Source organism: Bacillus sp. M6-12, from assembly GCF_002860285.1.
In the GTDB taxonomy this organism is placed as follows: Bacteria; Bacillota; Bacilli; order Bacillales; family DSM-1321; genus Peribacillus.
Window position 1 is genome coordinate 57,672 of the sequence record NZ_PGVF01000011.1, and the last position, 115,343, is coordinate 173,014.

The 115,343-nt window shown below is 41.5% G+C and carries 106 protein-coding genes and 1 riboswitch (2 of these 107 cut by a window edge); of the genes, 73 read left to right on the forward strand and 33 right to left on the reverse strand.

Annotated features, from left to right (window positions below):
* Window positions 1–896 carry the beginning of a DNA ligase D gene (locus tag CVD28_RS13620; protein WP_101592917.1) on the reverse strand. The gene continues 949 nt to the left of window position 1, outside the view, so 896 of the gene's 1,845 nt are visible here — the first part of the coding sequence; the start codon lies at window positions 894–896; its stop codon lies beyond the left edge, outside the window.
* A gap of 178 nt (window positions 897–1,074) precedes the next feature.
* On the opposite strand from CVD28_RS13620, the gene ku reads away from it, so the two are divergent.
* A complete protein-coding gene (gene ku, locus CVD28_RS13625; RefSeq protein ID WP_101592918.1) occupies window positions 1,075–1,926 on the forward strand; it encodes a non-homologous end joining protein Ku in 852 nt (283 codons plus the stop codon).
* A 122-nt stretch (window positions 1,927–2,048) separates the two neighbouring features.
* Window positions 2,049–2,744 (forward strand): phosphatase PAP2 family protein, encoded by a 696-nt coding sequence (locus tag CVD28_RS13630; protein WP_101592919.1) that lies wholly within the window; start codon window positions 2,049–2,051, stop codon window positions 2,742–2,744.
* Window positions 2,745–2,945: 201 nt separating this feature from the next.
* Here CVD28_RS13630 and mscL read toward each other — a convergent pair whose 3' ends face one another.
* The gene (mscL, locus tag CVD28_RS13635) at window positions 2,946–3,398 is read right to left on the reverse strand and encodes a large conductance mechanosensitive channel protein MscL (protein WP_101592920.1); all 453 of its coding nucleotides are present in this window, start codon (window positions 3,396–3,398) and stop codon (window positions 2,946–2,948) included.
* A gap of 485 nt (window positions 3,399–3,883) precedes the next feature.
* Between mscL and CVD28_RS13640 the strand changes: the two genes are divergently transcribed.
* From CVD28_RS13640 to CVD28_RS13760, 26 genes are all read left to right on the forward strand, one after another.
* Window positions 3,884–4,150 carry a phage holin gene (locus tag CVD28_RS13640; protein ID WP_101592921.1) on the forward strand — a complete coding sequence of 89 codons (267 nt, stop codon included), beginning with the start codon at window positions 3,884–3,886 and terminating at the stop codon, window positions 4,148–4,150.
* Between the two features lie 225 nt (window positions 4,151–4,375).
* Window positions 4,376–4,867: a DinB family protein gene (locus tag CVD28_RS13645; RefSeq protein ID WP_101592922.1), complete on the forward strand. Its 492-nt coding sequence runs from the start codon at window positions 4,376–4,378 to the stop codon at window positions 4,865–4,867.
* A 172-nt stretch (window positions 4,868–5,039) separates the two neighbouring features.
* Window positions 5,040–5,117 (forward strand): putative holin-like toxin, encoded by a 78-nt coding sequence (locus tag CVD28_RS29295; RefSeq protein WP_374702534.1) that lies wholly within the window; start codon window positions 5,040–5,042, stop codon window positions 5,115–5,117.
* A 179-nt stretch (window positions 5,118–5,296) separates the two neighbouring features.
* Window positions 5,297–5,953 carry an MOSC domain-containing protein gene (locus tag CVD28_RS13650; RefSeq protein WP_101592923.1) on the forward strand — a complete coding sequence of 219 codons (657 nt, stop codon included), beginning with the start codon at window positions 5,297–5,299 and terminating at the stop codon, window positions 5,951–5,953.
* 224 nt (window positions 5,954–6,177) lie between these two features.
* A riboswitch (SAM riboswitch) is annotated at window positions 6,178–6,276 on the forward strand.
* Window positions 6,277–6,896: 620 nt separating this feature from the next.
* Window positions 6,897–8,744, forward strand: coding sequence for a bifunctional homocysteine S-methyltransferase/methylenetetrahydrofolate reductase (locus CVD28_RS13655; protein ID WP_257985866.1), 1,848 nt, complete (start codon window positions 6,897–6,899; stop codon window positions 8,742–8,744).
* Entirely contained in the window at window positions 8,737–12,231 is a 3,495-nt protein-coding gene (gene metH / locus CVD28_RS13660; protein WP_101592925.1) for a methionine synthase, read from the forward strand. The genes CVD28_RS13655 and metH overlap by 8 nt, the downstream gene beginning before the upstream one ends.
* A 279-nt stretch (window positions 12,232–12,510) precedes the next feature.
* The gene (locus tag CVD28_RS13665) at window positions 12,511–12,705 is read left to right on the forward strand and encodes a hypothetical protein (protein WP_101592926.1); all 195 of its coding nucleotides are present in this window, start codon (window positions 12,511–12,513) and stop codon (window positions 12,703–12,705) included.
* A 215-nt stretch (window positions 12,706–12,920) separates the two neighbouring features.
* Entirely contained in the window at window positions 12,921–13,535 is a 615-nt protein-coding gene (cdaS, locus tag CVD28_RS13670) for a sporulation-specific diadenylate cyclase CdaS (RefSeq protein WP_101592927.1), read from the forward strand.
* A 200-nt stretch (window positions 13,536–13,735) separates the two neighbouring features.
* Complete coding sequence (gene mnmH / locus CVD28_RS13675; protein WP_101592928.1) at window positions 13,736–14,830, forward strand: tRNA 2-selenouridine(34) synthase MnmH; 1,095 nt, start codon at window positions 13,736–13,738, stop codon at window positions 14,828–14,830.
* A 201-nt stretch (window positions 14,831–15,031) separates the two neighbouring features.
* Window positions 15,032–15,799, forward strand: coding sequence for a dioxygenase family protein (locus tag CVD28_RS13680; RefSeq protein WP_101592929.1), 768 nt, complete (start codon window positions 15,032–15,034; stop codon window positions 15,797–15,799).
* 300 nt (window positions 15,800–16,099) lie between these two features.
* The gene (gene sucA, locus CVD28_RS13685; RefSeq protein WP_101592930.1) at window positions 16,100–18,958 is read left to right on the forward strand and encodes a 2-oxoglutarate dehydrogenase E1 component; all 2,859 of its coding nucleotides are present in this window, start codon (window positions 16,100–16,102) and stop codon (window positions 18,956–18,958) included.
* A gap of 1 nt (window position 18,959) precedes the next feature.
* Window positions 18,960–20,219, forward strand: coding sequence for a 2-oxoglutarate dehydrogenase complex dihydrolipoyllysine-residue succinyltransferase (gene odhB, locus CVD28_RS13690; protein WP_101592931.1), 1,260 nt, complete (start codon window positions 18,960–18,962; stop codon window positions 20,217–20,219).
* Window positions 20,220–20,591: 372 nt separating this feature from the next.
* Window positions 20,592–21,344 carry a DeoR/GlpR family DNA-binding transcription regulator gene (locus tag CVD28_RS13695; protein ID WP_101592932.1) on the forward strand — a complete coding sequence of 251 codons (753 nt, stop codon included), beginning with the start codon at window positions 20,592–20,594 and terminating at the stop codon, window positions 21,342–21,344.
* The gene (pfkB, locus tag CVD28_RS13700; RefSeq protein ID WP_101592933.1) at window positions 21,341–22,252 is read left to right on the forward strand and encodes a 1-phosphofructokinase; all 912 of its coding nucleotides are present in this window, start codon (window positions 21,341–21,343) and stop codon (window positions 22,250–22,252) included. The genes CVD28_RS13695 and pfkB overlap by 4 nt, the downstream gene beginning before the upstream one ends.
* Before the next feature lie 13 nt (window positions 22,253–22,265).
* Entirely contained in the window at window positions 22,266–24,155 is a 1,890-nt protein-coding gene (locus CVD28_RS13705) for a PTS fructose transporter subunit IIABC (RefSeq protein WP_101592934.1), read from the forward strand.
* Window positions 24,156–24,487: 332 nt separating this feature from the next.
* A complete protein-coding gene (locus tag CVD28_RS13710) occupies window positions 24,488–26,200 on the forward strand; it encodes a tetratricopeptide repeat-containing diguanylate cyclase (protein WP_101592935.1) in 1,713 nt (570 codons plus the stop codon).
* A 157-nt stretch (window positions 26,201–26,357) separates the two neighbouring features.
* Window positions 26,358–27,272 (forward strand): HD domain-containing phosphohydrolase, encoded by a 915-nt coding sequence (locus CVD28_RS13715; protein ID WP_257985867.1) that lies wholly within the window; start codon window positions 26,358–26,360, stop codon window positions 27,270–27,272.
* A complete protein-coding gene (locus tag CVD28_RS13720) occupies window positions 27,269–27,589 on the forward strand; it encodes an 8-amino-7-oxononanoate synthase (RefSeq protein WP_101592936.1) in 321 nt (106 codons plus the stop codon). Before CVD28_RS13715 ends, CVD28_RS13720 begins: the two co-directional genes overlap by 4 nt.
* A 278-nt stretch (window positions 27,590–27,867) precedes the next feature.
* On the forward strand, window positions 27,868–28,800 hold the full coding sequence (locus CVD28_RS13725) for an AAA family ATPase (protein ID WP_101592937.1): 933 nt from the start codon (window positions 27,868–27,870) through the stop codon (window positions 28,798–28,800).
* Window positions 28,797–29,960, forward strand: a complete 1,164-nt coding sequence (locus tag CVD28_RS13730) for a DUF58 domain-containing protein (protein WP_101592938.1) — start codon at window positions 28,797–28,799, stop codon at window positions 29,958–29,960. The genes CVD28_RS13725 and CVD28_RS13730 overlap by 4 nt, the downstream gene beginning before the upstream one ends.
* A complete protein-coding gene (locus CVD28_RS13735; RefSeq protein WP_101592939.1) occupies window positions 29,941–31,074 on the forward strand; it encodes a hypothetical protein in 1,134 nt (377 codons plus the stop codon). Before CVD28_RS13730 ends, CVD28_RS13735 begins: the two co-directional genes overlap by 20 nt.
* A gap of 175 nt (window positions 31,075–31,249) precedes the next feature.
* On the forward strand, window positions 31,250–31,651 hold the full coding sequence (locus tag CVD28_RS13740) for a secondary thiamine-phosphate synthase enzyme YjbQ (RefSeq protein ID WP_101592940.1): 402 nt from the start codon (window positions 31,250–31,252) through the stop codon (window positions 31,649–31,651).
* Between the two features lie 262 nt (window positions 31,652–31,913).
* The gene (locus CVD28_RS13745; RefSeq protein WP_101592941.1) at window positions 31,914–32,363 is read left to right on the forward strand and encodes a C40 family peptidase; all 450 of its coding nucleotides are present in this window, start codon (window positions 31,914–31,916) and stop codon (window positions 32,361–32,363) included.
* A gap of 338 nt (window positions 32,364–32,701) precedes the next feature.
* Window positions 32,702–34,063 (forward strand): MATE family efflux transporter, encoded by a 1,362-nt coding sequence (locus CVD28_RS13750; RefSeq protein WP_101592942.1) that lies wholly within the window; start codon window positions 32,702–32,704, stop codon window positions 34,061–34,063.
* A 51-nt stretch (window positions 34,064–34,114) separates the two neighbouring features.
* Entirely contained in the window at window positions 34,115–34,807 is a 693-nt protein-coding gene (locus CVD28_RS13755; RefSeq protein ID WP_101592943.1) for a peptidase E, read from the forward strand.
* Window positions 34,808–34,956: 149 nt separating this feature from the next.
* Window positions 34,957–35,271, forward strand: a complete 315-nt coding sequence (locus CVD28_RS13760) for a hypothetical protein (RefSeq protein WP_142384778.1) — start codon at window positions 34,957–34,959, stop codon at window positions 35,269–35,271.
* A gap of 549 nt (window positions 35,272–35,820) precedes the next feature.
* Here CVD28_RS13760 and CVD28_RS28820 read toward each other — a convergent pair.
* Both CVD28_RS28820 and CVD28_RS13765 read right to left on the reverse strand, forming a co-directional pair.
* Window positions 35,821–35,952, reverse strand: a complete 132-nt coding sequence (locus CVD28_RS28820; protein WP_257985868.1) for a hypothetical protein — start codon at window positions 35,950–35,952, stop codon at window positions 35,821–35,823.
* 156 nt (window positions 35,953–36,108) lie between these two features.
* Complete coding sequence (locus CVD28_RS13765) at window positions 36,109–36,978, reverse strand: hypothetical protein (RefSeq protein WP_101592945.1); 870 nt, start codon at window positions 36,976–36,978, stop codon at window positions 36,109–36,111.
* A gap of 164 nt (window positions 36,979–37,142) precedes the next feature.
* On the opposite strand from CVD28_RS13765, the gene CVD28_RS13770 reads away from it, so the two are divergent.
* From CVD28_RS13770 to CVD28_RS13805, 9 genes are all read left to right on the forward strand, one after another.
* A complete protein-coding gene (locus tag CVD28_RS13770; protein WP_257985869.1) occupies window positions 37,143–38,015 on the forward strand; it encodes a VanW family protein in 873 nt (290 codons plus the stop codon).
* A gap of 181 nt (window positions 38,016–38,196) precedes the next feature.
* Window positions 38,197–39,741, forward strand: coding sequence for a spore germination protein (locus tag CVD28_RS13775; RefSeq protein WP_101592947.1), 1,545 nt, complete (start codon window positions 38,197–38,199; stop codon window positions 39,739–39,741).
* Between the two features lie 2 nt (window positions 39,742–39,743).
* Window positions 39,744–40,856, forward strand: coding sequence for a GerAB/ArcD/ProY family transporter (locus tag CVD28_RS13780; protein ID WP_101592948.1), 1,113 nt, complete (start codon window positions 39,744–39,746; stop codon window positions 40,854–40,856).
* Complete coding sequence (locus CVD28_RS13785) at window positions 40,834–42,090, forward strand: Ger(x)C family spore germination protein (protein ID WP_101592949.1); 1,257 nt, start codon at window positions 40,834–40,836, stop codon at window positions 42,088–42,090. The genes CVD28_RS13780 and CVD28_RS13785 overlap by 23 nt, the downstream gene beginning before the upstream one ends.
* Before the next feature lie 2 nt (window positions 42,091–42,092).
* A complete protein-coding gene (locus CVD28_RS28120) occupies window positions 42,093–42,257 on the forward strand; it encodes a hypothetical protein (protein WP_180954163.1) in 165 nt (54 codons plus the stop codon).
* Window positions 42,258–42,387: 130 nt separating this feature from the next.
* Window positions 42,388–43,614, forward strand: a complete 1,227-nt coding sequence (locus tag CVD28_RS13790) for an MDR family MFS transporter (protein WP_101592950.1) — start codon at window positions 42,388–42,390, stop codon at window positions 43,612–43,614.
* A 502-nt stretch (window positions 43,615–44,116) separates the two neighbouring features.
* Window positions 44,117–44,644 carry a cell wall hydrolase gene (locus CVD28_RS13795; RefSeq protein WP_101592951.1) on the forward strand — a complete coding sequence of 176 codons (528 nt, stop codon included), beginning with the start codon at window positions 44,117–44,119 and terminating at the stop codon, window positions 44,642–44,644.
* A 115-nt stretch (window positions 44,645–44,759) separates the two neighbouring features.
* Window positions 44,760–45,410, forward strand: a complete 651-nt coding sequence (gene trhA / locus CVD28_RS13800) for a PAQR family membrane homeostasis protein TrhA (protein ID WP_101592952.1) — start codon at window positions 44,760–44,762, stop codon at window positions 45,408–45,410.
* Window positions 45,411–45,999: 589 nt separating this feature from the next.
* The gene (locus CVD28_RS13805) at window positions 46,000–46,476 is read left to right on the forward strand and encodes a YusW family protein (protein ID WP_101592953.1); all 477 of its coding nucleotides are present in this window, start codon (window positions 46,000–46,002) and stop codon (window positions 46,474–46,476) included.
* 69 nt (window positions 46,477–46,545) lie between these two features.
* Here the strand turns inward: CVD28_RS13805 and CVD28_RS13810 are convergent, their stop codons facing one another.
* Entirely contained in the window at window positions 46,546–47,703 is a 1,158-nt protein-coding gene (locus CVD28_RS13810; RefSeq protein ID WP_374702531.1) for an MFS transporter, read from the reverse strand.
* Window positions 47,704–47,904: 201 nt separating this feature from the next.
* Between CVD28_RS13810 and glsA the strand changes: the two genes are divergently transcribed.
* The 3 genes from glsA (at window position 47,905) to CVD28_RS13825 (ending at window position 51,587) form a co-directional block, all read left to right on the forward strand.
* Entirely contained in the window at window positions 47,905–48,834 is a 930-nt protein-coding gene (gene glsA, locus CVD28_RS13815) for a glutaminase A (RefSeq protein ID WP_101592955.1), read from the forward strand.
* 386 nt (window positions 48,835–49,220) lie between these two features.
* Window positions 49,221–50,165 (forward strand): DMT family transporter, encoded by a 945-nt coding sequence (locus tag CVD28_RS13820; RefSeq protein ID WP_374702532.1) that lies wholly within the window; start codon window positions 49,221–49,223, stop codon window positions 50,163–50,165.
* Window positions 50,166–50,375: 210 nt separating this feature from the next.
* Window positions 50,376–51,587 carry an MFS transporter gene (locus CVD28_RS13825; RefSeq protein ID WP_101592956.1) on the forward strand — a complete coding sequence of 404 codons (1,212 nt, stop codon included), beginning with the start codon at window positions 50,376–50,378 and terminating at the stop codon, window positions 51,585–51,587.
* Between the two features lie 79 nt (window positions 51,588–51,666).
* On the opposite strand, the gene CVD28_RS13830 is transcribed toward CVD28_RS13825, so the two are convergent.
* The 3 genes from CVD28_RS13830 to CVD28_RS13840 form a co-directional block, all read right to left on the reverse strand.
* Window positions 51,667–51,927: a hypothetical protein gene (locus CVD28_RS13830; protein ID WP_101592957.1), complete on the reverse strand. Its 261-nt coding sequence runs from the start codon at window positions 51,925–51,927 to the stop codon at window positions 51,667–51,669.
* Window positions 51,928–52,065: 138 nt separating this feature from the next.
* On the reverse strand, window positions 52,066–53,160 hold the full coding sequence (locus CVD28_RS13835) for an AI-2E family transporter (protein WP_101592958.1): 1,095 nt from the start codon (window positions 53,158–53,160) through the stop codon (window positions 52,066–52,068).
* 168 nt (window positions 53,161–53,328) lie between these two features.
* Entirely contained in the window at window positions 53,329–54,948 is a 1,620-nt protein-coding gene (locus tag CVD28_RS13840; protein ID WP_101592959.1) for an ABC-F family ATP-binding cassette domain-containing protein, read from the reverse strand.
* 364 nt (window positions 54,949–55,312) lie between these two features.
* On the opposite strand from CVD28_RS13840, the gene CVD28_RS13845 reads away from it, so the two are divergent.
* The 3 genes from CVD28_RS13845 (at window position 55,313) to CVD28_RS13855 (ending at window position 58,672) form a co-directional block, all read left to right on the forward strand.
* Window positions 55,313–55,813, forward strand: coding sequence for a hypothetical protein (locus CVD28_RS13845; protein ID WP_101592960.1), 501 nt, complete (start codon window positions 55,313–55,315; stop codon window positions 55,811–55,813).
* Window positions 55,814–56,058: 245 nt separating this feature from the next.
* Window positions 56,059–58,323: an RNA polymerase recycling motor HelD gene (gene helD / locus CVD28_RS13850; RefSeq protein WP_101592961.1), complete on the forward strand. Its 2,265-nt coding sequence runs from the start codon at window positions 56,059–56,061 to the stop codon at window positions 58,321–58,323.
* A gap of 157 nt (window positions 58,324–58,480) precedes the next feature.
* The gene (locus CVD28_RS13855; RefSeq protein WP_101592962.1) at window positions 58,481–58,672 is read left to right on the forward strand and encodes a hypothetical protein; all 192 of its coding nucleotides are present in this window, start codon (window positions 58,481–58,483) and stop codon (window positions 58,670–58,672) included.
* A 118-nt stretch (window positions 58,673–58,790) separates the two neighbouring features.
* Here the strand turns inward: CVD28_RS13855 and CVD28_RS13860 are convergent, their stop codons facing one another.
* The gene (locus CVD28_RS13860; RefSeq protein ID WP_101592963.1) at window positions 58,791–59,972 is read right to left on the reverse strand and encodes an LL-diaminopimelate aminotransferase; all 1,182 of its coding nucleotides are present in this window, start codon (window positions 59,970–59,972) and stop codon (window positions 58,791–58,793) included.
* Window positions 59,973–60,646: 674 nt separating this feature from the next.
* Between CVD28_RS13860 and CVD28_RS13865 the strand changes: the two genes are divergently transcribed.
* The 4 genes from CVD28_RS13865 to CVD28_RS28125 all read left to right on the forward strand — a co-directional run bounded on the left by CVD28_RS13865 (window position 60,647) and on the right by CVD28_RS28125 (window position 63,888).
* Window positions 60,647–62,569: an endonuclease MutS2 gene (locus CVD28_RS13865; RefSeq protein WP_101592964.1), complete on the forward strand. Its 1,923-nt coding sequence runs from the start codon at window positions 60,647–60,649 to the stop codon at window positions 62,567–62,569.
* A gap of 31 nt (window positions 62,570–62,600) precedes the next feature.
* Window positions 62,601–63,023 (forward strand): hypothetical protein, encoded by a 423-nt coding sequence (locus tag CVD28_RS13870; RefSeq protein WP_101592965.1) that lies wholly within the window; start codon window positions 62,601–62,603, stop codon window positions 63,021–63,023.
* 85 nt (window positions 63,024–63,108) lie between these two features.
* The gene (locus CVD28_RS13875; RefSeq protein WP_101592966.1) at window positions 63,109–63,402 is read left to right on the forward strand and encodes a DUF5658 family protein; all 294 of its coding nucleotides are present in this window, start codon (window positions 63,109–63,111) and stop codon (window positions 63,400–63,402) included.
* 336 nt (window positions 63,403–63,738) lie between these two features.
* The gene (locus CVD28_RS28125) at window positions 63,739–63,888 is read left to right on the forward strand and encodes a hypothetical protein (protein WP_180954164.1); all 150 of its coding nucleotides are present in this window, start codon (window positions 63,739–63,741) and stop codon (window positions 63,886–63,888) included.
* Window positions 63,889–64,049: 161 nt separating this feature from the next.
* On the opposite strand, the gene CVD28_RS13880 is transcribed toward CVD28_RS28125, so the two are convergent.
* Window positions 64,050–65,219: an alanyl-tRNA editing protein gene (locus CVD28_RS13880; protein ID WP_101592967.1), complete on the reverse strand. Its 1,170-nt coding sequence runs from the start codon at window positions 65,217–65,219 to the stop codon at window positions 64,050–64,052.
* A 200-nt stretch (window positions 65,220–65,419) separates the two neighbouring features.
* Between CVD28_RS13880 and CVD28_RS13885 the strand changes: the two genes are divergently transcribed.
* Window positions 65,420–66,292, forward strand: coding sequence for a CvfB family protein (locus tag CVD28_RS13885; protein WP_101592968.1), 873 nt, complete (start codon window positions 65,420–65,422; stop codon window positions 66,290–66,292).
* A gap of 62 nt (window positions 66,293–66,354) precedes the next feature.
* Here CVD28_RS13885 and cotJC read toward each other — a convergent pair whose 3' ends face one another.
* The 3 genes from cotJC to CVD28_RS13900 are packed head-to-tail and all read right to left on the reverse strand — an operon-like array spanning window position 66,355 to window position 67,444.
* Window positions 66,355–66,924: a spore coat protein CotJC gene (gene cotJC / locus CVD28_RS13890; RefSeq protein WP_101592969.1), complete on the reverse strand. Its 570-nt coding sequence runs from the start codon at window positions 66,922–66,924 to the stop codon at window positions 66,355–66,357.
* A gap of 12 nt (window positions 66,925–66,936) precedes the next feature.
* Window positions 66,937–67,206 carry a spore coat protein CotJB gene (locus CVD28_RS13895; RefSeq protein WP_101592970.1) on the reverse strand — a complete coding sequence of 90 codons (270 nt, stop codon included), beginning with the start codon at window positions 67,204–67,206 and terminating at the stop codon, window positions 66,937–66,939.
* A 1-nt stretch (window position 67,207) separates the two neighbouring features.
* The gene (locus tag CVD28_RS13900) at window positions 67,208–67,444 is read right to left on the reverse strand and encodes a spore coat associated protein CotJA (RefSeq protein ID WP_101592971.1); all 237 of its coding nucleotides are present in this window, start codon (window positions 67,442–67,444) and stop codon (window positions 67,208–67,210) included.
* Between the two features lie 326 nt (window positions 67,445–67,770).
* Here CVD28_RS13900 and CVD28_RS13905 point away from each other — a divergent pair, with 326 nt between their 5' ends.
* On the forward strand, window positions 67,771–68,667 hold the full coding sequence (locus CVD28_RS13905; protein ID WP_101592972.1) for a 3D domain-containing protein: 897 nt from the start codon (window positions 67,771–67,773) through the stop codon (window positions 68,665–68,667).
* A gap of 326 nt (window positions 68,668–68,993) precedes the next feature.
* Here CVD28_RS13905 and CVD28_RS13915 read toward each other — a convergent pair whose 3' ends face one another.
* Both CVD28_RS13915 and CVD28_RS13920 read right to left on the reverse strand, forming a co-directional pair.
* On the reverse strand, window positions 68,994–71,153 hold the full coding sequence (locus CVD28_RS13915; RefSeq protein WP_101592974.1) for an MMPL family transporter: 2,160 nt from the start codon (window positions 71,151–71,153) through the stop codon (window positions 68,994–68,996).
* A gap of 85 nt (window positions 71,154–71,238) precedes the next feature.
* Window positions 71,239–72,114, reverse strand: coding sequence for a TetR/AcrR family transcriptional regulator (locus CVD28_RS13920; protein WP_101592975.1), 876 nt, complete (start codon window positions 72,112–72,114; stop codon window positions 71,239–71,241).
* Between the two features lie 183 nt (window positions 72,115–72,297).
* On the opposite strand from CVD28_RS13920, the gene CVD28_RS13925 reads away from it, so the two are divergent.
* From CVD28_RS13925 to CVD28_RS13950, 5 genes are all read left to right on the forward strand, one after another.
* Window positions 72,298–73,821: a DHA2 family efflux MFS transporter permease subunit gene (locus CVD28_RS13925; protein WP_101592976.1), complete on the forward strand. Its 1,524-nt coding sequence runs from the start codon at window positions 72,298–72,300 to the stop codon at window positions 73,819–73,821.
* Window positions 73,822–74,231: 410 nt separating this feature from the next.
* Complete coding sequence (cobA, locus tag CVD28_RS13930; protein ID WP_180954165.1) at window positions 74,232–75,695, forward strand: uroporphyrinogen-III C-methyltransferase; 1,464 nt, start codon at window positions 74,232–74,234, stop codon at window positions 75,693–75,695.
* Between the two features lie 31 nt (window positions 75,696–75,726).
* Window positions 75,727–76,365 carry a precorrin-2 dehydrogenase/sirohydrochlorin ferrochelatase family protein gene (locus tag CVD28_RS13935; protein WP_101592978.1) on the forward strand — a complete coding sequence of 213 codons (639 nt, stop codon included), beginning with the start codon at window positions 75,727–75,729 and terminating at the stop codon, window positions 76,363–76,365.
* A gap of 736 nt (window positions 76,366–77,101) precedes the next feature.
* A complete protein-coding gene (gene recQ / locus CVD28_RS13945; protein ID WP_101592980.1) occupies window positions 77,102–79,222 on the forward strand; it encodes a DNA helicase RecQ in 2,121 nt (706 codons plus the stop codon).
* Window positions 79,223–79,307: 85 nt separating this feature from the next.
* Entirely contained in the window at window positions 79,308–79,544 is a 237-nt protein-coding gene (locus tag CVD28_RS13950; RefSeq protein ID WP_257985875.1) for a cold-shock protein, read from the forward strand.
* A gap of 68 nt (window positions 79,545–79,612) precedes the next feature.
* Here the strand turns inward: CVD28_RS13950 and CVD28_RS28130 are convergent, their stop codons facing one another.
* From CVD28_RS28130 to sigX, 4 genes are read right to left on the reverse strand one after another with little or no spacing between them, the layout of a single operon-like run.
* Entirely contained in the window at window positions 79,613–79,765 is a 153-nt protein-coding gene (locus tag CVD28_RS28130) for a hypothetical protein (protein WP_180954166.1), read from the reverse strand.
* The gene (locus CVD28_RS13955) at window positions 79,743–80,078 is read right to left on the reverse strand and encodes a hypothetical protein (protein ID WP_101592982.1); all 336 of its coding nucleotides are present in this window, start codon (window positions 80,076–80,078) and stop codon (window positions 79,743–79,745) included. Before CVD28_RS13955 ends, CVD28_RS28130 begins: the two co-directional genes overlap by 23 nt.
* 40 nt (window positions 80,079–80,118) lie before the next feature.
* Window positions 80,119–81,252: a GerMN domain-containing protein gene (locus CVD28_RS13960; RefSeq protein ID WP_101592983.1), complete on the reverse strand. Its 1,134-nt coding sequence runs from the start codon at window positions 81,250–81,252 to the stop codon at window positions 80,119–80,121.
* A complete protein-coding gene (gene sigX / locus CVD28_RS13965; protein ID WP_101592984.1) occupies window positions 81,227–81,778 on the reverse strand; it encodes an RNA polymerase sigma factor SigX in 552 nt (183 codons plus the stop codon). Before sigX ends, CVD28_RS13960 begins: the two co-directional genes overlap by 26 nt.
* Before the next feature lie 946 nt (window positions 81,779–82,724).
* Between sigX and CVD28_RS13970 the strand changes: the two genes are divergently transcribed.
* From CVD28_RS13970 to CVD28_RS14010, 9 genes are all read left to right on the forward strand, one after another.
* Window positions 82,725–82,925: a cold-shock protein gene (locus CVD28_RS13970; RefSeq protein WP_101592985.1), complete on the forward strand. Its 201-nt coding sequence runs from the start codon at window positions 82,725–82,727 to the stop codon at window positions 82,923–82,925.
* Window positions 82,926–83,173: 248 nt separating this feature from the next.
* Window positions 83,174–85,453, forward strand: coding sequence for an ATP-dependent DNA helicase (locus CVD28_RS13975; RefSeq protein ID WP_257985871.1), 2,280 nt, complete (start codon window positions 83,174–83,176; stop codon window positions 85,451–85,453).
* A 102-nt stretch (window positions 85,454–85,555) separates the two neighbouring features.
* Window positions 85,556–87,697 (forward strand): PAS domain S-box protein, encoded by a 2,142-nt coding sequence (locus CVD28_RS13980; protein WP_101592987.1) that lies wholly within the window; start codon window positions 85,556–85,558, stop codon window positions 87,695–87,697.
* 246 nt (window positions 87,698–87,943) lie between these two features.
* A complete protein-coding gene (locus CVD28_RS13985; protein ID WP_257985872.1) occupies window positions 87,944–89,134 on the forward strand; it encodes an MFS transporter in 1,191 nt (396 codons plus the stop codon).
* A 21-nt stretch (window positions 89,135–89,155) separates the two neighbouring features.
* Window positions 89,156–89,341 (forward strand): hypothetical protein, encoded by a 186-nt coding sequence (locus CVD28_RS13990; RefSeq protein ID WP_180954167.1) that lies wholly within the window; start codon window positions 89,156–89,158, stop codon window positions 89,339–89,341.
* 315 nt (window positions 89,342–89,656) lie between these two features.
* Window positions 89,657–90,457: an SGNH/GDSL hydrolase family protein gene (locus CVD28_RS13995; RefSeq protein WP_101592990.1), complete on the forward strand. Its 801-nt coding sequence runs from the start codon at window positions 89,657–89,659 to the stop codon at window positions 90,455–90,457.
* Complete coding sequence (locus CVD28_RS14000; RefSeq protein ID WP_374702535.1) at window positions 90,454–91,368, forward strand: ABC transporter ATP-binding protein; 915 nt, start codon at window positions 90,454–90,456, stop codon at window positions 91,366–91,368. The genes CVD28_RS13995 and CVD28_RS14000 overlap by 4 nt, the downstream gene beginning before the upstream one ends.
* On the forward strand, window positions 91,361–92,341 hold the full coding sequence (locus CVD28_RS14005; RefSeq protein ID WP_101592992.1) for an ABC transporter permease: 981 nt from the start codon (window positions 91,361–91,363) through the stop codon (window positions 92,339–92,341). Before CVD28_RS14000 ends, CVD28_RS14005 begins: the two co-directional genes overlap by 8 nt.
* A gap of 431 nt (window positions 92,342–92,772) precedes the next feature.
* Window positions 92,773–93,627, forward strand: a complete 855-nt coding sequence (locus tag CVD28_RS14010) for an MBL fold metallo-hydrolase (protein ID WP_101592993.1) — start codon at window positions 92,773–92,775, stop codon at window positions 93,625–93,627.
* A 126-nt stretch (window positions 93,628–93,753) separates the two neighbouring features.
* Here CVD28_RS14010 and CVD28_RS14015 read toward each other — a convergent pair whose 3' ends face one another.
* Window positions 93,754–94,110, reverse strand: a complete 357-nt coding sequence (locus CVD28_RS14015; RefSeq protein WP_101592994.1) for a YckD family protein — start codon at window positions 94,108–94,110, stop codon at window positions 93,754–93,756.
* Between the two features lie 139 nt (window positions 94,111–94,249).
* Here CVD28_RS14015 and CVD28_RS27545 point away from each other — a divergent pair, with 139 nt between their 5' ends.
* Entirely contained in the window at window positions 94,250–94,396 is a 147-nt protein-coding gene (locus CVD28_RS27545) for a lmo0937 family membrane protein (RefSeq protein WP_142384780.1), read from the forward strand.
* Window positions 94,397–94,510: 114 nt separating this feature from the next.
* On the forward strand, window positions 94,511–95,281 hold the full coding sequence (locus CVD28_RS14020; RefSeq protein WP_308315087.1) for a TraR/DksA C4-type zinc finger protein: 771 nt from the start codon (window positions 94,511–94,513) through the stop codon (window positions 95,279–95,281).
* 318 nt (window positions 95,282–95,599) lie between these two features.
* Here CVD28_RS14020 and CVD28_RS14025 read toward each other — a convergent pair whose 3' ends face one another.
* The 5 genes from CVD28_RS14025 to CVD28_RS14045 all read right to left on the reverse strand — a co-directional run bounded on the left by CVD28_RS14025 (window position 95,600) and on the right by CVD28_RS14045 (window position 99,609).
* Entirely contained in the window at window positions 95,600–96,865 is a 1,266-nt protein-coding gene (locus CVD28_RS14025; protein ID WP_101592995.1) for an erythromycin esterase family protein, read from the reverse strand.
* A 25-nt stretch (window positions 96,866–96,890) separates the two neighbouring features.
* The gene (locus CVD28_RS14030; protein WP_101592996.1) at window positions 96,891–97,271 is read right to left on the reverse strand and encodes a hypothetical protein; all 381 of its coding nucleotides are present in this window, start codon (window positions 97,269–97,271) and stop codon (window positions 96,891–96,893) included.
* Window positions 97,268–97,537: a DUF1292 domain-containing protein gene (locus CVD28_RS14035; RefSeq protein ID WP_101592997.1), complete on the reverse strand. Its 270-nt coding sequence runs from the start codon at window positions 97,535–97,537 to the stop codon at window positions 97,268–97,270. Before CVD28_RS14035 ends, CVD28_RS14030 begins: the two co-directional genes overlap by 4 nt.
* A 151-nt stretch (window positions 97,538–97,688) precedes the next feature.
* Entirely contained in the window at window positions 97,689–98,612 is a 924-nt protein-coding gene (locus tag CVD28_RS14040) for an NAD(P)/FAD-dependent oxidoreductase (protein WP_101592998.1), read from the reverse strand.
* Window positions 98,613–98,865: 253 nt separating this feature from the next.
* A complete protein-coding gene (locus tag CVD28_RS14045) occupies window positions 98,866–99,609 on the reverse strand; it encodes a YqjF family protein (protein ID WP_101592999.1) in 744 nt (247 codons plus the stop codon).
* A 126-nt stretch (window positions 99,610–99,735) separates the two neighbouring features.
* Between CVD28_RS14045 and CVD28_RS14050 the strand changes: the two genes are divergently transcribed.
* A complete protein-coding gene (locus tag CVD28_RS14050) occupies window positions 99,736–101,910 on the forward strand; it encodes a beta-propeller domain-containing protein (RefSeq protein WP_101593000.1) in 2,175 nt (724 codons plus the stop codon).
* A 67-nt stretch (window positions 101,911–101,977) separates the two neighbouring features.
* On the opposite strand, the gene CVD28_RS14055 is transcribed toward CVD28_RS14050, so the two are convergent.
* The gene (locus tag CVD28_RS14055; RefSeq protein ID WP_257985874.1) at window positions 101,978–103,714 is read right to left on the reverse strand and encodes an AAA family ATPase; all 1,737 of its coding nucleotides are present in this window, start codon (window positions 103,712–103,714) and stop codon (window positions 101,978–101,980) included.
* Window positions 103,715–103,918: 204 nt separating this feature from the next.
* On the opposite strand from CVD28_RS14055, the gene CVD28_RS14060 reads away from it, so the two are divergent.
* Both CVD28_RS14060 and CVD28_RS14065 read left to right on the forward strand, forming a co-directional pair.
* Window positions 103,919–104,161, forward strand: a complete 243-nt coding sequence (locus CVD28_RS14060; protein ID WP_101593001.1) for a hypothetical protein — start codon at window positions 103,919–103,921, stop codon at window positions 104,159–104,161.
* A 153-nt stretch (window positions 104,162–104,314) separates the two neighbouring features.
* On the forward strand, window positions 104,315–105,058 hold the full coding sequence (locus tag CVD28_RS14065; RefSeq protein ID WP_101593002.1) for a hypothetical protein: 744 nt from the start codon (window positions 104,315–104,317) through the stop codon (window positions 105,056–105,058).
* A 418-nt stretch (window positions 105,059–105,476) separates the two neighbouring features.
* Here CVD28_RS14065 and CVD28_RS14070 read toward each other — a convergent pair whose 3' ends face one another.
* The 3 genes from CVD28_RS14070 to CVD28_RS14080 form a co-directional block, all read right to left on the reverse strand.
* Window positions 105,477–105,731, reverse strand: coding sequence for a sigma-G-dependent sporulation-specific acid-soluble spore protein CsgA (locus CVD28_RS14070; protein WP_101593003.1), 255 nt, complete (start codon window positions 105,729–105,731; stop codon window positions 105,477–105,479).
* A gap of 47 nt (window positions 105,732–105,778) precedes the next feature.
* Window positions 105,779–105,910, reverse strand: coding sequence for a YuzL family protein (locus CVD28_RS14075; RefSeq protein WP_101593004.1), 132 nt, complete (start codon window positions 105,908–105,910; stop codon window positions 105,779–105,781).
* A gap of 93 nt (window positions 105,911–106,003) precedes the next feature.
* On the reverse strand, window positions 106,004–106,453 hold the full coding sequence (locus tag CVD28_RS14080) for an SACOL1771 family peroxiredoxin (protein ID WP_101593005.1): 450 nt from the start codon (window positions 106,451–106,453) through the stop codon (window positions 106,004–106,006).
* 316 nt (window positions 106,454–106,769) lie between these two features.
* Here CVD28_RS14080 and CVD28_RS14085 point away from each other — a divergent pair, with 316 nt between their 5' ends.
* Entirely contained in the window at window positions 106,770–108,734 is a 1,965-nt protein-coding gene (locus tag CVD28_RS14085) for an LTA synthase family protein (protein WP_101593006.1), read from the forward strand.
* 224 nt (window positions 108,735–108,958) lie between these two features.
* Here CVD28_RS14085 and CVD28_RS14090 read toward each other — a convergent pair whose 3' ends face one another.
* Complete coding sequence (locus CVD28_RS14090) at window positions 108,959–109,912, reverse strand: DMT family transporter (RefSeq protein WP_101593007.1); 954 nt, start codon at window positions 109,910–109,912, stop codon at window positions 108,959–108,961.
* Window positions 109,913–110,100: 188 nt separating this feature from the next.
* Here CVD28_RS14090 and CVD28_RS14095 point away from each other — a divergent pair, with 188 nt between their 5' ends.
* Window positions 110,101–110,853: a (S)-benzoin forming benzil reductase gene (locus CVD28_RS14095; protein ID WP_101593008.1), complete on the forward strand. Its 753-nt coding sequence runs from the start codon at window positions 110,101–110,103 to the stop codon at window positions 110,851–110,853.
* Window positions 110,854–110,944: 91 nt separating this feature from the next.
* Window positions 110,945–112,210, forward strand: coding sequence for a LysM peptidoglycan-binding domain-containing protein (locus CVD28_RS14100; RefSeq protein WP_101593009.1), 1,266 nt, complete (start codon window positions 110,945–110,947; stop codon window positions 112,208–112,210).
* 120 nt (window positions 112,211–112,330) lie between these two features.
* On the opposite strand, the gene CVD28_RS14105 is transcribed toward CVD28_RS14100, so the two are convergent.
* The 3 genes from CVD28_RS14105 to CVD28_RS14115 all read right to left on the reverse strand — a co-directional run bounded on the left by CVD28_RS14105 (window position 112,331) and on the right by CVD28_RS14115 (window position 114,319).
* A complete protein-coding gene (locus CVD28_RS14105) occupies window positions 112,331–112,519 on the reverse strand; it encodes a hypothetical protein (RefSeq protein WP_101593010.1) in 189 nt (62 codons plus the stop codon).
* 135 nt (window positions 112,520–112,654) lie between these two features.
* A complete protein-coding gene (locus tag CVD28_RS14110; RefSeq protein ID WP_101593011.1) occupies window positions 112,655–113,605 on the reverse strand; it encodes a sensor histidine kinase in 951 nt (316 codons plus the stop codon).
* Window positions 113,606–113,617: 12 nt separating this feature from the next.
* Window positions 113,618–114,319, reverse strand: a complete 702-nt coding sequence (locus CVD28_RS14115) for a LytR/AlgR family response regulator transcription factor (RefSeq protein WP_180954169.1) — start codon at window positions 114,317–114,319, stop codon at window positions 113,618–113,620.
* Between the two features lie 178 nt (window positions 114,320–114,497).
* Here CVD28_RS14115 and CVD28_RS14120 point away from each other — a divergent pair, with 178 nt between their 5' ends.
* Window positions 114,498–115,241, forward strand: a complete 744-nt coding sequence (locus CVD28_RS14120; RefSeq protein WP_101593012.1) for an ABC transporter ATP-binding protein — start codon at window positions 114,498–114,500, stop codon at window positions 115,239–115,241.
* On the forward strand, window positions 115,238–115,343 hold the start of the coding sequence (locus CVD28_RS14125; protein WP_101593013.1) for an ABC transporter permease. The gene runs 1,061 nt beyond the window's last position; 106 of the gene's 1,167 nt are visible here — the first part of the coding sequence; it begins with the start codon at window positions 115,238–115,240; the stop codon falls past the right edge of the window. Before CVD28_RS14120 ends, CVD28_RS14125 begins: the two co-directional genes overlap by 4 nt.

Below are 115,343 nucleotides of genomic sequence, written 5' to 3' on the forward strand. Positions count from 1 at the left end.
TCCTTGAACTGCGGTTCGCGCAGCTCTTGCCCGTCATAAACATGCAAGAAATTTACCGCAAGACAAATTGAAGGGTGGATATAATGGTACATGCTATCCTCGCTATATGAATTTTCTCGCACAACCCCGGCAAGCGTGCTTCGTTCATGTGGCGGAATCCCATTCTTTACCTGGCCAATTTCAATGATTTCGCCGTCTTTAAACACTCCCAGGGAAAAATAGCCGTTTTCTTTATGCATCGCAGTAATAAAACAGGCAGCCATTTTCCAGTTCTTCACTTTTAACCAGGAGGCCGTCCTTTTTCCTTCCTCCCAAGTGCCATTGTCTTGCTTGGCAACGATTCCTTCCCCGTCATACAAAATAATCTGCTCCATCAAAGCAGAAAAATCCTTTGTGGCTGGGACGAGCTGAATGAGGTCATCACAAAGCGGATCTGGAAAAGCTGCCCAGTCTGTTTCCTGGAAGAAATTTGTGAGCAACTTTTTTCGTTCTGTATATGTTGAAGCTGTTACAGGCTTTCCCTTAATTTCAAGCAAATCAAAAGCAATCAGCCTGCAGGGGGACAGTAACATGGCTTCGTCAATCTTGTGTTTTGCCCGAAGCCGGCCTCTCCACTGGATTTCAGAAAAATCCGAGCTGAAGGGACTGGAAAGCCAGACCAGCTCGCAATCCAGTTGAAAAGGCACTAAATCAGCAAGCATTTCTGCGTTTTCTTTTATAAAAAATGAGATTTCCGGAAATATATCAACCAGCTGTTTTCCGTTTCTGCTGATTAAGGTCACATCCATGTCTTGGCCAACGGTCAGGATGGCCCTGAAACCGTCGTATTTCACCTCATAAGTCCATTGCGCCCCCATTGGAGGAACAGAAGAAGGTGTTGGAAGCATTGGTTTCATTACAAATCCCACTTTCCTATGCTGCAGTTTTAATAACACATTCCTAAAACCAGACTGATTATTCATTCTCGATAATAGTCTGGACAAAATCGGCTAAATGTTGCGTTTATTCCCAAAAGTTTTCTGGAGTGTAATCGTCCAGCTTAGCCAAACTAATGAAAAAAAGTAGGTGAAGGGTTTGCACACTATTTGGAAGGGAAGCATATCGTTCGGGCTGGTTAATATTCCGATCAAGCTTCACGCCGCAACCGAAAATAAAGATATATCACTGCGTACCTTGCATAAAGAATGCCACTCTCCGATTAAGTACGAAAAGGTTTGTCCTATCTGCGATAAACCTGTTGGAAAGGAAGATATTGTCCGGGCTTTTGAGTATACAAAAGGCAAATTTGTCGTTCTAGAGGATGAAGATTTAGAAATGCTCAAACAAGAGAATGAGACTAGAGCAGTAGAAATCATTGATTTTGTGAAAATAGACCAAATAGATCCGATTTATTTTGACCGCAGTTATTACATGTCACCAAATGACGGCGGTTCAAAAGCCTATTCCCTGCTAAGGAAAGCTTTGGAGGATTCAGGAAAAGTAGGGCTTGCAAAAATCGTAATCCGGGCTAAAGAGCAAATGGCTGTTGTCCGTGTTTATAACAATACACTTCTGATGGAAACAATTCATTACCCTGATGAAGTTCGATCAGCCGTTGATGTACCGAACATCCCATCTGCCGATCAGGTTACAGATAAAGAAATTTCTACAGCGATTATGCTGATTGATCAGCTAACAACTGATTTTGATCCGGAAAAGTACAATGATGACTATCGTACTGCTCTTCTTGAACTGATTGAAGCTAAGAAAAATGGTGTTGCAGCGGTTACACCGAAGGAAAGAGAACCTGCCGTTTCAAAAGTTACAGATCTTATGGCAGCTCTTCAGGCTTCTATTGATAAGACAAAGCCGGCGACAGCAACAGCGAAAAAGCCAGCAGCTAAGAAAAGAACTACGCGCAAAAAGGTAGTCGGGAAAGAAGCTTAAACTGGACTGGAATTTTCTTCCTATTTCAGCTCATGCTCACAGTGAAAAACTTAGACTGTTTAGCAGCCGGAAGCATGAGGTATATAACAAACAAAACAGCCCAGCACAGATGGTGATTTGTAATGCATTTTTATCAATCTAAAACGAAGAAACAAATAATATATTCTATTGCCATCCTGATACTGTTCCTTACTTATGTAGTAACATTTATGGAATTGGCTGAGGAAATTCAAAAGGCAGAATTAATTAAGTTCGATAAAAATATTATTGGATATATTCAAGGCTTTATATCAGAGCAGCTGACGGTTTATATGCTGGCCATTACCTATTTAGGATCTTATGACTGGATTTTGATTGCTGTTGTACTTTCATCCATATTGTTGCTGGCCAATAAGCGTGTCAATTTAGCAGTTTATCTTGCCATGAGTTCCGGCCTGGGGGCCATATTCAATAAGATGCTAAAAAAAATCTTTCAAAGAGAGCGTCCTGATATTTTTCCCGTCATACGGGAACACGGCTTTAGTTTTCCCAGCGGCCATTCTATGGGGGCAATGGTTCTGTATGGAACTTTGGCAATTATTATCATAAAGATTGTAAACAAAAAGAGCTATAAGGCAGCTGCCGGATTTATTGCCATGCTTCTGATTCTGCTGATTGGAGTGAGCCGGGTCTACCTCGGAGTCCATTATCCCAGTGATGTAGTCGCCGGGTTTGCTGCGGGTGCTGCATGGCTCACACTCTGCAGACTTGCTTTGCTGGTGTATGAATATCAGAGACAAAAGCGGCTTACTCTTAAAGCGGAAAGAATCAGGACTTGATTGTAAGATATAAAAAAATGCGGCCGGCCCAAACATATGAGCCGGCCGCATTTACCAGTTTTTCAGGGACTTAATTTTGTTTTCACTGAAGTAAGTCGCCTTTTCACGGAGATAAATTTTTTTCGCGGAATTAATTCACATTTTCACCAAATTATCTTTCTTCACAGAAGAAAAGTTTTTCAATAGAACCACTTAAAGCACCTAAACCGATTCTCCGGTTGGTTCAGCAAGATAGCTGGTGCAGGATGGACATCTTTTCGCCTCAAGGTGGATATCTGAAAAGCATTCCGGACAGGTTTTCTTCACGGGAGATTTTGGTTTCTCCTTTTTATGGATCCGGTTAACTTGTTTCACAATGATGAAAATAGCAAACGAAATGATTAAGAAATTGATTATGTTATTTAAGAATAATCCGTAATTTAAAGTGGCTGCGCCTGCTGCTTTGGCATCCGCAAGTGAAGAAAATTTCTCCCCTGAAAGGCTGATGAATAAATCGCTGAAATCCACCTTTCCGATAATCAGTCCAATTGGGGGCATTAATATATCATCGACAAGCGAGGAGACTATTTTACTAAAGGCAGCGCCCACGATAACCCCGACCGCGAGATCAATTACGTTCCCACGCATAATGAATTTTTTGAATTCCCCAAACACAATTATCACTTCCTGACACTTAAAGTTATACCTTCCTTTGTAATCGAAATTTCATTTAAAGTAAAGCAGCATGCCACTGTAAACTGCTGACACCGGATTTTTTGTGCAAAAAAAATCGCCCTATTATGAGCGAAAGAAGAGGAAACACTAAAGTGATCAATCAATATATAGGCGAACTCGTGGGTGTTACGACTATATATTGTGCATACATTCTACCATTCCAATTGTGAACATGCAATCATTTAACAGTTTTTTTCTGAAAAGTCTGTATTTTAAGCCTTCTTAATTAAAAAGGCAATCGCCTTTTTTTTACTCATAGTGACCTTTATATGAACGAAAAATATGTTACTAACTATACTGTATTAGGACAAAACCACCCGCACGCAAAACAAAAATGCGAATGGGGGTTCAAGTCTGTTCACATCAGCAGATTAAGGCGGGATGCTGCTTATACTATCCCCGCCGCAACAATAGGAGGTATTAAGATGATCAACTGGGGAGTACGCTTTAAAAACCGTTTATGGGTGACTGGATTCTTTGCACAGCTTTTTATTCTTGCTGAAGTCCTTTTGGTTGGAGCAAATGCGATTGGCCTTACAGACTTTCAATTGACAGAAGAAATAAAAGGATGGGTACTGGCAGTCGTGAACGCAGTGTTCGGTGTCATGGCCACTATAACTGCTGTACAGGATCCGACCACACAAGGATTCTCTGACAGTAAGCAAGCACAGTCATATAAAGAACCGAAATAATAATGAAGGGACCATTTCAAAAGTCGTGAAGACAATTTGAATGGTCCCTTTTGCTAAAAAGCAGCTTTTTATTGCCTCCTATATAGATTAAATCTCTACACTAACCTTTTTAATAGAATATGTGATATGTCTCATATAGTTAAAAGTGGTTAATGGAGTCCCGTTTTACCTTGCGACCGAATACCAAATTAAGGTAAAATAGGGAGGGGTTAGGAGGATAAAAGTATGAAGAATGAAGTAACCTGGATAGAGAAATATGAACAGTTCAATGTTTTCGTTATCAGCCTTAAAGATATCCCAGCCGATTTGTGGCTTTGTCCCATTAAAGAAGGCAAGTGGTCGATTGGCGAAATCGTAAGCCATTTTTATTATTGGGAAAAATTCATTTTGGAAGAGAGGCTTCAAAAGTTTCTCAGCGGGGAGAAGGATTTTGTTAAGCCGGATGTGGAACTGATGAACCAAGCCGCTTCCGAGTTTGCAAAATCAGGAGCGAGCAGGGAAACAATCATTAATTTGTTTACAGAAAGCCGTTCGCAAATTGCTGCCTTATTAACAAGCCTGCCTGCTGAAGTGCTAGATTGTGAGATAAGCTTTGGGAGCAATCCTATTACAATCAGAAAATACATAATAGGGTTTGAAGAGCATGACCAGCACCATAAACGTCAAATAGAAGAATTTTTACAAGAAAAAGCAAGCGGACCGAAGCAGCTGCCATAATGCTGTCTCACATAAAGCTATTTTTTATGAACCAAATTTAGGGAAAAAGTCACTTTTTCGCAACATAAGGAACACTTGTTCGTTTTTGTGGGCGGATATGATATAATAGAATTGCAGAAGATTATCCCCAAGGGCGGTCGGCTACCCCGGAGAGGGGGTGATGCCTATGACAATGTTTGAAGCATTAATGGCTATGTTTTCCTTCGCGACGCTAATGATAGCCGTTTTATCCTTTCAAAACAAAAAATAGACCTCCCTTGACTGTAAATTGAGGGAGAGGTCTATTCGCCGACAATAGGCCGGTCCCCTGAGGGAACGTCTATCTGCAGGCCGTAAATGCTGCAACATTTACGGCCTTTTTATTAAGCTCCATTTATACTAAAGAATACCATAAGTTTATTAATATGTCACGGAGAGCGGGGGAAGAGTATGGGAAAAATAGTTTCACTGCATGTTGGAAAGCCAAGACAGGAACATTATGAAACAGCAACGATTGAGACGGCATTCAAAAGACCGGCAGTTGCTGAGGCGTTTCTTACGATAAACGGTTTCAATGGGGACGAAGTAGCCAACAAAGTACATCATGGGGGACCGGACCGGGCGATTTGTTTTTATCCAATCGAGCATTACGGCTTTTGGGAAGCAAAATGGGGGAAGCAACTGCCACTTCCGGCTTTCGGTGAAAATGTTTTAGCAGAAGGAATGAAGGAAGAGGAGGTCTTTGTTGGGGACGTTTACCGGATAGGCGACGCAATCGTTGAGATCACCCAGGGCCGCGTGCCGTGTGCAAAGATATCTCATAACAACGGAGTACCAGAGTTTTTGGATTCTGTGCTAAAAACAGGTCTTACAGGGTACTTTGGGCGGGTGCTTGCTGAAGGAACCATAAAGTCCGGGCAAACCATTCATTTGATGGATAGGAAGCAGAATAAAGTTAGCATCCTTTATGCGAACGAAATCTTGCTGCAAGGCCGGGATGGGCTTGCCGGTATTGATAAGCTTCTCGAAATGGAATATTTGGCTGCAGTGTGGCGCAAGAATCTTGAAAAGAAACGGAAAAAGCTTGTATCAATAACTGAAGCATAAGGAAAAAGCCTATTAGGCCCTGCTTAATGGGTTTATTGGTTCTGTTTTTTTACAAATAGCGTTACAAACATGTCTGCATCGACAGAATTCTGCGAAAACCGCTTCTGAAGCTCCTTTTCTCTTGCAAGTTTTTTTCCTATTTTCTAAAAAAGTATTGAATTCTAAGCAAGGTTCATGTAAATTTAATGTAATCTTTTTTTGAATTTACGGAAAATTAAATAAAAATCTTATCGAGAGAGGTGGAGGGACTGGCCCTTTGAAGCCTCAGCAACCGGCGTAAGCCAAGGTGCTAATTCCAGCAAGCATTGCTTGATAGATGAGGGTATACATAACGAAGGCCTTCATCTATATGAAGGCCTTTTTTATGGCTATGTTAAGGGTTCATTGTTGATATTGGCACTATGTTGATTTCTGGCTGCAGCGCCCAGCCACGACGCACAGGAGGTGCTAGTGCCGCCGTTTCCACAGGACAAGGAATGCTTCGGCATCGATACATCGCACGAAACAAAGCTCAGCTTTGTGAGGACGTGGCGACTTTAGCCGTTCTTCCTCTGACCAGGGCGCTCTCGCTTTTCTTTTTTGGAGCGGAAGGCGAGAGACTCCTCGGAAATGCTCCCATTTCCCTCGTGCGGAGTTTTTTCAAGTAGCCAATTCAATGTCCTGCGGGAGATGCGGACCAAGGGAGACCCAGCAGCCGGTATGCCGAGGAGGCTTTTGAACCGCCACTAGAGCGGAAATCAACATGCAAGTGTACAGAGCTTTAAGCATAGAAAGTATATTTTAAAAAAAGTACAGATGTCTGGCTGCAGCGTCGACGCACAGGATAAAGAACGCTTCGGCATCGATACATCTCGCGAAACAAAGCCTCAGCTTTGTAAGGATGTGCTGGTGTCGACGTTCGTTGTGCCAGGGCGCTTGTACTTTTCATAGAGGAGGACTAAAAGTGGATTTTAGACATGAATTGCAAAAAAGAATATTGATAGGTGAAGGAGCTATGGGTACACTCCTTTATATAAATGGAATTGATCAATGCTATGAAGAACTGAATATTCTTGAACCAGAACGGATTGAAAACATTCACGCCACCTATGTAGAGGCAGGGGCAGATATTTTACAATCAAATACATATGGAGCTAACTATATCAAGCTAAAAAGATATGGGCTTGAGGACCAGGTTAGCAAGATTAACCGAAAAGGAATCGAGATCGCCAGAAAGGCGGCAGGAAAGGATGCATTTGTATTCGGGACGATTGGAGCATCTAGAAGTTTCCGTAAATCGGACCTGAATCTTGAAGAGATAAAAAGAAGTTTTCGGGAACAGCTGTATAGTTTGTTAATGGCCCAGCCTGACGGAATCATTCTGGAAACATATTATGACCTCGAAGAAATCGAAACCGTGCTGGAAATAGCCAGGAATGAGACGCAGCTTCCGATCATTGCTAATGTATCATTGCATGAAATCGGCTATTTGCAAAATGGTGTCCATTTAAGCGAAGCACTCGGACGGCTGGAAGCAATTGGTGCTGATGTGGTTGGAGTGAACTGCCGGCTTGGCCCGTACCATATGATCCGCGCGCTTGAGGAGGTTCCGCTGCCGGCTCAAGCACACCTCGCTGTCTATCCGAATGCAAGCTTGCCGGACTTTGAGGATGGGCGGCTGGTTTATGCCGCTGTGCCGGAATACTTTGAAACCAGCGCCCTTGAATTAAGGAAGCAGGGCGCGCGGGTCATCGGCGGCTGCTGTGGTACAACACCAATGCATATTGAAGCAATTAAAAGGGCAATCGGATCACTAAAACCGGTTATGGAAAAAACGGTCAAACGAAGAAAAATTGAAATCAACGATACTGGGAGAAAAGATACCACGGTTGCTATAGCCGAAAAAGCGAAGCGCGAAAGAACGATTTTAATAGAATTGGATCCGCCAAAGAAGCTGGGAATTGAAGATTTTATGGCAGGTGTCGATGCCCTCTATGAGGCTGGTGCGGATTCAATTACGCTGGCAGATAATTCACTTGCAACTCCGAGAATCAGCAATGGCGCTCTCGGGATGCTGATCAAAAATAATACTGGCCACAATCCGCTAATACATCTAACTTGCCGTGACCGGAATCTGATCGGACTGCAGTCACATTTAATGGGACTCGATACGGTAGGTTTAAATGAAATTCTCGTTGTTACCGGTGATCCTTCAAAAATCGGGGATTTCCCTGGAGCTACTTCCGTATATGATTTGTCTTCCTTTGATTTAATTTCACTAATAAAGCAGTTTAATGACGGCCTATCATATTCCGGACAGCCTTTAGGCCAGAAGACGAATTTTAGAATTGCCGCCGCTTTTAACCCAAATGTCCGCTATCTCGCCAAAGCGGTTGAACGGATGGAAAAAAAGATTAAATGCGGTGCGCAGTCATTCCTTACTCAGCCGATCTATTCAGAGAGCCAAATTGAAGAAGTCTATCAGGCTACAAGACATTTAGAAACCCCAATATTCCTTGGGATCATGCCGCTTACAAGCAGCAGAAACGCGGAATATCTGCATAACGAAGTACCAGGTATAAAGCTGTCGGATCCAGTCAGAAAAGCTATGGCTGCAGCTGCTAATGATCCAGTCAAAGCACGGGCAGAAGGCATGGCAATCGCGAAAAGCCTGGCGGAAGCAGCCGCTGACCGGTTTAACGGTCTGTATTTCATTACCCCATTCTTGAGGTACGATATGACCGCCGAACTGACAAAGCATATTCGTACAATTGACAGTAAACGATTAGTAGAGGTGGCAGCATATGAGTAATGTAGCAGTGGAAGTTCAAATAAACAATACAGCCAAAGATCAATTACGTAATAATTCACTAGAGAGTCAGCTTGGTAAAAAAATATTGCTTCTTGATGGAGCGATGGGAACGATGATTCAGCAGGCTAACCTGACTGCGGCTGATTTTGGCGGCGAGGAATACGAGGGCTGCAATGAATACCTGTCCTTGACCAAACCAGAAACGATAATAAACATTCATGAGGCTTATCTGGAAGCAGGAGCAGATATCATCGAAACCAATACGTTCGGAGCTGCTGCTATCGTCCTCGATGAATACAGACTTGGTTCGCTTGCATATGAAATAAACCTGACATCGGCACAGCTTGCAAAAAAGGCAGCAGAAAAATACTCGACCCCTGAGTGGCCGAGATATGTGGCCGGAGCAATGGGCCCTACAACAAAGACCCTTACGGTAACCGGGGGAACCACATTTGATAAACTGGCTGAAGATTACGCAGAGCAGGCTAGAGGACTGATCAATGGAGGGGCCGACCTGCTGTTAGTGGAGACATGCCAGGATACACTTAACGTAAAAGCAGCTTTCACAGGCATTCAAAGAGCTTTTGAAGCAACGGGCGTTGTGCTTCCAATCATGATTTCCGGAACGATCGAACCAATGGGCACGACACTTGCCGGCCAATCTATTGAAGCTTTCTACCTTTCCTGCGAGCATATGAAGCCGATCGCAGTCGGCCTAAATTGTGCCACCGGACCGGAATTTATGACCGATCATCTTCGGAGCCTTTCAGAAATAGCAGGAAGCGCAATAAGCTGCTACCCAAATGCAGGTTTGCCTGATGAAGAAGGGCATTATCATGAATCTCCTGTTTCTTTAGCGGGAAAGATTAAGCAATTTGCCGAAAAAGGATGGGTCAACATTGTCGGCGGGTGCTGCGGCACTACGCCGGATCACATCCGTGAGCTGAAAAAAGAGCTGGAAGGGGTCTCTCCAAGAAGCCTGCCTGAAGCTTCTCATCCCCATGCTGTCTCAGGAATTGAACCGCTGATTTATGATGATAGCATGAGACCGCTATTTGTAGGGGAGCGGACAAATGTAATCGGTTCTAAAAAATTCAAGGAACTGATCCGGGAAAAAAAGTATGAACAAGCAGCCGAAATTGCCAGGGCCCAAGTGAAGAAGGGAGCACATGTCATTGATATTTGCCTGGCCGACCCAGATGGAGATGAGCTGGGAGATATGGGCATATTCGTCCAGGAGGCAGTAAAAAAAGTAAAAGTGCCTCTGGTCATTGACTCCACTGATGAAGCAGTAATTGAAGCAGCCCTGAAGAACTCCCAGGGTAAAGCGATCATCAATTCAATCAATCTTGAAGATGGGGAAGAACGTTTTGAAGCTGTTACCCCGCTGCTTCACCGCTATGGCGGGGCGCTGGTAGTCGGAACTATCGATGAACAGGGAATGGCCGTGACTGCTGAAAGAAAGCTTGAAGTGGCTGAAAGATCATATGAGCTGCTTGTTAATAAATATGGCGTAAATCCTAAAGACATCATCTTTGACCCGCTAGTTTTCCCAGTCGGAACAGGTGATGAACAATACATAGGAGCAGCTGAAGAAACGGTCAAAGGAATCAGGCTTATAAAGGAAGCACTGCCTGAAACATTGGCAATACTTGGTGTCAGCAATGTCTCATTCGGCCTCCCGCCAAGGGGCAGGGAAATACTGAATGCCGTTTTTCTATACCATTGCACAAAGGCCGGACTGGACTATGCAATCGTCAATACAGAAAAGCTGGAGCGTTTTGCGTTAATTCCAGAGAATGAAATCAGGCTTGCCGAGAATTTGCTTTTTAAAACCTCACAGGAAACATTACAGGTATTTACCGAATATTATCGGGACAAAAAGCCAGTAAAGAAAGCCGAAGGAAAAAAACTGCCGCTTGATGAAAGGCTGGGTCAATACATTATCGAAGGCACAAAAGAGGGATTGACCGAAGACCTTGAAGAATCGCTGCAAAAAGGCAACAAGCCTCTCGATATCATCAACGGGCCTTTAATGGCGGGAATGGCTGAGGTCGGCAGGCTGTTCAACGATAACCAGCTTATCGTAGCTGAGGTGCTTCAAAGCGCGGAAGCCATGAAGGCCGCCGTTTCTTACTTGGAACCTCGAATGGAAAAGGGCGAAGCAGGCTCTAAAAAAGGGAAAATTCTGCTTGCAACGGTCAAAGGAGATGTGCATGACATCGGTAAAAATCTTGTTGATATCATCCTTTCCAACAACGGTTTTGATGTAGTAGATCTAGGGATCAAAGTGGCGCCAAACCAAATCATTGAAGCGGTCCGTACGCACAACCCAACGGCTATCGGCTTATCTGGCTTGCTTGTCAAATCAGCTCAGCAAATGGTAACGACAGCCCAGGATTTAAAACAGGCCAATATTGATCTGCCAATCCTCGTAGGGGGAGCTGCATTGTCAAGAAAGTTTACAGACTTCAAAATTGCCCCAGAATATGGGGGTTCTGTTTTATATGCAAAGGATGCTATGGATGGGCTCAATGTCACAAATATCCTTCATGATGAGGAAAAACGTGATATCCATCTGCAAGAGCTCGAAGAACGGAGAAAAACTCGAAGTGCACAAATTGCCACCCTCGAATTGCCGAAAAAAGTGGCTGTCGCAACAAAGAGTGCTGTCATTCCTCAAGCTGTCGTTCCTGTACCGGCAGATATAAAGCGGCATGTTCTTAAAAATTACCCGCTAAGCGTTGTTGAACCATATATCAACAAACAAATGCTGATCGGCCATCATCTTGGGCTTAAAGGCAAGTTTGAAGAGCTGTTGAAAAATGGGGATGAAAAAGCCGAAGCTCTTAATCATTTGACGAACGAACTGATAGCTTTTCTGCACAAGGATGAAGAACACTCAATTGGGGGAGTATATCAATTTTTCCCTGCTCAGAGTGATGGAAACAAGGTTAATATTTATAACCCTGAAAATACGGCAGAAATTTTGGAAACCTTTGATTTCCCTCGTCAGGATAATGAACCGCATCTTTGTCTGGCCGATTATGTAAAATCAATAGATTCAGGTATAATGGACTATGTAGGCCTGTTTGTTGTCACAGCTGGAAAAGGCATCCGCAAGCACTCCGAGCGTTTTAAAAACGAAGGTGACTTCCTGAAAAGCCATGCCATCCAGGCTCTTGCCCTTGAAACTGCAGAGGGGTTCGCTGAACGGATGCACCATCTCATGAGGGATGCATGGGGCATCTCTGATCCAATTGATATGACAATGAAGGAAAGATTCTCAGCGAAATATACTGGACAGCGATATTCATTTGGATACCCGGCCTGTCCGGAGCTGGAAGACCAGGCGAAAATCTTCAGGCTTCTGTATCCGGAAGAACTGGGAATCAGGTTAACAGAAGGCTATATGATGGAACCTGAAGCTTCTGTATCAGCCATCGTCTTTTCCCATCCTGAGGCAAGGTATTTTAATGTGCTGTAAATAAGTGTGAAAAATTACCAGATGACTTAAAATACAAAACATGCAGGATTATTAGGAAAATCAATATGACAATAAAGCTTGGCATTTCCTTCGAGCGGACCAAGGGAGTCCCGCAAGCGGTAACGAGGGCTCCCTAAACGCCGATATAGCGGAAATTAGCAGGCAAGTTTAACAGAGCAATAAATTAAATAAAAGAAACTTATAAATTCATTTAGCTTTGGAAACTTAAAATCAATGAATATTGATTCATCAATTAACAACCACTATGAGGGGTGTTTCATGAAGTTTGCGATTGCTTTAGTAGTAATTATAATGTTAGTAGCAGTTGTATTAACACTGTCAGTAGCTGGGAAAAGCGACAGTGATTATAGAAACTCTACAAAAAAGAATATCAAGAACTTATCTATTATTTATGCTGTAGTTATTATCCTCTCTTTATTTGCCGTTGGTGTATATTTTAAGTCGTTTTATTAGATTAATGTTCTTTAAAAATATGCTGGACTGCTATTAATAGTTGTTTAAAAAAGTTTAACACCTAATTGGTAAAACCAATTAATAACAGTAAAGCCAGGTTGTTCTTTCTAAATCTAGTCTATAAAAGACCGGTGTACCGATTAAAATCGCGAGTTAAGGTGTAATCTAATCTTAAGGATTAAAAACCGGCAGAACTAGAGTAAGGGTGAAAATACATGCATATTAATCATAATCATGAACTGCAGGCTGTATTCAAGGAAGAAGTTACACCGCTGCTTGAAGGGATCACGAAGATGTCTATGGGCTTGTCAGAACACTTGCAGACGGATGACTGCTGCATGCTTACGGAATTTGAGAAACTGTCACAGTCCATTTCAACTGCTCAGAGCTTGGCCTCTTCATTTTATTTAAAGTCATACCTATCCCCCTATACTAAGAAGGGAAGCAGCATTGCTGGCGCCGCTGGAGTTCTGGCGGGCAAGCGCCAAGGCGGACTCATCGTTATTGAAAGAGAAGAATCTCTGGACCCTTTTCTGCAGAATGGAGTTCCTGTAGCCGCAGAAACGACACAGCCTTTGCTGGAAACTATCTTTTTCCCTGGTAGCCCCCTGCATGACGGAGCTGTTGTAATTCGTGGTGAAATAATCGTTTCGGCAGCCAATATTCTTCCGTTATCCAAACAAGTTTCGGCGGGCAGAAAGATTGGGACCCGCCATAGAGCAGCGATGGGAATTACGGAACTTACAGATGCGGTAGCGATTGTAGTTTCTGAGGAAACTGGAAGGGTTTCCTTCGCTTCCCGCGGCGCACTTCATGCAATTACCATGTAGCTGTTTTTTAGAACAAAATACTAAATTGAAAAATGGCTGATTATCCTCTCTGTGATGCTTCGGAGAGGTTTTTTTATGTTGTTATTCAAGGCTAACGGTTTAAAAATGATATAGGCTGGCGGAAGCTTAGTCGATATGGGTTTGTCAAGCGCGGTTTCTGGTTTATAATAGAGAGTGATATAAGGAAAGGGGCAATGGCTATGAAAGAGTGGACAATAGAAGAGCTTTTGCAGCACCCAGACGCTATTGCTATAGACGTTCGTTCACCGATTGAATATGAGGAAGGATCCATACCGGATTCAATTAATATACCTTTGTTTACAAATGAGGAAAGACAGGAAATTGGGACGATCTATAAAGTGGAAGGCTCAGAAGCGGCCAAATGGAGGGCAATGGAAACAGTAGCGCCCAAGCTTCCGCAGCTGCTTGGAGAAATAAGGGGTCTGATTGACACTGGGAAAAAACCGGTAGTGTATTGCTGGCGCGGCGGTATGAGAAGTAAATCTGTCGCAAGCTTTGCCGTATTTTCGGGACTGAACATTGCCAGGATTACCGGAGGGTACCGCGCCTACCGGAAGTATATCCTGGAAACGATGGAGGATATGCTGCCTTCTCGCACCGTTGTGCTTCATGGGATGACCGGTTCAGGGAAAACCCTTATTTTAAAGAGGCTGAGTGAAAAAGGGTATCCGGTTCTCGATCTTGAAGCAATCGCGAATCACCGCGGTTCAGTATTCGGTTCTTTTGGCCTTGGGAAGCCACATAATCAGAAAATATTTGATTCCCTTTTGTATAAAGAACTGCGGAACCTGAAGGACGCTCCTTATTTTATCATGGAAGCTGAAAGCAAGCGTATCGGGCACGCGATCCAGCCGGACTTTATGCTGGAGGCCAGGGAAAACGCTCTGCATATACATGTGGAAGCTTCGCTCGAAAAAAGGGTGGAACGGACATACACCGAATATGTTGAACAGTATCAGAATGAGCAATGGTTCAGGGATAAAGTGGATTTGGCGCTGCAAAATATCTCGAAACGAATTAATAATAAAGAAATTATTCAGGATATAACAAATGCAGCCGAAATTGGGGATTATCAAAAGCTGATTGAACTTTTATATGTATATTATTATGACACCCGGTACAGTCATAAGGAGCAAGAATTTGCTGACAGACTAACCGTTGTAAACGCCAATTCCATTGAAGCAGCTGTAGAACAAATAGAAGGGATTTTACAAAACTCCGGCTACAGCTTGCCAGCACATATTTTGGAAAAAAACAGACAAGCAGCGAAGTAAGTAACGGGAATATGCTGAAGAATAATCAAGGATATTTTATAAATACACTAGCCCTGTTTCTTAACAGGGTTTTTCCATTTTGGCAACTAACAAACCATTTTTTGGGATTTTATTCAGCAACTATGTTTATCTAAATGCCTTATGAGGAAAAGGAAAAGTGGATTCATTTTGCACGCTAGAAAGGACCCGGTGAGTTTTTTTATGATGCCTTCTTTGTTTTTAGCGCACGGAGCTCCATCGCTTGTTATCGAAAATAATAGTTATACCCAATTTTTAAAAAGTCTGGCCGAAAGAATGGATACGCCAAAAGCGATTGTCATTTTTTCCTCCCACTGGGAAAGCTCTACCCAGTCGGTTTCGGCTGTCCAAAATCACAGTACAATACATGACTTCGCCGGTTTTCCGGATCCCTTATATGAAATTACATATCCGGCAAAAGGGGATTTAGATATTTCCGACCATCTGCTTACCCTGTTTGCAAAAGCAGGATATTTGGCAGACCTAAAAGATGACAGAAGCCTGGATCACGGGGCATGGGTACCTTTATCCATCATGTACCCGGATGCCAGCATTCCTGTTGTTGCCCTTTCCATAAACCCCGCTCTTCCCAATCAGGCACAATATAAGCTTGGCAAAGCTGTAAAATCCCTTAAAAGGCAAAATGTGCTTATCATTGGCAGCGGAGGGATCGTCCATAATCCTGAACAATTTATTGTAGATATGGAGGTTGCTGAAGGCTGGGCAGTGACATTTGAACATTGGGTTGAGGAAAAGCTCCTGAATCGGGATATGGAAAGCTTATTTAACTATGATAAAATTGCCCCGTTCGCCAGTCTGGCTGTGCCTACAAAAGAACATTTTGCACCGCTACTGATTGCTATGGGTGCAGGAAATCATAAACGGAAGCCCGAATTGCTTCACCGCAGTTTTCAGTTTGGAAATTTAAGCTTGTCAGCATGGAAATTTTAAAATGGCCTTTGGGCCAATTGAAAAGCAGGAGGGGATGCAGGGGAAAATATTTACAAAAACCCTTATACCGTGAATGAACGTTAAAGGATTATTTCTAAAGCAAAAAAAGTCAGGTCCCCGCTTCAGGATTCTACTGTAAATACGTTAGAAACCTTTGAATATTTAGCTAGAATCATGTAATATAATTTCTGGAAGCGTTTTATACTTAATAATTAAGAATTTTCGCTTTAAATCACTATTTTTATATAATTTGTAAATTACTAGCAGAAACTAATTTAAGAAAAGTTGGGGGTTTGTGAAATGACCAACAAAGTTGATGGTCCTTGGAAAAGCTTTGCAGGGCCAAACCTTGGCTATGTTATGGAGCAATACGATTTGTTTCTCCAGGATCCTGCGGCAGTTGAACAGGAGCTTGCAGCCTTGTTTGAGGCATGGGGTGCACCTGTATTAGATGGGAATCGAACAGAAGCGGGAGGTAGTTCTGCTCCAGAAGCAATCTCTGTTCCTCAGTCAGAAAGGCTGCCTGATATTCAGAAAATCATGTCTGCTTCCAAATTAGCTGACCACATACGTACCTATGGGCACCACGCAGCGGATATTTATCCGCTCACGAAAGGGAAAATCGATACTCAGCTATTGGAGTTATCCAATTATGACTTAACTGAGTCGGATTTAAAAAGCATTCCGGCTGGATTTCTTATGGAAAATCCTCCATCTGACGTAAAGGATGCATTGGAAGCTGTAACATATCTGAAAAGCCGTTATACCAGTTCAATTGCCTTTGAATTTCAGCATGTCAACGATCTGAATGAGAAAAAATGGCTGAAGGACGCGGTGGAATCGGGGAAAATCTTCCCTAAGCTTACAAAGGAAAACAAAACCATGCTCCTAAAGCGTTTAAATGAAGTGGAGGGCTTTGAAAAATTCCTGCACCGTACCTACGTCGGGCAGAAACGTTTTTCCATTGAAGGACTGGATACACTCGTTCCGCTCCTGGATGGCATTATTTCTGAATCTGTTCAAAACGGAACAACCAATGTAAATATTGCAATGGCTCATCGCGGCAGGTTAAATGTCTTGGCTCATGTACTTGGTAAGCCATACGAAATCATTTTTTCTGAATTCCAGCACTCACCGAATAAGGATCTTGTCCCTTCTGAAGGATCCATTGGCATCAATTACGGCTGGACTGGTGATGTAAAGTACCACCTCGGACTTGATAAACAAATCACACGGGAAAATACAAAAAAGGCCAGGCTGACGCTTGCCAATAATCCGAGCCACCTCGAATTTGTTGGAGCAATTGTCGAAGGATACACAAGAGCAGCACAGGAGGACCGGAAGGAAGCCGGTTTCCCAGCTCAGGATATATCCCGGTCACTGGCCATTCTGATTCATGGGGATGCAGCGTTCCCGGGTGAGGGAATTGTTGCTGAGACGTTGAACCTAAGCAGGCTGAAGGGTTATCAAACAGGCGGAGCCATTCATATTATTGCAAATAATATGATTGGTTTTACAACGGAGAGCGAAGATTCCAGATCTACCAAATACGCGAGTGACCTGGCGAAAGGTTTTGAAATCCCAATTGTCCACGTCAATGCGGATGACCCTGAGAGCTGCATGGCAGCGGTACAGCTTGCTTATCAATACCGCGCTGCTTTTAAAAAGGATTTCCTTATTGACTTAATCGGGTACCGCCGTTTCGGACACAATGAAATGGATGAACCGTTAGTGACTAATCCGAAAATGTACGAGCTTGTGCATAAGCACCCGACAACGAAGGAAATATACGCCCAGCGCCTTCTGCAGGCAGGGGTGCTGACAAATGGGGAAGTTTCCGCTATTGCAGCCCAGGTAGAGGAAAAGCTTTCTCAGGCTTACAATAAAGTTTCCGGCAATAAACCGAAGGAAGCAAGTGAAATGAATCCTCCGGAGACTGTTGAACATGGGATTCCAAAGCTGGAAACCTCTGTTGCCGCCGAAGAACTTAAGGAAATTAATGATAATCTGGTAAAGTGGCCTGAGGGCTTCCAGATTAATAAAAAACTTGGCAAAATTCTTTCCCGCCGGCTTGACGCATTTAATGGGGATGGCAAGATTGACTGGGCCCAGGCTGAGACACTGGCATTTGCGACGATCCTTAAAGATGGTACACCAATCCGTTTAACCGGCCAGGACTCGGAGCGCGGTACCTTCGCCCAGCGACATTTGATGCTGCATGACAGTTCTACAGGGATGAAATATTCTCCGCTGCATCAGCTTGATGGTGCTTCAGCATCGTTCGCATTGCACAATAGCCCGCTTTCAGAAGCTTCCGTGCTGGCATTCGAATATGGATATAATGTTTTCTCCCCGGAAACGCTCGTTCTCTGGGAAGCACAATATGGCGATTTTGCTAACACGGCACAGGTTATATTTGACCAATTCATTGCTGCGGGCCGTGCGAAATGGGGGCAGAAATCAGGTCTTGTTATGCTTCTGCCGCATGGCTACGAAGGCCAGGGGCCGGAGCATTCAAGCGGACGTCTTGAGCGTTACTTGTCGCTTGCTGCAGAAAATAACTGGACAGTGGCAAACCTGAGCACCGCAGCCCAATACTTTCATATTTTACGAAGACAGGCAAAGGTTCTTGAGATGGAAGAAGTCAGGCCGCTTGTCATCATGACACCAAAAAGTCTGCTTAGAAACCCGCTGACTTCATCGAATCCCGATGAGTTGAGCGAGGGAGAATTTAAACCATTTATCGAACAGCCTGGACTTGGAGCTAATCCTGAAAAAGTAGAGCGGATTGTTTTTTGTACAGGAAAAATTGCTGTCGATTTAAGTGCTCAGGTAACAGGGCGTGAAGATTTGGATTGGCTGCACATCATCCGGATTGAAGAAATCTATCCTTTCCCATTCCAGGAAATACAGGAACTGCTTAAGAAGTTTACGAATTTGCAGGAAATTTTCTGGGTACAGGAAGAACCAAAAAACATGGGTGCATGGACATTTGTTGAACCAAGGCTGATTACCGCCTCCAGTGACAGAGTTCCAGTCATATATATTGGAAGAAAACGGAGATCAAGCCCGGCTGAAGGTGATCCAAACGCCCATAAATTGAAACAGCAACAAATCATAACAAAAGCAATAACTCGTAATCAAGAGGGGGAAATGTAAGATGGCAGAAGTAAAGGTACCCGAGCTAGCTGAATCCATATCTGAAGGAACGGTGGCCCAATGGCTGAAAAAACCGGGCGACATGGTTGAAAAGGGAGACTATATCGTTGAACTGGAAACAGATAAAGTTAACGTGGAAATCATCTCAGATTACGCGGGCCAGCTGAAGGAATTGCTTGCAGAAGAAGGAGATACTGTACAGGTTGGCCAGGCAATTGCCATTGTTGGTGAAGCCAGCGGCCAAACTCCGCAAGCTCAGCAGTCCCAAACAGAAGCACCAGCTCAGCCTGAAACAGCTGCCCCTGCTGCCCCGGTACAAGAGCAAGCTCCTCAGGATGAAAAACCTGTAAACAGCCAGCGACCAATCGCATCACCGGCAGCAAGAAAACTTGCCCGTGAAAAAGGGATTGACTTAAGCGCAGTTTCTGTTGCCGACCCTCTTGGAAGAGTAAGAGTGCAGGATGTAGAAGCTGCTGGCAATGCTCCTGTTCAGCAAGGTACACCAGCCTCTAAGCCTGCACCAGCTGCAGCACCGGCACCAGCGGCTGTCACTTCTGATGAACGTATTGAAGTAATCAAAATGTCCCGCCGCCGCCAGACAATTGCAAAACGCCTGGTGGAAGTACAGCAAACAGCTGCCATGCTTACCACATTCAATGAGGTAGACATGACTGCTATTATGGAGCTGCGTAACCGCCGCAAAGATGCTTTCTTTAAACAGCATGGAGTTAAGCTTGGATTCATGTCATTTTTCACCAAAGCAGTAATTGGGGCCCTGAAAAAATATCCTTTACTGAATGCTGAAATCCAGGGAACAAACATCCTGAAAAAGAATTTCTATGACATTGGAGTAGCCGTTTCCACTGAAGAAGGCCTGGTTGTTCCGGTTGTAAGAGAAGCTGACAGAAAGGGATTTGCTGATATCGAACGATCCATCGGCGAGCTTGCTGTCAAAGCAAGAAACAATAAACTTGCACTTTCAGACCTGCAGGGAGGCACATTTACAATCACAAACGGCGGAACATTCGGTTCATTATTATCAACGCCGATTTTAAATGCACCTCAGGTTGGAATTCTCGGAATGCACAAAATCCAAACCCGCCCAGTAGCTATTGATGCGGAGCGTATGGAAAACAGGCCGATGATGTACCTGGCACTGTCCTATGACCATCGAATCGTGGATGGAAAGGAAGCGGTAGGCTTCCTGGTAACTGTAAAAGAATTGCTTGAAGATCCGGAACAGCTTTTACTGGAAGGATAACGATAAAGAAACAAAAGTACCGTCTCTATTTAGAGACGGTATTTTTGCATTTTTATGGACATTTGGCTGCTGAGATAGTTTCCTAACTTAGGAGCTGCTTAGGGTGACTGTCTCCATTTAAGCCCACATAACAAATATATCCCTGCCTAACCTCTATTGTTCAGACTTACATCATATTCCCTTTATTTAGATAAAGGTGGAAGAAATCAAGCGGCCGTTAATTATCGTAGATGCAACAGTGGATGTTTGTGAACGTTTTTTTAATTTTATTGAAGGATATTGAGTGTTTTTGGTTGATAATGATTGATTAATGAAAGGGCTTACGTTATGATACAGTCATAGAAAGTTTTCAAACGTTAAGAGGTGAAAGTTTTGTTAACCGAAGAAAGGCATTTCCTTATACTTTCCCTATTAAAGGAAAAACAGACAGTTAAGCTCCAGGAACTTGTAGAGCATCTTCAGGCTTCTGAATCTACAGTTCGACGTGATTTAATTCAATTGGAGGAACAAAATCAGCTTAAACGTGTACATGGGGGAGCTGCGCTTCTTCAGAGAAAAGGCTTTGAGCCCACCGTCATTGAAAAAATTGCGAGACAGCCAGCGGAAAAACAGAAAATTGGGAAAGCAGCTGCGTCCTTTATCGAAGATGGTGACTGCATTTACCTGGATGCCGGAACGACGACAAGCTGCATGATTCCGCATCTGGAGGGCAAAAGAATTACTGTCATTACCAATGGCTTGATGCATATTGCTCCATTAATGACAGCTGGAATAAAAACAATCATTGTGGGCGGACAGCTGAAAGAATCGACTAATGCAATTGTGGGAAGCATGGCGGTCCGCTTTTTGAGCCAATATAGATTCGATAAATGTTTTTTGGGAATGAACGGAATTCACCCGGAAATTGGATTTACAACGCCAGATCCGGAGGAGGCTGTAATGAAGAGCATAGCGCTGTCCCTTTCCAACGAGTGTTTTGTACTGGCGGACAGCTCCAAGCTTCAGGAGGTTACTTTTTCAAAAGTGGCAGAGGTCTCATCGGCAGTTATTATAACGGATGAGAACAATGATTCATCTCTTGAACCTTATATAAATCTAGCTAAAGTAAAGGTTGTGACTGCATGATTTACACAGTAACACTGAATCCTTCAATCGATTATATAGTGGAAGTTGATGATTTTCAGATAAATGGCTTGAACCGCATGAGAAGGGATGCAAAGTTCCCGGGCGGTAAGGGCATTAATGTCGCAAGAGTTTTGAATCGGATTGGTTCACCTGTAAAGGCGCTTGGCTTCATCGGCGGCTTTACCGGAAAATTCATTTCCGATTTTCTGAGTGACGAAAAAGTAGGAATGGATTTTGTTCAGATAACGGGTGATACAAGGATCAATATAAAATTGAAAACCGGTCAGGAAACGGAAATCAATGGGCTGGGACCTGAGATTGAAAAAAGTGATTACGAATCACTGCTGAAGAAGCTGGACAGCCTGCAGCAGGGTGATCTGCTTGTCCTGTCGGGAAGCGTTCCGCCCAGCCTTCCCGGGAATTTCTATCAATCAATGACAGAAAAGTTTGCATCCAAAGGGGTAAAGGTAGTAGTTGATACGAGCGGAAATGACCTCAATGACGTAATTGGGCACAGTCCTTTTCTGATCAAACCTAACCATCATGAGCTTGGGGAGCTTTTTTCAGCAGAAATTAATAATGCCAAAGATGCAGTATATTACGGCCGGCAGCTGGTTGGAAAAGGGGCGCAGCATGTTATCGTTTCGATGGCAGGAGCAGGAGCAGTCCTCTGTACGGCAGAAGAATGCTATTTATCAAATGTCCCTGAAGGAAAGGTAGTAAACTCCGTAGGGGCAGGTGATTCAATGGTAGCCGGATTTGTCGGTATGTATATGCAAACCGGCGATCTTCTGGAAGCATTTAAATACGGTGTTGCCTCTGGCAGTGCTACTGCTTTTTCAGCGGATCTTTGCCAAAAAGAAGACATCGAAACTTTATTGCCGCAGATAAAAATTCAGAGAATGTAAGGAGGATTTTTCAATGAGGATAACAGAATTATTAAAGCATGATACAGTTATTCTGGATCTCAAATCCACTGTTAAAAATGAAGTAATTGACGAATTAGTAAATAAATTAGATAAGTCTGGAAGGCTTAATGACCGTGAAGGTTACAAAAAAGCGATCCTAGCCCGTGAAGAACAAAGCACGACTGGTATCGGTGAGGGAATTGCGATTCCGCATGCCAAAACTTCTGCGGTTAAAACTCCGGCCATTGCTTTTGGGCGATCTGTTGCAGGTGTGGACTACGAATCGCTTGATGGCCAGCCGGCGCAATTAGTATTTATGATCGCTGCCAGCGAAGGCGCAAATAACGCCCATCTTGAAACACTTTCAAGATTGTCATCATTATTGATGGATGGCGGTTTCCGTGAAAAGCTACTAATGGCTGAGACAATTGAAGAAGTAATCCTTGCAATTGATGCGAAAGAATCTGAACTGGCGTCGGAAGCAGAAGCAGAAGCAGCGCCACAAACGGAAGAGAGCACTGACCCTTCTGCCGGTAAAGTTCTGGCGGTAACGGCATGCCCTACAGGAATCGCCCATACATATATGGCTGCTGATGCCCTTAAGGCGAAAGCGAAGGAAATGGGTGTAGACATCAAGGTAGAAACAAACGGTTCCACAGGTGTAAAGAACGCCTTGACAAGCCGGGAAATTGAGGAAGCAGAAGCTATTATTGTTGCTGCTGATAAACAGGTGGAAATGGACCGGTTTAATGGAAAGCACGTTATCATAGTTCCGGTTGCCCAGGGAATTCGAAAGCCGCAGGAATTGATAGAGCGGGCGCTTAAGAAGGATGCACCTGTATTCAGGGGCGGCGGAGGCGGAAAATCAGATGGCGAAACCTCCGGAAAAGGGACCGGTTTCTATAAGCACTTAATGAGCGGTGTAAGCAATATGCTTCCATTCGTAGTCGGCGGCGGTATTTTAATCGCACTTTCCTTCTTCTTTGGGATTCAGGCATCAGATCCAAATCACGAAACATACAATCCGATTGCGAAAGCTCTTATGGACATTGGCGGCGGCAATGGAGCGTTCTTCTTCCTTGTCCCGATTCTTGCCGGCTTTATTGCAAGCAGCATTGCCGACAGACCGGGATTTGCACCGGGTATGGTCGGCGGATTACTGGCTGCGCAGGCCGGTGCCGGCTTCCTAGGCGGATTGATCGCTGGTTTCCTAGCAGGTTATATCGTTTTAGGATTGAAAAAAGTATTTGACGCACTACCGCAAGCTCTCGAAGGCATAAAGCCTGTATTACTTTACCCGGTATTCGGAATTTTGATCACTGGACTGCTTATGATGTTTGTCATCAACGAACCAGTTACAGCCATTAACGCTGGACTTACAAATTGGCTTCAAGGATTGAGCGGCGCCAATGCTATATTGCTCGGTATAATTCTTGGCGGAATGATGGCCGTTGATATGGGCGGCCCGATCAACAAAGCTGCCTTCACATTCGGTATCGCAGCAATCGAAGCGCAAAACTTTGGTGTCCATGCTGCAGTTATGGCTGGCGGAATGGTTCCGCCGCTTGGAATTGCTTTGGCTACAACATTCTTTAAAAACAAATTCACTGAACCTGAGCGCAAATCAGGCTTCACGAACTACTTTATGGGAGCGTCCTTTATTACAGAAGGGGCCATTCCATTCGCAGCTGCAGACCCGCTTCGCGTAATAGTCAGCAGTGTAATCGGTGCGGCTACTGCCGGTGCGCTGGCAATGGCGTTCAATGTAACACTTCCGGCACCCCACGGCGGAATTTTCGTTATCCCGCTTGTTAACCACCCGCTTCTTTATATTTCAGCGATCCTGATTGGATCAGCGGTTACTGCGGTGATGCTCGGATTTTGGAAAAAGAATAAAGCATAAATGTGAAAAACGGCGTCCGGTTTAAGGACGCCGTTTTGTACTGAGGCTTCATTTTGCTAACCATACTAAATATGCGGAAGCATACGCGATTTATAAACCGGCACTCCCCTATATGTGCCGTTTTTATTTGATTATTGCCATTTCAGCAATTTGCATGTGTAAAAACAATATAAAAGGGATATTTTTTACAAAAAAGCAGGATAAAAGAATCGTTTTACAGTTGTTGTCCTTTGTTATAATTTAAATTATTGTAAAAGTTTTCTAGAATAGTGCTTCGTTTTGATGGGTGGATTAGACTTAGAAACGAACCGTTTCACATAGGGGGAACAAACTTGTTATCTGCTTACAAACAAATGTGCCATATATGTCAGGAGGAAAGTGTATGGACTTCTGAGCAGAATGGCAGAAGTACTTGTCTGAATTGCTTAAACAGACTTGTCGATTTTTCAGGCGAAAATTCAGAGGAGCAGAAGACGGGCATTGATATAGCAAAGTCCTTAGCAGCAATTCTTGATATACTAGAGGTTATGCCATTCAGGGACATGAGCTCTGCAGTAGTACCGGCAAAGCATACACTTAGCATCGCAAAGAGGCTGGGAGCGGAAGCCCTGGAAATGAGATCCCTGCTTGTTCATGCAGATATAATCACCCGCCAGGGAAGTGTTGCCGAGGGTGGCAGGATCTTTCATGAAGTAAATGCTTGGGGAATCGAGGAAATGAATACGGTTGTCATTGCCCGCAGTCATCGATTGCTGTCTAGCTTCTTTAGCAGGATGGGTGACAATACCAGCGCTTTCGAACATGCTGTACGGGCAGTGGAAAACACTTTTGACAATGCGCTTCCGCATATCCGTGCTGACCACTTGTTAATACTCGCTCTTACATTGGGGGATAACGGAGCATATGATGAGGCGGATCGAAGGTTTGGAGAGGTGCTGGACATTGCTGCTGAAACAAATGATGTCCAGCTTGCTATAATTTCGATAAATAATATGGCGTTTACTGCATATCAGCTTGGCGATGCTGCATCGTCTCAAGAGCTGGTAACCCGTCTTAGGTCGATAGCCGAGGAGCATTCTGTTCCGCTCGACGCAATTACTTTGGATACAATTGCCCGTATTGAGATACTTCTTGGCAGACCGGTTGACTCAGAAAAGACACTTGAACCAGTCTTGAAAGACATCTCAAAAAGGATGCTGAACGAGCTAACCGCTCTTCCGGAATGTTTGCTTACAGCCGCAGTAGCGCAGCGGATGCAGGGAGCATTGAAGCGTGCACAGGCTTCACTTGATAAAGCAAAGCATCTTGCCAACGAACTTGGACTTGCCCCGCTGCGGGTTAAAGTGAGGCTGGAGCAAGCAGAGCTCTTTGCCGCAGCAGGAAGTTATCGGGAGGCATATGAAGAGCACCGGGGATTCCATGCAGATGAAGAAACCCTCCGTAAGTATGAGCGTGAATCTCGTGCCCGTATATTAAAGTTAGTGTTTGAGGCTGAAGAAGCACGGCGTGACAGTGAGCATTACAGGGAAATGGCACTGCGGGATCCGCTTACCAACTTACATAACCGGCGTTACATTGATAGTCATATTGAACAACTAATTGCGGATGCTGCTGCCAGAAGTGAACCATTGACAGTAGCCATGCTAGATTTGGATAACTTTAAGCAAATCAACGACACCCTCTCTCATGATGTCGGAGATGCAGTTCTCGTTCATTTTGCAAGAATCCTAACGGTGACAACTCTTGAGACTGCAATGGTTGCGAGAATTGGCGGTGAAGAATTTCTTGTAATTCTTCCTCGAGTGGATGAGCAGGAGGGACTCCGTTGTGCTGAGGAGCTGCGCCGTGCAGTGCGTTCAGCTGACTGGAGTCCCATCACCGGTGATCTCCCAGTAACTGTGAGCATTGGAGTTTGTACGGCATATGGAAATCAGGCGTGCAGAAGTTCCTTGCTTTCGGAGGCAGACCGAAATTTATATATTGCAAAGCGGTCAGGACGCGACAGGGTTTATTCAGCTGCAATGAGTCCAAAACTGATTAATTAAAAGCTATAAATAGGTTAAATAGATTCTGTTATTCACAGATATTAACAAAATTCAGTGCCTTTCGTACTACTTAATTAGTAGAGATCTTTTGGTATAATAGGTAAACAATGTTAAAAAGTTATCATTTTAATATATGAAGTTGGGAGATGGTTAAAGAGTGGACAAAATAAATGAAAGAAATTTCATTGAAACCGTCCACATGAAAGGTTTACAGATCTCTCTTATCGCATCTGGTGATGGAACTGAAATAATCTATCATAAATTGGATCCCGATACGAGATGGGTATTATATCCAACCGAAGGCTGGAAAGCGCTGGAATATGTCTATGTACTTTCCGGACAGCTTAGATATCCAACATCAGAGGGTTTTAAAACTCTTAAAACCGGAGACTCCTTTCATGAAAGTCCTGTTTCTGAACATTATCTTTTCCAGGCAACGGAAACAACAGAATTTCTATATGTGACCTCGCAGCCGGTATTCCATCACTATAGCAAAGCGACAAAAGAGTTAATGGAGCTGGCAGTATCAATTGAAGAAAAAGATGGCTATACTGTGGATCACTGCGGCAGAATTAACAAAATTTCTATGATAATCGGGGAAGAGCTGGGATTCGATTCTAAACAGTTATTAAGGCTTAACATGGCTTCCTTTTTACATGATATAGGCAAGGTAAAAATACCTTTATCAATCCTGCAAAAACCAGGAAAGCTTACAGCTGAAGAATGGAATATTATGAAGAAACATACGACTTATGGAAAAGAAATGCTTGAACAAACCGGAAACCCTGTTTTAATAGAATCCGGTCATATTGTTGAACAACATCACGAAAGATATGATGGTAAAGGATACCCGAAAGGGCTCAAGGGAAAAGAAATTTCGATTGAAGCCTCCATTATTTCGATTGTTGATTCTTTTGATGCTATTACAACAGATAGAGTTTATCAAAAAGGAAGATCAGTGGAAGAGGGATTTCAAGAGATACTTCATTGTCGGGGTACAATGTATAACCCGGACATTGTAGATATATTTTTAAAAAATAAAGAAAGAATCATTAAGGGGGAAAAAGAATGAAAAAGCTAGGTCTATTCACAATGATGTTGGTACTTGCTGCCCTATTTACAGTCAAACCTGCGGAAGCAGCGTATTTAAAGGAGCACGACAAATATGTCGAGGTAACTGCCAAAGAAGCTAGAAAGATCGCTGACTTGATGGGATTAAAGGATGTTCCGCTTGGGGAAGAAACTGCAAAATTATCTTTTGAATTACAAGAGAAAATCATAGCTGAAATCGAAAAGATTTCAGGAAAAGAAATTGACCACTACTATATCTGGTTAACGATTAATGGAGAGCCGGTACTTGGTATCGACCCCCCAATGGCTACATTCTAAATGCAAAGAAGGAAAATAGCCCTTAGTCAAATTTTGACCAGGGGCTATTTTTTTTTATAGCATCGTTAGAACAGCCTATCAATATGCTTTTTAGCTCCTGAAATCATATTCATAGAAGACAATCGCCTTAATGGTCCATCTTCTCATTTCTGGCATCCTTTTTTATGTTTAAATATTTTTATATTTTATTCTTATTATATAAAATTTCACGCAGGCTAGATACGGTGGAAATTATGGTATTATTAGGAAGATAAATATTTTAACAAGCAGGTGCCTCAATGAATCAATTAAAAATGTTAGCAGACAATATTCAAAAAGTGTTTGTGGGTAAAAATGAAGTGACTGAACTGATTATCTTATCGCTAATCAGCAATGGACATGTCCTGCTCGAGGATGTTCCCGGTACGGGGAAGACTGTTCTGGCGAAAACACTTGCGAAAAGCGTAGATGGCAAATTTTCCAGAATCCAGTTTACACCGGATGTCCTGCCGGGGGATGTGACTGGAATTGAATATTTTAATCCTAAAACAAGCGAATTTGAAGTAAGAGTAGGGCCGATTAAAGCAAACATCCTTCTTGCTGATGAAATTAACCGTGCCATGCCTCGTACCCAGTCAAGCTTGCTTGAAGCAATGGCGGAAGGGCAGGTTACTATCGACAGGCATACGGAAATTCTGCCGCAGCCGTTTCTTGTCATCGCCACCCAAAACCCGTTTGAATCCCAGGGTACATTCCCGCTGCCGGATGCCCAGCTTGACCGCTTTTTCATGTGCCTTTCTCTTGGATATCCTTCTATTGAACAGGAAAAGGAATTGATTCGACGGTTCAGGAATGAGGAGCCTCTCGCTGAGTTGTCTTCCTGTATAACTGGTGCTGAATTGCTGGAGGTCCAGGCAGCAGCAAAAAGAATAGAGATATCTGAGCCGATAGAGGATTATATACTTGGACTGGTTTCTGCTACAAGGAATCATCCATTATGCCAGACAGGATTAAGTCCTAGGGCATCGCTTGCCTTAGTGCGGGGTGCCCAGGCAAAAGCACTTTTTGAAAACCGAAGCTATTGCCTTCCAGAAGATGTCCAGTTCGTGTTTCCGCACATTGCTGCACACCGGATAACTTTGAGCATGGAGGGCTCACTTACTTCCGGCAGCAGAGAAGTCCTGGTCGAAATTCTCAGCTCGGTTGATGTTCCAGTGGAGATTGCAAGATGAACCGGGGGATTTTCGTATATCAGGCACTATTTTTTCAGCCCTATATTATTATCACAACGGTTCCTTTATTCTTTTTGACGGTATGGCTTTTTCCACACCGCTATGTTCTGTTTCTGTTTTGGGCCTATTATATTTTTGCATTGCTAGTCACCCTGTTTATAAAAAACATATCTTCAAAGCTGCATATCCTGCATGAAAAGAAGATGCTCCGGCTCTTTCCGGGGAATTCTGCGACCATCACCATCGGGCTGCAAAATGCATCCAGGTTTCCGGTTCCTTCAGGGAAGCTAACCATAAAGCTAGACCCATCTCTTAACGAAATGAATGAAAAAAAATTAACCGATTTACGGGGAACAGCTAAGCAATTTCAATTTATGCTGCCAGCAAAAAAAAATGTGTATTTCCAGCTCAAGATAATTCCGCAGCAAAGAGGGATTTATTTTCTGGAAGAATCTGAACTAATCATCACTGATTGGCTTGGGACGGCGACCATTCACTTTCCTCCGCTTGACCGGCTTGATACTAAGATTTTGGTATATCCATTGCCTAAGCCGCTCCCTGAAATGAAAGCGCTTGAAAAAATTCTGCCTGGGAGAAATGGGGCAAGCTTTTCTTACTTTAAGGATGAGTCGGTAATAGTTGGTGTAAAGCCATATGAAGGGGAAGGATTTAGGCAAATTCATTGGAAAGCCACTGCAAAATCCCAGTCACTTGCTGCAAAAAAATACGAGCCCGTTGTCCAACGGGGAATCACTATTTGCCTTGTTCTTTCTTCCCCAGCTGCTTACGCTTACCATGATAAAATGGAAGATATGATCTCTTATGCAGCTTTTCTATGCCAGCTTGCAGCCAGCAAAAAAATACCCTTTGAGCTGTTTGTGAATTTATACCAGCAGTCCGTTCCTATTGGGCTAAACATGGATGAAGGGATGAAACATCTCGGAGTTTGTTTGACAACCCTAGCCCAGATCAAGACGGAAGCTGTTCTGGTCAATGAACAATCGTTTGCCAAGTATGTAAACACCCAAAGCAGTTCTTCTGCCTTGACGATATTCATCAGCGGAACTGGCAAAAGAGAAAGCAGAATTAAGAATACCGTATATGTAGATGAAAATGGCAGACTGTCGGGAGGCGATTGCATTGCTGCCGCAGCTCTATAACATTATCGTTTACCTGTTCATCTTTCTGCTGACCGACCAGCAGGAAAAATACATCCCATTTTTGCTGTTCTTTACCGGCAGCTATCTTATAATCAGCTTACTTAAAGTTAAAGGAAAGCTGAAGCATTCGTTTTCCAGGCCGATTTTTGCAGTCTGCCAGGCCGCTGCGGGCATTTTTTTCCTTCCTTTCGGCCTTGTTCAAGCAGTTATCCTGACGGGCTGTTTCTATTTACTGTTTTTAGAAAAGGTCTTTACCCATAAACAAATTGCGCTGTTTTCCTGTGCAGCCTTAATTGCTTCCACCTTCTTAAATATGAGTTTTCCTGATATGGCAGAAATAATTGTTTTCCTGATCATACTTGCAATATTTGTATTTCTGGAAAGTGTTTCGGCTAAATTTGCAATACAGAAGATTGGGTTCCTTGCACTCACTTGTCTGCTTGCTGTAATGGCAACCTTTGCTGCCCCGTATCTAGTGAAATTTATACAGCACGCTATCGGTTTCGTTTTAGCTGTACTCGGGTGGATTATTGGCCCAATAATGGAATTTATGCTAACTATTTTCACGAAAAGAACAAGTTCCCAAGGTGGGGAATTAATAAATAAGCATATTGAAAATCAATTTGAAGATATTCAATTTAGTGAGGGCAACGGCAGCTTTTATTATTTTGCAGCCATTGCAATATCAGTCTTGCTTGTGTATATAGTCCGCAAATTTAGAGTCAAACGCAGAGAGCAAAACCTTGACGGTATTGCAGCTCCACTGCCTGCTGGGGTATTTATTTCGCATAGTTTTCAGGAGCATAAAAGGAATTTGCTATCTCCAAAAGATCCAATCCGGAAAATAGTCTTCAAAACAGAGAAAAAACTAAATTCTGCAAATGCCAGATTAAAAGGAGAACCTTTTTCCGACTGGGTGGATCGTCTGTCAGCAGCGGCCGATAGTCAAACAGCAGATTTGTTAAAAAGTATGTATCATGAAGTGCGGTATAGTAAAAATGAAAAGAGCAAGGAAGAAATTGCGCTTTTTCAACGGGAAATGGCCACACTGGTTAACAAGGTAAAACAAAAATCAAGCGAAATGAAGCGAAACAATGCAGACAGAATGGATTAGAGTGGCTATAACCTGAAAGATTGCGGGCGGGCAGCATATTGACAACACTGATGCGGTCCGGTTTAAACAATCTATCAGCCTGCAGCCAAACCAAAACCCAAAGTTTGATTTTAAAGATCCAGTTTAGGGTATAAGGATGCAATAGCAATTAATCAAAAAGGCAGGTTATATCTCTATGATTAAAAAATGCAGGGTATCCAGCTCAAAAAGAGATGAAATGATTGAAATTACGAATGAGGTTTCAGAATTTGTCAGGGTGGCAGGATTCAGTGAAGCTGCCGTTATCGTCTATTGCCCTCACACAACAGCGGGAATCACGATTAACGAAAACGCCGACCCGGACGTGAAGAGTGACATGATTCGCAGGTTCGATGAAATGTATCCCTGGAGCATAACGCAGGATAAGCATGAAGAAGGCAACTCAGCAGCCCACATGAAAGCAAGCGCAATGGGTGCCTCTCAGCAGATGATTGTCCAAAACGGCAGGCTGTTGCTTGGAAGATGGCAAGGGATCTACTTCTGTGAATTTGATGGGCCGAGGGAACGGGAGTTTTATATAAAAATAGTTGAAGGGTAATTGGGAGCTCCTGCGGCTGGCTCTATTTTTGATAATGTTAGACAAAAATGATTAAATCATAGCCAGTATCAGTAGGGCCTTTGAAAAATTACTATATCAAGGAAGAGCATCTTTTACGGTGCTCTTTTTCTTTTGTAGGTATTGTAGAATTCTGGCGTTTTTAGTTTAATTTTGTAATATAAATGTAATGCCCCTGTGATGCCAATGTTATCAATTATTAGTTAATATAGGTTTAGATAAAAACAACTGGGGGAAAACAACAATGTTAAAGAAAATAATCGCAGCTCTATCTGTCGCATCTATTTTAGCCACTGTTGCACCAACCATGAGCGAGGCTGCTGCTTCGCCTCAAACTAAGGCAATTGCAGCCGCAAAGACTCAAATGGGAGTTCCTTATAAATGGGGCGGCATGTCTAGAAAAGGTTATGACTGCTCAGGTTTAATTAAATATTCTTATGCAAAGGCAGGAAAGACTCTTCCTCGCACAACTGTTGAAATGTATAAAAAAGGGTCAAGAGTTTCATCCATTAAATCATTAAAACCAGGCGACTTAATGTTCTTTGCTCCAAATAAAGCCTCGAGAGTGACACATGCTTCTATTTATATTGGAAGCGGAAAGATGATACATTCTTCTTCTTCTAAAGGAGTATCAATTGCAAGTACAAGCAACACATATTGGAAACCTAAATTCGTTGGCGCGAAGCGCTTATAATAAGGGAGAGAGCCATTGGCTCTCTCTTTTTTGCTGTGACTTCGATGATAGTTAATTCTGAAAAAAATTGTATTTAAGCAGAGCCATTTAATCCCCGAGATTGCTTCGGTAACTATTAACTTGAATAAAACAGGCAGGCTAGGCAAGCAATTAAGCTTTTTTAGCCTGCTGTTTTTTTAAAATGAGTTGTTAAATAGATTTTGTTATATATAAATCTCAATTAAAATATAGAGAACACCTTAAAATAGAAAAGAATGGAAGATTTTCAGGGCGCTTTTATTAAAAATGGAATATAATAAACTTTACCGCTATTTTTACTATTCAAGGAGCAGCTATTTATGTACGAAACATTTACTTACAGAGAAAAGATTAAGCAGCTTGCAATTCTATTAATACCCATATTAATTACCCAGCTTGGAATGTTTTCGATGGTGTTCTTTAATACGGTTATGTCAGGCAAGTACAATCCGTCTGATCTGGCAGGGGTAGGCATAGGTTCCGCGATCTGGAACCCGGTTTTTACGGGCTTGAGCGGGATACTCCTGGCAGTATCACCCATTGCTGCACAGCGATTAGGGCAGAAAAAGGATAAGGAAGTTTCTGCGGTTCTGGCTCATGGAGTCTACCTGGCGCTAGCCATTGCTATTTTGGTGATACTCGCTGGTTTTTTATTTTTAGATGTGATATTAGGAATGATGGATTTAGATGCTAATGTCCAGCGAATCGCCCGGGATTATTTGGTTGGTTTGGCATATGGGATCATTCCATTGTTCATTTTTAATGTGTTAAGGTCTTTTATCTATGCATTGGGAAAAACCAGAATTGTAATGATTATCCTTCTTTGTTCACTCCCGATCAATTTTTTGCTGAACTATGTCCTTATCTTTGGCAACTGGGGTTTTCCTGAGCTTGGCGGGGCAGGGGCGGGATATTCGACATCGTTTACTTATTGGCTGATTGCGGGATTAACTGCACTTATCATTAAGACGCAAAATCCCTATTCCGCTTATGTATCGATAGAGGCTTTTAAGAAGTTTGCCTCCGATAAGTTTGCAGAGATCTTAAAAATTGGAGTGCCGATGGGCCTTTCCATCTTTTTTGAATCAGGCATATTCGCAGTTGTGATGATATTGATCAGCAAGTATGATATTACAACTATTGCAGCCTACCAATCTGCTTTAAATATCGTCGCATTTTTGTATATGATTCCAATGAGTATTTCGATGGCGCAAACGGTTCTGGTAGGATTTGAGGTAGGGGCTGGCCGGTATAAGGATGCAAAAGCCTATAGCTGGCTAGGGATTAATCTTTCCATATTGATTGCCTTAGTGACAGGCCTGCTGGTTGTATTCTTCCGTTATGAAGTAGCCGGGTTTTATTCAAACGAAACAACTGTCATTGCCCTAACAGCCCACTTTTTAATTTACGCATTGTTCTTCCAGATTTCAGATGCGATCCAGGCAACCGCTCTGGCGGCTTTGAGAGGATATAAAGATGTCAATATTGCCTTTATCATGACATTGATCGCGTATTGGCTCATTTGCCTGCCGGTCGGTTATTTGCTTGCCCGCTATACGAATTTGGAAGCTTCCGGTTATTGGATCGGGCTGACATCCGGACTGCTGGCAGCAGGGATTGCTTTATCAATGCGTCTTTTGTATATTCAAAAAAATAAATTTTCGAGTGCAGTGATGGAATAGGCTGGGTAGTTTATTAATCAAAAAATAAGCAGTGCAAAGGAGGCCCGCACTATGAAACAAATCTTCGCAATGGGCGGCGGAGGTTTTTCGATGGAACCGGAAAATCTTGCTCTTGATAAATATCTGCTGGCACAATCAGAGGCAAAAGTACCAAAGGTGTGTTTTATTCCGACAGCAAGCGGTGATTCTGAAGGCTATATTAAAAGGTTTTATGCAGCATTTGAAACACTGGATTGTACTCCCAGCCATTTGTCTTTATTCAAGCCGCCAACTCAAAATCTTGAAGATTTTGTATTGGATAGAGATATCATTTATGCGGGTGGAGGAAACACAAAGAACTTGCTTGTATTGTGGAGAGAATGGGGCCTGGACAAGGTGATGAAGAAAGCGTGGGAGAATGGAGTAATTCTGGCTGGAATCAGTGCGGGTTCAATTTGCTGGTTTGAAGAGGGAGTTACCGATTCCTTTGGACCTTTACGAGGATTGTCTGCCTTAGGCTTTTTAAAGGGGAGTAATTGTCCCCATTATGATGGGGAAAGTGAAAGAAGGCCGTCATACCATAGCCTGATCAAATCTGGATTGTTACAGGAAGGGTTTGCTGCAGATGATGGAGCAGCCCTGCATTTCGTTGGTGATGAATTGTCGATAGTAGTTACCTCACGGCCAAATGCAAGAGCTTATTATGTCCGCTCCATCAATGGCCAAGTTGAAGAAGAAAAGCTTGAACATATTTATTTAGGATGACAATTAAGATTAGTTGAAAGAAGGGTTAAATTTAGTAGTGTTTTCAAGGCTATTGTAGTTTAATGTGGAAATTTGTCAGTACTTAAATGTACCATTTCTGTCACTTTTACTATATGATGATATCAATACTCAAAAAGGGGCGTGCTGAATTGATGAGAAACTTTGCCCTTTTTATACTGATATTCCTGCTTGCATCCTTTTACGGCAGTAGTGACAAGCATATTCCTAAAACAGAAACGACTCTTGAAATCGGTTCCGTCACTTTTGACCAGGTTAGTGATGATTCTTTCGGCGATAAATTCGGCAAGCTAGCCGGCAGTTTGGAAACTGCGTTTATTCTTACAGCATTAGTTCTGTCTGTCAGGCTTCTCTGCTTCCTCCATATTCCCTTTTTAAGGAGGCTAATATCGCTCACGCCCATTCGTTTTCAAGGGAATTATCTAGTTTATAGCCTTTGCAAATAAGTAAGAAATTACTTTATACGCAAAGGAGGATCATATGTATGATGTGGATTCGCTTTATTATAATGGGCTTTTTTTCGTTAACAGCTATTAGTTTATTAACGTTCCAGGGTATTGAAATTCTAGATGCATTTTTGGAAATGTTCAAAAATAAATAAGCCGCAAAAATGCAACTTAATAATATGTACCACTATTTATTTTTAAATAATTTAAGCCTGTATCCTCGTTACTTAGCAACGATCGATACAGGCTTTTTTTATTTGGATACCGTAAATATTTTCTTGGCCATAGAAAGGGAGAATATTTGAAGTAAGTTAAACATGGAGGTTCTTATGGAATTGACCTGTTATCCCGACATCAATGAAGTGCAAAGCCAAAATACTAGGAGGCTAATTTTTTTCTGACTATTATTTTTGTAAATATTGCATTGGTGTGCTTTTCTTTTTATTCCCGCTGATTTTAATTAACAAAGTTTCTGCATCACAATTCATAAACTTCCACACTCAGAATAAATCATCAAGAAAAAAGAGTAAGGAATATGATAATAAATTGCTAAGGCTGGTTTTTGCGTTCCACTTTCTTAGTCATGTAATGAGGTTTTCTGGCTACTGCCCATAAAACTGAAATAAACGCCAAACCTAAGATTCCAGTGATAATCCAAGTAATAAGTTCAATTGCTGCCATGTAATTGCGCCCCCCTTCTTAGCTAGTGTTTTAAAGATATGCACGAACGATTGTTTTTTTGCTTACCCGAATTTATTTGCTTATAAACACCGTATGGGTTATTTTACCATTTGCTAAGTTTATCAGGGCAGTCAAACCCTATAAAAAGAAATTTTATTATTTTTTTTCCTTTTCTGTGCTTTGAATTAACTCACTCTCAAGATAGTCACCATCAATAAACCACCTATCAGCAGCATTATCCCGTTTTATAACAAAGCGAATAACTTTTTTTTCCTTAGGCTTATTATTCTGTTTTAATTCCACTTTTGCTGGTAATTCTGTGAGTATCAAACCATCCTCTTCCTTTTTAGGCTGTAAGACCGTTATCCCCAAGTAAGAAATTTCATCCAGCTCTTTTTCTAGTTTTTCCTTATTTCTTCCAAAAGCAACGGTTTGCTTAAGGATTTCCTTATCATGCATATTAACGGACTGTGAAAAGACATCTATTAATTCAGCAGGAGAAAGACTATCTATATATTCATCCAGTTTTCCGCCGGCTTTTAAAATCATTAATTTATGCAGGGGATCAGTTTTACGTGAACGGTGAGTGGTGCTCCCTAAAAAGTGAATGCAAAAATGACCTCGAAAACCGTTTGTAAGAGCACCAGCTCCATGAGGCATTCCGTGCATGGAAGCGGCAATCATCTGATCGTTAACCAGAACAATAATCGCCTTTCTCTTCCAGCTCCATCTCCCTTTATAAATTTTCTTCATAACCTTCGTGTCCTGCTTAGTTAAAGGCTGCACGTCTGCATGTTGGCTCCCGGCTCTCCTTTGAACCTTAAATTGCATGCCCGATTCTACATCAATTATAGTAAACACGGTGCCTTTTGGCACAATTTGATTGGCCATGTCCCATGGTAAAGCTTCCACCTTAAAGCTAATAGGACTGTCATATTTTTCAATAAATTCAATTTTAGTTGAAGCTTCTGCCGGTCCTGTTAAGAGAATGAGAAATATAACAAGCAGGAATGTTGTTTTCAGCATTAATTGACACCTCTTTTTTTACTTATATTTTTCTAAAGAGGCACTCGCCAATAGACGAAATTTCTGGAAGAAAGTTTCCCAAAACCATTCTGATAAAACAAGCCGAACAGGTAATACTTTTTGTATAAGAATTTCTTCGAATTATCATTTAGAAGTGCAGGGAGGTGGACCGGCTGTTAAAATTATCTATGCTAGCAGGACTGCTTATAGTTGGCCAGATCGGTAATTATTCAAATGATTTGGTAATTCTCCATAAGGAATCCGAAATCAACCGTGTAAACCGTACAGATGTTTCTGCTGCTTCAACAGTTATACCAATCATTAATGTCAGTAAGTATCTGAAGTTTTTAGATCAACTTGAAAAACAAATGTATCAGGAGCCTATAAACGCCTTTATTGATAAAAACGGAAATATTATACCGGGTGTGTCAGGTTACCAGCTGTATCGTGATGAATTCAGCAGCCAGTTTTTCCGTTATTACTATAACAGCGGTTCTTCAAGAATCGATGTACCTTTATTACCAATTCATCCAAAAGTAGATGAAGAGCTGCTTGCGGAAATACGTGTCCATAGGATTGGTCAATTCGTTTCTTCATTTAATCCTTCCAATAAAAATCGGTCTCATAATATCGCTCTTGCTGCCGAGGCATTAAATAATCATGTGGTATTTCCGCAGGAAACTTTTTCGTTTAATAAGGTTGTTGGGAAAAGAACCGAATCAAAAGGATATCGTAAAGCAAAGGTCATCATACGGGGAGAATTTTCTGAAGGAATTGGCGGAGGGATTTGCCAGGTTTCATCCACATTGTTTAATGCTGTGGACGATGCAGGTATGAAAATTGTAGAGCGCTATTGCCATACGAGACAGGTACCGTATGTCCCCTTTGGACGTGATGCCACGGTAAGCTGGTATGGTCCAGACTTTAAATTTAAGAATAACTACAATCAGCCAATCCTAATTATGGCAAAAGCTCAGGGAGGCCTGATGATAATAAATATTTACTCCTCTGAAGCAGTTAAATTTATTTCTGGGTAGATATCTTAAAGCTGTATAGAATTAAGGTTTTTTTTCGACGAAATCAGCATATAAGGCCCGTTTTCACTTGTAAAGTGGGGCGGGCTTTCCCATTTTGTCCGGGGATTTCCGAAAAACTGCTGACTAATTCTCTGCAGTTAGGAAACATTACTAAATAAATACAGGGCAGGGAGGGAGAAGAATGCGAAAAAAATTTTTCAAACGTATCCTTAAAAAGTTAAAAACTTCACCGCCCAACCCTCCTGAAGTGAGCGCTCACGGTGAAATTGCCTTAAAGAAACAGGATATTAAGGATACCCTTGACCAGAACTTAAAAATTTTTAAAAGCTTGTATTCTGTTCCCGATAATGCTGACGTGAAGGTAAGGGAGATTTTCATACCAAGGCTTAAACGCAATGCCGCCATCCTGTTTATAGCCTCGATAACCGATGCGCTAGAAATTGAAGCGAGGATTATTGATCCGCTCCTCCATGAATCAGAATCCGATGCTGAAATACTGAATATCATTTCAGCCCGGTCAGTGAAAACTGCAAAGAAAATAGAAGATATTGTGGACGAGGTCAATAATGGAAATGCGGCTATTTTTGTGGATGGTGATATGCAATGCTATCTTGCAGATGCTTCCAGTTTTCAGGCAAGACCCGTTGGAAAGGCCGAGAATGAAGTAGTCCTTAAAGGGCCAAAGGAAGCATTTACGGAAAAAGCGCTCGTAAATCTATCTCTTGTCCGGAAGAATTTCCGTAATGAAAGCCTTGTTGCTGAAAAAGCAGTTGTTGCAAAAAGGGCCAATAATGGGTTGTTTATCCTTTATGTAAAAGATCTGGTAAACGAGGACTTGCTGAAAAAAGTGAAAGACCGTATTTCAAAGATTGACATCGCTGCCGTCCAAAACATCAGTTTGCTGGAACAGCTCATTGAAGACAGGAAAAACTCTTTATTTCCTACCATTCTATATACAGAAAGGCCGGACAGGGCCACGAGCTTTCTTCAAGAAGGCCATATTGTGCTGTTTATGGATAACGCCCCGGCTTGTCTGGTTATTCCAGTTACCTTCTGGTCTTTTTTTCATAACCCGGAAGAGCATTATTTGCGTTTTCCTTATGCAAATTTTACCCGTTTACTGCGATTTCTTGCCTTATTTAATACCATATTCATTTCAGCTTCTTATATTGCCATTGCCAATTATCACTCCGGGATGATACCGCCTGACCTGCTGCTAGCTATATCGGCAACACGGGAAAAAGTACCATTTCCGGCCATAGTTGAAATCTTGCTTATGGAATTTGCCTTTGAATTGATCCGGGAAGCGGGGCTGCGAGTCCCAAGTCCAATTGGTCCAACGATCGGGATAGTCGGTGCCCTCATTTTGGGGCAAGCAGCAGTTCAGGCGAATGTTATCAGTCCGCTGGTTATCATTATAGTCGCACTCGGGGGACTGAGTTCATTTGCCATCAACGAGATTCATTTTAATTTCACGATCCGAATAATAAAATTTCCATTTATCCTTGTAGCGGGCGTATTTGGGATTTTTGGATTGACTGCCTTATTTGTCGGGGGGCTGTATTACGCAGTTTCTATTAAATCTTTTGGAGTCCCATACTTTGCTCCTTTTACCCCTAAATACAGATCGTCTGGGGATCTTTTATTTAGAAAAAAGATTAGCAGTGAAAGATTTAGGCCTGGTTATCTGAAACCAAAAGACGGCATAAAAAAGGGAGAAGTGTAAATGTGAAAGGGAATATTAAAGGGAAAATAGGAATTAGAGAATATGTTGCCATTTTGGTTATGATGATTGGTGCCAAGCTATCTGATGATACTCCAGCCCTGCTGTTTGATGAGCTTGAAAGTTCAGCCTGGATGATTCCCTTGCTTTCAGGACTGATGAGCTTCCTGCCGGTCTTTCTGCTTATCAGGCTGCTTTTGCATTACGAAAACAAAAATCTGCATGAAATAAATCTTTCTTTATTCGGTCGCTATTTTGGTTTTTTCATCTCTTTTTGTCTGTGGCTGATAGGATCTTTTGCACTGGTAGTCGATTCTCGCAGCTATGTGGATATCATAAAGACCATGTATTTCCCGGCAACACCTTCCGTCATTATTTATCTGGCCATGATGGCTGTAGTCGCATATGGTGCTAAGAAGGGGATTGAGGCAATAGGTTCAGTAGCTTATTCCCTAGTCTACTATGTAAAAGGGTTTTTATTATTAGCTTTCATCCTGGTGATGCGGGATGTCGACTTTTCTAAAATATTTCCGATATTTGGTTCGGGTCCAGTTAATATTATACAAGAAAGTACTCATAACTTGGCTATTTATGCAGACATTCTATATATGGGATTAATTTTCCCTTATTTGGCTAAAGGAAGGGACATGAAGAAGGGTACTTGGTTTGCTCTGATATATCTAATGGTAGAACTAAGCTTTTCTTTTCTGATTTATTTAACGCTCTTTGACTATCTTCCAGTCAAAATGATGAATTATCCTTTTCATGAATTAATCCGATATATCAGTTTTGGAGAGTTTTTGACTAATATAGAAACACTATTTGTTCCAATTTGGCTTATTGCAACCTTTGTCCGCTTTTCGGCCTATTTATATTTAAATGCCCTTCTATTTGGAGATTTGTTTAAGATTAAGAACTTTGAATATATTGTCCCTTCCCTTGCCCTGATTTTCGTAGGGTTTGGGATGCTGATGGAAACTCCCACCTTTACAATATTTTCATTAAGGAAAAATTTATATTTATACTTAAGTCCATTATTTTTTTTCCTGCCGATACTGCTTTGGCTAACAGCAAGCTTTAAAGGGGAGTTTAAAAATGGAAAAAAGAAACATGCGTAGAAAGCTGCTTTTAATCCCAATAGTTCTATTAATGATTCTTCCTTCAGGGTGCTACGATATGAGAGAGGTTGACAAACTGGCGTTTGTCGTGGCTATGGGTATTGATAAGTCCAAGAATGAAAACCAGCTGAAAATTACATTCGTAATTGCAAATCCTGAGGTGGGCTCCCTGGTCAGCGGAAGTACTGACGAACCGCCCCAAGAGGTCATCACAATACATTCAAGTGATTTTATTACTGCGAAAAATACAGCCAATACGATTGTAGCTAAGCAGTTGACCTATGAACTGCTCCAATTGATGGTAGTGTCTGAGGAGCTGGCAAGCGATAATAACTTTATTCGCTGGTTTTATGATACAACAAAGGACAGGGAAATCCGCCGGGATACCTATTTAGCCATCTCGAAAGAAGAAGCAAGCGATTATTTCAAAAATAATAAACCAAAGCTGGAGACAAGGCCTCATAAGTATTTCCAGTTGATGATTAGAAGAGGGGTGGAAACCGGAATGCTCCCTGATTCCACTTTCCATCGTTTCTATGAAATTACTGAGCAGGATGCCGATGCATTTTTAGCCATTTATACGACTGCAAAGCCGAAGGAAAATCCGCCGCTGAGACATGAAGATGAGTATATAGCGGGAGAAGTGGCTGCAAATGGAAACGCTAATACAACCCAATTTGCCGGGGCAGCTGTTTTCAAGGAAGGAGTCATGGTTGGCAAATTAAATGGCCAGGAAACCAGGTTAGCTTCTATATTGGATGAAACAACAGACATTCAAGACGTTCTCTCAACGATCCACGACCCTTTTAACAAGAAGTACCGGCTTGCGATAAGAATACATAAAAAACAGAATAATAAAGTAAACGTGAATGTGGACCAAAATCCGCCTAAAGTCCGGATCGAGGTTCCGCTTGTCTTAGATGTTTTATCCGACAGATCGATGGTAGACTACACAAAAGATGCCAGAAAACGAGAGATATTAAGAAAACAAATTAAAACAGATTTTGAAAGAGAATTTAATAAATTAATCTCTAAGTCGCAAAAAGAATTTAAAGCCTGTGTGTTCCCTCTATCATTGGATGCCAGAAAACATTTTCTTACAAATGCTGAGTATAGGAAATTTAACTGGATGAAAACTTATCCGGAAATGGACATTCATGTTTCTGTCAATATACAACTCAGCGGTTTAGGCAAACAAACAAAAGTACCAAAAATTCAGCATTTGAGGGATTAAAGATGAATTTTTTTATTATGTTAATTGTACTCTTTGTTATTCTATACACAATCGGTTTTGCAGTATCTTTACGGAAGGAGAAGAATAAACGGGGTTCGGTGGCAGTTATGGTATTGGCAGCTGCCCTTGTTGTTCTTCCATTTCTTGTTGCCAATAATTTAAAATGATAGTAACGTTTTTTGTGCTGGATTATTTTGGTTTATCTTTTTATAATGGAGTAATCATACATTTTTTGCACATAATTCGAAGTCTGGCCAGCAGTTATGTATGAAATTTCATTTAGAATAGTGTGAAACTATGAAAGATAATCTTAAAAAAATAAGTCCTATTGCCTGGAATATTATTATCGGTACAATGTTTGGCCGGATGGCAACTTCCATGAGCATCCCGTTCCTGGCGATTTATTTAACCCAGGTAAAGCATGTATCACCCGCTATGACAGGGGCCATCGTGGCAGTAAGCTCGTTAGTTGGTGTTTTCTCCAGTTTTTTTGGCGGCTATTTATCCGATAAATACGGCCGAAAAGCGATCCTTATTTTGTCAGTCTTTCTTTGGGGAGGCGTTTTCATAGGATATGGCATGGCGGAGTCCGTGACGGCCTTTTTTATTGTGAATTCAATGAACGGATTGTGCAAATCGCTTTTTGAGCCAGCATCCAGAGCACTTTTATCTGATATCACGGAACCAAAAAACCGCCTGCTAATTTTTAATCTGCGTTATACAGCGATAAATGCAGGTGTTACATTTGGACCGATTATTGGCTTGAAGCTTGGTTCAGCAAATTCAACCTTTACCTTTTTTATCGCCGGGATAATCTATGTATTATACGGCCTTTCTCTTCTCATCAGCTTAAAGAGCTATAAGCGGCCGATTGTTTCACAGGCTCGCCCTAAGATGGGGGAAGCCTTCGGAATAATAAGAAAGGATGGAGTATTTGCCCTTACCTTATTAGCAATGATTCTGTCAATTGCCGGTTATTCACAATTCAATTCTACGCTTCCGCAATTTTTCTCTTCCTCCAGCCAATTTGAAGACGGAGTTTCGTTATTTTCATACCTGCTGGCTTTAAATGCAGTTACGGTTATTGTCTTGCAGTTTCCGCTCGTGCAATTCGGAAAAAAATTCTCGCCGCTGATGTCCATTTTGGCGGGCAATTTGATTATCAGTCTTAGCTTGCTCGGCTTTGGTATTGCAAAAGGTGCGGTTTCACTGGCATTGATCATTATCATATTTACGATTGGTGAAGTATTAATGTTTGCCATGACTGATTTATTTATTGATGAAATCGCAAATCCGGACTATAAAGGAACCTATTTTGGAGCAATGGGCTTCAACGGTCTTGGAAACGTGATCGGTCCTTGGATCGGAGGTATTGTAATTGAACAGTATGGTACTGGTGAACCGCTAATTCTCTTCGGCAGCCTGTGCGCTGTTTCTATCCTTGGTGTACCGGCCTTTATCATTGTACATATTGCGCTGAAAAAACGAAAAAGCAGGATGGTTGAAATCAGCCATGGTGCCTAAGCAACAATACTTAAACCCCGTCATCCTTGATGGCAGGGTTTTTTCTTGTTTAGCATTAAGGATAAGGGCAGCTGATAATTGGTTTAGCCAGAGCCATTTTCGGAGGTTATAAAAAAATATTTATAGGTCGACCTATGGAATAGCAGATGCTATTAATCATAAACCCCGCCAGAATTTATCCTTAGTCCAATGATAGGTAAGCTTCACTCGAAAAACAGGCATATCGGACAATCGGCATGCGTTTGCAGCTCCAAATGGAAAAAATGCTCTGAGACTATTTAAACATAAACCTCGCCAGAATATATTTCTTGCCCTCAGATCGGAAAACTGCCTAGCACAAAAGAATAAGCGTAATAAATCAAAAAGACACGGGAAATATTGCATGTCTATCAAAAGTTTTGCAATCTGCCTAAATCTTTACCAAGCAGCCAATTATTGAGGACTGTTTTTACATTGGGGTTCTGTTATCCTAAGTGTTAGCGGAAAAAAAGGGGGTAATACCATGAGAAACACATTATTAAGCGTGTTTATGTTCACGCTTGTGCTGCTATCGATGGCCTTCACCTCGCAAAGCTCCAGCCACTTACAAGAAACTGCTGGCTACAACGATAAGAAGAGCAGCGGTCTTACACATAAAGAAAAGATACCAGCCAAGAGGGCCAAAACAGAAACGATGCATATTACTGCATCTGAAAAGGATTTGCTTTCACGTCTAGTTCACGCCGAGGCAAAGGGAGAACCATTTGAAGGGAAAGTAGCTGTGGCATCAGTTGTACTGAACCGAATGGAGGCTAAACAGTTTCCTGATTCTGTTTCAGATGTAGTATATGAGAAAAACCAGTTTTCACCCGTAAGCAACGGCAGTATTCGAAAGCCTGCAGATGAAGAATCAAAACGCGCAGTGGATGAAGCATTAGAGGATCCGAATAGTGATGCTTTGTATTTTTTTAATCCAGACCTGACTGATGATCGATGGATTAGGACACGGAAAGTAACTGAAATAATAGGTGACCATCATTTTGCAATATAGACGAACGGAAAGCCCTGTCCTCATACAGGGTTTTTTCTTTTGGACCTAAAATTTGTTTCTTTTTTTGGGCGAATGAGTATAATGAAACTATTCAAATGCAAAGGGAGCGAATCGAGTGGCTGATACTCACATATATACAAAAAAGGAAGAACTGGTAAATGCGATTACCCATGGCATTGGTGTGCTGCTTAGTATAACCGCTCTTGTTAATCTAATTATTTTTTCTTCTAAGGACGGAACTGCATGGCATATTACAACCTTTGTTATTTATGGGGTTTCGATGCTTCTGCTTTATGCTGCTTCTACCCTGGTACATAGCTTTCCGCCGGGAAGGGCAAAGGATATTTTCGAGATTTTTGATCATGCGGCTATATATATTTTTATAGCGGGCACCTATACCCCATTTACATTAATCGTCATCAATGGCGCGCTCGGATGGACCTTGCTTGGGATTGTCTGGGGAATAGCATTAGCAGGAGTTGCCTTTAAAGCATTTTTTGTAAAAAGGTTTCTTTACATTTCTACAATCCTATACATAGCGATGGGCTGGCTGATTGTAATAGCATGGCAGCCGCTTACCGCCACACTTCCGGCAGCAGGAATGTCATTGCTTGTCATTGGCGGAGTGCTTTACACAGGAGGGGCTGTGTTTTATGTATGGCGCGGGTTTCCATTCCATCATGCCGTTTGGCATTTATTCGTCATCGGCGGCTCGGTTGCCCATTTCTTTGCCATTCTGTTTTATGTACTGCCGATCCAGGTTTAGTACGAATTGAATTGATTGATTTACCGTAAGTTCTATGATTTTGGTTTTGGAGAGTAAATGTTTTGGTTAGGAAATTAATTCAATTATTTTGGACAGTTAATGTTCCAGTTTAGACAGTAAATAATGAAGTTAGCCTCGAAAAGTAAAATAAACATATCAAAACCTGTTCATTTTGAACGGTTCAGATTGTCGACAAACGGGTTCGGAATGGTCTTATTCCGAACCCGTTTTAGCGATTATTTCTATTTGCTTATTTTGAGTGTGAGGACCCCTCTTAGCCTTATTTATTAGGCCATTTCTGGGCCTTGTCATGTCCATTTTGCCTTCTTCTTCATGTTTATGGCAGCGAAAGTAAGCATCTCTGATTGATCTCGCTGGATAGGATTTTTTTAAAAAATAGCATCTTCGTCACCTTAATCATTACCTGTTCATTTTGAACAGGTTTTTTTTTCTGCTTGATGAAGTAACAGTGTTGAGATGGAAATTCGTACAAAAGATCCTTTGCTGTAAACGAAATAGGGACTGAGAAAGTTTAAATATGCTCATTTTGGAAATATAGAAGATAGGACATCTGAGGGAGGGGAATTAATTGAAAAAAATAACTGCAATCGGTATCATTCCATTTTCTGCAATGATGTTATTAGCTGGCTGTAATGATAAAGAAGAAGTGAATTCGGCACCCCCAGTGGGTCAGAGTGAAAGCACTGAAAACACAGCCGGAGAAAAAGAAGCACAAGAAAAGAAAGCGGGCTTTACTTACAAAATTTTCAATCTTGATGCTGAATATGAAAAGGGGAGCTATGAAGTCGAATTTGAAACATTAGATAGTAAGACGGAGGCAAGCATTGATGACGGTCTTGAGAACAAGAAGCTAGAGGGCGACGAAGCAATGCGAAAGCTGAACACCACTTTGAGTAAGCTGAACATTTCATCAGAAACCCCGGAAAAAGAAGTAATTTCGGAAGTGGTAAAAGCATTCGGGCTGAATGAGAATTATAAAGATATAGAACTCGAAATTCAATACAGTGATAACAAAACAAAGGAATATCAAGCTAAAGGCAAATAATAGGGCAGGCTGCTATTTTCACAACCCGCCATATCTTTTTAAGAGCTCCTAGCCGGAGCTTTTTATTATTCATTTTTTTAACTGGTAAGAAATGATCATGATGATGGCTGTTAACAAAAAGATGACCATGCCCCCAGTTAAGAAGCCATTTGGAATAGTGGTGTCCAGCGCACCCAGTATGGTCGAGCCTGCTACTACTCCAAGAGAGAAAAAAGCATAAAGGATACCAAAAGCCTTCCCGCGATTCTCTTTACTGGTATAGTCCATGACAGCCGCACTCATGGTAGGGAATAGAAGGGCAAACCCAACGCCATAAAACGCCATTGTTCCAGCCATATTTACTAATGATTCAAGCTGGCTCAACAGGCATAGGGATATCCCTACGATCATCATTCCAAGTGTCATTGTGCTGCTATTCGAGAATTTCCTAAACAGCCGGTGAAACGGGAAAATAAATAATACAATTGCTACGCATCCAAATAAACTTAATAAAATGCCAGCGAGGCTTTGCGGATAATGAAGCTGGGCGATCCTTAAGGGAAGCAGGTAAGCGAGCGTACCCATAGCAAACAGAAGTGAAAAGGATGCGATAAATGCCTGATTAAGATTCTTATTGGCAAACAACTGCTTTATTTGTTCAAGTCCGTTGTACTCGTCCTGTTTTTCATTAATAGAACTATGATTTTCCGGCAGTAGGATTCTTGTTAAAACTCCTGTCAGTATAAGCAGAAGGGATAAGATAGCAAAAACATAGTTAATTCCCAGTTTTGCCGAAACGATGCCCCCAAATGCCGGGCCAATAATAGCTGCCAAACCAATCGCCGCACCCGACCTTGCCATTGATTCTCCTTTTCCCTTCTTTTCTTCGGCTGCATTTCCCAAATACGTAAAAGCAGCAGGAACCAAAAAGCCGCCGGCCGCACCATGAATCAAACGGACCGATAATAGCTGCAGAGGATTATCAGCCAGCAAATACAATAACAAAATCAGACCGGTTGCACAAAACCCATAAAATAAAACCTTCCTTGGGCCTATTCTATCGATCAGGATGCCGGAAATAACATTCCCGCCCATATTTGTAAAAGAATATGTCCCTACAATAAGCCCGGTCATAAGAGATCCTGCTCCCAGATCTTGCGCAAATGGCGACATAATGGGAAGCTGTGAAAAAGTGTCCATAAAAGCCGCAAATAAGATAAATAACAAGGAGTAAATCATATATAACACCTGCCGATTGTGTTTATACTGGATATCTTACCACTTATAGGTAGAAAAACGCAGAAGGAACGGCTATTTTTTATACTATAGAATAATAATTGGATCGATGGCAGGGGGATAAGATATTAGTTCTTAAAAAGTAAGAACGGAAGAGTTTAAGTTATAACATAATTCAGGCTGATTCTGCACAAACTAGCACAGGTGATGAAAATGCTATGTGAATCAAACAAAGAATTGCAGCAGCTTGTGGATGAGGCAAGGGATTATGCCAAGCAAGGGAAAGTAGCTGATTATATTCCGGCCCTTGCAAAAAATAACCGTGATGAATTATCTGCTGCTATCCAGTATCCGGATGGAAGATGTATTTCAGCTGGGGATGTACATGAAAAAATAACATTGCAAAGTATATCAAAGATTATTAGCCTGGCACTTGTTTTAATAGACCATGGCGAAGATGCGGTATTTAGAAAAGTCGGCATGGAACCGACTGGTGATCCTTTTAATTCAATTGCAAAGCTTGAGGCAATGAGCGAGGTCAAACCGCTGAATCCGATGATTAATGCGGGTGCTCTTGCGGTTACTCACTTAATCAAAGGAAATGATGTTGAGGACCGGTTTAGCCGTCTGCTGAATTTTTCAAGGAAGATTTCAGGTAATTCAAATGTCCATTATTCAGAAGAGGTAGCAGAGTCTGAAATGGAAACGTCCCATCTAAACCGGTCTTTATGCTATTTCCTGAAACAGCACAAAATTATCGATGAAAACGTAGAAGAGCTTATGGAATTATATACGAAACAATGTGCTATTGAAATGACCTGCTTTGACCTGGCTAGAGTTGGACTAGTGTTCGCGCTAAACGGAAGGGATCCAGAGACTGGTGATCAGATTATCCCGAAGGAAATTGCGCGAATTTGCAAAACCTTCATGGTGACGTGCGGAATGTACAACGAAGCAGGCGAATTTGCAATAAAGATCGGAATTCCAGCAAAAAGTGGTGTGTCTGGCGGGATTCTTGGTGCTGTTCCTGGGAAGTATGGCATCGGGATTTCAGGCCCTTCACTCAATGAAAAAGGAAACAGCATCGCCGGCTTGAAGCTATTGGAATTGCTCTCCACAAGATATTCATTAAGTATCTTTTAAAAAAGCAATTAGAGGACCCTGCTTATTTATTGGCAGGGTCTTTGACTCTGAGAAATTAAATAAAACAGACATCCCGAGAAAAATGAAATAATTTTTGTGGAAAATAAATTTATTCTGTGAAAATTAGCTGCAATTCCAGGATAATCTGAATAATTCCATAAAAGGCTGTTTTAAAGTTATGGAGGGAAAGTTAAACAAGGTGCATTTTGTGAAAATAGAAGGCTAAACACCTCATAGAGACCGTTTAATCAAGTTCCCCTACGCATCTTGGTTTTGGCGTATTTGGTTTTGAACATTATCGGTTTTGTTAAAGGATAGAATTTTCCCCCTTTTCTGAATTTTTTAATGTTATTATGTATAATATGTTTATTGCTTAAAGGAATCAGGTGAAAACTTTGCACAATATAAAAGGATATTTAATGGTAATTACGGCAGCTGCACTTTGGGGCTTATCAGGAACAGCAGCGCAAAACTTGTTTCAGGATGCTGGGGTGGAAATAGATTGGCTGGTTACAGTTAGGCTGATTGTTTCAGGGATAATCTTTTTAGTGATGGCACTGCTCGGAAAGAAGCGGCAGATGGTGTTTGATGTCTTGAAAAACAAATATTCTATTTTTCAATTTGCTATTTTTGGAGTAATTGGTATGCTGGGCGTTCAATATACTTATTTTGCAGCGATCGATGAAGGAAATGCAGCTGTTGCTACATTATTACAATATATTGCTCCCATTTTTATTTTGGCTTATTTTTTGATATTTCTTAGGAAGATACCATCTTTGTTTGAAATATTCGCGGTGTTCCTAACTTTACTGGGGACCTTCCTTCTGCTTACTAATGGATCTGCGGAAAATCTGACAGTTTCGGGCATGGCAGTGACATGGGGGATCATATCAGCATTCTCCCTTGCCTTTTATACATTATATTCTGAAAAGCTTGTTAAACAGTTTGACTCCATAATTGTAGTTGGCTGGGGGATGCTGATTGGAGGCGTTGCGATTTCTTTCCTTCAATCACCTTTTTCAGTAACCATCAGCAGCTGGGGAATCAAGGAATATTTATTGATTATATTTGTAATTTTATTTGGAACCGTTATCCCATTTTATCTGTTTATCGATAGCCTTAGGTTTGTTAATTCCAAAATTACTAGCCTGCTATCTTGTACAGAGCCGCTTTCGGCAGTACTTGCCTCTGTTTTGTGGCTGGGCGTCCCATTCGGTATCTGGCAGGCTGCCGGTACGCTTTGCATTATAGCCATGGTATTTTTATTGACCCTAAAACCTAAAAAATCTGCTGCAGATGCGGTAAAAAAAGAAGCGGATATTGCCACTTGATTAGGCTTCATTAAATAATATAGGCAATTATTCTTATATGTTGTAAAATAAGGATAGTTTAAATAAAGGAGGAAATACATATGCGTAATACAGTCCAAGGATTCCCACACCAAAGAGGAGGAGCTGCAACCTTTTAGGGAATTCTTTAAATAGCTGCACTCCTGCTCTTCATGACACATTATCTACTATCATGAAATCAGGAGAGTAAAAATGAAATCAAATACTTTAGCTTCGCATAATATTACTGTTTTATTTTGGATTAATTTGTTCGGATCTATCTCTTTCATTCAGCCGGTTATGACATTATTTTATATTGAAAAAGGGCTTACCGAATCTCATATTCTCTGGATTATGATGTTCTGGAGCGGTGCAGTTCTGTTAGCGGAGGTGCCGACGGGGATATTTGCCGATAAGTATGGGGCGAAAGCGTCATTTCTTACTGGCTCTTTCTTCAAGTTTATCAGTGTCGGACTGTTATTGTTTGCAGACGAACCTTGGCTGTTTATGCTATGCAGCTTTATTAATGGCTGCTCTGTTACGTTTTTTTCAGGTGCTGATGAGGCTCTACTATATGATTCCTTGAAGGAGTCAGAGGAACAGCATTTAATGGATCGCGCGATGGGGAAGATTACCTCTGCCAATTTTTTTACAATGACAGCAGCTGTAATTATCGGTGCTTTTTTGGCAAAGGATCTGAAGCAAGAACAGTTTAATTTGTTAATTGGGTTAGGGATGTTTTTTCAGCTGGTAGAGTTCGGAATGATTTTCTTTGTGAAGAATCCGCAGAAAGCTACTTCCTATAGAGAGAATCCTTTCTTATATGTAAAGAAAGGGTTCAAGGTAATTAGGAAGACACCTCAGCTGCTTTACATGTTTATCAATTTAACATTGGTATTCATTCCTGCTGGAGCTGTTTTTAACAAGTTTGATCAGCTTATTTTAAAGGAGGCGGCTGTTCCTGTAGAATGGATCGGTGTGCTATATGCATTAGCTGGCATTGCTGGTTTCTTTGCGACAAGACATCTTGGCTGGCTGACAGCTAAGTTTTCAAGTGTAAGTCTTATGCATATAACCGGAATAATGGCGGTTATCGGGCTCTTGCTTTCAGTAATGGCCGGTCATAATACTTTTGTCATTATCGGAGCGTTCTTCCTGCTGAAAACAGTTAACGCGATAAGGTATCCAATTTATTCTCAATTGAGCAATGACTGGATTCCATCTGAAGTACGGGCAACGACAATTTCACTTTTATCAATCCTGGATTCGGTATTTGATTTAGTGATTTTTCTTACACTTGCCGGTGCTGTCACAAAAGGAATGCCAATTATGCTGGCCGCCTGCGCTGCCATTGCTTTTGCCGGCACCTTGGTTCCTATAAGAAAAGGTGTACTGGAAGAGAACGCGGCAAAAGAAATCGTTTAGGAAATTTTTCATAGTGTTAACAAAATCACCTCTATCTGCCAAAAGCATTTAGGGGTGATTTTGTGCAGTCGCTGTCAGATTAAAAGTATGAATGCCAAGAATCGTCAGCAAGCTGATTTTTACTGTAAAAATACTTAAAAGTTTTAAAGAAATATCGAAATTCATCAAAAATCAATTCATCATTCTCTTCAAAAGAGTAGGCCTCTAAAAAGGTAAAAAGAAGCTCTTTATCATCAAGCTGATCAAACAAACCCGACACATACAATTGGTAACGGAACCTCTTAAATATAAAATCAGCTGCGGCTTCATCGAAAACCGCTTCGACTTCAGGCATTTCCATTTTCATTACCTCCCATAAAGTCAGTTTAGGTTTTGTTCAGCTTCTTTATAAGCTGTTTTAAAAAGAAAAAGACAGTCAACAAGGAATTTGTTTTTGACTGTCTTTTTCTTAATTGTATTTAATGATATAGCTATGCTTTTAAGCCTTTAAGTCATCATCCGCCCGCCGCAGCTTAATGAAACGCCAAGTATTCAGGACAATTACTTTTGATACAGCGTATGTTGGCACTGCGAGCAGCAATCCCAATAGGCCGGCAAGGCTTCCGGCGACCATCAATAAAAGAATAATGGTTAATGGGTGGACATCCAGCTGTCTGCCCATTATTTGAGGTGAAATCAGGTTGCCTTCAAGCTGCTGGACAATCAGGACGACGACGATTACCCATACACCGGTCATCGGTGAATCAAGAAAACCTACTACCAGTGCCGGAATAAGTCCGATAAAGGGGCCCACAAACGGAATGACATTGGTAAGCAATGAAATGAACGCAAGCACCAGCGAGTAGTCGAGCCCGATTATTAAATATCCAATATAAATCAGGATACCAACAAGAAGGCTGACTAAGATCTGGCCCTGGATATAAGAGCTTAAGGCTTTGTCCATGTCACCCAGTACTTTTCTGCCTTCTTCACGATGAGCAGCCGGAACAAAATTCAGGATCCGATCCGGAAGCTTTTCGCCATCCTTAAGCATATAAAACAAAATAAATGGAATCAGCACAAGAAGAACGAGTATACCTGTAAGTGTTGAGATAAAGCTTAATAAATTATTGCCGACAGTTTTGAGGAATTTATTCACAGTATTTGTCAGCCGCTCTGTCAAATCTGCAATTGAAAAATTATCGTTTTCCTGGAATCGGTCAACATATTCATTTTCGCTAAGATCGACAGCCAAATCACGTACCTTGCTGACATACCCGGGTGTATTTTCAACCAAAGAACTGACCTGCTTTTGCAGCGGAGGCCCAATAACAAACACCAAGGCAATGGCCAGCCCGATAATCACGAGATAAATCATCAGAATCGAAAGTGAACGAGGTATGTATTTTGATAAAAAATTAACTAGCGGCCGGATTAAATAATATAAAACACCCGCCAGTACGATCGGCGCAAATAAAGTCGTGACCATTACGGCAATTGGCGTAAAAATGAAGTCGACAAGCGACCCTAAAAAAATAATCAGCAGAATTAAAGCAATAGCATAACCAAACCTAAACCATTTTGACTGAGGCATTCTTTCAACTCCAACACATAAAATTCATTTATCTCTATAATACACTATACTGGTAAGGAAATATAATCCAATCTATCACAATAAGGGTTAAAAACCGGGAAGTCAGAAATTATTTAGAACCAAAAAAAGAAAAAACCTTGTCAAAAAGACAAGGCTTAAAAAGTGATATTAAGCATACATTTCCGCAACCTGGGATTGCAGTTCTTTGTTTTCCAGGTACTCGTCATATGTCATTTGCTTGTCAACGGTACCCTTAGGAGTTATTTCAATAATTCTGTTTGCAATTGTTTGAACGAATTGGTGGTCATGTGAAGAGAAAACCATGGAACCTTTAAAGTTCATAAGTCCATTGTTCAAGGCTGTAATGGATTCCAAATCAAGATGGTTTGTAGGCTCATCAAGCAGCAGAACATTTGAGCCGCTAAGCATCATTTTGGAAAGCATGCAGCGGACTTTTTCTCCTCCAGATAAAACGCTAGGCTTCTTCAATACTTCTTCGCCGGAGAATAGCATTCTGCCGAGGAAGCCCCTCAGGAAGCTTTCGCTTTGGTCATTTGGAGAGAATTGGCGCAGCCAGTCAACAAGAGTCTGTTCATTCCCATTAAAGTACTCAGAGTTATCATTTGGAAAATATGCCTGTGAAGTTGTAATTCCCCATTTAAATGATCCGCTGTCTGGCTCCATTTCACCAGCAAGGATTTTAAATAGAGTTGTCCGGGCAATTTCATTTTTTCCTACAAGGGCAATTTTGTCACCTTTGTTCATGATAAAACTCACATTATCAAGAATCTTTTCACCATCAATTGTTTTTGAAATTCCCTCAACCCTCAGCAAATCATTTCCGATTTCGCGTTCAGGAGTAAAGTTTACGTAAGGGTATTTACGTGAAGAAGGCTGGATATCATCCAGTGAAATTTTATCAAGAAGCTTCTTACGGGACGTTGCCTGCTTAGATTTAGACGCGTTTGCACTGAATCTGGCGATAAATGCCTGAAGTTCTTTAATTTTTTCTTCTTTTTTCTTATTGGATTCCTGGCCTAGCTTCATAGCAAGCTGGCTTGATTCATACCAGAAGTCATAGTTTCCGACATAGATTTTAATTTTGCTGAAATCAAGGTCGGCGATATGGGTACAAACTTTATTTAAGAAGTGACGGTCATGCGAAACAACAATGACTGTATTTTCAAAGTTGATCAGGAATTCTTCCAGCCATTGGATCGCTTTAATGTCCAAGTGGTTCGTCGGCTCATCAAGAAGCAGTACATCAGGCTTTCCGAACAGTGCCTGTGCAAGAAGAACCTTCACTTTTTCGCCACCGGTCAGGTCAGCCATCTTTTTCGTGTGAAGACCTTCCTCGATTCCCAGTCCTTTTAACAGGATGGCAGCCTCGGATTCTGCTTCCCAGCCATTCAATTCGGCAAATTCGCCTTCAAGTTCAGCTGCACGCATTCCATCTTCATCGCTAAAATCAGCCTTCATATAGATAGCGTCTTTTTCCTGCATAACCTGATATAATCTCTCGTGGCCCATGATAACAACCTTCATAACTTCATGGTCCTCATACTCGAAATGGTTCTGCTTTAACACGGCAAGGCGCTCTCCAGGTCCTAGATGGACATCTCCCGTTTGGGCTTCGATTTCACCGGAAAGAATTTTCAGGAACGTCGATTTACCGGCACCATTTGCACCGATAAGTCCATAACAATTGCCGGGTGTGAATTTTATATTAACGTCTTCAAACAGCTTGCGGTCACCATAGCGCAAACCAACATTTTGAACTGTAATCATTAAATGCATTCCTCCAAAAAACAAGATCTTTAAAATTATAGCACGGAAAGCATGTTAAAACCATGTTTTAAGCGGGATTGCGCGAAAATCACATTGTAAAGAAAAAGCCATGCGACCAGAAATAAGAACTAGACCGCCAAACCTGCTTTCAGGGTTTTCACATCATCAGTCAGGATTCCTATACCGTATACTGTAGTGTAGTAAAAATAACCTGAAATTGTTAAGTTTTCTATCTCTATAGAAATTTTTACAAATTTTTTGAAATAAGTGAAACCTTTTCGACTTTTGATTCGTTTAATGTATGTAGGGTAAAATAAGGAAATTCAATGCAGTATCTATTAAAAAAGGGAGAGGTGATGAGGTTATGAAATATATCTTGCTTTATGCTATTCTAGCTTGCTTAATGCTATTAACCTCATGCAGCGCCTCTCCTGTTGTGAATCCCGGTTCAGAGCTTGAAGAAGCTATATTAACAGAAAATCTCCGTTTAAAGGAAAAAATAAAAGAAATGCAGAAAGAGATTGATCAGTTAAAGAAAAATCAAGATCATGTATCAGCAAACTATGAAATCTCACGCTTCTTCACTGCTTTGCAGAAGGGTGATATTGGTGAAATGAATAAGCTTGTAAGCAAAAGTGCGGTATTCAGCAGCTCAGGGATTCACTTTTCCAATGGAAGCACTTTTCGTTTTGAAGAAGCAGATGGCAAGAAGGCAATACTAAAAGAGCATAGCTTCTGCGAGGAGAAAGGCGAGCTGATTTATGAAGTTAGCTCAATAAAGGCGTCTGCGGGTGCAACACAATACGAAATTACGGTTATCGAAAGCCAGGATGGATGGAAAATTGAGAACTTGGAAGAAATATAGAAGGAGTACCCGTATAGCTGGCCAATAGCTATACGGGTTTTTTGTAACTTGATCTTTATTATTCTTTTTTTTGCAGGAACTAAGAGGGGTAAAATGCCTGTGCTAATGATTGTTGTTTTTATGAAAATTCCAGGTATTGCATGCTCATGATTTTTCTGATAATATAAAAATCTTCCATTTCACCGTTACGCTATAATTTGTTTGATTTCTCCATAAAATTTTTCAGAACTTGAGAGGAGAATCTTATGCCAGCGGAACAGCATCCCCAATTTTTAAATGAGCTTCACCGTTTAGATTTCACCAAGAGGTATATGGATGTAGTTATTAAAACAGCCCAATCAAGCAAGGATCAGTTCAGGAAAAACATGCTTGAGGCCTTCGGAAATGAAGATTGGCTGGAGTCAGGCGGTTATTCGGAAATCTTAACGAATGCCAGCTTTTTTGAGATGTCCAAGGCTGAACTTGAAAGTCTGGAGCGGGCAAAAGGGAAGCCATATTTCGCAAGAGTTGATTTTGAAAGGCCGGGTGCAATCAATCCGGACGTGTTATATTTCGGCAAAACTTCATTATATCAGCGGGAAAACCAGGAACAAATCATTGTGGATTGGCGTTCGCCAATTGCCAATTTGTACTATGAAGGAAGACTGGGGGAGATTGAATATACTGCCGAAGGAGAAAGCTTCAAAGGTGATATTACCCTTAAACGCCAGCTGATGATTGAAGATGGAGCGCTGCAGGATATCAGAGATATAGATATGACAACAACAGATGAATTGCTTCAGGAATCCCTCGCAAAAAGTTCAAGCAGCAGATTAACCGATATCATTTCCACAATTCAGGAAGAACAAAATCAGATTATCAGGGCTGATTTAAACAAGCCTATCATTGTCCAGGGAGCGGCTGGCAGCGGAAAAACCACGATCGCCCTGCACAGGATCTCCTATTTTCTCTATCATTACCGGGAGGTTTTTGACCCCCGGGAACTAATGATTTTAGCTCCGAGCCGATTATTTATTGATTACATATCAGAGGCACTTCCGGAACTGGAGGTTGACCGGGTTAAACAATTCACATATCCGGAATATGTCCAAATGGCGATAGGTAAAAAGCTCAAACTCACAGAGGATAACAAACTTGTGGCAATCGTTGAGGGCAAAAATTCTTCTGCCAGCCAGGAAGCAGCTTGGATTTCAGGAATAAAGGGATCGGAGCTATTTAAAAAGATTCTGGATAACTACTTAATGGATATTTTCCTCAGATTTAAACCTAAGAATGATTTTTTTGTTGATAAATACAGGCTTTATTCATCACGCAAATTCTTCAAGCTGTTTTTAGAGGAATATTGGTATCTTCCATTATATAAAAGAGTGGAAAAACTGAAGAATATTCTCCAAAGCCAAGTAAGAGCCAAAAAGAAAATGATGGTTGAGAAAGTAATCAATCATTACGACACTAAAATAGAAAGGGCACTGTTTAAGGATGTGAACCCTGAATTGCGACGTGCCTATGTTACAAAAGGCATGGACAAAAAAGAGGAGCGTTTAAAAGAAATCAAGAAGGCCATAAGCAGTTCAGTAAATGATTATTTCAAGCAGTTTGAACGAAAAGGCATACTGGAATATTACTCAGAGCTTTTTGACGATGCCAATAAACTTGCAGCCTATTCAGAGGGAGGGCTGACTAAGGAAGATGCAGAAAAGCTGACTGCTTACACTAAGCAGATGTTTACAAAGAAAATGTTCGAATTGGAAGATCTTGCCCCCCTGCTTTATCTATTTAGCAGGCTGTTCGGTGTGGACAAGGAAAGGCGGGCAAAGAATATTGTTATTGATGAAGCCCAGGATTACAGCTTCCTGCAAATTCAGGCCCTGAAAACTGCAAACGATACGGATATGTTTACGCTTGTCGGCGATTTGGCCCAGGGCATCCATTCGTATCGGGGAATTGAATCGTGGGATGAAATCAGGCAGCTGATATTCCCAAGATCCGTCTATAAGGAACTGCAAAAAAGCTATCGTACCACGGTAGAGATTATGAATGAAGCCAATAAACTATTAAAACTGCTTCCGTATCAATTCCCGCAGGTTGAACCGGTAGTAAGGCACGGGGAGAAGCCTGAATTCATCAAAATAACTGATGATCTGTGGCTTGAAGAAGTAGCAGCAGTTATTGGGAGACTAAGGAGTCAGGGGCTAAAGACATTCGCCATTATTTGCAAAACAATGGCAGACTGCGAGCTTGCACATCGAACTCTAGTAGAAGCAGGGGAACAGGTTTACCTGTTAAAGGAACACGCCTCGATTCCAAAGGAATCCGTTGTAATCCTGCCATCCTACCTTTCAAAAGGACTGGAATTTGATGCGGTGCTGGCGCTTTCGTTAAGTGAAACCTATAGCGATTCCAACGAACTGGATGTAAAGCTGCTCTATGTTACTATGACTCGTCCATTGCACAGGCTTTATTTTTTTGGAAAGAATAAAAGTGATTTTCTCCTGGACAACACGTATTAAACCTGCTGTATCTATTGCGGCGGGTCTATTCCCTTCTCCTTCTTGATATTTTTCATGTTTAATAAGGGTAACTAAAGGTAATTTAATAAGATACGGTCAAGCCGCTTTTATACATATGCCTGGTTTGCCAGAAAACTGCGGAGGAGATGGAGAAGCAATGAAGGTGAAAGTCATTTTTACATTTGAGGGAAATTCTAGTGTCTCGCATGAAACGGAGGCAACGGACGCGGCTGAGGTTATCAGCAGCATTCAGAAAAATAAATACTATAAATTTTCAGAGCAGGGATCTTATTATGTGGTTGATACAGAAAAAGCTGCATTCTTTTGCGTTACGGAATTGAGTGAATAAAAATGGTGCTGCGCAATCGGTATGGTTTGGAACGCATTAGGTTGTAAATGAAAAAATCGCTTGGATCAGCCGCTGAACTCAAGCGATTTTTTTAATTGCGGGCCAGTTAATATTCTGACTAAACTGTTTTCAGGTTGAAAATTCCGCTGATCCGGATGTTATCAACGGCCTTTGACAGTACTGCTTCTTCCTGCACCAGCGCGATTCTGACATAGCCTTCCCCGGAAGGTCCAAAGGCGTTGCCCGGAGTGACAACAACATGGGCCCTGTCTATTAATTCATAAGCAAACATTGTGGAAGTAAAGCCCTCAGGAATCCGGGCCCAGATAAACATCCCTCCCTGCGGGGAATCCACATTCCACCCAAGTGAACGAAGCCCATCTACTAGAATATTTCTTCTTTGTTCATAAGTTTTACGATTCACTTCACTGAATTCATCACCGTAGTTCATTGCTGCAATGGCAGCATTTTGAAAAGGAAGGAACACGCCATAATCGAGATTGGATTTAAAATTCTGCAAAGCGGCTATGGCGCTTTGATTGCCGGCAGCATAGCCAATCCGGCAGCCAGCCATATTAAAGCTTTTTGAAAAAGAATTTAGTTCAATGGCCACATCCTTACTTCCCGCAACTGACAAGAAACTAACCGGTTTGTGATGGTCGAAATATAATTCCGAGTAAGCAAAATCATGTACGATAAAAATTTGAAACCGTTTCGCAAACGCAACAGTCTTCTTGAAAAATTCACGTTCAGCCATAACCGGAATCGGATTGCCGGGAAAATTCAGAATCATCATTTTTGCCCTTGCTGCAATCTCTTCAGGAATCACAGAAAAGTCAGGCAGAAAGGCATTTTCTCTTTTCAAAGGCATGAAATAAGGAGTCGCCCCTGCTAGTGATATCCCTGTTGCATATGCGGTATAGCCAGGATCCGGAACCAGGATTATATCGCCAGGATCGCAAAATACCATGGGTAAATGAACCAGCGCATCCTGAGAACCCATCGAAAGCAATACCTCCGATTCTGCATCCAGGCTGGCGTTATATTTCCGTTTATAATAGTCAGCCACAGCAGAATGGAATTGATCCGTTCCGTTCAATGTATAGCCATAGTTGGTCCCTATGGCTGTTTGCTGTGACAATTCCTCCCTTAAGAAATCCGGCGGAGCAAGGTCGGGGCTGCCGATGCTTAAATCGATCAGCTGATAACCTTCGTGGATTTTTTTACGTTTATATTCTGCCAGTTCCGTAAAGATAGATGATGGGAATAAATCCATCCGTTTTGATCTAGTAATTTTCATAGATGAAGTGCCTCCTATAATCGCTTATTAAACTTATTTCGACATATTCGCTCAATCTCCTCGAAATAAAATAAAATTTTCCGGGAATTAACGCAGAAAAAAAGGCTCTGGAAATTTGAGGTTAGGTATTGACAATTACCGAATGTTTCCATTACATTAAAGTTAGAATTTCTAAAGTCTTCATTACCTTACCCTTTAATAAAGGAGTTTTTTTTATGTTAGGTGCCGTTCTTAACTAATCCGTAACTTTATACGGTCATCGGGGACAAAAACGTAACTGTGCATATTTATTGTACAGAGCCACGTTTATTTAAGTGTGCCCGGTGATGAGTTAAGAACAAAATCATGGCATAGAAGAAATTCCTTCAGAAAGCTGTGTATTTTTATGCACAGCTTTTTTTCGTTCTAAAAAGGGAATGAAGACTGACTTAATTTTTACTTCAGCCGCATGGACTTTGTTCCGTGCGTTTTTTTTATTAGTGGTTATGTTAAAGTACTTTGTGATTTTGGCAGCATGTTGATTGGAGGAAGGCGCGAGAATTCTGCGGGAGAAGCGGCTTTAGAGAGACCCTTCAGGCGTAAACGCGAGAGGAGGCTCCTGGACCGCCGCCCGAGCGGTAATCTATAGGCGAAATTAATAGAATTTTATTATTAATAATATGGAGGCAATAACATTGAACGAGCATACACTTACAGTTTTACAATTTGATAAAATAAAGAACCTAATTTCGAATTTTGCGATGACACAATCAGGGAAGGAGTTACTAATGAAGCTGGGACCAGTTCACAATATTTCCATGATCAGGTCCTGGCTGTCAGAATTGGAGGAAGCTAAAGCGATAATAAAAAAAAGCGCGAGTATTCCCTTATCAGGTCTTGAGGGGATTGAACATTTGCTTACAATGCTGAATAAAGGTGTGCCTTTACGCCCAGACCATTTTACAAGGCTTGCAGGTTTCCTTGACAGCTGTGTCAAGCTGAAGCGATTTATGAAGGATAAAGAGTTTATAGCAACGAGAGTATCGGGTTATGTGCTCGCAATAGAGGATCTGCCGGAGATTGGAGACGAGATACATCGCTGTATCCGTAATGGCTCTGTGGACGATCAGGCCAGCAAGGAGCTGTTAAGTATCCGTAAACAGCTCTCGATCCAGGATGAGCGGCTAAAGGAGAAAGTGAATTCCCTTGTAAAATCGAACAAATATAAGTCCTGCCTGCAAGAAGCGATTGTGTCAAACAGAGGCGGGAGGTATGTAATCCCCGTAAAGAAGGAATTTAAGGCAAAGGTGCGGGGTACAGTGCTTGATACATCGGCATCAGGATCTACAGTTTATATTGAGCCAGAGGAGATTGCTGCAGCACAGGAACAGGTAAATGAGCTGAAGTATTTGGAAGAGGTGGAGATCGAGCATATTTTAAGCTATTTGACTGGAATCGTGGAGGCAAGTGAGCGGGAACTCCGGCTTGGTGTTGAGACGATGATTCATTATGATGTATTGTTTGCAAAGGCAAAATATTGCATTTCCATCGATGCCGAATCTGTCTCGGTAAATGAGTCGCATGACTTTTATTTTAAAGAAGCCCGGCATCCGCTGCTAGGAAGTGAAGCTGTACCGCTGACTATTGAATTAGGGAAGGATTATCATGCCCTGTTAATAACGGGGCCGAATACTGGCGGCAAAACAGTAGCAATCAAGACGGTCGGTCTTCTTACGCTCATGGTGCAATCCGGACTTCATATTCCGGTTGCCAAGGGCAGCAGAGCAGCAATATTCCATAACATATTACTAGATATCGGAGATGGCCAAAGTATAGAGCAGAATTTGAGTACGTTTAGCTCCCATATTAAAAATATTATCGCTGTACTAAACGAAACGAATGACCGGAGCCTTGTCCTTCTTGATGAGCTTGGTTCAGGGACGGATCCGGGAGAAGGTATGGGCCTGGCGACCGCCATCTTGGAGGAACTGTACAATAAAGGCGCAACATTAATGGCAACTACCCATTATAGTGAAATAAAGGAATTCGCCGATCAAACGCCTGGGTTTATCAATGGTTCAATGGAATTTAATCTTGAGACTCTTAAACCCACGTATAGGCTGATTATCGGAAAGGGAGGGGAGAGCCAGGCGTTCTCGATTGCGCTCAAGCTTGGCATGCATCCTGCTTTAATTGAAAAAGCCCATAAGATAACATATAAAGAAGAGAGGGAATATATTAGTTCATCCTTGGTCAGTCTGGAAATGGAGAAGCAGCTGGCTGCCAATAAATATGCCAGCAGAAAAAAAGAAGAGAAACTAAGAGTTAGCCAAAAACCGGCTGCCTTTAAAATGGGTGATAATGTGTTTATTCCTTCAACAAAAGAATATGGAATTGTGTATAAAGGGCCGGATATGAAGGGGAATTATATAGTCCAAATTAAAGGGGAAAAACGAGAGTTCAATTATAAGAGGCTTAAGCTCTATATTGCTTCCAAAGAATTGTATCCGGAAGATTATGATTTTGATATTATTTTTGCTTCAAAAGAAAACCGCAAAAAATTGAAAACAATCAGCAAAAAACATGATGAAGACACCATCGTTGAGCACGGGGATTAAGTCTTAAAAATACCGAAATGAGGCTGCTAAAATGAATATTCAGTTTACAAAAAAACAGTATGAAACCTTGCTGAGACTGACAACCTTCGGGAACTGGGTAGCAAGTTCCAGTGAAACCGAAATGAATAATGATGCATATGACAGACTGAATCAATACTTACTTTCGTTTGCCGGAGATTATGGAATGAGCGAGCTATCAGAGAACGAAGCAGGCCGCTTTGAATTGAATCCTGACTATGAAAATAAACTGCAAAAGATAATAAATGCCTATGAAGACATGGTGTTCTGGGATAAGCTGGCCTATTACCTTGCTGCCCGGGATATTCAAAAAGAGGCCAGGGAAATAGCTTTCAGCGAGGAAGAATATTTTGCAAGGCTGGTGGAATTGGAAGAGAAGTATCATACTATCCTTGAAAAAACAGGCTTGGAGAATATTAAAGTAGAGGCTCAATAACTGTGATAGATAGCTGGACAAAAGGGCATATTGAGAGAGAGGACAGTTCAAACATGGCCCCAATACTCTTACCTGGATGGGTTTAATGAAAAAGGAATACTCACTATTTTTACTTTGTATTGCCGACACTGCTTTTACAGGATTTGGTGAAGAACTTTATATAATAGAAGAAGCCAATCCGCTCATGCTATTTTTACAGGAGAGGAGCTGGATGCTCTTTTATCTGATAAAAATAGTCTTGCCTGCAGCTTTGCTGATTCTTACTCGGGACGTTCAAAGTAAGCTTGTGAACGTTTTATTAAAACTTGCGCTCATTTTATACGGAGCAGTTACTTTGTATCATGTCGGCTGGATCACATTGTACTGGTTATTAAAATGATATATAGAAATGCGCAAAGCGCCCTGAATAGCCCAGAAAGGAAACAGATAAAGACCCGGAAGGCACATTTTGCCTTTCGAGTGCATTTATTTTTTCCGCAGTATGCTAGGCGCTGGGCCTCAGTATATGTCGAAAAAGTTATACTTCCATTTTGTTAATCACCCTTCATACTTCACAAAAATCCGCCAATTTAACAGGTGCTAGTCTATCTCTTATATATAAACTTGCATACATTAGTTAGAGAGGAGAAATGTGATATGAAAAAAAGGAGACATAAACAAAATAGTCCTAAATTTTTAAACGGAAATAAACTTTTTCCATTTAGCAGAATCGGCCATGACGATGATTGCAGCCACAGTAACCACCATAGCGATGACCGGCATGACGACGACCGCGATAACCGGGACGGCGATCGAGATGATCGTGATAACCGCCGGCATCAGCATAAGCGATGCGCATGCTGGAAGTCTCGTCATTACTAATTAAAAAAGAAAAGATAACTCGGTATTCCAGTCATAGTCCACTCTTGAAAATAAAGCGAAAAGCCCTTAGATGAAAGGGCTTTTTTCAATATCCGCTATAAGGGCATATGAAGACTAATCTTCCCCTTAAGGCAATATTCAGCCGAGAAATACATATCTCAGTCATTAGACTAACTTTGTTGAAATAAGCTCGACAAACCGCCTGCAATCTTCTTTTGAAGAAAAACCCGCCTGAGCGGATTTGTTGCTGCCGCCGCCTCTTCCGTTGAATTGTCCAACATATTCTTTGAAAAGCAAACCGGAATTGACCTCCGAGAAGCCATTATGGGCGAGCAAAACCTTGTTCACAGTTTCAGCTGCAAACAAGGCTACAATGTCTGCCTTTTTTACCATTTGTATCGATAGCATTTGGATCTCTTTAAAGGTTAAATCATTAAAGCTATGTACTAATAAGCCATTTTCAGCGCGGGCAAGCATTTTTTCGGCTTGATATGTTAAAAGCTCCTCTTTCAGGGTGGCATTTTCCTTCTCCAGCTTTTTTTGGTCCTGGAGAAGCTTTTCGACACGAGCAGCCAAACCAGTTCGGTTCGTGCTGAATTTGGCTGACAAGTCGGCAACTGTATTATGGCTTTCCTGGTAATCGGTAAGAGCCCTGAAGCCGCAAATAAAATAAACCCGAGTGTTGTTCTTCTGTTTTTCTGTCTTTACTATTTTTAAGGCTCCAATTTCAGCTGTTTGGCTGACATGCGTACCGGCACATGCTGAAACATCAATTCCGTCTATTTCAACTATCCGGATGTTGTCCCTGACCTTAGGCAGTTTCCTGAGAGGAAGCGAGTCAAGTTCTGCTTCGGTTACAAAGTAGGTTTTGATTTTTCGATTCTGATAAATATATTCATTGGCCAGCTGTTCAATCTCTTTTATCATATCAGTGGTTAGCTCTGCGATCTGTATGTCGATTGTTACCGTTTCAATTCCAAGGTGGAAGCTTACCGTCGGTGCATCAAAAAGCTCAATGCACACAGCAGATAACAGGTGCTGGCCGGTATGCTGCTGTGTATGGTCAATCCTGCGGCGGCCGTCGATTTGGCAGCTTACCTTTTCAGTGGACGGAAGGGAAGACAAAATATGATGAACGACATCATCCTGCTTAATAATCTCCTCAACAGTAATGTCTGCAATCATGCCAGTATCAGAAGGCTGTCCGCCCCCTTCTGGATAAAAAGCGGTTTCCTCCAGAATCACATCATAGTGATCTTCCTTTTTTTCATATGATATTATTTTCGTTTGCCATTCAAAGACATCCGGTTGGGTGTAATATAACTTTTCGTGCATGTAGTCATTATTCCTTCCTGCATTTGTTTATCAAAATTATAGCATTAAAGTCTTCAGGAATATAAAATAAGGATTTTGGGTACTTGTGTATACACTGCCTGCAAAAAATGGTAGATTCTAAGATGATGAAAAACAATAAATTGGGTAAACTGGGAAAATGAATGTAAAATGGGATACCACGTAGGAGGACAACTTTAAATATGAATAGGATACAACCGGGGTATAAAATAACATTGGAAGTGGACCGGGAAACGGATTTTGGATTTTACCTGACGGATGGCGAGGAAGATGTGCTGCTCCATCGCAGCGAGGTTGTGGATGATATTAAAATAGGGGACCAAGTCAAGGTCTTTATTTATTACGATAAGCAAGGGCGCCTGGCTGCGACCATGAGAATTCCTGAAGTTCAGGTCGGTAAATATGGCTGGGCTGAGGTTGTAAATGTTAAGCGGGATCTGGGCGTGTTTGTTAACATTGGCTTGGTCAAAGATATTTTGGTATCACTTGATGAACTGCCTGCCATCATGAGCCTTTGGCCTGCAGAAGGAGATAGCTTGTTTATTACACTAAGACTGGACAAGCAGGAAAGGCTGTTCGGCCAGCTTGCAACGGAGGACACCATCCATCGGGAAGCGGTTCCCGCCCCAAAGGGTATGTGGAACAAAACGATCAGAGGAAATGTGTACCGTTTGCTGCAAGTAGGATCTTTTATTTTTTCGGAACAAGGCTACCGCTGTTTCCTGCACGAAAGCGAGCGCAAAACTGAACCAAGGCTCGGAGAAATGGTAGAGGGCAGGGTTATCGATCAAAAGGAAGATGGGTCACTGAACATCTCGCTGCTTCCATTTAAACAGGAGAAAATGGATGAGGACTCTGAGGCAATATATACTTATTTACGCAGAAGAGATGGCGCGATGCCATATGGAGATAAAACATCACCTGAGGATATACAGTTCCATTTCCGCATGAGCAAAGGAGCATTTAAACGAGCTCTTGGAAAACTGATGAAGGATGGGAAAGTCTATCAAGAAGATGGCTGGACTTATACCATTGATAAAAAAAATGAACAATAAAGAAGAAGCCCTTGTACGGAAATTATCTGTACAAGGGTTTTTTGAATTTATTAATGAGTTTCTTAGAAAATCTTCTGGCGGTCCCGCTCTTCTTTTAAGATTTCTACCGCTTCTCGGAACCTTAAGGAATGAACGATTTCACGCTCCCTTAAAAATCTGAGTGAATCGTTGATATCGGGATCATCAGAGATATCTATCAGCCATTGGTATGTCGCACGCGCTTTTTCCTCGGCTGCTATATCTTCATAAAGATCGGCAATCGGATCGCCTTTGGCCTGAATGTATGCGGCAGTAAAAGGGACACCTGAAGCGTTATGGTAATACAAGGCACTATCATGGTTTACATAATGGTCTCCCAATCCCGCATCCCTCAGCTGCTGAGGGGTGGCATCCTTCGTGAGCTTATAGATCATTGTGGCAATCATTTCCAGATGAGCAAATTCCTCTGTTCCGATATCAGTTAAAAGGCCTATTACCTTATCAGGTATAGTATAGCGCTGGTTTAAATAGCGAAGGGCAGCTGCAAGCTCTCCATCCGCTCCGCCGTATTGTTCAATTAAGTATTTTGCAAGTGTTGGATTACACTGGCTTACTTTAACAGGATATTGCAGTTTCTTTTCATATACCCACACATTGATCCCCCCTTAAACCTGCCATGGCCATGGCATGCTATTCCACTCCCAGCCCGGTCCTACGGGTACGGTGCTGTTTCCATATTGCATTAAAGGCCCATAGCATGATTCTAACTGACGTTTTAGCTGCTGGCTGTATTGCGCATACTGGTTGAACTGGTTTAAAGCCTGTTCATCGCTTGGGTGTGTATCAAGATACAGGGTTAACTCCACCAGCACGAAGTCGGCAGCCTGTATCTGACCGAGCAATTGATAATAATCATCATCAAGCTTCTTAGACACCTTATGACTTCCTTTCTCTGTATGGATTTTCGTAATAATCATACAACGGCTTCCACAATGTTCCCCGCATTAACGCTTCTTGAGGCGAAAATTGCTCCAGATTCGGAGGCTGGAAAAACATATATAAATTAGGAGGTGTTCTGTAAAATTTAACGCCTATTGGAGGACAGGGATCAAAACGGCTGTGATAGGGCTTCCATGCTTTTACAGGTGTAAAGTGAGTATATCTTTCTTCCATTTTTTGGTCTCCTTTCAAGTTAGTTGATCTATTTACACCTTATGAAAAGGGTGCATGTCTGCATTCCAGTTAATTGATTAATAAATGCTGGCTAGGCAAAAAAACATTTTTAAAAAATCTGAAAATTCTTTCTTCTTGTTATTCAGCTGTCAATTGAATGAAATGTTTGTAATGAGACTTTCATCTGTTTGTTCTTTGGATACGAAAAATGTATGTTAAGATAATTTCCGTTAGCTTATTTAAATCCAATACATAAGCATTCGTCTTTAGAAAGATCTTAGCGAGAGAAAGATTTAAGATTTACATAGAAACAGGAGGGTTTTAATATGAAAAGATCAATCTTAACTTTTGCGGCGGCAGCTGCGTTCACAACAGCGTTTGGTGCAAACGCATCAGCTCAGGAAGTGAAGGTGAAAGAAGGAGATAGTCTATGGAAACTTTCCGAGGAATATCAAGTTACGGTTGACGATATTAGATCTTGGAACCATTTATCATCTGATGTAATTATTGCAGGAGAAAGCTTAAAAGTTTCAGCTGAAGAATATTACACTATTAAAAAAGGAGACACCCTGTCATGCATAGCACGTACATATGGTGTAACAGTAGATAACTTAAAAAAATGGAATCAATTAAGTTCGGACCTTATCATTGCTGATAACCAGCTGCTAATCTTAACTGATGGCTCTGATGCAGGGACGGCAACAGCAGAAAAAACAGTTCCTGCCCAGGCAAAGAAGCAATCAACTGCAAAATCAGTACCAGCACAACCAAAACAGCAGGCAGCTGCTAAAGCAGCTCCAGCTCAGGCAAAGCAGACAGCACCTGCTAAACCAGCACAGGCTGAGCCAAAGCCAGCTGCTCCTGTTCAAGAAAAACCGGCAGCTAAGCCAGTGGTCCGCCAAGCTGCTGAACAGCCGGCACCGGCTGCTGCTTCAAAAGAACTTACTGTAACAGCTACAGCCTATACGGCAAGCTGCGACGGCTGCAGCGGTGTAACAGCAACAGGAATTGATCTGAAGGCCAATCCAAATGCAAAAGTTATCTCCGTAGATCCAAATGTCATTCCTTTAGGCTCTAAAGTATGGGTAGAAGGCTATGGAAATGCACTGGCCGGAGACACAGGCGGTGCAATTAAAGGCAACAAAATTGATGTATTTGTACCAAACCAACAAGCTGCTTTAAACTGGGGCAATAAGCAAGTAACTGTAAAGGTGCTTGATTAACTTAAATCAAAAGAAAAAGGAGGGGCCATTTGATATGGCCTCCTCCTTTTTTATGATTTCAGTCCATTTTTGCAAAGGATTCACTGAAAGATTGAAAATACTGTCCAAAGTGATGGATTTACTGTCGAAGAAGGAGAAAATACTGTCCAAAAAAGCACTTTTACTGTCAAAACAAGAAATTTACTTGCCAAATCTGTTTTCATTTAAATTTCAGGTAAATTTAGCGGATGATAAACTGCCAGACATAATACTCGCCAAAATCGCAAATTTATTCGCCAAGCATGAAAATTCATCTTTGTTCATTCAAACAGCAGCTAATTTTCTTTTCATATAGCATCATGTTTCCCGCGTTGTTTTTTCACCCCTGCAAATGGCAGCCACCAGTTCCAATCGCCAAGCAGTTTCATAAGCGACGGCACGAGCAACATCCGGATGATTGTTGCATCAATGAAAATTGCGACGGCTATGCCGATTCCGATTTGTTTAACGGGCATCACGCCTGTAAAAGCAAACGCTCCGGTAATTACAATCATGATCAGCGCAGCCGATGTGATAATTTTACTGGTGGAGGAGAGCCCTTCAACAGTTGCAAAGTGATTGTCCCGGGTTTCCAGATAAATCTCGTGGATCCTTGAGATTAAAAAAACTTCATAATCCATACTGAGTCCAAATACCAGCGAAAAAATTATGACCGGGATAATTAGCGTGATATCTGATTCCGGGATGCCAAAATGGCCATATTGAAAGATCCATACCAGTACGCCAAAAGTTGCACTGAGGCTTAAAATATTCATGAAGATGGCCTTTAGCGGGATCACAACAGACCTGAATGCAATAAGCAAAATGAAATAAGTGGACAGCAGGATAATGGAAATCCCAAAAGCTATTTTATCGTAAATTTCATCAAATATTTCCTGGTTGAATTTTGCCTGCCCGCCTACCAATACTGGGACGTCAAAGTCTTTGCTGCTCCATTCCCGTACAAAATCCTTTGATTCTTCAGACGAAGGATTTCCTTTTAAATGAACCTGCATCATAGCTTGATCACCCTTGATAAAGTTCTGAACGATTGGCTCTACTGCAGGTTGCGTTTGCGGGTTTTCCAAGGCAGAACTAAGTTCCTTTGCAGAATTCACCTTGGTAAAGGTAAACACAGAGCTGACAGACTGCACCCTGGAATCGCTTTTCCAGTTATTTTCAAGCTTTTGTAATTGCTCAAGTCCGGCAGCTGATTTCCATCCTTCTTCACGCTTGGCAATAACATAAACAGTATTCCGGCTGATTTCGGGAAACTCTTTTTGAATATCCTCAAACGCCTGCCTCGATTCATAGTTTTTAGGAAGCGAGTCTGCTTTTGGGATAGAAAGTGTAATATCTTTTACAGGAACAATACATGCCAGCAAAAGCGAAAATGCAGCGAGACTGACAAAGACAGGCCGTTTCATGACAAAGGAAGCGAACTTTCTCCAGCCATTTTCATTTCCAGGCTTCGCTTTTAACAGCATCCATTTGTTAATATGGTCGCCTAACATTAATAAAATCGAAGGAAGCAATGTGAGGGAGGAAATGACTGCAATTCCAACTACGACCATTCCTCCAGCCGATATCGTCTTAAATATATCGATTTTAAACACCAGCATCGAAGCCAGTCCGATAAAGACGCATACTGCGGAGAAGATAATTGACCTTCCAGCTGTCATAATCGTTTTTTCAATCGCAGCATCATGGCTGGATCCTTTCAGTTCTTCGCGGTATCTGTTGATAAACAGCAGAGAAAAATCAATGCTGAGTGCCAGTCCGATCATTGGGACTACATTCAAAATAAAGATCGATAAGGGAATTCTGTCCCCTAGGAGCGTTAGCACGCCAAATGATGCTATAACGGTTATGGCACCGGTAATAACCGGGACGAGTGATGCTGCTGCACTGCCAAAAGCAAATAGCAGCACTAAAAGGGCTACGGGGAGTCCAATCAGTTCGGCACGTTTTAAGTCATCCTGGCTTGCCTGGTTAATATCGAGATTCAAGACAGGCGGTCCTGTCAGTTTTGTATGCTTTTCATTGCCAATAATATCTCTAACTTGTTCAACCTGGTCCTTCATTTCGTCTTGTTCTTCATCAAAGGCAAGAACCGCATAGGCTAAGTTATCCTTTTGAAGCTTATTGTCAGAGAGGGGGGACTGGATTTTATCAGTGATTTTTTCATTTTGAATCGTCGTAAGTGTTTCCGAGATTCTGCTTTGGAAATCCGGTTCTTTCTCATTGGCTTTTTTTTCAAATAAAAGGAGAATAGTTGATTTTGGCACACCAAAGGTTTTCGTTAATTCCTGTTCAACCTGCTTAAATTCACCATCTGTTTCAAACCCGTCACCATGCAACAGGGCAGGGAGCTGCAGAGCGAAATAACCAAGGCCTATGGTCAGCAATAACCACCCCGCTAAAAAGATTTTATAAAATTTGATAACCAGTTTTGCTATAGCTCTCATCGATAAACCCTCCCATCATGCGAAAGCAAAATATCGTCTTTACTCTATCTATTTAAAAAGCAACCTCGGCATATTACATAAATAATCATTTTTTCTCATTAAAATATCCGCGGACCAAAATCTCCAGTTCCTTTATATCCAAAAATCCAGCTTTCAAAGAAGCCAGCGCACTTTCAATAATGAACTCTCGCGGACTTTTTGAATGTATAAATTCTTCTTCTATAAAATCAAGCAGTTCGACAAACTTTAATTGATTTTCGCAATTGCTTAGCTCTTTTTTTACTGTCAAAACTTCCTTGTGAAGAGCCTGCTTTATGTCCGAGTTGGCTGATGTATTTTCTGGCAGCCAGCTTTCCAGAAGCTCTGGCTGGATTAATATTTCTCCAGTTTCAGCTACTTCCTTAACTATCCCCGCAACCCGTTGTACACTGTAACGGACCACTTGGTGATAATTAATTTTTGATCCGTTTGCTCTCACGTTATATTTGAGATTATGATGTAAAATTCCCATAAACATAATTGCACAATCCAGCAGATAAGGCTGCACTTTTTTGCCGAAGATGTGTATGAATCGTCTGTATAACCACCGAAGCACTTTTAGTTGCCCAAGTTTCATAAACTGTTTGAGATCTTCATCATTTGAGACAAGGACCTCTTCAAATAGGGTAATCAATCTTTTTCTTCGATTAGTCATCAGGTGCAGTTCTATCTGTTTAATAAAGATTTCAATGTTCGAAGGATCTTGGCCGATAAGCAGTTCATTGCGCTCTTTTTCAATAGTTTCAAATATGGATTTAAAAAGTGCGATTAATAACTCGTTTTTTGATGAAAAGTAATTATAGAATGTTCCTTTAGAAATACCGCTATAGTCTAAAATATCTTGAATAGAGGTTGCCTGAAACCCTTTTTCAATAAATAATTGGTGTGCCGCTTTAATAACATGCTGCTTTCTTTCATTCATATTATCACCCGTTAATGGAATTGGAATGCCAGTATAAAAATCATAGTACAGTATTCTGTGGGTTAATACAAACCTAGTTATAAAGCATTTTTTAAATTGCAATTCTTGAACACATGGTATATGATGAGTTTTGCATATAATGTTGGTATAAAAAGATGAACTATATGTACACAGGAGGAATTTATGGATCACTCGGTTAAAACTCCTGATCGTCCGCCGTATGGCATACTTGCTGTACTGATGATTGGAGCATTTATTACATTCTTAAACAATACTTTATTAAATATTGCACTGCCTTCGATTATGAAAGACCTGAAAGTTGAACCATCGACTGTCCAATGGCTTACCACAGGATTTATGCTCGTCAACGGGATTTTGATTCCATCTACTGCTTTCCTTATTCAAAAATATTCTGTAAAGCGGCTATTTCTGGTAGCGATGGGGCTGTTTACCCTGGGAACAGTCCTTGCAGGTTTTGCCCATGCTTTCCCGCTATTGCTGGCTGGAAGGATGATCCAGGCTTCCGGCTCTGCCATCATGATGCCGGTATTGATGAATGTTATGCTGGTCAGCTTCCCGATTGAAAAAAGGGGAGCGGCCATGGGTGTCTTTGGATTAATTCTTATGTTTGCACCGGCAATTGGTCCGACGCTATCCGGCTGGATCATCGAACATTATGAGTGGAGAATGCTTTTCCATTTTGTTACACCAATTGCAATCATTGTATTTTTACTAGGTGCTTTCCTGCTTAAGGATAAAAAGGAGAAAGTCGATATCAGGCTTGATTTGTTTTCTCTTTTATTATCAAGTATAGGGTTTGGTTCATTGCTTTATGGTTTTAGCTCAGCAGGCAGAAAAGGCTGGGATAGCCCGCATGTTTATCTGACAATAACAATTGGAGTTCTAACTTTGATTTGGTTTATTTTGCGTCAATTAAAGCAGGAACGGCCAATGCTGAATTTTAGAATCTTTAAATATCCGATGTTTGCTTTATCATCTTCGATTACGATTGTCCTAAATATGGCACTGTTTTCAGGGATGCTGCTAATTCCTATCTATGTTCAGACACTGCGCGGAATATCACCGCTGGATGCAGGATTAATGATGCTCCCGGGTGCAATTGTCATGGCGCTTATGTCGCCGATTACGGGAAGATTGTTTGATAAGTTCGGAGGACGATCGTTATCAATCATTGGTTTAGCTATAACAACTATTACAACATATTTCTTCAGCAATCTGACATTTGAGACTTCTTATACTAACTTGGTAATCTTAAACTCGGTTCGGATGTTTGGTATGTCAATGGTAATGATGCCAATCTCGACGAATGGCCTGAATCAATTGCCAACAAGATTTTATCCGCATGGAACGGCAATGAATAATACCCTGAACCAGGTTTCAGGGGCTATCGGGACTGCAATTTTAGTTACAATCATGTCCAACCGTACAGAAACCCATGCTGAAGAATTGGGTAAAGAGGCTATGAAACAACTGACTGGTAAGCCGACAGCAGCACAAATAGCACAAATGAAACAGGAAATCGGCATGAAAGCTATGCTGGAGGGAATAAACGACGCATTCCTGGTCGCAGCCTTCCTCGCTGCTATCTCATTCTTTCTTGCATTCTTTATCAAGCGGGCAAAACAGGCCCCGGATCCGGAAGGAAATCAGCCAGTCGAGACGGCTTCCGCAGAAGGATCCAACTAGCTGAGTGATACTCTTTAAGGCGGTATGAAGCGGAATTGCCGGCAATAAGCGAAATTTATTTTCCGGAAATTCCCTTGTTAAGCTAGAAATAAATTTTTAAACATAAACCAAACTTCACATAAAAAACTGAAAAGAGTGCCCCTTGCTTGTAAAAGTGAGGGGATTTTTTATTAAGAGATTATAATTGAAAATCTTGTGAACATACACTATATGTGATTTACTTTTCAATATAAATCGCCATCCCCGTTTATGCATAGAGGCTTAGAAAAAGTGAAAAAATTCATGCTCCTGATAGTGGCAGGGAAAAAGTGATTCCAGTTGAAGTTACAGGAGATATGGTGTTTATTTTATTGTAAGATAAAAATATGACAAGAAATGAAGAAATGGCGAGTCGGGAAGGGTGGCATTATATGAATAAAGGAAAAGTTTGGTTAGTGGGGGCAGGTCCGGGAGATACAGCTTTAATAACGGTTAAGGGATTGCGTGCAATAAAAGCTGCAGAAGTCATTTTATACGATCGGCTCGTAAACCCTAAATTGCTGGACTACGCCCCTGCCAATTGTGAATTCATATATTGCGGCAAGCTTCCTGACAGACATACTCTCCGGCAGGAAGCGATCAATCAGCTTCTGGTGGATAAGGCTTCTGAAGCGGCAACTGTTGTCCGGCTAAAAGGCGGTGATCCGGGAGTCTTTGGCAGGGTAGGGGAGGAAGCCGCATTCCTTGCCGAACATGAAGTACCTTATGAGATCGTTCCAGGAATCACATCCGGAATAGCTGCGGCAATGTATGCAGGAGTACCAGTTACACACCGGGAATTTGGTGAATCCTTTGCCGTTGTTACTGCCCACGATAAATCGGCGGATGGAAAGCCCGCTTTAAACTGGGAAGGAATTGTAAAAGGTATCGATACAGTAGCCTTTTACATGGGAATAGCCAATTTGCCTTTTATTTGTGAAAAATTAATAGAACATGGGAAAGCTCCTGAAACCCCTGTCATGCTTGTACAATGGGGAACATATAGCAGGCAAAAAGTTTTGCAGGGAAATTTGAGGAATATATCCGAGTTAGCTGTTAAAGAGAAGTTCAGCAATCCATCCATTACGCTGGTAGGAAACATAGTTTTCCTGCGCGAGAAGCTGAATTGGTTTGAAAAAAAACCTTTGTTCGGCAGGCAAATTCTTTTAGCCCGAAGCAGCAGTGGGGAGAGTGAGCTGGCTGAAAGGCTTGCGGAACGGGGAGCAGATGTCATCGAATTTCCAAAGTGGAAGTATGAAGCTGAAGTGCCGGATGAGCAGCTGATTAAGAAGCTGCCAGACTTTAAGCAGATCCTCTTTACTTCACCAAGAAGCTGTAATGAATTTTTTCAAACGCTCAAGGAGAAAAAAGTTGATATCAGAAAAGTGACTGCAGAGCTTTACGGCACTTCTTCGACACTTAAAGCTATTGAAAAACATGGGCTTACCGGATTGCCGAAGGAACAAATGGAAATAGACAATAGCGTTTTAGTTGTTGGGGAAAGCAGCATCCTGGCCCATAAACTCTCTTATACCCAGCTGTTTGGTACGTGCGGGTTCTGGATTACAGGTAAACAGCAAATAGATGATAAATATTTGCCATTGTTTGAGCGGATTCTGCAAGAGACTGATATTGATACCGTTATACTCCCAAGCAGCGGCTCAGCAAGGGGACTGGCAGATGCATTAAACAAAGTCGGTGAAAACATTGGATCCTTTTTACAGGGCAGACAAACGCTGGCAATGGGAAGGCAAACAGCTGCAGCAGTTTACGATTTACATCCTGGAAATGTGGCGGTATCAGAATTACCGACCATCGAAAGCATCATACAGCTGGCTGAGCGTATCCGTCCTTGAATGAAATTTTGTCAAAAATGGAGTTATCAAGATGGAGGGAGTGCATGAGAATAAAATGAGCGGCTATCCTATTATGCTTGATATAAAAGGCAAACCGGCGCTTGTGGTTGGCGGAGGGAAGGTTGCAGAAAGAAAAATCCAGGGGCTTCTTGAAGCGGAGGCTGATGTTATTGTTGTCAGCCCTGCTTTGACACCCGAGCTGGCCCAGCAGTCAGCAGAAAATAAAATCAGATGGCTGAAAAGGGAATTCAAGCCTGAAGATACAGCGGACGCCTATATTGTTGTGGCAGCAAGCAGCAGCAGGGAAACCAATCAGGCCGTAAAAGCAGTTTGCACTCCGCATCAGCTTGTCACTATCGCGGATGATCCTGAAGCTTCCGATTTCCATACAGCGGCCACGGTTAAAAGGGGCATGCTTACGATTTCTGTATCTACTTCTGGAGCGAGTCCATTTCTGGCGGCAAGGCTTAGACGTGAAATAGAAGATAGTTATAGCCAGGCATATGAAGAATTTACATATTTTTTATTTGGCTGCAGAAAGAAAATACTAGCGAGTTCACTCGAAACAAACAAGAAAAGTAAACTGCTCCAAGAAATTGCTGCCGATCGATTTTTTCAGGAGGGAAACTGGAAAGCAGAGTTTGACAGGTTATATAGAGATTTAAAGTAAACAATTGAGAGCTTCCGCTGCTGTGGGGAAATGACAGTAGCGGCTTTTTTACATTATAACCAGACTTAGGAAGTTAACTAATTGAAATTTGCCGGGAAATCGATTAATTTTTTAAAACCTTACTTATTAATTGGCCTTGTATTTCGATTAAAAATTGGTGAGATTGAAAAAATTCGAAGTGCAGATCGCATTAAATGTGGGTTAAATGAAAAAATCCGAAGTATTGATCGCTTAAATCTGAGGTTGATTGATAAAAATCCGAAGTTGTTCGATAAAAATTCGGAGTTGATCGATAAATAGCCAAAGCTGATAGAAAAAACAAGCTAGGTTGACAATATTAAATAGTGTAAAGTATACCCGCGTATGGTACTTAGCTGTTTTGCACATCAGATATCACAAAAAGCTGAACAATTTCACTAGTAAATGGCTGATAAATCTAAAAAACTTTCAGTTAGAGAGTTTATAACTCCAAAAATTAATATATTCTTTAAAAAAGTCGCTCAAACAGTATGAATTTTGCACTTTTCTTCTCAGTAATCACCTGATATACCCCCTTATTAAGTTTCCCGCTCTCCATAATGGTCCGCCAACTGATGAACCTTAACGTAACTAAATTTAATGAAATAACTTCTAAAAAGCGATACAATTATATCATTCAAATTCCATTCATTTGCTGATTCTTGCTCCTTATACCCTTTTGAGGAAAAGACGTAAATGAAGAAATAGAGGGATATCATTGATTGAACAGGCAAGAGAACATTTAAAGAAGTATTTTGGCTATGATTCTTTCCGGCCAGGCCAGGAAAAAATCATAGAACTCGTATTGAATGGCATACCTGCATCTGGGATTATGCCGACCGGCGGCGGTAAATCACTGTGCTACCAAATCCCTGCGCTGCTCCTCCCAGGCACCACACTCGTTATCTCCCCGCTGATTTCCTTAATGAAAGACCAGGTAGATTCACTGGTTCAGGCTGGAATCCCGGCAACCTTTATCAATAGTTCAATAACGGCTGCAGAGGTAAGTGAAAGACTGGAGGATTCGGTAAAAGGCCGCTATAAATTAATCTATATGGCTCCGGAGCGGCTGGAGTCCTCTTATTTTTTGGAAGAGCTCAAGCAATTGGACATCTCACTTGTGGCAGTCGATGAAGCACACTGTATATCACAGTGGGGACACGATTTTCGCCCCAGCTATTTAAAAATCAGCACAATGCTGGCTAAGCTGCCCGGCACGCCGCGTATATTGGCTTTAACAGCCACTGCTACCCCAACAGTAAGGGAGGATATTTGCAGCATCCTGGGCATTAAAGAAGATAATACAGTGATTACCGGGTTTGAACGGACTAATCTATCATTTACAGTCGTAAAGGATGAAAACAGCCTGGCCTTCCTTGAAAGGTATTTATTAAAAAACAAGCACGAATCCGGCATCATCTATGCAGCAACCAGAAAAGAAGTGGACAGCCTTTATCAGCAGCTGCAAAAAAAGGGCTATAAAGCAGGCCGGTACCATGCGGGTATGAATGAAGCCGAGCGTGCGAGCCAGCAGGATTTATTTTTAAATGATGACATCAAAGTTATGGTTGCTACTTCAGCATTTGGAATGGGGATTGATAAATCGAATGTGCGCTTTGTCATTCACTATCAAATGCCTAAGAATATGGAGAGCTATTATCAGGAAGCAGGGCGTGCCGGCCGGGATGGCTTGGATAGTGAATGTATCCTGCTGTATTCTGCTCAGGATATTAGGGTACAGCGTTTTCTTATTGACCAATCAAGCTCCTCTGATTCCAGAAGAGAGCAGGAATTAAGAAAATTGAATCAAATGAAGGATTACTGCCATACAGAAGAATGTTTACAGGCTTATATCCTGCATTATTTCGGAGAGGAGAATGCAGAACCATGCGGCCGTTGCGCGAATTGCCTTGATACCCGGTCATCAGAAGATGTAACCGTCGAGGCCCAAATGGTTCTTTCCTGCATGATCCGAATGGGTGAACGGTTTGGACGGACACTGATCAGCCAGGTGCTGGCAGGTTCAAAAAATAAGAAGATAGCTGAATTTGGATTTGCCAAACTATCTACTTATGGGATCATGAAGCAAAAATCCGTAAAGGAAATTGCAGATTTCATTGATTTTCTTGCTTCCAGACAATATATCGGAATTTCCGGAGGGCAATACCCTGTTCTTGATGTAACCAAATTGGGGAAAGAGGTTCTTCTTAATAAGGAAAAGGTATTGAGGAAACAAAGCATAATCACTTCTGTTCAGACAGATGATGTTCTTTTTGAACAGCTGCGGGCTGTAAGGAAAGAGCTTGCCGCAGGGGAGGGTGTGCCGCCGTTTATCATCTTCTCTGATGCTGCGTTAAAAGATATGAGTGCTAAACAGCCTCAAAGCATAGATGAATTCCTTCAGGTTAAAGGAGTCGGTGAACAAAAAGCCCAGCGATATGGTTCAGCCTTTATCGAGGCAATTACTGCTTATGCAAGTGGAAATCCAGATTCAAATGCCCAGTTAGTTATAAATCCTGCTCCAAAACAGGAAGTAAAAAAAGGTAGCTATCTGGATTCATATAAACTATTTCAATCAGGTGCTGCTTTTGCCAAAATAGGGGAACAGCTCAATTTATCGGCGGCTACAGCTGAAAATCATATCATCCGCTGTGTACAGGAAGGATTGCCTCTGCAATGGGAACAAATTGTTGGCTCCAGGGAAGAAGAAAAGATATTGGATGCAATAAGAACGATTGGAGCTGACCGGCTAAAGCCTATAAAAGAGGCTCTGCCTGAAGAAATCAGTTATTTTCAAATAAAAGCAGTTCTGGCAAAATCTCAGGCCGGGCAAAATTGAAAAGCTTTCATAAAGTGTATGGAGACTGATTCAAGTAAATAAAACATGAGCAGAATGAATATACTAGCAGGGAAGCGTTAGCACCCTGTTAAACGCCGACAAAAGGAGGCTGCTCATGTACTTTGCTAAGAAGAATGCAGAAGAACAGGTTACCATAATGGAAGACACAGTTGTGTTTGCCTGCGAATCGGAATTGTGCAACGGCTGGATGCGCCAGGAATTTGCCATGGATAATCATTCCTGTCCGATGTGTGGAGGAGCACTTAAAGAAGAGGTAAGAGAATTGCCCCAAATAAGAAATGATTTTCGCACTTTTAGATAACAAAAATGCCAAAATAAATAATATAATACCAAAAAGGACCCTGACAATATCGGGGTCCTTTCTCTCTCTTAGTAAACCTTTACTTCAATTCCTTTACCATTTTCTATTTCCGTTTGGTAGCCAAGGTGAAGATTAAAGCGGAATGCCCGTTCGTTATTTGAGAAAACATGCATTGACAGCTGTTTGCAGCCTTTACTTTTAGCCCATAAGCTGGCTGGCAATTCCTTTTCCTTCTCCCTCTTTTGAAACTGCGATAGAGAAAATATAGTTGAGCTTTTGATTGGTGAAATAATCTGTTTCTTCGTTACGTGAAGGAAGCCGACCGTTTTTCCGTTTGAAATCTTCTGCCAAAAACATCCCAGGATGGTTCTGGGAGTCTTTAACCGACTCCACTGCCATCCGTTCCTGTGCGGCTAGCATGGCATCACGGTTACGCCAGCCCATATAGGCAAAATCGTTAAACCGTTCGGAAAGTGTAATAATGAAATCTTTATCTGTATTTTTAAAGCTTCTGATCTCAATGATATTTTTCATAGCAGTATTTATCCTTTGTGTCTGGCTAAATTTGCCTGTATTATTTTAATCGTATCGGATTTGGAGCTGCTGGAACCTTGACTGGCGTGCCGAGCTTGATAGTGCCAATTGAGGTTATGCCGGCATTTTCTGCGCCCTTAAAAGTAACGGATGTTAAGCCAAATTCCTTTGCAGACAGCAGTATGGAATCAAGCATCATAACAAAGTTCTCATTGTCCAATAATCCGCTGTCAGCTGAAAACGTAACCTCCGCCTGACCATCTAGAGTTGATATCTTCTTAATATCAACTCCGCCGGGAATCGGTGCATGAAGCGGAGCCTGCAAGTTAAAAGACTCGCTTTCCATTGCACTCAGCGCATCCGGAAAGTGAGCATAAGCCTTAGGTGATGGAACGAGAAAGGACTGAAAATCCTGATCATACATATATTGGAAATATGCTTTTTTTCCTTCTGCAACGAGGGGTATGCTGGTATATTTCCTGTTGCCGAGAGTTGCTCCTTTTGAACCGGCAGTTAGAAACTCAATTTGGCTGAATCCATGCCAGCGGAAGGACTCCCTCAATGAATCCACAAAGGAAGTGCCAGCTGACGAAACGCTTAAGGAACTATTTTCTATCATATTAACGATAAGCTTTTTCTTTCCATTGCTGTCCGAAGCTTCAGTGAAAGTGGCATGGTTTTTAAAGTCCAAAGGTGCCAATCCCCACTTATCATTTTCCAGCTTGTTAATGTATTTAGTGTACAGGGCAGCCGGGGAGTCATTATCATCTATAATCAAACTTATAGGAACATTAAGCGGCATTATAGGTCCTGCCTGATCCATACCAGTAATGGAAAATGTGATAAATTTCTGATCGGGCATTACAGTGAAACGTTTCTCTGCAATTGCATCATCTCTATCAGGGGCCTCTTTAGCTGCTAGTTCCACTTTTTGATTCACCCCAGCATTGCCTGCCTTTCTCTCATGCTGGAAGAATGAAGTACTGATCAAAAGAAAAAGCAGAATGGCGGCTGCAGATGCAGCAGCAGGAATGACCCAGCTAAAGCCTTTCCGTTTTCTGGAGAACATTTCAGCTCGCTCCAAAACTTGTGAGCTTTTGCGGAGATCCGTGACTTCAGGCATTTGCTGCAGTATTTTTTCGATATCGCTATCTTGGTAATTGGATTTTTTCATCGATGGATTCCTCCTTCTCTGATAATTCTCTCATGTTTGCTTTTAACACCTGAATGGCACGATGCTGTGTGGTCTTGACTTTTCCTTCCGTCCAGCCAAGGATTTGGGCAGTTTCTGAAATGGATAATGTTTGAATATAGCGAAGAATAACAACTGATCGCTGGTCAACCGTACATTTATCAAGGCAACGGTACATCTGCTGAATCAGCTCATTCTGGACAGCGATTTCTTCCGGGAGCGGGGAAGTATCGTGTATAGGCCTTTTTGTTAAATCGAAGGCTGAAAAAATTCGCTGGCTCCATCTGTTCTGTTTGCGGAGATAATCGAGGGCAGCATGGCGTGCAATCGAAAAAATCCATGTTTTTTCACTGCTGCGGCCTTCAAAATGGCTGTAGGAATTGAGAACTCTTATATATACCTCCTGAACCAGGTCTTCTGCTTGTTCCCGGTTCTTTACCATATAAAATAAAAATTGAAATAGGCTTTGGTGATATTTATCATATATCTCTTGAAGCTTGCTGTTCATGTAAACCTCCTGTATGCATTAGTCGTATATAGAGGGAAAAAGTTTCGGAATTCAAATAATAATCACAGCTAACATTCTACCATCCTCTTCAGGTTTTAACTATAAAATATTTCCAAATAATCCTTAAGTTGGATAGTGTGTTTCTGGAGGCAGCAGCTTTAAGTTCTCAAACTTTTTTTGACAATTATTTATTTCTGTGTTACAATTCAATTTCTGATGTTTAGACTTCCTAGGAACGGGAACATAACATCAGGAGGGTAAATTGCATATTCATTTTATTAAAGCAAATGTGATTTCTTAAAATCACACATCACATACGGATTTCCCACAGCCATAGAGCTGTTGGTGATGCAGAAGTCCGTAAACAAATATCCGCAGATGTAATTCTTCGTTCACGTAACTCCTTAATTACTTTTATCCATGTAAAAATCATTAACGGCTTGAACGTCTTCACCTTTAATAAAATGCTTGAATCTGATTCTACTGGCGCGGTCTAGGAACCGTAAGGATGAGAGAGAGGCAGGGCTTTCATTGTTTTAGGTTGAAACGCGATATACTCTCCTTAGTCTTCATATATGTTGGAGGCTATGATTAACCGGATCTGGATGCGGGACTATCCCGGCCAGACCGGCTAAATATACTTAATGAAATCTTCCGCAGCTTTTAATGGCTGCTGGGGATTTTTTTCATTTTTTAATTAGAGAACCACCTATTAACTAATACAAATGTAGCTGCCAAAGGGTAGCCTTAGTTCCTTACTCGGCGTTCCTTTAGTGGAGAGCGCTTGCGCATTTCTAATGAGCGGCCTGCTTCCTGTTGGAGGGTATTTATGGTATAATGAAATAAGACGTCAGCATTGGTAACGCAATTATTTCATAATATTTATATGTAAGACTGTTAAGGCAAAAGTCGCAAATAACCAAATGACGTTAAAGGAGTGGGATGCATGTATAATCGCAAAAATGTTGAAGAAGTACCACCGGAAGAAACAAAAGTATGGGAATGTACCTCCGATACGTGCAAAGGCTGGGTTCGTGATAATTTTAGAACAGAAGGAAGCCTGACTTGCCCACTTTGCGGCAGTGAAATGACTGCCAGTACGAAAATGCTGCAGGCCATTAATAATCCAAGAATTACACAAGCATAATAGAACGGTTTTTTGATAGGCACCTGATAAAGGTGCCTTTTGCTTTGCTGAAGAAAAATAGGCAGCGATGAAATATATTTTTAATCAAAAGGTGTAAATGACGAAGTCTTCTGCAATTCCTCTTTAGCTTGCAGCTGATCTCATGCTTGTGTGCTTTACTCCCGGAGCTGCATATATCATAAAGGCTTTTAAATTCATAACACAGAGATTAAGTTAGAAATAATACATACAGAATGGGGAGAAATATTATGCTTTACAGGGTATCGGTAAGAAATCTTGTGGAATACGTATACCGCAGCGGAAGCATTTCTTCCCGTTTTAGGACGGCTGTCCCGCTTTCTGAAGGTACCAAGGCACATGTGAAGCTGCAGAGTGATTATAGCGGCAATGATCAAAGCGAGGTATTCCTAAAAACCGAAATTTCATTTGAAGAGTTAGTTTTTATTATTGAGGGACGATGTGATGGACTTCTTTTCAATGGCAATGATGTAACGATAGAGGAGATTAAGTCCACAGCCGGCGATTTAGACGAAATTGAAGAAGATAGTTATCCAGTTCACTGGGGCCAGGCAATGTGTTATGCATATATTTATGCTATGGATCATGGCCTTAGTGAGATGAATGTTAAATTAACTTATTTCCAAACAGCCACGGAGGAGCAGAAAAGCTTCTTGCGAAAATTCTCCGCTGCACAGCTCCACGATTTCATTATAAAAATGCTCAAAGGATTTTATCCCTACGCCAAATGGAAAACTAACCACATCGCAGAGAGAGACGCCAGCATAGCCAATCTTTCGTTTCCGTTTCCGGAGTACAGAGCAGGGCAAAGAAAACTGGCGGGAGCTGTTTATAAAACCATAGAAGATAAAAGAAGTTTGTTTGCAGATGCACCGACGGGTATTGGCAAAACAATCAGTGTTTCATTTCCTGCGGTGAAAACGATTGGCGAGGGGCAAACTCAAAAAATCTTTTACTTAACAGCAAAAACGGTTGCTAGGAAGGCTGCCGAGGATGCTTTTTCAAGAATGCTGGATACCGGGCTGAAACTAAAAGCTGTCGTAATCACAGCTAAGGATAAAATTTGTTTTAAAAATAATGGAGAATGCAGTTTAGGAACTTGTGAATATACAGATGGATATTATGACCGCTTGAATGATGCTCTGCTGGATTTGCTAACGAATGAAAGCCTGATCAACAGGCCTGTGATCGAGGCTTATGCCTTAAAGCATAGCTTATGTCCATTTGAATTTTCTTTGGATGCCGCCTATGCCAGTGACACCGTTATTTGTGACTATAATTATATTTTTGATCCTCGTGTGTCCCTCAAAAGGTTTTTAGAGGAACAAAAGCGGCAGACGGTATTGCTGATTGATGAGGCGCATAATCTGGTGGACCGGGGAAGGGAAATGTTTTCCGCTGTTTTGCATAAAAAAGTATTCCTCGACCTAAAACGCCAATACAAAGGGAACGAGGCCCTTGTTTTTGAGACTGCCTCCACTTTAAACAGCCATTTTATTTCGCTGAAAAAACAATGCGGTGAGGAAAAAAAGCTTGTATCAAACGAGCTGCCTGAGGGTTTTCTGCCGCTTCTGGAAAATTTCACTTCAGCAGCGGAAATGGTTCTTCTCAGGAATTCTGGAAACGAATCCGCCCTGCAAGAAGCATATTTCGAGGCCCAATCCTTCCTGAAAATCGCAAAATTGTTTGACGAAAGTTTTGTAACTTATGCTGAAACAATAAAAAATGATGTAAGCCTAAAGCTGTTTTGCCTTGACCCGGCGGATCACTTAAAGAGGATGGGCAAGGGTTTTCGTGCTAAGATACATTTTTCTGCTACAATGGCTCCGCTCTCCTACCACACAGACCTTCTCGGAGGCGGAGAGGATGATTACCATATTGCAATCGGCTCCCCTTTTACCAGTGAGCAAACAGAAGTTTCTATTCTGCCGCTTTCAACCCGGTTCAGAGACCGCCCGGCTGCAATAGAACCAATTGTCGCGCTGCTAAAAGAAATTGAAAAGAATGAAACAGGAAATTACCTTGTCTTTTTCCCGTCGTATAAATTTTTAAGTGATGTTAATGAAAAGCTTGAGGAAGCTGGCATTGAGGCAAATGTGCTGTTACAGGATTCTTCCTTTAATGAGCAGGAACGTGATGAGTTTTTGAATTCCTTTAGTGAAGATCACAAAGGGCTGCTGCTTGGGTTTGCCGTAATGGGCGGAATATTTTCTGAAGGAATTGATTTAAAAGGGGATCGCCTTAATGGGGTAGTGATCATAGGTGTAGGTCTTCCGCAGCTAAGCTTTGAGCGTGATATTATAAAGGATTACTTTCAGAAATCAGGGAAAAATGGGTATGATTATGCCTATGTTTTTCCGGGAATGAATAAAGTGCTGCAAGCAGGCGGCAGATTGATTCGTTCGGAAACGGATACAGGAAAGATTTATTTGGTTGATGACCGCTTTCTTTCTAATAAATATAAACGCATGCTCCCGGAGAATTGGCGGGACTTTAAAGTATTAAACTAGCAGAGCTGGATACTTGATTTTTATGTGAAAAACTTGTCCTTTCCGTTAACACCTTAATCCATTACAATAAGATAGATAATTCTTTAGGGGAAGGTGATAGTAGTGGAAACAGTTATATTTTCATCAAACCCGATATTGATTGTGATAGCGATCATTTTAACATATATCGCGGCATATACCGCACTCGATCTAATAACACTTATTCAAACGAAGGAAAAAAATAGAAGGTTCCTGTTCCTGGGGTCATCCTTTTCCTTAGGAATTGGGATTTGGGCTATGAATTTTTTTGGATCCATAGTACAGGATCTTATTTCAGTAAATGTTTCGCTAATGTTTCTGTCTATGATTCTTGGTATATCTTTTTCAGGCATGGCCGTTTATTCCATAACGAACAGAAGGTTAAAAAACTTTCATATGTTTGAAGGCAGTATTTTGCTCACATTGGCTGTTTTGGCAAACCATATTGTCGGGATAACAGCACTCAAGACCGGAATCCATTATGATATGCCAGTCCTGACTCTGACCGTTTTGATTATGCTGGGAATGTTTTATTTTTCACTGTGGCTTCTGTCTGGTTCCAATCGTTTTGTTAAGGGAAACCAGTTTTGGCTAAAGCCTGTTGGCGCTTTAATCATTACGGGGGCGATTATTGAAGGGAACTTTCTGCTGTCTAGAGCAATGACGTATCAGGAAGCTGCTGAAATAACGCAGGGACAAAGTTCGTTATTAATATATATTGTGGTGTTCGTTTCCATTTTGATACTGGGAGGCTTGGTCAGCTCCAGCACATTGCTGAGCAGGAGGCTTGCCGCAAGTGATATCCATGTAAAAGATTTGCTGTTTGCCCTTGATGAATCATCGATTGTAGCAATTACTGATCCAAAGGGAAGAATCACATATGTAAATGATAAATTTATTGAGATTTCAAAATATACGGAAGCTGAATTGATTGGCCAGGATCATGCCATACTTAATTCCGGTTATCATTCGAAGGAATTTTTTAAAGAGCTCTGGAGAACAATTGGACAGGGGAAAACATGGTATGGAGAAATTCGCAACAAGGCTAAGGACGGGTCCCTTTACTGGGTGAATACAACAATTGTCCCGTTTTTAAACAGAAAAGGTAAGCCTTATCAATACGTCTCTATTCGAACAGATATTACAAACCGAAAAAAAGCTGAGATTGATTTAAAAAACTCGCTGAAGGATATTAAAGACATTCACTTTGCATTGGATCAGTCATCGATTGTAGCATTTACGGACAACCGGGGAGTCATTACAAATGTAAATGACAGGTTCTGTGAGACGTCAAAGTATTCACGTGAGGAACTTATTGGCTCCACACACAGAATCTTAAACTCAGGTTACCATTCGAAGGACTTTTTTAAAAACCTGTGGGATACCATTTCAAGCGGGTCTGTCTGGAAGGGCGAGATTAGAAACCGGGCAAAGGATGGTTCATTTTATTGGGTATCCACGACAATAGTTCCGTTTTTGGATGAGCGAAATAAGCCTTATCAATATCTTGCGATCCGCAATGATATTACAGAACGGAAAAAGACAGAGGAGATAGTCCACCGCCAGGATAAGCTGGCGGCAGTAGGACAGCTGGCTGCAGGAGTTGCACATGAAATCCGCAATCCGCTTACATCGATGAAAGGCTATGCGGAATTTCTTCAATTGGACGAAACGAGTCCGGAGCGGCGTGAATATCTCGACATCATCCTTGATGAGATTGACAGGGTTAATTCCATTGTGGAAGAATTTATGGTGCTGGCGAAGCCGCAGACCGTTGATCTGGAAGAGCGCAATATCATTCCGATTATCCAGAATGTCTTGTCTCTCGTTGAATTTGAAGCAAAGAAAAAGAAGGTCACTTTGGATTTTCAATGCGATGAATCATTTATTAAAGTTTCATGCGATGAAAACCGTTTAAAACAAGTTTTCCTCAATTTCCTGAAAAACGGGATTGAAGCTATGCCTAATGGCGGGAATATGACCGTGACGGCGGAAACCAAAGACAAGTCAGTTCATGTGGCCTTTAAGGACACTGGAGTTGGTATACCTGAGGAAAAGCTGAAGAAATTGGGTGAGCCTTTCTTCACAACTAAGAAAAATGGCAATGGGCTGGGTTTAATGGTCAGCTTCCGGATTATTGAAAGCCATCGAGGAAAGGTATTTATTGAAAGCCGTTTGAATGAGGGAACCACCTTTAGTATCCTTCTCCCAGCCGAATCAGCTTAATCTTAATAGTCTATCAAAGAACCTTGCTGCTTTTGTAGCGGGGTTCTTTTTCCTTTTAACTTCTAATGGATTTATGTTTACATGCGAGTGAAGAAAACAGCCAGCCTAATTAGTCTGGAACATTTTTATATACTTTTGAAATGTACATATAGTCAACTCTTGGTATAGTATGGTAAGGTACATCCATGCCCTGGCAGCTTCTTTCCGGGAAGGGCCAAACAACTGTGGGTTACATAAGGAGAAATCGTGTTGAAGAAGAAAGTAAAACAACAAGTATATATTTTACAAGGGTTTTATTTATTCGTATTTTTTGCAATGGGAAGCCTATACCCGTTGCTGTCCCTTTATTTAAGCGAAGTGGAAGGTTTAAATGGCTATCAAATTGGTACTGTATTATCGATTGGCCCGGTTATCATGATTTTCTTTCAGCCGCTTTGGGGAATGATTTGTGATAGTACACAAAAGCCCCGGCTGATCTTAACGCTCACAACTGCTCTTGCTGGATTACTGGGGCTTACCTACCTGCTGGCGGACGATTATTATGTATTTATTATTGCAGCTATATTTGTAGCCGTTTTTCAAAGTGCCGTTATTCCGGTATCTGACAGTATTTCTCTACAGTTTTCCACCCGTGAAAAATTGAATTATGGAAATATCAGACTATTTGGTTCATTTGGATTTGGTCTTGCAGTTTTCTCTATTGGCAGGGCTTCTGAAACCAGCATTGGCCTTTCTGTAATCTTTTATGTATTTTTTGCGGCATTTATTATTGCTTCTGTTTTATCTCTAAAGATGCCTAATGAAAACCCAAAGTCAAAGGGCAATATTCTCGCTGGGGTTAAAGAAATCTTTGGACTGAAAAAATTTGTGGTGTTTTTGGCCATTACGTTTTTGATTTTTGGGCCAAACCTTGCGAATAATGTTTACTTTGGATTATTCATTGAAGACAGGGGAGGAACATATGCGGGAATTGGTCTTGCTTTTTTGATTGCTGTTCTATCTGAAATTCCATTTATGCAGGTTGCCGGAAGGCTGATCAACAAGGTTGGGCTTATGCATGTCATAGCGTTAGCCAGCGCTGTATCCCTTGTAAGGTGGATATTTTATTTTACCCAGCCAGGCCTGGAAATAATATATTTGTCCGCTGTGATTCAGGGTTTTTCAATTGGTCTGTTTATACCCGCAGGTCTTCGCTATGTACGTGAAATCATGCCGGAGCATATTATGGTTACAGCCGTCACGATGTACTCTGCGATCGGCAATGGTCTTGGCAATTGGTTTTCTACATTAGTGTCAGGAATTATTTATGATTCTTTTAACATATATGCCGTATATTTATTCTTTGCCATGCTTTCAGCCGCCGGGTTTCTTCTCGCCATATGGATGCTGGCTGCAGAGAAGCAAGTGAAAAAGCCTTCTGGGGCAGCCGGAAAGTAAGCAACGAGGAGAATAGAGTTTATGAATCCGTTTCACTGCTGCGCTTCATGCGCCCATTACAGAGTAGTAAAAGAAGCGGGAAAAAAGGCTTTTTTATGTTCACGATTAGGATTTGAAACAATGCCGAAATACCAATTCAATTGCTGGGCGCCAAAGGAAAGTACAAAGAGGCTTATGGAAAAACGGCTGAACAATCGCATTCAGTAAGCAAGCGGGTAAGATTTACTGCTTGTTTTTTTCTTTGTTTACCAAATTATAAATTGAAGAGTTGTGGATAATTGAAGTAGTGAGTCTATCTCCAGCTCCAGCGCCCAGCCCCGACGAAAAGGACGTGCTAGTGCCACCGTTAGGAATATCGGCAGCGTTTCATCGCACGAAACAAAGCGACATGGGACTTTAGCAGTTCCTCCTCTAACCAGGGCGCTTGAACTTTTGGTTCTTTGGCAGAATAGTTAATGCTTACTTTTTTCTTATAAAGAGACGATGTGATTTAATAGAAATAGGAAGTTCTTTGAAAGGGAGATGCAATTGAACCGGAAAAGTGTTTTAAGCTTAACGATTTTTTCTGCTGTGCTTACATTAACCTTTATTCTTAGCCTGTCATGGGCTTTGATTGATTATTACCGGGCAGCTCCGGAGCCAATAAAGACAGCTGATACCACAACTGAGGAAAACACGAAGAAAAAAGAAGCAATGACCATTGTCGCGCTGGGCGATTCCCTTACCCGGGGGACAGGGGATGAAACAGGCAGAGGGTATGTAGGACTTATGTCTGAAATGCTGAAGCAGGAGTCTAATAAGGAAATCACCATTCATAATCTCGGCATTAACGGCCAGCGTTCAGCTGATTTAATGAAACAGGTTGAAAAACAGGAAATTCAGCGGCAAATTGGTATGGCGGATGCCATTCTAATTACCATCGGCGGAAACGATCTTTTTCAGGGAGGACAAACCTTGATGAATATTGACCCAAAGGAAATTGACAAAGCACAAAATAATTATGCCGCCAATGTGCAGTCAATCCTCAAAACAATCCGCACGAAAAACAGTGAAGCAGCTGTCTATCTAATCGGTCTTTATAATCCATTTATAGAATTGGAAGATTCTCAGCTAACTACGAGGGCTGTCACCGAATGGAATCAACGGAGTGCGGAGTTAAGTGCAGAGTTCCCGCGAACTATTTTTGTCCCTACTTTTGATTTATTTCAGCTGAATATCAATGATTATCTATTTTCTGATAAGTTTCATCCAAACAAGGATGGCTATAAAATGATTGCTGACCGGGTTACAGCACTGCTTTCTCGGCAGGAGGGGGTTAAATAGTGCCAAATGCTACACTGTCTGTTAAGGACCTGAGAAAAAAGATCGGCAAAAAGGAGATTATTAAAGGAATTTCCTTTGAACTGCAGGCGGGGGAAGTGTTTGGGTTTCTAGGCCCAAACGGTGCGGGGAAAACCACGACCATTAGGATGCTGGTTGGATTAATTAAACCGACATCAGGATCGATAAAGATTTGCGGCTATGATGTAAAAAAGGAATTTACCCAGGCTATGCGCCATTTAGGCTGTATAGTTGAGAATCCTGAGCTCTACCCGTTTCTGAGCGGCTGGGACAATTTACTGCATTTTGCACGAATGCTTCCTAATGTGGGAGAAGCCAGAATGGATGAGGTTATTCGTTTAGTTGGGCTTCAGGAGAGGATACATGATAAGGTGAAAACCTATTCGCTGGGCATGCGGCAGCGGCTGGGAATTGCACAGGCCCTGCTCAACAGCCCGAAGGTATTGGTGCTTGACGAGCCAACAAATGGGCTGGATCCGGCAGGTATTAGGGAAATGCGCCAATTTATCCGGCAGCTTGCCGAACAGGAGGGACTAAGCGTCCTCGTTTCAAGCCATTTACTTAGCGAGATTCAGCTCTTGTGCGACCGGGTGGCTATCGTTGCAGCAGGAGAGGTAGTGCGGGTAGGATCAGTGTCAAGTCTTTTGGATAACCAGGAAAAAGCTGTCTGGCGCTTGGAGCCTTTTGAAAAAGGTTTAGAAATATTAAGCCGTTTCACTGAGCCATCGGAGGCTGGGGAAGGACTGATCATTACAGAATATACAGAGGAAAAAGCTGCTGCGTGGAACAAGGAGCTGGTTGAAAGCGGTATTTCTGTCCTGGAAATGAACAGAAAGATGCCTGTTTTGGAAGACCTATTTCTTGAGCTGACTGGAGGTAGCACGATTGAGTAAACTTGTTCAAAATGAAATGATGAAGCTGCTGGCAAAGAAACGTTTACTTATTATCGCGGTTATAGTAGCCATACTGGTTGGCTTATTCACATATGCTCAAATGAAGAATGTAGAAACGCAGCGGGAAAAACTCGGAACAACCGACTGGAGGGCTTCCCTGCAGCAGAACATCATTGATACGCAAAACAGGCTCGGGTCCAGCCGTTTATCGGATGAATGGAGAGACCAGCTTCAAATCAGCCTGAAGCAGCAGCAATATTATCTGGATCATAATATAAACCCATCAGAACCAGGTGCACCTACCTTTGTTCGCATGTTTATCGAGAATTCAAGCGACATGTTTATTCCGCTCTTAGTTCTTGTTATCGCAAGTGATATGGTTTCGTCAGAGCATTCCTTAGGTTCGGTTAAGCTTTTGCTGACAAGACCGGTAAAACGGTGGAGAATCCTGCTTAGTAAATACATTGCGCTTATTTTTGCCGTTTCGGCAATAGTTGCCATGACAGCTGTGATCTCCTATGTTCTTTCGGGACTGGTTTTCGGCTACAAAGGTCTTTCTGCACCGATCATTACCGGTTTTACTGTGGAAAATGGCAGTCTCGATACTTCAGCGGTCAGACTGGTCAGCCAGTGGAAGTTTTTGCTAATGGATCTTGGACTCGTCTGGTTTGTTGCACTGGTCGTAGCAACTCTGTCTTTTATGGTTTCCGTACTAGTCAGGAGTACAGCGGCGGGAATGGGCATTATGCTTGCAGCCCTAGTATCGGGCGCTGTTCTGGCCAATATGGTATCATCCTGGACCTCAGCAAAATATCTGTTCATGCTTAACTTAAAACTCACGGGGTATTTAAACGGTATTGCTCCTCCTATTGATGGGATGACATTGCTTTCTTCGATGTCTGTCCTGTTCGTATGGTGGGCCGGAGCCTTATTTGTGGCATTTTTTGTCTTTAATCGGAAGGATGTTTTTTAATATATGCAAAAAACACATCCAAAAACTTTCACTTCTGAACTAATTTGAAAGAGATAGTGAAAGGGTGATCCTCAGCCAGTTGCTGGGAATCACCCTTTTTTGCCTTTTTTTGGATAAATAAATTCCAGGAGTGTGAAAACGGAAGCAGCGTGCGATATCGATGTCAAGAGCCAACCCATTACTCTGAACAGGAGCCGCTTTTGCACATGCTGCCACAAGGCCTTCCGATGTGTTTTTCCTTCCTTTCGGAAGGTTTTTTATGAATAAGAACCCAAACTCTGGGTATGTAATGAATAATTGCCATGAATGGTATAGCACATAATGTCTTAGTTCGAACCTAATAATAGGGAGAGAAAAAGAAACAGGATTTTATTTATACCGGCGCCTAAGCACTATGGAAAAAACATCTTATGCCAAAGGAGTTGTATTACATGGATAATAACATCGACAAAAAGCTTATTCCAGTTACAACAATTAGAAGCGGCGATAATCTGGAAGTGACCCCGGATATTCACTGTATGACAATCCAGGTCGCTAATATAGTTTTCGTAGGTACCCCGGGTAAGTCGTCTGGCTGGGTGCTGGTAGATGCGGGGATGCCGAGATCTGCAGATGATATCCTCGCTGCTTCAGAAGAATTGTTTGGTCATGGAAGTGTGCCTGAGGCTATTATTTTGACGCATGGCCATTTTGATCATGTTGGGGCACTGATACCTCTTGCAGAGCATTGGGGAGTAAAAGTTTACGCTCATGAGCTGGAACTCCCATTCTTAACAGGAAAACGGGATTACCCTGAACCTGATATGGGAGTAGAAGGCGGAATGGTTGCAAAAATGTCAGGGATGTTCCCAAATGAAGGCATAGACTTAGGAAACAAGGCAGAAGTTCTCCCTGCAGATGGAACAGTGCCAGGAATGCCAGGGTGGCGGTGGATCCATACACCCGGACATACACCTGGTCATATTTCATTATTCCGTGAGAAAGATCGGGCCTTAATTGTCGGAGATGCCTTTGTGACCGTCAAGCAGGAATACCTTTATAAAGTGCTGACGCAAGAGCAGGAAATAAGCGGTCCACCGCGGTATTTTACAACCGATTGGCAAAGTTCATGGGAATCAGTGAAAAGGCTTGAGGCACTGAAGCCGGCTATAGCGGTGACTGGGCACGGTATACCGATGGAAGGGCTATTGCTGTCTGAAAGCCTTAAAACTCTCGTAGAGGAATTTGATAAAATAGCAATCCCTGATTACGGAAAATTTGTTGATGGCCAGAAGGATAATGAATAGTTGAATACCTTTACTCGTGTATTCCGGGAGCAGCCCGCACTAAAAAACTGAAAAAACAAATAACCTTGTCATTGGCAGACAAGGTTATTTGAAAATAAAAATGTGATACGCCAGAATCCTAATTTGTTATTTATTATTATTCTCTGGATCGCTCTCATGGCTGTGGTGACCTTTCCCTCTGTGGCCGCAATGCTTTTGATGACAGATAAAGCCGTTTTCCTTCATCTCTAAAAAACGGGTGTCCATATGGGCTTTTATTTTTTCCTTCTTTTCCTGCGTAATAATCCCGAATTCTGCATATTTGTCAATTAACTCTTTCTTTTTTGCCAATATTTCCTCATGCAACTTTGAAAGTTCTTCTTTTTGAGTCTCAGTAAGCTGGACATTAGTTTGGCTTTCATGGTTTTCGGCATATGAAGGACAGACAAAGACGATTATGGATACTAAAACGACAGCCATTAGTGATGTAATAATTTTTTTCATTCTTTCACTCCATCCATTCACTTTTATTCTTAGTATTTTAAAAAAACACTTATATTATTCAGGACTCAATCCTAGGTTTGGCCCCTATCTTGAAAGGGAATTATACAAGTACACATCAACAAAAAAGGAGGTATGTGCGATGCTTTGGACTATAATAGGGGTGCTCTTGCTTTTATGGGTAGCCGGACTGGTTTTCGACATTGCAGGCGGACTAATTCATTTGCTGCTAATAATCGCAGCGGTTGTATTTGTTTTTAGTTTAATAAAGGGCCGTGCCAAACGTTAGAAGTTAGGAATTTCCCATCCCTCCGTATTGAATCGGGGGGTTTTGCTTTCCTTGCAAGTTTTCCCTTTTATGTTTGCTGTTATTATGGTGAACAATAGTAGGAGAGAAAACTACTTGAAGGGACTGGCGATTATGCTTACTGCAAAACAGCTGGAACAATTTCGGGAAACTCTGCAGAATTCCTTGAAGGATGTAGAAGATAGATATGAGGGAAATGAACATTTAAATTTAAAAAGGGCAACACTCCATGAATCAATTGGAGAACTTTCCAGCTATGACCAACACCCCGGTGATGAGGCATCAGATCTTTATGAAAGGGAAAAAGATTTGGGTTTAAGCGAACACTACCAATTTGAAATATTCGGCCTTAAACGTGCGCTGGAAGCGATTGAAAAAGGGACGTATGGACGGTGTGAAACATGCGGGGAAGATATTCCGATGGAACGGCTTGAGGCTCTGCCGTCAACCCTATTTTGTGTCGACCATACTCCAGATCATCGTATATCTCACAGCCGTCCAATCGAAGAAGGGGTGCTGATGCCGCCCTTTGGAAAGTTTGAAAAGGATGAAGAAGACGAAAATGTTGCATGGGATGCCGAAGATACGTGGCAGGAGCTAGAAACGTTTGGTTCGTCAGAAAGTCCCTCGGATTTTTACCGGCCTCCAGGTGATTATAACGATACGTTGATTGAATATGATGAGTACCGTGGATATGTGGAGGCATATGAGAATTATGTTGGTGTCGATATGGAAGGAAATATCACCATTTTCCCTACAAAAGCACACCAGCAGTATGAAAACGAGCTTGACGAAGAAGGAATCATGACATCGTTTGGCGATCTTCCTGCTTATGAGCACGATCCTTATGTTGAAGACGATAAATAAATGTCACTAAAAAACCTTGTCCCGCTTGGACAAGGTTTTTGACTGTTTTAAAATTTGGTTTGTTAAAGTTCAATGTTGATTTGGAGAGTAAGGCGCGTGACTCCTCGAAAATGCTTCACATACAGTGTTATGTTAAGAAAAGTTTACTAGTGAAGAAGCGGGTAAGGGAGACCCCGCAGGCGTAAAGGCCGCGGAAGCTTCCGGGCCGTCACTAGATCGGAAATAAACAAGTTTAAAAATTATAAAAGAGATAGCTCTTAAGTTTGCCCCGAGTACCATCACAACCTTAGCTGGCGATGCTCAGCGGGCATTTTAGCTTCAGACCAAAAATGGCTGAAGCTGAAGCGGCTGAAGTGCTTTTGTTTGATCAAGGAATACAAAAGCATCATACCGTTCGGACATGACGGATGGGACATAGTTGCCGAATCGTTCATATTCCGGGTTGTAAACGACACCAATCGCCCGGTGACCAATTTCTGCACTGAAGTGATGGCGGTTGTTATCATCAAAGAATAGCATTTTATCGTAGGCCCCGGTTCGGTACATGACATCTTCCCAGCTTCCTAATATGGCTGGCGGAACCTCTTTAACATCATGATTAACGCCCCATTCATCGGCTGCAATAACTGTGCCGCTGTATGTGCCAAAACCGACAGCGTAAACATCTCCCGGATTATGCTGTTCCCGGACAACCTGGCCAACGTTTAGCATGCCCTCTCTTGCCATATCGGTTGCTCTTGCATCCCCAATGTGGGTGTTATGTTCCCAAACAATAGCCTTGGCGTCACTCCCGTAAAAATCCATCACTTCATTAAGTGCCGCTACCATATGAAGGTCACGGACATTCCAGGACATCGCGTCATTAAGGACCATAGTGCTGTAATACTTTTCTGCATTAGCAGACACCAAAGAATTTACCTTTAGATTAAGGCTTACTTCATCTGTCTTCGGATACAGTGATTCATTGGTCCTGATCTGTGTAAGAAGGGCAGTGACTTCATCAATGCACCCTTCGGAATAAATCCCTGATGAAACAGCGTATTTTTGCGGGTCCCGCATAAACGGTTCAAAGCATGAGAATGCATTCCTGGCTGTTTGCAGGTCTGGAGAATTGATTTTTTCCAGGTAACGGATCACTTCCTCCATTGATTCCCAAAGGCTATAAACATCTATACCGTAAAATCCAGCCTTTGCTTTTGCACTGCCGCTTTCATTATATGTTTTCATCCATTCAATAAGTCCGATCATTTCCCTGTTTGCCCACATCCATGAAGGCCAGCGCTGAAATGATCGAAGAGCATCTTCAGCGTTAGTAAACTTGTGGTCATATCCTTTTACATATCGGTTGACCTGCTGTGATGCCGGCCAGTCCCCCTCTACAGCTATGAAGGAAAACCCTTTTTCCTTTATCAGCTTTTTAGAAAGCTCGGCCCGCACTTGATAAAATTCGGAAGTCCCATGCGATGATTCACCAAGAAGGACAATCTTGGCATTACCGATTTTTTCGACCAGCACATCCAGATCTGCGGTACCGCTTAACGGAACAGCATACTCTTTAATATTATCAGCCAGCTGCTTAAGCATATAGATTTCCTCCTCCGGTTATAAGTTATTTGTTAACGTATTCCGCCTGATAAGAGTTTTCGCCGGCATGCACGGAGAGCAGTGTATCTGCATATCCGACAAGCCGGTTTACAATTTCATCAGCAATTGCATAAACGAGGCTGTGTGAACTGTTCTCATGCAGCTGGGGATCATCTAATATGATGGTTGTATTTATATAAACATCTCTATTGCCATACAGGTTATAATGAATAATCGCTTTACCGGCAGCTCCTCCAATATACGGATCCTGATAGGGAGGAATAAAAACAAACCATTCCTCTGCGGTGGCTGATCTTAGACTTTTCGTAAAGGAGATACCGGATATGACTGTGTCTATCTCACTTTTATTAGCAGAAAAATTAACTACATCTTTTTTGTCGGTCATTGCCGTAAACCGGGCTCATCGAAATCCGCCATCGATGCGAGCAAATAAGCATCAAGGAGATTCTCTCTTTCATCAGGATCCTCAATGTTAACCAAATACTGCTGGCCATTCTCCGATTCGACTTTCATTAAAAAACTGTCCTCACCCGAACTTAAAAGCGCGTAATCGCCTTCATTCATTTCAAAAAGAGCCTCAACGGCGTATTCTGATTCCTCTCCCTGTTCATTTTGGATCGCTATAATATCCCGTTCCTTCAGTTTATCCATTCTGCCACCTCCATTGCATTTGCTGAATCACAACTGGCTGTATTTACAGCAAACATCAGCTTCCCGCTTATTTTCTCCCCAGCAGAGGTTTTCAAACAGTTATGTTTTTGAAATAGAACGCCAACCAGAATGGTGATTAAAAACATTTTTGCTAATTAGCAGAAGAAGTGTCTTGTTTTAACAAAGCTTTATGGATCCAAATCGCTGCCTGAAGTCCATCTCCCATGGCGATTGCTGCTTGTTCTGAGTGAACTGTCATGTCTCCTGCTGCCCAAATTCCTGAAACGCTGGTTTCTTTTGTGCGGGGATTCACGATAACATGCTTGTTTTCTTCATCTATTTGTAATCCAATTTGTTTTGCCAGTTCTGTGTTTACTTTATTTCCGCCGAAAGCAATAAAACCGCGATCTGCTTCAACAGTCCCCCCATCCTCTAGCATTACTCCTTTAAAAGAAGACCCGTCCTCCACAATCACTTCTTTAATAGCCGAATCAATGTACTTGATATTGTTTTGTTTCAATTTGTCAATTAATGAAGCATCTACTGAAGCTGAATTATGGTTAATAAAAATCAGATCATTAGTCCAGTAGGCAAGTCCTGCTGCCATACCAGCTCCCGCATTCCCTGATCCTAGAACAATAGTGCGTTTATTTTTTATTTCATAACCATCACAGTCAGGGCATAAATAGACAGTATTACCGAGGCAGGATGTTAAATTTTTGATTGGCGGGATATTATCTTTAATTCCAGTAGCCATTAAAATCGTTTTAGCTGAAAAAGATTTCTGACTTTTCGTTTTTACAGTAAATGAATCACCATCCTGCTGCAGTTCAACAGCAAAATCTTCCGTAAACGAAATATTATATTGAGAGGCATGCTCGCGGCCCAGCCGTCTAAGTTCATCACCGCTTACCCCGTTTGGGTAGCCCAGGATATTATGATAACAATGGCAAAGAGTGGAGCGGCCGCTGTTAGAATCAATTACGAGAGTTTCGTGCTCATATCTGCCCAGCTGTATCGCTGCCTGCAGTCCGGCCAGCCCTCCGCCGATAATGATACAATCTAATTGTTTCATTAAAAACACCGCCATTTCACAAAATAATTGATCTTTTTATTATTCAAAAATGCTTAATTTACATACTGAAAGATGGGAATGGCTACAAATATTTTTTCGGGAAATCAACAACTTCAAGAATATTAGCTTTTGCAAATATAATTGTTAATCAGCCTTTTGTTTTGTTTTCACCGTAAGATGCTTTCTACAGGATATTGCCGCCGTGTTTTCCCTTATGAATTATTTAATTTAGCCAAATGAAACGGGCTGTTAGTTACCCTTCTTCAATATTCCCTACTTTTTCCAAAGGCCAGAAAAAGACCCGTTTTGGGATGGAATAATGCAAAAGCGGTTCACCTATTAAGGAGAAATCCAGCGTGTTTTGATGAATTTGGCATTCTGCCTTCTTTACACGCCACCTGTCATGATGGATATCCCCGCGGTATATCGACTTTCCGCGTTCCGTAAAGAAACAATACCTTTCAAACAGCCAATACTCCAGGCTGCCTGACTCGGGAAGATATAAGTCCGACATAGGCTTATAAGTTGCGTGAAAGTCAAAGGGTTCTTTTCCGGAATGTTTTCGGCTGCTGCGGAAATCGAAGGCTGACTCTGTCTCCTTTATTTCCATTTCTGCATTTCGGTAAGGCAAACCAAAAAAAGTGCGCGCTCCCGCAACTGAAGGAGGATGGCTGGCATCAAGACTAAAAAAGAAAATCCCGGGAACACCCTTATACCTAACATACGTCCGTACATTCAATTCAATAAAAGACCTGAATAGCGGGATTTCCGGCAAATTTCTGCCCCGCATTCCATTTACCCAAAAAGGAGTTATAGCTATATATGCTTCGTTCTGATAAATATCAAGTTCAAGGATTGGCGGAAGCATGCTTATCACTTCCTCCTTTGGGATCTTCCAGTGCATAAACAGCAAATCTACCCATTCCTGAGTTAAAATCCATGGTGAATTAGGCAGCGGGTAGGGACGGTGACTTAATTCCGGAAATTCATCACGCATAAATTATGCTCTCCTCTTCGAGTGGAAATTTGTTATCATTTATATCTCCTTTTTCCTTCAAATTAAAACAAATAACAGTGTAACCGATTCAAGAAAACCTCCGTCAGTTAGGTAGGAGGCGTTAGAATGAGAAAAAAATATTTTATAGTTGGCGGGATAGTACTTTGTCTTTTGGGTGTTTTCATGTTTGTGTTCCTTTCAGGAAAGCCAAAACTTGTAAATGAATTCAATGCTAAGGCTCCATACCAAGTGTTAACGAATCATGCGTGGAAAGTGATGTTTACCGAAAAAATTAACAAAACCAGTTTGAAGGATAACTATTTTTATGTGACAGATGAAAAAGGAAACAGGCAGAATAGCCGGCTATCCTTTGATGATGATCAGAAAACGGTTGTCATTTCGCCTCCTGAAAAAGGGTACAAAATCAATAGCTCCGGGTACGTGCTCCATATCTCGAGAGATATTAAGTCAACAGCCGGGCGCAGGCTTGGTTCAAAAAAAGAAATAGCCTTTACAGTTCAGGAGTCTCTTCCGGTAATCGGAAGCAAGCAAAGGCTGAATGACCACTTCCGTACGATATTAAAACGTGAAAAAAAGCGGCAAAGCTTTTGGACAATGAATTCTGCGGAAGAGTCGAAAAAATCCGACAGTTCAGCAGGCGGATCGAAAGAAAGTGCTGATGTTTCTGAAACAAATGTACAGGTCGCGGGTATTGACGAGGGTGATAGTGTAAAAACCGATGGGAAGTATATTTATCATCTTTCAGATGGTAAGATAAGAATCATTAAGGAAGCTTCAGGCACAATGGAAAAAGCAGGGGAAATCCGCTATGATGATACATTTTATCCGCAGGCACTTTACTTGCATGATCAGCAGCTAATTGTCATAGGAAGTGAAAGCGGGGATTGGAATTTCCAGAAACGGCACGACAAGGAAAATATGATTTCCCGACCCTTTTACGAATTCACTAAAACGATCGTTTATGAAATGAAAAACCCAAAGAAGCCAAAGAAAATTAGAGAAGTTAAACAGGAAGGGCATATGATTTCATCACGGAAAAGCAACGGGATCATTTATATCGCTTCGATTTTTTACCCAGAGTACATGCTCCTTGACCAGGGGGACGCTGATCTTCGGCCAATGTACGCTGATAGTGCAGACAGTCCGAAGATGAAGATAATAGACTATGATAAAATCAGCTACTTTCCTCAGTCCCAGGAAAGAGGTTTTTCAATCCTATCTGCCTTTGACCTGGCAAAGCCTCTAAAAAAAGCTGAAATTACAACACAGCTGGGCAGCGGGGAACAGTTTTATATGTCGTCAAAAAACATCTATTTGGCTGTCAGCGACAATTCGATAAGTGAGGAAGAAAAAGATTTCGTATGGAATCCTGATACAATAATATACAAGTTTTCGATAAATGGCACAAAAATAGATTTTCAGCAATCAGCAGGAGTAAAGGGTACGCTTCTAAACCAATTTTCAATGGATGAGCATGAAGGATACTTCCGTATTGCCACTACAAAAGGAGATACGTTTGATAATAGAACTCCTTCATCAAACAATATCTATATTCTGGATCAAAATATGAAAATGGCTGGCCATCTTGAAAACCTGGCAAGGGGGGAGAAAATTTACTCTGCAAGGTTCATGGGAGACAAAATATATGTAGTTACGTTTAAACAGGTAGACCCGCTGTTTGTAATTGATGCAGCTGATCCTAAAGTTCCAAAGATTCTTGGTAAACTGAAAATTCCAGGTTTCAGTGATTATCTTCATCCTCTGGATGAAAACCATCTCATTGGGTTTGGCCATCATACAAAGCTGGTCAGCCAAAAAGGAAGCAGGGAGCCGCTTATTCGGACCGACGGCGTGAAATTGGCTATATTTGATGTCACGGATGTAACAAACCCTAAGGAAAAATTTTCGGAGATCATTGGGGATAACGGTACCAGTTCTCCGTTAAATTATGACCATAAGGCATTGCTTTTTAACAAGGAGACTGGGTTATTTGCTTTTCCTGTAAACATTTATAATGATGTTAAGAATTCAGGATATGAAGAAACAAAGCTGGCCTTTCAGGGGGCGCTTGCATTTACGGTAGATAAAAACAAAGGATTTACCTTAAATGAAAGAATCACACATGTCGAAGCAGGAAACATGCCGTTGTATGAAGAGTGGGAATCGGTAATTGATCGCCTAATCTATATTGGCGACACAATGTATGCCCTTTCACCATCTAAAATTACATCTCACAGCCTCACAGATCATAAGAAAACAGGAGAGCTTTTGCTTCAATAGTTAAAATAAATCCGCAAAAAGAGGATGTCCACATTCTGGAACATCCTCTTTATTTCGAAAAGCTTTTTTATCCAATTAAACTGGGCACACGGCTTGCTCCGTTTACGATTTCTTCTACCTCACTGCCTTCAAGCGTTTCCTTCCGGAGAAGGGCTTCTACAAGGAGGTTGTATTGGTATTGATTACTTTCGATAAGCATTTCAGCTCCCTGTAAGGCTTCATCAAAGATATCCTGCATTTTAGCTTCTTTTGCGCCTTTGTTAAAGGTAAGCGAGAAACCATCATGCATCATACCAATTTCAACCATTTGCTCAATTACATGCTTCGCTTGCTTTACATCGCCGCCGACACCTACACTATGTTCACCAAGGAACATTCTTTCAGCGACTCCGCCGGCAAGAATCATCTTTACCTGATCAAGCAATTCACTTCGTGTTGATAAATGAAGTTCTTTTGGAATAGGTGCAACATATCCCAGCGCTTCGCCTCTCGGGATAATGGTTGCCTTCCGGACAGAACCCGGTTTAGTCAATGAAGCAATCAGCGCATGACCTGCTTCGTGGATAGCTACACGGCGTTTTGTTTCTGGATCCTTTAATGTTCTGGACGTACTTCCTAAAATAGTGCGGTCCAGCGCAAAGTCCAAGTCGGTTTTTTCAATCTTGTCCTGGCCATTGCGAATTGCGCGTCTGCTTGCCGTTTCAAAAAGAGAGCTCAGTTCCGCTCCTGAGAAACCTGATGTGCTGTCTGCCAGTGTATCAAGCGATGCAACTACATTCGCGGCAAGTTTTTTTTCGCGTGTATGGATATCAATGATTTCCCGGCGGCCCTTCGTATCCGGCAGTGGTACATTAAACGAAAAATCTACCCTTCCCGGACGCAGGAACGCTTCATCAAGCATATCCTTTCTGTTGGTGGCAGCGATGAACAAGATTCCGTCATTGCTGTGTCCCCCGTCAAGCTGGACTAAAAGTTCCGTCAGCGTTTTTTCGCTTTCATCTCCGCCGCCTTGAGGTTTACGCTTGCCGGCTAGTGCATCTACTTCGTCAATGAATACAACAGCAGGTGTTTGCTTTCTGGCGTTTTGGAATAAACTGCGAACACGGGAAGCTCCAACACCTACATACATTTCATTGAATGCGGATCCGCTCGTAGAGAAGAAGGAAGCATTCATTTCTTTGGCGATTGCCTGAGCAAGCAATGTTTTACCTGTTCCGGGAGGTCCGTAAAGCAAAATTCCTTTTGGAGCCTTTATGCCAATTTTCTCCGACCTTTCAGGATCCTTCAATATAGCTAAAGTCTGATGAATCTCCTCTTTCATTTCATCCGGAAGACCGCCGACATCATCAAGTGTAATGGAAGGAAGAGGGCGCGCTTTTGCGACGCTGTTTTTCATCTTGCTGGCCGTTCCAAAACCTTCTTTTCCCTTCCTTTGAAAAATGAATGCACCAGAGGCGATTGCTGCAACCAGTCCGATCAAGATCCATTTACCATATGGGGTGCTATTTGAAAACGTGTATTCTACATTGTATTTTTCAATAATTCTATCTACAGATTCGCTTCCAGGAGGAACATTCGAAACATACAGTCCGTCTTTTGTTGTTAAAGTCAATGTTCCATCTCTTTTTTCCTCAAGCGCCACTGTTTTCCCATTTTGGCTTTCAATGGTTTGGACCATTGTTGAAAAAGAAACAGGCACCGGATTGCTGACGCTCTGTAAATACCAAAAATACCCTGTTGCTACTAAAAGTAACGCCACAAAGAGCGGAACAATTTTCAACATCAATTTCGAACGTTGTTTCAACCATTTCATCTCCTTTTAAAATATAAAACTATTATAAATAATAGAAACTCGTATGAAACAGGTAATTTTTAGTAATTTGAATAATGTTTGAATAATTTGTGACATTTAAAGGTAATAGCACTATAAACATACGGATAAAGGGGATAAAAATGGGTATAAAAAATTAGGATAAAAAGGAAAACATTGTAATGGCAATAAGTATTCATGCTGGGAGCTGGAAATGCAGGAGCATCCTATTTTAGGAAGCAAAGCAACCGCCAAAAGGCCATGAAATCATTCAAGGAGGTGAGGGGAAAGGCATGGGGCAAGAAGAATACACTGGAATCTGCCGTTAAGAAAGCCACCTATCCAGACCCATATGAATTCCCTGATAATGAAATGGGAGCAGAAGGGAGCTGTCCGGGGTCAAATATTTTGATCATTCCCAATGATTTAAAAAATGCATAGGATTTTCTCGATCCTGTTTTTTTTAGAATCACGTTCTTGCATTTCTTAGTTTCACCCTAATTTCATCCGCTAACTTTGGTTTTAAATGGCATGGGGAAATCGTTTGTTACCGGAAATAATAACAACGATAACCTTGAAAGGATGGGATGCAGGATGTCTTTAGAATGGTTTGACAGAGTAAGCGGAGAGTTACAGGATCATCTTGAATCAATCTGTGATAAGTTCGACCAAGAGGGCGGTATGACTATCGAACGCGGGGCTAAACATCCGCGAATCGACTTTTACACTGAACTTGAAGATGATGAAAGAGCATATTTTTGTACACTTTTGTTTGATCCGCATAATGAGGAATTTTATATGGAATCCGTTGATCCTGAATTTGTCCAAGCCAGCAAGGTTGTCCTGACTGATATCGAGGATATCGTTGATGCAGTCCACGAAAGTTTCCATGACTTTATGGACGATGATGACATGGATGAAGAATTTGAAATGGATACTGATTATGATACTGATGCCGTTTATGAAATGGATACTGATTATGACACCAATGTCATATATGAAGTGGATGATGACTATGAAGATGATGATGTTGAATACGTTAATGTCTACGATATTGACGATGACTCTGAGGAAACTGAGCTTTATGAAATAGACGTTGAATGGGAAACTCCTGAGGTCACCGCTTATTATAAGGAAAACGATGTAGAGGTTACCTATCAGTTTGGTGTTGTCCAGGAAACAGGTGACGGTGTCTTAAAGAGAATAAATCGTATATACACCGATGATGATGATATGATCAAAGATGAAACAAATTTCATGTTCAGCAAGGAAGAAGCCGGTACAATCATTGCCATGATTGCCAGCCATATGGATTCTCTCAGCGACATGGAACATTGAAAAGCGAAAGCGCCCTGTTCAAAGGAAGAACGGCTAAAGTCGCCAGTGTTGTAACAAAAACCATGTTACAACCTTCGTCCTGTGGCAACGCCGTTCAGACCCACGTGCTGACAAAGGAACGTCGACTAAGTTCTGGCACGTCCTGTGCCAAACGTCGACGCCAGCACATCCTCACAAAGCTGCCGCTTTGTTTCGTGCGATGGGTCGCTGCCGTAGCGTTGTCCTGTGCAAGTCCGACAAGCAAAGTCAAGTGCTGACAGAAGGCGCTTTTTGCCTTCCGAAGTATTTGGCTTATGACCTCGAGGGGCTGGGCGCTGTAACTAGACCTCTGTACATGTTAAAAGACTTTAAACTTTTTATATGCAGCAAGAAAGAACCTTGGCCATTCAATCGTATGGACAAGGTTCTTTCTCTGTTTTTATAGCGGAAGCAATTCAAATACCTCATTTAATTGAACGTAGCGTTCGTCATCCTGCACTTCTTTTGCATGGTTTATTTCTTCCGGCAGAATCTGATTAAGCAATGCTCTTTCTCCGTGGTTTAAATCGTTCACTAGGGCTTTTTCGGAAGGGAAGCGGCCATGCTTGATTTTATCGTAAATTTGCTGTGCTTCAGGATATTGGTCTGTATAGTTAGAAAGGATTTCACGCAGGTAACCAATCGTTCGGTCCATCTTACCATTCCTCTCATCTGAATTCAGAAGTGCTTTCAAAAGGCAGGTCAGTGAGATTTTTTCTTCTTGCGTGTTGAATCAGCTGTATAGGAACCTGTTTCCCGATTTGTCGTTCCCTGGCCCTCAGGCTGTGATGAACCAAGTCCGATTGTGGAAGGATCTGTTTTTCTTTTTGCCATCTTGCTCACCTCCATAGTTTACTTTCTCTAATTAGAATAGATTGTATTCATTCCTTGAGAAAGCTCATGAGCCTCAGAGAGACAGCGAATAGTTTACATGCCTTTTGCAATGTCAGGTTCAACTTCAATGATTACATTACCTTTTAAGGCACGGGAGATCATACACGATTCTTCTGCTTTTTCCGCCAGCCGATGTGCAAGGCGGAGGTCTCTGTCTAAAGCATCGTCCAGCAGAATGATTTTGGGGCGGTGAATAATCTTTCTGTATGTAATGATTCCGTCCGAAAATTCCACTATGCCTTCAGATTCCAAAGCAAAGTTCTTTTTGTTCAGTTTACTTCGTTCCATCATGGCCGCCAATGTAATAATATAGCATGCTGCCGCGGCGCCAAGCAGCATTTCATCAGGATTGGTGCCAATGCCAGGGCCGTTCATTTCGGGTGGAATGGAGACCTTCGCCTGGAGATTTCCTGTTGAGATTTCTCCAACATCATTGCGAAGTCCCGGCCAATTAGCTTTCAAATGAAAATGGTGTAAAGCCATACTATCACTCCTTTATCAGCACTATTGTATCGAAAGATATAATCAAGATCCAAATGAATGCTCTGCTTACTGAGTAGTACATGTTGTCCTGTTAATATGTTGAAAAATCAAAAATGTTGAAAAATGAAAAAAGTCACAAAAAGTTTCCCTGCTTGTTAAGGTATGGTAAAATTTTATACAGATTTTCGTTACGGTAATATTAACTTCTGTAAACTGTCCGGAAATGCTTAAATTTACTGAAAACTCCATTCATGTAAAAAGTGTGGTATAATGCTCTCTATGCGTTTCTTTCATGCTGTTTTAAAGAGGTGTAAAAATGAATAAAACTATTAAACTTATAAAAAAGATGAACCAGCGGTATTTGGCGTTCTTTTTCATCGCCGTTATCCTATTCTGGCTAAAAACCTATGCAGCTTACAAAATTGAATTCACATTAGGAATTGATAACGCGCTTCAAAAATTCCTGCTCTTCTTAAATCCTTTGAGCTCTGCCCTGTTTTTCCTGAGTATTGCCTTGTTGTTTAAAGGGCGTCTGCAGCATATTGTATTATTAGGGATGCATTTCCTGCTTTCTTTCTTATTGTATGCAAACGTGGTATATTACCGGTTCTTTAATGATTTTATCACCGTGCCGGTGCTGATGCAGACCAAAACAAATGGCGGACAGCTTGGTGACAGTGCGCTGTCATTAATGTCTATTTTGGACATTCTATACTTTAGCGATTTCATTATTCTGGTTCTTTTGCTTGTTCTTAAAGCGTACAAACCGGTTCAGCACAAGAGCAGGAAATCTTATTTCGCAGTTTTAACAGCTGCTGTATTGGTTTTCCTTATTAACTTAGGTCTTGCTGAAAAGGACCGTCCGGAGCTTTTAACCCGTTCGTTTGACAGAAACTATCTCGTCAAATATTTGGGAACATATAACTTTACGATTTACGATATGATCCAGAATGCTAAATCATCGAGCCAGCGTGCGCTTGCTGACAGCAGTGACATAACTGAGGTAGAGAACTATGTTAAAGCAAACCATTCAGTGGCTAACCCTAAATATTTTGGCAAGGCAGCAGGCAAGAACGTAATTTATATTTCTTTGGAATCTTTCCAAACATTTTTGATTGACTATAAAATTAATGGCATGGAAGTAACGCCGTTCTTGAACTCGCTTGCCCATGGAAACCAAACTTTTTATTTTGATAATATTTTTCATCAGACTGGCCAGGGGAAAACGTCCGACGCCGAGTTTATGATGGAGAACGCATTGTTTCCAATGTCACAGGGATCTGTTTTCGTAAACAAAGCTCAAAACACTTACCAGGCGCTTCCAGCCATCTTAAAATCGAGAGGTTATACGTCTGCTGCGTTCCATGGCAACTATAAAACTTTCTGGAACCGCAATGAGATGTATAAGTCACTTGGCTACGATAAATTCTTTGATGCTGAATATTACAGTATGTCAGATGAAAATACGAAAAACTATGGCATGAAGGACATTCCATTCTTTAAGGAATCCATGCCGCTTTTAACAGGCTTGAAACAGCCTTTCTATTCCAAATTCATTACGCTTTCCAATCATTTTCCATTTAAAATGGATGAAGGGGACACAGCTTTCCCAGCCGGACAATTTGGAGAAGATAAGGTAGTTAACCAATACTTCCAGTCAGCACATTATATGGATGCTGCTATTCAGCAATTTTTCAATGATCTGAAAGCTTCAGGGCTGTATGATAATACAATGGTCGTTATGTATGGTGACCATTACGGGATTTCAGAAAACCACAATGAAGCAATGGCAAATGTTATTGGTAAAGAAATTACTCCTTATGATAATGCCATGCTGCAGCGTATTCCAGTATTCATTCATGTACCTGGTGTTAAAGGTAATGCCAATCACACATTTGGCGGACAGGTAGACGTCAGGTCAACTGTCCTGCATTTGCTGGGGATAGACACAAAGGATTACTTGGAATCAGGATCAGATTTATTATCTGAAAACCGGAAGCAAATTGTTCCATTCAGGAATGGTGACTTTGTGTCAGCTGAAACAACTAAAATTGGTGACCAATGCTACAAGACAGCAACCGGTGAAGAAGTGACAAAAAAAGAGTGCGCATCAGTTTCATCAGTTGTTAAATCTCAGTTGAGCATATCTGATGATATTGTTTTAAAAGACCTTCTCCGTTTTTATAAGCCGGAGGGCTTTGAACCGATAAACCGTCTTGATTACAATTATATAAAAGAGGAAGAACCAAAGGCTGAAGATCCAGCCATAATAAAGAAATAACCAACAGAAACCCCCGCCACTCGGCGGGGGTTTTTAAGATTACATAGGAAATGTTAAAAGTCGGAACACGGAAGGGGCCATAACTATCTCAAGCGATCTGTAATTTTTTCTTAACGATTTTTGAGTTTTAAACGCTCCGCTCCGCTGTGAAACAAGGGGTACACCTTTTTAAATATCATAAAGCGATATAAAAATTATTTGCTAAATTTAGCTAACAGGTTTGCTTATCCAGCTAAACTCTTCATTGGCTTTCTCTTTGGTTTACCAGAGGATAGGCTATGCAGACACATGCCGGTGATAACCAAGAGAATGCCTGCCATGGATAATATCCCAGGCATTTTGCCATTAAGGAAGGCGATTTCACCAAGGAGGGAAAAGACAACGGACCCTGACTGGGTGGCCTCAACTGCGGCCAGCGAATGCATATCGTTTTTTACCATATTTGTTGCAATAAAGAATAGGACGGTTGCAATTATCCCTGAGCATAAAGCGACAATAAAGGTTTGAACAACCTGGCCAGTACTGGGAGGAGCTTCTGCTGCAGCTCCGTAGATCGAGAGAACGATCCACAGAGGCATGCTTGCAATTGTCATGCCCAGCACCCTTTGAAAGGTATCCAGCTCAGAACCGCAAAACTGCATCATTTTCCGGTTGCCAAGCGGGTAAGCAAAGGCAGCCAGCAGGATAGGAAGCACACAAAGAATGGCCTCCCTGGCGGTTACATGGCCTGCATTACCAGATTGCATAGCGGCTACCCCAAGCAATATCAGAAATGAATATAGCAATCCTTTCACAGGGAAGCTTTGCTTATTACCCTTTCTGTTCTTTTGCAAAAATGGGGCCAGCAATGTACCTGCAACTATCGTCGTTTGCCATGTACCGGCAATCAGCCAGCTAGGCCCAAAGGACGATGCGTAGGTTAAGGGAGCGTAAAAAAGCCCGAAGCCTACAGTGCTCCAGATTAGCCAGGGAAGCGGGTGCTGCTTCATACTGGCAAAAAGCGGCTTCAGCTTTTTTTGTACTCCAACAATGAGAAACAAAAAGGGAAGCATAAAGAAAAACCTAAAGGAAGAGCTCCATATCCAGCTTCCCCCTGATAGATCCATTGCCCTGTTCAATACAAAAGTGAATGCAAAAAATAAAGAGGCTAAAATGCCTAGTGAAATAGCTTTGTTCATTTTGCACCTCAAATCAGATTTCGTTTTAAGAATAAGTATATACAACAAGTATCAGAAATGTAAGAATATTTAGGGCGAATAATTCAATAAATTTCCTTTTATGATTTCACCTGGTTCTTTTAGTTAGTAAATAATATTTTTTATGATAAAGTGAAAAGAGCCATATATAGGTAAAAGGAGATGGAACAATGAAAACATATATTATTACTGGAGCATCAAAGGGATTGGGAAAAGGTCTGGCAGAACAGTGTATGAAGAAAGGGAACTGCTGTATTTTGCTTGCCAGGTCTTTTAGCCAGGAGTTTAAGGATTTTGCAAAAATAACTGGCTGCAAAGTGATATACATAGAAGCGGATTTAAGCATTCCTCACGAAGCGGAAAAGGCCGCTGCCAAGATAAGTTCTCATCTCCAGGACGCTACAGATGAGGTTTACCTAATCAATAATGCTGGCATGATTGATCCCATTAAACCTGCTGGCCAATTGGGCAGGGAAACTCTCGAGAAAAGTATGAATCTTAATTTTCTGGCGCCTGTGCTCTTGATGAATGTGTTTATTTCTCAGCTTGAAGACAAGGATATGAAAAAGGTGGTCGTAAATGTTTCCTCCGGGGCTGCTTTAAGGCCGATTAGCGGATGGTCTGCATACTGCAGTACAAAGGCAGGGCTGGAAATGTTTACACGGACAGCTGCTCTAGAACAGAAATCAGCGAAATTACAAGTAAGTATAATTTCATTTTCACCTGGAATTATGGATACTGGTATGCAGGAAAGAATCAGGAGTGCAGAGGAAAGGGATTTTGCAGATTCAGCCATGTTTAAAGGTTATAAGGAGCAAGGATTGCTGAGGACTCCTGTATTAGTTTCAGAAAAACTGTATCAATTAATCCATCAGAATAAACTAGAGAATGGGAAATTTTACGATATTAAAGAGTTAATTTAATTAGCTGAAAATGTTTTAGTGCTGATTTTGTAATAGAACTTCCACACTGGCCCATATGCTTTTAATAGTATATATGAAAAGGTGTGGGGGTATGGCAATTCATGTAGTTAACTATGGGGATACGTTATGGGGGATTTCCAGCCGCTATAATGTTGCGGTTCAGACTATAATTACGGCAAACGGCCTTCCATCGCCATCTGGTTTAGTTCCGGGACTTGCATTGTACATTCCTGAACCTTCACTATTTAATCGCGTTTATAGAATAAAGCCAGGTGACACTTTATGGAGAATTTCTCAACGGTTTGGGACCAGTGTCCAAAGAATACTCGCGTCGAATTCAGGCTTGGACACAGCGGCTCTGCCGGTCGGCCGTAAAATTGAAATTCCGTCTCCTTATAAAAAGCAGCTTACTGCATTAGGATTTATTGTTCCGCAAGCTAATGGAACGATAACACCTAATCTCGAAGAGGCGGCTTCTTCCTTAACCTATGCAGCAATCGCAGCGTATTCTTTTACTGAGCAGGGCACTGCTATCGTTCAGGCACAGGATGTACCGATCATAACAAGGTGCAGGCAGTTAAATATAGATCCGCTTTTGATGATCAGAAATATTCAAAATGGTGCGTTTAGCGGTTCGCTTGCTGGAGCTGTACTTGGCAATCCGCAATCCAGGAGGAATTTGGCCAGCAGTATTGCATCTTTTGTAAGCCGGAAAAATTATGCAGGTGTAAGCGTGGACTTCGAATTCATCCCTCCAGCAAACAGAGGTGACTTTGTTTTGTTTTTACGGGAATTGAAGGCTGCAATTGCCTCGAATTTTCTTCATGTAAATGTTCATGCAAAAACAGCTGATCTGCCGCAAAACCCTATTACAGGGGGACATGATTATCGGGCTATCGGGCAGGTGGCTGATTTGGTGGCGGTCATGACGATCGAGTATGGATACGTTGGAGGGCCGCCCAACCCAATTTCACCCGTGGACTGGATGGAAAGGGTATTGGTTTATGCCGTTTCCAATATTCCTCCCTCGAAAATACAGGCTGCGATGCCCTTATACAGCTATGACTGGGCTCTCCCTTCGAATAAGGTAACAGCCAGAGCTGTCCTGGCCGCACAAAATTTAGCCATTACTAAAGGATCAGTTATCCAGTTTTCTGAACGGGAAGCTGTGCCTTGGTACCGCTACAGCGAAAATAATGTCAAGCACATTGTCTGGTTTGAAGATATCCGGAGCATCATCGCCAAATACAGGCTGATGGATGCATATGAGTTAGCGGGCATGACATACTGGCACGTGGCTCTCTCGTTTCCGCAGAATTGGTTATTTATGCGAAATAATTTCCTGGTTGAAAAATAAGTGGAGAAAAAAGACGATAGATTTACGCAGCAAGTTGTTTATTTCGCTTGCTATCAAAAAATGCTCAGAGTTTTTCTCTGAGCATTTTTTATCTCTGTTAAATATTGACAAATCCGATTATTAATTAAACTTTTCAGGTTCTTTAACATAAAACTCGATAAACCCGCAGCTGGGACATACATAGCAAGGGCCAATGCTGCTCATTGTATGCTCATTTGGCTTTTCATCTGATTTATAGAGATTTATCGGAAAACTGTCTAGATGAGCTTTAGTCATAATTGTTTTACATTTGGTACAAGTATTCACCATAATGGTACCCCCTATAAAAAATGAATAATATTAACAGTAATGTAACAATGCAAACAAAAAATTGAGCCATATATAATTAATGAAACACGCTTATTAATGCCTCATTAATTTATTACTCTGCATATGCAGACTGTTTTAAATACTTGCTGCTTTTGCCCCTTTAATTACCGGGAATTTCATTTTGATTGATACACAAGAGTTTTCGTATTTATATTCCAGACGGCCGCTGTGCTTTTCAACAATCTCCTTTACAATCCAAGTCCCCAACCCTTCGTGATTACCGCCTTTATTGGTCAGCCCATATTCTCGGAACAACGCTTCTTGCTGCCCCAGTGTAAGCTTTGCAGTGGAATTCACTACCTCAAGAACGTAGATTCCGCTATGTATCGATGAGGATATTCTCAGGTTTTTATCCAAAGATTGACATGCTGCTTCAAGGCTGTTGTCAAGCAAATTCAGGAGCAGGTTTATTTGTGATACATCTGGCAAAGGCAGGGAAGAAAGGGGGACTTCTGTATGTAAAGTTACTTTTATTTTACTCATGGATGCCTGTTTCGCAATCTGGTGGAGCATGGCAGCTATATGTGCTTCTTCTCCTTTAATGCTTGCGGTTATTTCCCCAAGCTCACCCAAATACTCTTCCAGATACTTTCTTGCCTTTTCCGGCTGATCAGACTCGAGCAAATAATGGATTGTATTAGCATGCTTAATAAAATCATGGCGCTGTGCGCGTATTTGATAAAATAATTCGTTTTCCTTGCTCATTTCCCGTTTCAATGTTTCCAATTCAGCCTGAACTAGTTTATTGTCTTTGCTTCTCTTCGCCAGCTGAAACTCAAACACCAAAAGGCAGATAAGAAAGAGGGTGATTATAGAAACAGGCCTGGATAGTAAATATCCGATGGAAAGCAAGGATAGGATCAAAATAGAAAAGCTGTCATTCGGCACTCCAGGCAATCTTTTATATAAATAGGCGCTGGACGCAAGCATAATTATTATTATGGCCGCAGCGAGAAGAGCAGGCAATCCTTTCAATACGGCCGCCGCGGCAAGCAGGCAATGGAAGGCCAGGATAAGTACTTTCACAAATAATCCCCTTTAAAAATAATCTTTTTGAAGTATGTCGAGATTTGATTTCGTAATGAGTGCTGTTTTTGCAGTGTGCTGGAACGATATAGAATAAGAATGTTTGGTATAGAGCGAGAAATTTTTAATGTAATGAATATTTACAATGAACGCCCTGTGTGATCTAAGAAAAAACCTGAATGGAAATTCCGGCTCCAGCTCACTAAGAGACTGATAGGTGGCATATTCTCCATCTACCGTAACAATAGTCGTAGATCTGCCTGTACGTTCAAGAAAGATGATATCCTTTTTATCAATAATTTGCATTTCTGTCTTTTGCTTGAGAATGAGTTTTCCATGCGCCTCTTTTGCCTCCGTTTTTTCCCGGTAACGGGCTACTCCCTTTAATAACCGGTCCTTTGAGTAAGGCTTCATGATATAATCGAGGACTTCCAAATCAAATGCATGAACCGCAAAACCGCTATGAGCCGTCACAAAAATAACCTTAATATCTAGTGCATAGGTGCTAATGAAATCGGCCAGCTCATACCCGGAGAGGGCTGGCATTTCAATATCTGTAATAAGTAAATCGATTTCAGCCTTTTTTATTAATTCATATGCTTCCTCCGAGCTGTTCACGGAAAATATGATTTCTATATCCGGGACTTGGGCAAGCGTTACTATCAATTTTTCAAGATCATATTTTTCATCATCGACAAGGCCGACTTTAATCATTTTTCAAACCTACTTCACACTTAGTTGAAATCATTTTACCATGTTTTGGAGTGGTAAACGGACGTTTTACGACATTAAAACGACTATTCACAACATAATCGCAGTCAAAAGCATGAATAAGGGTTACGATGTTGTCATGAATACGGGATACCATCGAATTTAAAAGGCGGGATATAAGATGATTGAAATTAAAAATGTCTCCAAGCAGTTCAAAGAAAAAAAACAAATCATAAATGCAGTTCAGGATGTTTCCATTACAATTCGGAAAGGAGAGATTGTTGGGCTCCTGGGGGAAAATGGAGCAGGCAAGACAACGCTGCTTCGGATGATGTCAGCAATTCTGGAACCGACAAAGGGCGAAATATTTATTAACGGAACAAATATCTATAAAGACCCAATGAAGATTAAACCGAAAATGGGGGTTTTATTTGGGAGCGAAACTGGACTGTACGACAGGCTCACAGCGAGAGAAAACCTGGAGTATTTTGCGAAGTTTTATGGAATGAGCAAGCCTGAAACCCATGCAAGAATTGATATGCTGGCGAAGCGTTTTGGAATGAAGGATTACCTTGACCGCAGGGTGGGAGGGTTTTCAAAAGGAATGAGGCAAAAAGTCACCATCGCCCGGACGATCATGCATAACCCGGATATCATTTTCTTCGATGAACCAACCACTGGACTTGATATAACGGCAGCTAATATGTTCCGTGAGCTTGTCCTTAGTCTTAGCAAGGAAGGTAAAACCATTGTCTTTTCCAGCCATATTATGGAAGAGGTTTCCCAGCTTTGCCAATCAATTATTATGATTCATAAAGGAAGAATGATTTATCAAGGTTCTAATGAGCAGCTTTATAAGGAAGAAGAAAGCCGTGACTTGAATTATATCTTTATGTCGCGGATTGTCAGGGGGGAAACGGCATGATATTGCATATCTTTTTAAAAGAAATGAAAGACTCGCTTCGAGATCGAAAAACTATTTTATTAAGTGTTTTACTGCCTATTCTGTTCAATGTAGGAATTCTCT

Coding starts and splice junctions, on each gene's coding strand:
- CVD28_RS13640 (WP_101592921.1), top strand. CDS start 3,884: ATGATCAACTGGGGAGTACGCTTTAAAAACCGTTTATGGGTGACTGGA.
- cobA (WP_180954165.1), top strand. CDS start 74,232: ATGAATAAAGGAAAAGTTTGGTTAGTGGGGGCAGGTCCGGGAGATACA.
- CVD28_RS13680 (WP_101592929.1), top strand. CDS start 15,032: ATGATGCCTTCTTTGTTTTTAGCGCACGGAGCTCCATCGCTTGTTATC.
- CVD28_RS13740 (WP_101592940.1), top strand. CDS start 31,250: ATGATTAAAAAATGCAGGGTATCCAGCTCAAAAAGAGATGAAATGATT.
- CVD28_RS14080 (WP_101593005.1), bottom strand. CDS start 106,453: ATGGCTTTACACCATTTTCATTTGAAAGCTAATTGGCCGGGACTTCGC.
- CVD28_RS13845 (WP_101592960.1), top strand. CDS start 55,313: ATGAAATATATCTTGCTTTATGCTATTCTAGCTTGCTTAATGCTATTA.
- mnmH (WP_101592928.1), top strand. CDS start 13,736: ATGAAAGAGTGGACAATAGAAGAGCTTTTGCAGCACCCAGACGCTATT.
- CVD28_RS14025 (WP_101592995.1), bottom strand. CDS start 96,865: ATGCTTAAGCAGCTGGCTGATAATATTAAAGAGTATGCTGTTCCGTTA.
- CVD28_RS14035 (WP_101592997.1), bottom strand. CDS start 97,537: ATGGATAAACTGAAGGAACGGGATATTATAGCGATCCAAAATGAACAG.
- CVD28_RS13925 (WP_101592976.1), top strand. CDS start 72,298: ATGGATCACTCGGTTAAAACTCCTGATCGTCCGCCGTATGGCATACTT.
- CVD28_RS13775 (WP_101592947.1), top strand. CDS start 38,197: ATGCGAAAAAAATTTTTCAAACGTATCCTTAAAAAGTTAAAAACTTCA.
- CVD28_RS14085 (WP_101593006.1), top strand. CDS start 106,770: ATGAATAAAACTATTAAACTTATAAAAAAGATGAACCAGCGGTATTTG.
- CVD28_RS13790 (WP_101592950.1), top strand. CDS start 42,388: ATGAAAGATAATCTTAAAAAAATAAGTCCTATTGCCTGGAATATTATT.
- CVD28_RS28125 (WP_180954164.1), top strand. CDS start 63,739: ATGACGATGATTGCAGCCACAGTAACCACCATAGCGATGACCGGCATG.
- CVD28_RS13860 (WP_101592963.1), bottom strand. CDS start 59,972: ATGAAAATTACTAGATCAAAACGGATGGATTTATTCCCATCATCTATC.
- helD (WP_101592961.1), top strand. CDS start 56,059: ATGCCAGCGGAACAGCATCCCCAATTTTTAAATGAGCTTCACCGTTTA.
- metH (WP_101592925.1), top strand. CDS start 8,737: ATGAGTAATGTAGCAGTGGAAGTTCAAATAAACAATACAGCCAAAGAT.
- CVD28_RS13705 (WP_101592934.1), top strand. CDS start 22,266: ATGAGGATAACAGAATTATTAAAGCATGATACAGTTATTCTGGATCTC.
- CVD28_RS14120 (WP_101593012.1), top strand. CDS start 114,498: ATGATTGAAATTAAAAATGTCTCCAAGCAGTTCAAAGAAAAAAAACAA.
- CVD28_RS13630 (WP_101592919.1), top strand. CDS start 2,049: ATGCATTTTTATCAATCTAAAACGAAGAAACAAATAATATATTCTATT.
- CVD28_RS13880 (WP_101592967.1), bottom strand. CDS start 65,219: ATGCACGAAAAGTTATATTACACCCAACCGGATGTCTTTGAATGGCAA.
- CVD28_RS29295 (WP_374702534.1), top strand. CDS start 5,040: ATGTTTGAAGCATTAATGGCTATGTTTTCCTTCGCGACGCTAATGATA.
- CVD28_RS28120 (WP_180954163.1), top strand. CDS start 42,093: ATGAATTTTTTTATTATGTTAATTGTACTCTTTGTTATTCTATACACA.
- CVD28_RS14115 (WP_180954169.1), bottom strand. CDS start 114,319: ATGATTAAAGTCGGCCTTGTCGATGATGAAAAATATGATCTTGAAAAA.
- CVD28_RS13830 (WP_101592957.1), bottom strand. CDS start 51,927: ATGGAAATGCCTGAAGTCGAAGCGGTTTTCGATGAAGCCGCAGCTGAT.
- CVD28_RS14040 (WP_101592998.1), bottom strand. CDS start 98,612: ATGAAACAATTAGATTGTATCATTATCGGCGGAGGGCTGGCCGGACTG.
- CVD28_RS14105 (WP_101593010.1), bottom strand. CDS start 112,519: ATGGTGAATACTTGTACCAAATGTAAAACAATTATGACTAAAGCTCAT.
- CVD28_RS14060 (WP_101593001.1), top strand. CDS start 103,919: ATGCTGGGAGCTGGAAATGCAGGAGCATCCTATTTTAGGAAGCAAAGC.
- cdaS (WP_101592927.1), top strand. CDS start 12,921: ATGCATATTAATCATAATCATGAACTGCAGGCTGTATTCAAGGAAGAA.
- CVD28_RS14095 (WP_101593008.1), top strand. CDS start 110,101: ATGAAAACATATATTATTACTGGAGCATCAAAGGGATTGGGAAAAGGT.
- CVD28_RS13730 (WP_101592938.1), top strand. CDS start 28,797: ATGAACCGGGGGATTTTCGTATATCAGGCACTATTTTTTCAGCCCTAT.
- CVD28_RS14070 (WP_101593003.1), bottom strand. CDS start 105,731: ATGGACCGAACGATTGGTTACCTGCGTGAAATCCTTTCTAACTATACA.
- CVD28_RS13900 (WP_101592971.1), bottom strand. CDS start 67,444: ATGGAAGAAAGATATACTCACTTTACACCTGTAAAAGCATGGAAGCCC.
- CVD28_RS13795 (WP_101592951.1), top strand. CDS start 44,117: ATGAGAAACACATTATTAAGCGTGTTTATGTTCACGCTTGTGCTGCTA.
- sucA (WP_101592930.1), top strand. CDS start 16,100: ATGACCAACAAAGTTGATGGTCCTTGGAAAAGCTTTGCAGGGCCAAAC.
- CVD28_RS13970 (WP_101592985.1), top strand. CDS start 82,725: ATGTATAATCGCAAAAATGTTGAAGAAGTACCACCGGAAGAAACAAAA.
- CVD28_RS14030 (WP_101592996.1), bottom strand. CDS start 97,271: ATGACCGACAAAAAAGATGTAGTTAATTTTTCTGCTAATAAAAGTGAG.
- CVD28_RS13725 (WP_101592937.1), top strand. CDS start 27,868: ATGAATCAATTAAAAATGTTAGCAGACAATATTCAAAAAGTGTTTGTG.
- CVD28_RS13665 (WP_101592926.1), top strand. CDS start 12,511: ATGAAGTTTGCGATTGCTTTAGTAGTAATTATAATGTTAGTAGCAGTT.
- CVD28_RS14075 (WP_101593004.1), bottom strand. CDS start 105,910: ATGGCAAAAAGAAAAACAGATCCTTCCACAATCGGACTTGGTTCATCA.
- CVD28_RS13720 (WP_101592936.1), top strand. CDS start 27,269: ATGAAAAAGCTAGGTCTATTCACAATGATGTTGGTACTTGCTGCCCTA.
- CVD28_RS13995 (WP_101592990.1), top strand. CDS start 89,657: ATGCAATTGAACCGGAAAAGTGTTTTAAGCTTAACGATTTTTTCTGCT.
- CVD28_RS13935 (WP_101592978.1), top strand. CDS start 75,727: ATGGAGGGAGTGCATGAGAATAAAATGAGCGGCTATCCTATTATGCTT.
- CVD28_RS13885 (WP_101592968.1), top strand. CDS start 65,420: ATGAATAGGATACAACCGGGGTATAAAATAACATTGGAAGTGGACCGG.
- CVD28_RS13870 (WP_101592965.1), top strand. CDS start 62,601: ATGAATATTCAGTTTACAAAAAAACAGTATGAAACCTTGCTGAGACTG.
- CVD28_RS13765 (WP_101592945.1), bottom strand. CDS start 36,978: ATGCTGAAAACAACATTCCTGCTTGTTATATTTCTCATTCTCTTAACA.
- CVD28_RS13750 (WP_101592942.1), top strand. CDS start 32,702: ATGTACGAAACATTTACTTACAGAGAAAAGATTAAGCAGCTTGCAATT.
- CVD28_RS27545 (WP_142384780.1), top strand. CDS start 94,250: ATGCTTTGGACTATAATAGGGGTGCTCTTGCTTTTATGGGTAGCCGGA.
- CVD28_RS14015 (WP_101592994.1), bottom strand. CDS start 94,110: ATGAAAAAAATTATTACATCACTAATGGCTGTCGTTTTAGTATCCATA.
- CVD28_RS13650 (WP_101592923.1), top strand. CDS start 5,297: ATGGGAAAAATAGTTTCACTGCATGTTGGAAAGCCAAGACAGGAACAT.
- CVD28_RS13645 (WP_101592922.1), top strand. CDS start 4,376: ATGAAGAATGAAGTAACCTGGATAGAGAAATATGAACAGTTCAATGTT.
- CVD28_RS13975 (WP_257985871.1), top strand. CDS start 83,174: ATGCTTTACAGGGTATCGGTAAGAAATCTTGTGGAATACGTATACCGC.
- CVD28_RS13960 (WP_101592983.1), bottom strand. CDS start 81,252: ATGAAAAAATCCAATTACCAAGATAGCGATATCGAAAAAATACTGCAG.
- CVD28_RS14090 (WP_101593007.1), bottom strand. CDS start 109,912: ATGAACAAAGCTATTTCACTAGGCATTTTAGCCTCTTTATTTTTTGCA.
- CVD28_RS13785 (WP_101592949.1), top strand. CDS start 40,834: ATGGAAAAAAGAAACATGCGTAGAAAGCTGCTTTTAATCCCAATAGTT.
- CVD28_RS14050 (WP_101593000.1), top strand. CDS start 99,736: ATGAGAAAAAAATATTTTATAGTTGGCGGGATAGTACTTTGTCTTTTG.
- pfkB (WP_101592933.1), top strand. CDS start 21,341: ATGATTTACACAGTAACACTGAATCCTTCAATCGATTATATAGTGGAA.
- CVD28_RS14045 (WP_101592999.1), bottom strand. CDS start 99,609: ATGCGTGATGAATTTCCGGAATTAAGTCACCGTCCCTACCCGCTGCCT.
- CVD28_RS13835 (WP_101592958.1), bottom strand. CDS start 53,160: ATGCCTCAGTCAAAATGGTTTAGGTTTGGTTATGCTATTGCTTTAATT.
- CVD28_RS14065 (WP_101593002.1), top strand. CDS start 104,315: ATGTCTTTAGAATGGTTTGACAGAGTAAGCGGAGAGTTACAGGATCAT.
- CVD28_RS28820 (WP_257985868.1), bottom strand. CDS start 35,952: ATGGCAGCAATTGAACTTATTACTTGGATTATCACTGGAATCTTAGGT.
- sigX (WP_101592984.1), bottom strand. CDS start 81,778: ATGAACAGCAAGCTTCAAGAGATATATGATAAATATCACCAAAGCCTA.
- CVD28_RS13825 (WP_101592956.1), top strand. CDS start 50,376: ATGAAATCAAATACTTTAGCTTCGCATAATATTACTGTTTTATTTTGG.
- CVD28_RS13755 (WP_101592943.1), top strand. CDS start 34,115: ATGAAACAAATCTTCGCAATGGGCGGCGGAGGTTTTTCGATGGAACCG.
- CVD28_RS13745 (WP_101592941.1), top strand. CDS start 31,914: ATGTTAAAGAAAATAATCGCAGCTCTATCTGTCGCATCTATTTTAGCC.
- CVD28_RS13920 (WP_101592975.1), bottom strand. CDS start 72,114: ATGAATGAAAGAAAGCAGCATGTTATTAAAGCGGCACACCAATTATTT.
- glsA (WP_101592955.1), top strand. CDS start 47,905: ATGCTATGTGAATCAAACAAAGAATTGCAGCAGCTTGTGGATGAGGCA.
- CVD28_RS14010 (WP_101592993.1), top strand. CDS start 92,773: ATGGATAATAACATCGACAAAAAGCTTATTCCAGTTACAACAATTAGA.
- CVD28_RS13905 (WP_101592972.1), top strand. CDS start 67,771: ATGAAAAGATCAATCTTAACTTTTGCGGCGGCAGCTGCGTTCACAACA.
- CVD28_RS14100 (WP_101593009.1), top strand. CDS start 110,945: ATGGCAATTCATGTAGTTAACTATGGGGATACGTTATGGGGGATTTCC.
- CVD28_RS13990 (WP_180954167.1), top strand. CDS start 89,156: ATGAATCCGTTTCACTGCTGCGCTTCATGCGCCCATTACAGAGTAGTA.
- CVD28_RS13875 (WP_101592966.1), top strand. CDS start 63,109: ATGAAAAAGGAATACTCACTATTTTTACTTTGTATTGCCGACACTGCT.
- CVD28_RS13840 (WP_101592959.1), bottom strand. CDS start 54,948: ATGATTACAGTTCAAAATGTTGGTTTGCGCTATGGTGACCGCAAGCTG.
- CVD28_RS13915 (WP_101592974.1), bottom strand. CDS start 71,153: ATGAGAGCTATAGCAAAACTGGTTATCAAATTTTATAAAATCTTTTTA.
- CVD28_RS13855 (WP_101592962.1), top strand. CDS start 58,481: ATGAAGGTGAAAGTCATTTTTACATTTGAGGGAAATTCTAGTGTCTCG.
- CVD28_RS13955 (WP_101592982.1), bottom strand. CDS start 80,078: ATGAAAAATATCATTGAGATCAGAAGCTTTAAAAATACAGATAAAGAT.
- odhB (WP_101592931.1), top strand. CDS start 18,960: ATGGCAGAAGTAAAGGTACCCGAGCTAGCTGAATCCATATCTGAAGGA.